Origin of the sequence: Bartonella sp. CB10SXKL, assembly GCF_042195515.1 — a bacterium.
Taxonomy (GTDB): Bacteria; Pseudomonadota; Alphaproteobacteria; order Rhizobiales; family Rhizobiaceae; genus Bartonella.
In genome coordinates this window covers 63,162-168,453 of sequence record NZ_JBHION010000003.1, presented here as the reverse complement: position 1 = coordinate 168,453, position 105,292 = coordinate 63,162, and the positions used below count along the sequence as shown (strand labels likewise).

89 protein-coding genes, 1 tRNA gene and 10 pseudogenes are annotated in these 105,292 nt (G+C 39.5%); 50 read left to right on the top strand and 50 right to left on the bottom strand.

What is annotated here, in order from left to right; all coding sequences use genetic code 11:
• Window positions 1-207: 207 nt before the first annotated feature.
• Window positions 208-1,851, bottom strand: a complete 1,644-nt coding sequence (groL, locus tag ACFIK3_RS03145) for a chaperonin GroEL (RefSeq protein ID WP_273790908.1) — start codon at window positions 1,849-1,851, stop codon at window positions 208-210.
• 58 nt (window positions 1,852-1,909) lie between these two features.
• Window positions 1,910-2,206, bottom strand: a complete 297-nt coding sequence (groES, locus tag ACFIK3_RS03140; protein WP_005774667.1) for a co-chaperone GroES — start codon at window positions 2,204-2,206, stop codon at window positions 1,910-1,912.
• Window positions 2,207-2,433: 227 nt separating this feature from the next.
• Here groES and fumC (ACFIK3_RS03135) point away from each other — a divergent pair, with 227 nt between their 5' ends.
• The 6 genes and pseudogenes from fumC (ACFIK3_RS03135) (at window position 2,434) to ACFIK3_RS03110 (ending at window position 8,707) form a co-directional block, all read left to right on the top strand.
• Window positions 2,434-3,822 (top strand): class II fumarate hydratase, encoded by a 1,389-nt coding sequence (fumC, locus tag ACFIK3_RS03135; RefSeq protein ID WP_375630964.1) that lies wholly within the window; start codon window positions 2,434-2,436, stop codon window positions 3,820-3,822.
• A 133-nt stretch (window positions 3,823-3,955) separates the two neighbouring features.
• On the top strand, window positions 3,956-4,177 hold the full coding sequence (locus ACFIK3_RS03130; RefSeq protein WP_375663417.1) for a hypothetical protein: 222 nt from the start codon (window positions 3,956-3,958) through the stop codon (window positions 4,175-4,177).
• Window positions 4,178-4,468: 291 nt separating this feature from the next.
• A complete protein-coding gene (locus ACFIK3_RS03125) occupies window positions 4,469-4,603 on the top strand; it encodes a hypothetical protein (RefSeq protein WP_375663167.1) in 135 nt (44 codons plus the stop codon).
• Between the two features lie 504 nt (window positions 4,604-5,107).
• Window positions 5,108-5,323 (top strand): annotated as a pseudogene (gene fumC, locus ACFIK3_RS03120) (class II fumarate hydratase); the annotation flags it as partial.
• A gap of 645 nt (window positions 5,324-5,968) precedes the next feature.
• Entirely contained in the window at window positions 5,969-6,856 is an 888-nt protein-coding gene (locus ACFIK3_RS03115) for an outer membrane protein (protein WP_375660629.1), read from the top strand.
• An 816-nt stretch (window positions 6,857-7,672) separates the two neighbouring features.
• Complete coding sequence (locus ACFIK3_RS03110) at window positions 7,673-8,707, top strand: hypothetical protein (protein ID WP_375676239.1); 1,035 nt, start codon at window positions 7,673-7,675, stop codon at window positions 8,705-8,707.
• Window positions 8,708-8,979: 272 nt separating this feature from the next.
• On the opposite strand, the gene ACFIK3_RS03105 is transcribed toward ACFIK3_RS03110, so the two are convergent.
• Window positions 8,980-9,064, bottom strand: a tRNA-Leu gene (locus ACFIK3_RS03105).
• A 222-nt stretch (window positions 9,065-9,286) separates the two neighbouring features.
• Here ACFIK3_RS03105 and ACFIK3_RS03100 point away from each other — a divergent pair.
• The 3 genes from ACFIK3_RS03100 to ACFIK3_RS03090 all read left to right on the top strand — a co-directional run bounded on the left by ACFIK3_RS03100 (window position 9,287) and on the right by ACFIK3_RS03090 (window position 11,298).
• Window positions 9,287-9,892, top strand: coding sequence for a YqaA family protein (locus ACFIK3_RS03100; protein ID WP_273790911.1), 606 nt, complete (start codon window positions 9,287-9,289; stop codon window positions 9,890-9,892).
• Window positions 9,893-9,904: 12 nt separating this feature from the next.
• On the top strand, window positions 9,905-10,477 hold the full coding sequence (locus tag ACFIK3_RS03095; protein ID WP_273790912.1) for a disulfide bond formation protein B: 573 nt from the start codon (window positions 9,905-9,907) through the stop codon (window positions 10,475-10,477).
• A 296-nt stretch (window positions 10,478-10,773) separates the two neighbouring features.
• The gene (locus ACFIK3_RS03090; protein WP_273790913.1) at window positions 10,774-11,298 is read left to right on the top strand and encodes a type II toxin-antitoxin system PemK/MazF family toxin; all 525 of its coding nucleotides are present in this window, start codon (window positions 10,774-10,776) and stop codon (window positions 11,296-11,298) included.
• 42 nt (window positions 11,299-11,340) lie between these two features.
• Here the strand turns inward: ACFIK3_RS03090 and ACFIK3_RS03085 are convergent, their stop codons facing one another.
• The 3 genes from ACFIK3_RS03085 to ACFIK3_RS03075 all read right to left on the bottom strand — a co-directional run bounded on the left by ACFIK3_RS03085 (window position 11,341) and on the right by ACFIK3_RS03075 (window position 13,533).
• Entirely contained in the window at window positions 11,341-11,547 is a 207-nt protein-coding gene (locus tag ACFIK3_RS03085; protein WP_375630961.1) for a hypothetical protein, read from the bottom strand.
• An 843-nt stretch (window positions 11,548-12,390) separates the two neighbouring features.
• Window positions 12,391-12,603 carry a hypothetical protein gene (locus ACFIK3_RS03080; protein WP_375676238.1) on the bottom strand — a complete coding sequence of 71 codons (213 nt, stop codon included), beginning with the start codon at window positions 12,601-12,603 and terminating at the stop codon, window positions 12,391-12,393.
• A gap of 291 nt (window positions 12,604-12,894) precedes the next feature.
• Window positions 12,895-13,533 carry a hypothetical protein gene (locus ACFIK3_RS03075; RefSeq protein ID WP_375676237.1) on the bottom strand — a complete coding sequence of 213 codons (639 nt, stop codon included), beginning with the start codon at window positions 13,531-13,533 and terminating at the stop codon, window positions 12,895-12,897.
• A 1,070-nt stretch (window positions 13,534-14,603) separates the two neighbouring features.
• Between ACFIK3_RS03075 and ACFIK3_RS03070 the strand changes: the two genes are divergently transcribed.
• The 3 genes and pseudogenes from ACFIK3_RS03070 (at window position 14,604) to ACFIK3_RS03060 (ending at window position 16,795) form a co-directional block, all read left to right on the top strand.
• Window positions 14,604-15,413: a VIT1/CCC1 transporter family protein gene (locus ACFIK3_RS03070; RefSeq protein WP_273790916.1), complete on the top strand. Its 810-nt coding sequence runs from the start codon at window positions 14,604-14,606 to the stop codon at window positions 15,411-15,413.
• A 259-nt stretch (window positions 15,414-15,672) separates the two neighbouring features.
• Window positions 15,673-16,203, top strand: a complete 531-nt coding sequence (gene dut, locus ACFIK3_RS03065; RefSeq protein ID WP_375676236.1) for a dUTP diphosphatase — start codon at window positions 15,673-15,675, stop codon at window positions 16,201-16,203.
• A 97-nt stretch (window positions 16,204-16,300) separates the two neighbouring features.
• Window positions 16,301-16,795: pseudogene (locus ACFIK3_RS03060) on the top strand (hypothetical protein).
• A 218-nt stretch (window positions 16,796-17,013) separates the two neighbouring features.
• On the opposite strand, the gene ACFIK3_RS03055 reads toward ACFIK3_RS03060, so the two are convergent.
• From ACFIK3_RS03055 to ACFIK3_RS03045, 3 genes are all read right to left on the bottom strand, one after another.
• The gene (locus ACFIK3_RS03055) at window positions 17,014-17,136 is read right to left on the bottom strand and encodes a hypothetical protein (protein ID WP_375654362.1); all 123 of its coding nucleotides are present in this window, start codon (window positions 17,134-17,136) and stop codon (window positions 17,014-17,016) included.
• A gap of 774 nt (window positions 17,137-17,910) precedes the next feature.
• Complete coding sequence (locus tag ACFIK3_RS03050; protein WP_375630957.1) at window positions 17,911-18,492, bottom strand: biopolymer transporter ExbD; 582 nt, start codon at window positions 18,490-18,492, stop codon at window positions 17,911-17,913.
• On the bottom strand, window positions 18,489-19,391 hold the full coding sequence (locus ACFIK3_RS03045) for a MotA/TolQ/ExbB proton channel family protein (RefSeq protein ID WP_375630956.1): 903 nt from the start codon (window positions 19,389-19,391) through the stop codon (window positions 18,489-18,491). The genes ACFIK3_RS03050 and ACFIK3_RS03045 overlap by 4 nt, the downstream gene beginning before the upstream one ends.
• A 997-nt stretch (window positions 19,392-20,388) precedes the next feature.
• On the opposite strand from ACFIK3_RS03045, the gene ACFIK3_RS03040 reads away from it, so the two are divergent.
• Window positions 20,389-20,727: a YqjD family protein gene (locus ACFIK3_RS03040; protein ID WP_375659878.1), complete on the top strand. Its 339-nt coding sequence runs from the start codon at window positions 20,389-20,391 to the stop codon at window positions 20,725-20,727.
• Window positions 20,728-20,730: 3 nt separating this feature from the next.
• Complete coding sequence (locus tag ACFIK3_RS03035; RefSeq protein ID WP_375676235.1) at window positions 20,731-21,174, top strand: hypothetical protein; 444 nt, start codon at window positions 20,731-20,733, stop codon at window positions 21,172-21,174.
• Window positions 21,175-21,756: 582 nt separating this feature from the next.
• Here the strand turns inward: ACFIK3_RS03035 and ACFIK3_RS03030 are convergent.
• A complete protein-coding gene (locus tag ACFIK3_RS03030) occupies window positions 21,757-22,500 on the bottom strand; it encodes a nuclease (protein WP_375630954.1) in 744 nt (247 codons plus the stop codon).
• A 158-nt stretch (window positions 22,501-22,658) separates the two neighbouring features.
• Here ACFIK3_RS03030 and ACFIK3_RS03025 point away from each other — a divergent pair, with 158 nt between their 5' ends.
• The 16 genes from ACFIK3_RS03025 (at window position 22,659) to virB11 (ending at window position 34,149) form a co-directional block, all read left to right on the top strand.
• Complete coding sequence (locus ACFIK3_RS03025; RefSeq protein ID WP_375657485.1) at window positions 22,659-23,006, top strand: TrbC/VirB2 family protein; 348 nt, start codon at window positions 22,659-22,661, stop codon at window positions 23,004-23,006.
• A 22-nt stretch (window positions 23,007-23,028) separates the two neighbouring features.
• On the top strand, window positions 23,029-23,352 hold the full coding sequence (locus tag ACFIK3_RS03020) for a type IV secretion system protein VirB3 (RefSeq protein ID WP_375628050.1): 324 nt from the start codon (window positions 23,029-23,031) through the stop codon (window positions 23,350-23,352).
• Window positions 23,352-25,712 carry a VirB4 family type IV secretion/conjugal transfer ATPase gene (locus ACFIK3_RS03015; RefSeq protein ID WP_375676234.1) on the top strand — a complete coding sequence of 787 codons (2,361 nt, stop codon included), beginning with the start codon at window positions 23,352-23,354 and terminating at the stop codon, window positions 25,710-25,712. Before ACFIK3_RS03020 ends, ACFIK3_RS03015 begins: the two co-directional genes overlap by 1 nt.
• The gene (locus ACFIK3_RS03010; RefSeq protein WP_375676233.1) at window positions 25,709-26,455 is read left to right on the top strand and encodes a type IV secretion system protein; all 747 of its coding nucleotides are present in this window, start codon (window positions 25,709-25,711) and stop codon (window positions 26,453-26,455) included. The genes ACFIK3_RS03015 and ACFIK3_RS03010 overlap by 4 nt, the downstream gene beginning before the upstream one ends.
• A 21-nt stretch (window positions 26,456-26,476) precedes the next feature.
• Window positions 26,477-26,749: an EexN family lipoprotein gene (locus tag ACFIK3_RS03005; RefSeq protein ID WP_375676232.1), complete on the top strand. Its 273-nt coding sequence runs from the start codon at window positions 26,477-26,479 to the stop codon at window positions 26,747-26,749.
• A complete protein-coding gene (locus ACFIK3_RS03000) occupies window positions 26,749-27,126 on the top strand; it encodes an EexN family lipoprotein (protein ID WP_375676231.1) in 378 nt (125 codons plus the stop codon). Before ACFIK3_RS03005 ends, ACFIK3_RS03000 begins: the two co-directional genes overlap by 1 nt.
• Entirely contained in the window at window positions 27,126-27,506 is a 381-nt protein-coding gene (locus ACFIK3_RS02995) for an EexN family lipoprotein (protein WP_375676230.1), read from the top strand. The genes ACFIK3_RS03000 and ACFIK3_RS02995 overlap by 1 nt, the downstream gene beginning before the upstream one ends.
• Window positions 27,506-27,862 carry an EexN family lipoprotein gene (locus tag ACFIK3_RS02990; protein WP_375676229.1) on the top strand — a complete coding sequence of 119 codons (357 nt, stop codon included), beginning with the start codon at window positions 27,506-27,508 and terminating at the stop codon, window positions 27,860-27,862. Before ACFIK3_RS02995 ends, ACFIK3_RS02990 begins: the two co-directional genes overlap by 1 nt.
• Window positions 27,863-28,142: 280 nt before the next feature.
• Window positions 28,143-28,520, top strand: coding sequence for an EexN family lipoprotein (locus tag ACFIK3_RS02985; protein WP_375676228.1), 378 nt, complete (start codon window positions 28,143-28,145; stop codon window positions 28,518-28,520).
• Between the two features lie 280 nt (window positions 28,521-28,800).
• On the top strand, window positions 28,801-29,085 hold the full coding sequence (locus ACFIK3_RS02980; protein ID WP_375676227.1) for an EexN family lipoprotein: 285 nt from the start codon (window positions 28,801-28,803) through the stop codon (window positions 29,083-29,085).
• Window positions 29,086-29,146: 61 nt separating this feature from the next.
• Window positions 29,147-30,058, top strand: coding sequence for a type IV secretion system protein (locus ACFIK3_RS02975; RefSeq protein WP_375634437.1), 912 nt, complete (start codon window positions 29,147-29,149; stop codon window positions 30,056-30,058).
• Window positions 30,059-30,072: 14 nt separating this feature from the next.
• Window positions 30,073-30,351, top strand: a complete 279-nt coding sequence (locus tag ACFIK3_RS02970) for a type IV secretion protein VblB7 (RefSeq protein ID WP_375676226.1) — start codon at window positions 30,073-30,075, stop codon at window positions 30,349-30,351.
• Window positions 30,348-31,019: a virB8 family protein gene (locus ACFIK3_RS02965; protein WP_375613221.1), complete on the top strand. Its 672-nt coding sequence runs from the start codon at window positions 30,348-30,350 to the stop codon at window positions 31,017-31,019. Before ACFIK3_RS02970 ends, ACFIK3_RS02965 begins: the two co-directional genes overlap by 4 nt.
• Window positions 31,020-31,021: 2 nt before the next feature.
• A complete protein-coding gene (gene virB9 / locus ACFIK3_RS02960; RefSeq protein WP_375630944.1) occupies window positions 31,022-31,873 on the top strand; it encodes a P-type conjugative transfer protein VirB9 in 852 nt (283 codons plus the stop codon).
• A 27-nt stretch (window positions 31,874-31,900) separates the two neighbouring features.
• Window positions 31,901-33,079 (top strand): type IV secretion system protein VirB10, encoded by a 1,179-nt coding sequence (virB10, locus tag ACFIK3_RS02955; RefSeq protein WP_375676225.1) that lies wholly within the window; start codon window positions 31,901-31,903, stop codon window positions 33,077-33,079.
• A 17-nt stretch (window positions 33,080-33,096) separates the two neighbouring features.
• A complete protein-coding gene (virB11, locus tag ACFIK3_RS02950; protein WP_375676224.1) occupies window positions 33,097-34,149 on the top strand; it encodes a P-type DNA transfer ATPase VirB11 in 1,053 nt (350 codons plus the stop codon).
• Between the two features lie 841 nt (window positions 34,150-34,990).
• Here the strand turns inward: virB11 and ACFIK3_RS02945 are convergent.
• The 9 genes from ACFIK3_RS02945 to ACFIK3_RS02905 all read right to left on the bottom strand — a co-directional run bounded on the left by ACFIK3_RS02945 (window position 34,991) and on the right by ACFIK3_RS02905 (window position 45,560).
• Window positions 34,991-35,110 (bottom strand): type II toxin-antitoxin system RelB/DinJ family antitoxin, encoded by a 120-nt coding sequence (locus tag ACFIK3_RS02945; RefSeq protein WP_375630941.1) that lies wholly within the window; start codon window positions 35,108-35,110, stop codon window positions 34,991-34,993.
• A 280-nt stretch (window positions 35,111-35,390) separates the two neighbouring features.
• Window positions 35,391-35,636: a HigA family addiction module antitoxin gene (locus ACFIK3_RS02940; RefSeq protein ID WP_375676223.1), complete on the bottom strand. Its 246-nt coding sequence runs from the start codon at window positions 35,634-35,636 to the stop codon at window positions 35,391-35,393.
• 119 nt (window positions 35,637-35,755) lie between these two features.
• On the bottom strand, window positions 35,756-35,932 hold the full coding sequence (locus ACFIK3_RS02935; protein WP_375657488.1) for a hypothetical protein: 177 nt from the start codon (window positions 35,930-35,932) through the stop codon (window positions 35,756-35,758).
• 620 nt (window positions 35,933-36,552) lie between these two features.
• Window positions 36,553-37,926: a phosphoglucosamine mutase gene (glmM, locus tag ACFIK3_RS02930; protein WP_375617881.1), complete on the bottom strand. Its 1,374-nt coding sequence runs from the start codon at window positions 37,924-37,926 to the stop codon at window positions 36,553-36,555.
• A gap of 552 nt (window positions 37,927-38,478) precedes the next feature.
• A complete protein-coding gene (ftsH, locus tag ACFIK3_RS02925) occupies window positions 38,479-40,641 on the bottom strand; it encodes an ATP-dependent zinc metalloprotease FtsH (RefSeq protein WP_375676222.1) in 2,163 nt (720 codons plus the stop codon).
• A gap of 114 nt (window positions 40,642-40,755) precedes the next feature.
• Window positions 40,756-42,243 (bottom strand): tRNA lysidine(34) synthetase TilS, encoded by a 1,488-nt coding sequence (gene tilS, locus ACFIK3_RS02920; RefSeq protein WP_375659893.1) that lies wholly within the window; start codon window positions 42,241-42,243, stop codon window positions 40,756-40,758.
• Between the two features lie 18 nt (window positions 42,244-42,261).
• Window positions 42,262-44,079 (bottom strand): tol-pal system protein, encoded by a 1,818-nt coding sequence (locus ACFIK3_RS02915; protein ID WP_375676221.1) that lies wholly within the window; start codon window positions 44,077-44,079, stop codon window positions 42,262-42,264.
• A 52-nt stretch (window positions 44,080-44,131) separates the two neighbouring features.
• Window positions 44,132-44,653: a peptidoglycan-associated lipoprotein Pal gene (gene pal / locus ACFIK3_RS02910; RefSeq protein WP_273790460.1), complete on the bottom strand. Its 522-nt coding sequence runs from the start codon at window positions 44,651-44,653 to the stop codon at window positions 44,132-44,134.
• Window positions 44,654-44,858: 205 nt separating this feature from the next.
• The gene (locus ACFIK3_RS02905) at window positions 44,859-45,560 is read right to left on the bottom strand and encodes a DUF1013 domain-containing protein (RefSeq protein WP_273790461.1); all 702 of its coding nucleotides are present in this window, start codon (window positions 45,558-45,560) and stop codon (window positions 44,859-44,861) included.
• Between the two features lie 368 nt (window positions 45,561-45,928).
• On the opposite strand from ACFIK3_RS02905, the gene ACFIK3_RS02900 reads away from it, so the two are divergent.
• Window positions 45,929-46,675: a YebC/PmpR family DNA-binding transcriptional regulator gene (locus ACFIK3_RS02900; protein ID WP_254492472.1), complete on the top strand. Its 747-nt coding sequence runs from the start codon at window positions 45,929-45,931 to the stop codon at window positions 46,673-46,675.
• 1,081 nt (window positions 46,676-47,756) lie between these two features.
• Here the strand turns inward: ACFIK3_RS02900 and tolB are convergent.
• From tolB to ACFIK3_RS02845, 12 genes and pseudogenes are all read right to left on the bottom strand, one after another.
• On the bottom strand, window positions 47,757-49,082 hold the full coding sequence (gene tolB, locus ACFIK3_RS02895) for a Tol-Pal system beta propeller repeat protein TolB (RefSeq protein WP_375630936.1): 1,326 nt from the start codon (window positions 49,080-49,082) through the stop codon (window positions 47,757-47,759).
• A 38-nt stretch (window positions 49,083-49,120) separates the two neighbouring features.
• The gene (locus tag ACFIK3_RS02890) at window positions 49,121-50,632 is read right to left on the bottom strand and encodes a cell envelope biogenesis protein TolA (protein WP_375676220.1); all 1,512 of its coding nucleotides are present in this window, start codon (window positions 50,630-50,632) and stop codon (window positions 49,121-49,123) included.
• A gap of 109 nt (window positions 50,633-50,741) precedes the next feature.
• Complete coding sequence (gene tolR / locus ACFIK3_RS02885; RefSeq protein ID WP_375627998.1) at window positions 50,742-51,194, bottom strand: protein TolR; 453 nt, start codon at window positions 51,192-51,194, stop codon at window positions 50,742-50,744.
• A 14-nt stretch (window positions 51,195-51,208) separates the two neighbouring features.
• Window positions 51,209-51,922 (bottom strand): protein TolQ, encoded by a 714-nt coding sequence (gene tolQ / locus ACFIK3_RS02880; protein ID WP_273790464.1) that lies wholly within the window; start codon window positions 51,920-51,922, stop codon window positions 51,209-51,211.
• Between the two features lie 1,663 nt (window positions 51,923-53,585).
• Entirely contained in the window at window positions 53,586-54,026 is a 441-nt protein-coding gene (gene ybgC / locus ACFIK3_RS02875) for a tol-pal system-associated acyl-CoA thioesterase (protein WP_273790465.1), read from the bottom strand.
• Window positions 54,027-54,241: 215 nt separating this feature from the next.
• Window positions 54,242-55,336, bottom strand: coding sequence for a Holliday junction branch migration DNA helicase RuvB (gene ruvB / locus ACFIK3_RS02870; protein ID WP_273790466.1), 1,095 nt, complete (start codon window positions 55,334-55,336; stop codon window positions 54,242-54,244).
• Between the two features lie 13 nt (window positions 55,337-55,349).
• The gene (gene ruvA / locus ACFIK3_RS02865; RefSeq protein ID WP_273790467.1) at window positions 55,350-55,964 is read right to left on the bottom strand and encodes a Holliday junction branch migration protein RuvA; all 615 of its coding nucleotides are present in this window, start codon (window positions 55,962-55,964) and stop codon (window positions 55,350-55,352) included.
• 13 nt (window positions 55,965-55,977) lie between these two features.
• Complete coding sequence (ruvC, locus tag ACFIK3_RS02860) at window positions 55,978-56,493, bottom strand: crossover junction endodeoxyribonuclease RuvC (RefSeq protein WP_375676219.1); 516 nt, start codon at window positions 56,491-56,493, stop codon at window positions 55,978-55,980.
• A gap of 1,268 nt (window positions 56,494-57,761) precedes the next feature.
• Window positions 57,762-58,078, bottom strand: a pseudogene (locus ACFIK3_RS02855) (DUF1465 family protein); the annotation flags it as partial.
• A gap of 21 nt (window positions 58,079-58,099) precedes the next feature.
• Window positions 58,100-58,378 (bottom strand): annotated as a pseudogene (locus tag ACFIK3_RS09920) (DUF1465 domain-containing protein); the annotation flags it as partial.
• Between the two features lie 22 nt (window positions 58,379-58,400).
• Window positions 58,401-58,919 carry a DUF1465 family protein gene (locus tag ACFIK3_RS02850; RefSeq protein WP_375630932.1) on the bottom strand — a complete coding sequence of 173 codons (519 nt, stop codon included), beginning with the start codon at window positions 58,917-58,919 and terminating at the stop codon, window positions 58,401-58,403.
• 179 nt (window positions 58,920-59,098) lie between these two features.
• Window positions 59,099-60,241 carry an OpgC family protein gene (locus ACFIK3_RS02845; RefSeq protein ID WP_375643261.1) on the bottom strand — a complete coding sequence of 381 codons (1,143 nt, stop codon included), beginning with the start codon at window positions 60,239-60,241 and terminating at the stop codon, window positions 59,099-59,101.
• A gap of 365 nt (window positions 60,242-60,606) precedes the next feature.
• Between ACFIK3_RS02845 and ACFIK3_RS02840 the strand changes: the two genes are divergently transcribed.
• Both ACFIK3_RS02840 and ACFIK3_RS02835 read left to right on the top strand, forming a co-directional pair.
• Window positions 60,607-61,269 (top strand): thiamine phosphate synthase, encoded by a 663-nt coding sequence (locus ACFIK3_RS02840; protein ID WP_375676218.1) that lies wholly within the window; start codon window positions 60,607-60,609, stop codon window positions 61,267-61,269.
• 311 nt (window positions 61,270-61,580) lie between these two features.
• Window positions 61,581-62,318: a TIR domain-containing protein gene (locus ACFIK3_RS02835; RefSeq protein WP_375676217.1), complete on the top strand. Its 738-nt coding sequence runs from the start codon at window positions 61,581-61,583 to the stop codon at window positions 62,316-62,318.
• A 279-nt stretch (window positions 62,319-62,597) separates the two neighbouring features.
• Here ACFIK3_RS02835 and ACFIK3_RS02830 read toward each other — a convergent pair whose 3' ends face one another.
• Both ACFIK3_RS02830 and ACFIK3_RS02825 read right to left on the bottom strand, forming a co-directional pair.
• Entirely contained in the window at window positions 62,598-62,906 is a 309-nt protein-coding gene (locus ACFIK3_RS02830) for a type II toxin-antitoxin system RelE/ParE family toxin (RefSeq protein WP_375676216.1), read from the bottom strand.
• Complete coding sequence (locus ACFIK3_RS02825; protein WP_375613201.1) at window positions 62,884-63,072, bottom strand: antitoxin; 189 nt, start codon at window positions 63,070-63,072, stop codon at window positions 62,884-62,886. The genes ACFIK3_RS02830 and ACFIK3_RS02825 overlap by 23 nt, the downstream gene beginning before the upstream one ends.
• 501 nt (window positions 63,073-63,573) lie before the next feature.
• Between ACFIK3_RS02825 and ACFIK3_RS02820 the strand changes: the two genes are divergently transcribed.
• The 9 genes and pseudogenes from ACFIK3_RS02820 to ACFIK3_RS02780 all read left to right on the top strand — a co-directional run.
• The gene (locus tag ACFIK3_RS02820; protein WP_375676215.1) at window positions 63,574-63,939 is read left to right on the top strand and encodes a helix-turn-helix domain-containing protein; all 366 of its coding nucleotides are present in this window, start codon (window positions 63,574-63,576) and stop codon (window positions 63,937-63,939) included.
• A gap of 371 nt (window positions 63,940-64,310) precedes the next feature.
• Window positions 64,311-64,701 (top strand): annotated as a pseudogene (locus ACFIK3_RS02815) (helix-turn-helix domain-containing protein).
• A 364-nt stretch (window positions 64,702-65,065) separates the two neighbouring features.
• Complete coding sequence (locus ACFIK3_RS02810; protein ID WP_375676214.1) at window positions 65,066-66,109, top strand: tetratricopeptide repeat protein; 1,044 nt, start codon at window positions 65,066-65,068, stop codon at window positions 66,107-66,109.
• Between the two features lie 606 nt (window positions 66,110-66,715).
• On the top strand, window positions 66,716-67,084 hold the full coding sequence (locus ACFIK3_RS02805) for a helix-turn-helix domain-containing protein (RefSeq protein WP_273790479.1): 369 nt from the start codon (window positions 66,716-66,718) through the stop codon (window positions 67,082-67,084).
• A 630-nt stretch (window positions 67,085-67,714) separates the two neighbouring features.
• Window positions 67,715-68,113, top strand: a complete 399-nt coding sequence (locus ACFIK3_RS02800) for a hypothetical protein (RefSeq protein ID WP_375676213.1) — start codon at window positions 67,715-67,717, stop codon at window positions 68,111-68,113.
• 352 nt (window positions 68,114-68,465) lie between these two features.
• Window positions 68,466-68,801 (top strand): annotated as a pseudogene (locus ACFIK3_RS02795) (helix-turn-helix domain-containing protein).
• 478 nt (window positions 68,802-69,279) lie between these two features.
• A complete protein-coding gene (efp, locus tag ACFIK3_RS02790; RefSeq protein WP_015856958.1) occupies window positions 69,280-69,855 on the top strand; it encodes an elongation factor P in 576 nt (191 codons plus the stop codon).
• Window positions 69,856-69,866: 11 nt separating this feature from the next.
• Window positions 69,867-70,658, top strand: a complete 792-nt coding sequence (locus tag ACFIK3_RS02785; RefSeq protein ID WP_273790481.1) for an inositol monophosphatase family protein — start codon at window positions 69,867-69,869, stop codon at window positions 70,656-70,658.
• A 6-nt stretch (window positions 70,659-70,664) separates the two neighbouring features.
• Window positions 70,665-71,369: pseudogene (locus ACFIK3_RS02780) on the top strand (inositol monophosphatase family protein); the annotation flags it as partial.
• Window positions 71,370-71,847: 478 nt separating this feature from the next.
• Here ACFIK3_RS02780 and ACFIK3_RS02775 read toward each other — a convergent pair.
• The 4 genes and pseudogenes from ACFIK3_RS02775 to rpmE form a co-directional block, all read right to left on the bottom strand.
• A complete protein-coding gene (locus tag ACFIK3_RS02775) occupies window positions 71,848-73,233 on the bottom strand; it encodes a hypothetical protein (protein ID WP_375676212.1) in 1,386 nt (461 codons plus the stop codon).
• 803 nt (window positions 73,234-74,036) lie between these two features.
• Window positions 74,037-74,283, bottom strand: a pseudogene (locus tag ACFIK3_RS02770) (ABC transporter); the annotation flags it as partial.
• A gap of 263 nt (window positions 74,284-74,546) precedes the next feature.
• Window positions 74,547-74,728 (bottom strand): annotated as a pseudogene (locus ACFIK3_RS02765) (ATP-binding cassette domain-containing protein); the annotation flags it as partial.
• A gap of 245 nt (window positions 74,729-74,973) precedes the next feature.
• Window positions 74,974-75,195: a 50S ribosomal protein L31 gene (rpmE, locus tag ACFIK3_RS02760; RefSeq protein WP_005774581.1), complete on the bottom strand. Its 222-nt coding sequence runs from the start codon at window positions 75,193-75,195 to the stop codon at window positions 74,974-74,976.
• Window positions 75,196-75,381: 186 nt separating this feature from the next.
• On the opposite strand from rpmE, the gene ACFIK3_RS02755 reads away from it, so the two are divergent.
• The gene (locus ACFIK3_RS02755; protein ID WP_375665083.1) at window positions 75,382-77,172 is read left to right on the top strand and encodes an ABC transporter transmembrane domain-containing protein; all 1,791 of its coding nucleotides are present in this window, start codon (window positions 75,382-75,384) and stop codon (window positions 77,170-77,172) included.
• Window positions 77,173-78,348: 1,176 nt separating this feature from the next.
• Here the strand turns inward: ACFIK3_RS02755 and ACFIK3_RS02750 are convergent.
• The 5 genes from ACFIK3_RS02750 to tkt all read right to left on the bottom strand — a co-directional run bounded on the left by ACFIK3_RS02750 (window position 78,349) and on the right by tkt (window position 86,320).
• Window positions 78,349-78,483 (bottom strand): hypothetical protein, encoded by a 135-nt coding sequence (locus ACFIK3_RS02750; RefSeq protein WP_375676211.1) that lies wholly within the window; start codon window positions 78,481-78,483, stop codon window positions 78,349-78,351.
• 1,765 nt (window positions 78,484-80,248) lie between these two features.
• Window positions 80,249-81,280 carry a class I fructose-bisphosphate aldolase gene (locus ACFIK3_RS02745; RefSeq protein ID WP_375676210.1) on the bottom strand — a complete coding sequence of 344 codons (1,032 nt, stop codon included), beginning with the start codon at window positions 81,278-81,280 and terminating at the stop codon, window positions 80,249-80,251.
• A gap of 109 nt (window positions 81,281-81,389) precedes the next feature.
• Window positions 81,390-82,583, bottom strand: a complete 1,194-nt coding sequence (locus ACFIK3_RS02740; RefSeq protein WP_375676251.1) for a phosphoglycerate kinase — start codon at window positions 82,581-82,583, stop codon at window positions 81,390-81,392.
• Window positions 82,584-83,104: 521 nt separating this feature from the next.
• Complete coding sequence (gene gap / locus ACFIK3_RS02735) at window positions 83,105-84,112, bottom strand: type I glyceraldehyde-3-phosphate dehydrogenase (protein ID WP_375611739.1); 1,008 nt, start codon at window positions 84,110-84,112, stop codon at window positions 83,105-83,107.
• Between the two features lie 201 nt (window positions 84,113-84,313).
• Window positions 84,314-86,320 (bottom strand): transketolase, encoded by a 2,007-nt coding sequence (gene tkt / locus ACFIK3_RS02730; protein ID WP_375676209.1) that lies wholly within the window; start codon window positions 86,318-86,320, stop codon window positions 84,314-84,316.
• A 334-nt stretch (window positions 86,321-86,654) separates the two neighbouring features.
• On the opposite strand from tkt, the gene ACFIK3_RS02725 reads away from it, so the two are divergent.
• A complete protein-coding gene (locus ACFIK3_RS02725) occupies window positions 86,655-86,930 on the top strand; it encodes a DUF4164 domain-containing protein (RefSeq protein ID WP_005774573.1) in 276 nt (91 codons plus the stop codon).
• Between the two features lie 12 nt (window positions 86,931-86,942).
• Window positions 86,943-87,326, top strand: coding sequence for a cell division protein ZapA (locus tag ACFIK3_RS02720; protein ID WP_273790489.1), 384 nt, complete (start codon window positions 86,943-86,945; stop codon window positions 87,324-87,326).
• Between the two features lie 1,474 nt (window positions 87,327-88,800).
• On the opposite strand, the gene pyk is transcribed toward ACFIK3_RS02720, so the two are convergent.
• Entirely contained in the window at window positions 88,801-90,237 is a 1,437-nt protein-coding gene (gene pyk, locus ACFIK3_RS02715) for a pyruvate kinase (RefSeq protein WP_375675449.1), read from the bottom strand.
• Complete coding sequence (locus tag ACFIK3_RS02710; RefSeq protein WP_273790491.1) at window positions 90,234-90,722, bottom strand: DUF1036 domain-containing protein; 489 nt, start codon at window positions 90,720-90,722, stop codon at window positions 90,234-90,236. The genes pyk and ACFIK3_RS02710 overlap by 4 nt, the downstream gene beginning before the upstream one ends.
• A 262-nt stretch (window positions 90,723-90,984) precedes the next feature.
• On the opposite strand from ACFIK3_RS02710, the gene ACFIK3_RS02705 reads away from it, so the two are divergent.
• Window positions 90,985-91,245, top strand: a complete 261-nt coding sequence (locus tag ACFIK3_RS02705; protein ID WP_005774567.1) for a DUF2312 domain-containing protein — start codon at window positions 90,985-90,987, stop codon at window positions 91,243-91,245.
• A gap of 538 nt (window positions 91,246-91,783) precedes the next feature.
• Here the strand turns inward: ACFIK3_RS02705 and rimJ are convergent.
• From rimJ to ACFIK3_RS02685, 4 genes are all read right to left on the bottom strand, one after another.
• On the bottom strand, window positions 91,784-92,347 hold the full coding sequence (rimJ, locus tag ACFIK3_RS02700) for a ribosomal protein S5-alanine N-acetyltransferase (RefSeq protein WP_375676250.1): 564 nt from the start codon (window positions 92,345-92,347) through the stop codon (window positions 91,784-91,786).
• 572 nt (window positions 92,348-92,919) lie between these two features.
• A complete protein-coding gene (locus ACFIK3_RS02695; RefSeq protein ID WP_273790552.1) occupies window positions 92,920-94,782 on the bottom strand; it encodes an ABC-F family ATP-binding cassette domain-containing protein in 1,863 nt (620 codons plus the stop codon).
• Window positions 94,782-95,168, bottom strand: a complete 387-nt coding sequence (locus tag ACFIK3_RS02690) for a hypothetical protein (protein WP_273790493.1) — start codon at window positions 95,166-95,168, stop codon at window positions 94,782-94,784. Before ACFIK3_RS02690 ends, ACFIK3_RS02695 begins: the two co-directional genes overlap by 1 nt.
• 100 nt (window positions 95,169-95,268) lie before the next feature.
• Complete coding sequence (locus tag ACFIK3_RS02685; protein WP_273790494.1) at window positions 95,269-95,904, bottom strand: thiamine diphosphokinase; 636 nt, start codon at window positions 95,902-95,904, stop codon at window positions 95,269-95,271.
• Between the two features lie 147 nt (window positions 95,905-96,051).
• Here ACFIK3_RS02685 and ACFIK3_RS02680 point away from each other — a divergent pair, with 147 nt between their 5' ends.
• Entirely contained in the window at window positions 96,052-97,617 is a 1,566-nt protein-coding gene (locus ACFIK3_RS02680) for a M48 family metalloprotease (protein WP_375658031.1), read from the top strand.
• 309 nt (window positions 97,618-97,926) lie between these two features.
• Here the strand turns inward: ACFIK3_RS02680 and ACFIK3_RS02675 are convergent, their stop codons facing one another.
• Window positions 97,927-98,838: an RNA polymerase factor sigma-32 gene (locus ACFIK3_RS02675; protein WP_015856975.1), complete on the bottom strand. Its 912-nt coding sequence runs from the start codon at window positions 98,836-98,838 to the stop codon at window positions 97,927-97,929.
• Window positions 98,839-99,415: 577 nt separating this feature from the next.
• Between ACFIK3_RS02675 and ACFIK3_RS02670 the strand changes: the two genes are divergently transcribed.
• From ACFIK3_RS02670 to ACFIK3_RS02660, 3 genes are all read left to right on the top strand, one after another.
• Window positions 99,416-100,996: a hypothetical protein gene (locus ACFIK3_RS02670; protein ID WP_375676208.1), complete on the top strand. Its 1,581-nt coding sequence runs from the start codon at window positions 99,416-99,418 to the stop codon at window positions 100,994-100,996.
• A gap of 21 nt (window positions 100,997-101,017) precedes the next feature.
• A complete protein-coding gene (fdxA, locus tag ACFIK3_RS02665; protein ID WP_273790498.1) occupies window positions 101,018-101,359 on the top strand; it encodes a ferredoxin FdxA in 342 nt (113 codons plus the stop codon).
• Window positions 101,360-101,663: 304 nt separating this feature from the next.
• Window positions 101,664-102,248, top strand: coding sequence for a CarD family transcriptional regulator (locus tag ACFIK3_RS02660; protein ID WP_273790499.1), 585 nt, complete (start codon window positions 101,664-101,666; stop codon window positions 102,246-102,248).
• A gap of 903 nt (window positions 102,249-103,151) precedes the next feature.
• On the opposite strand, the pseudogene ACFIK3_RS02655 reads toward ACFIK3_RS02660, so the two are convergent.
• Window positions 103,152-103,872 (bottom strand): annotated as a pseudogene (locus tag ACFIK3_RS02655) (tyrosine-type recombinase/integrase); the annotation flags it as partial.
• Window positions 103,873-105,292 lie beyond the last annotated feature (1,420 nt).

Below are 105,292 nucleotides of genomic sequence, written 5' to 3'. Positions count from 1 at the left end.
TGGAACTTCAGCAACCATTGCTTCTGTTGTGATCAGAAGGCTCGCAATTGAAGCCGCATTCTGAAGAGCAGAACGCAAAAACTTTCACAGGATCAACAATTCTTGAAAGCAATCAAATCACCAAATTCACCGGTTGAAAAACATGAAAAAGCATAAAAAAAACGGGCACAGAAGACCCGTTTCTTTATTATTTCTATGGAAAAGAGCTTAGAAATCCATTCCGCCCATTCCACCCATTCCGCCAGCAGGCATCGGAGGCATTGGTGTATCTTTCTTTGGAACTTCAGCAACCATTGCTTCTGTTGTGATCAGAAGGCTCGCAATTGAAGCCGCATTCTGAAGAGCAGAACGCACAACTTTCACAGGATCAACAATTCCCAAAGCAATCAAATCACCAAATTCACCCGTGGCGGTATTATAACCATAAGTGTCAGCATTATTTTCCAGCACTTTGCCCACAATAATAGCGGCTTCTTCACCAGCATTGCTTGCAATCTGGCGCGCTGGTGCTTGTAGAGCACGACGAACGATACTAATACCAGCTTCTTGGTCAGGATTACTTCCCTTAACGGTCAACGCATTTGCTGCACGCAACAATGCGGTACCACCACCAGCAACAATACCTTCTTCAACAGCAGCACGTGTTGCATTCAAAGCATCATCAACACGGTCTTTCTTTTCTTTCACTTCAACTTCTGTTGCACCACCCACACGGATAACAGCAACACCACCAGCGAGTTTAGCAAGTCTTTCTTGCAATTTTTCACGGTCATAGTCAGAAGTTGTTTCTTCAATCTGAGCCTTGATTTGATTGACGCGAGCAGTAATTTCGCTCTTTTGTCCAGCACCATCAATAATGGTGGTGTTTTCTTTAGAAATATTCACTTTCTTTGCACGTCCAAGCATATCCAAAGTGACATTTTCAAGTTTAATGCCCACATCTTCAGAAATAACCTGTCCAGATGTCAAGATAGCGATATCTTCTAACATTGCTTTACGACGGTCACCAAATCCAGGAGCTTTTACAGCAGCAATTTTCAAACCACCACGTAATTTGTTAACAACGAGCGTTGCCAAAGCTTCACCTTCCACATCTTCAGCGATAATGAGAAGTGGTTTTCCAGATTGCACAACAGCTTCAAGCACAGGAAGAAGAGATTGCAAATTAGACAATTTCTTTTCGTGAATGAGAATGTAAGGATCATCAAGATCAGCGACCATTTTCTCAGCATTTGTGACAAAATAAGGGGAAAGATACCCACGGTCAAATTGCATTCCTTCAACGACTTCTAATTCCGTTTCAGCGGTTTTAGCTTCTTCCACGGTAATGACGCCTTCATTGCCCACTTTTTCCATAGCATCAGCGATCATTTTACCGATTTCAGCAGCGCCATTAGCGGAAATTGTTCCCACCTGTGCAATTTCTGCTGAAGTTTGAATTTTTTTTGCTTTTTTGAAGAGGTTTGCCACCACTTCTTCAACAGCAGCATCAATCCCACGCTTCAAATCCATTGGGTTCATGCCCGCAGCAACAGCTTTAACACCTTCTTGCACAATAGCTTGTCCTAAAACAGTTGCTGTTGTTGTTCCATCACCAGCGATATCATTGGTTTTAGAAGCAACTTCGCGCAACATTTGTGCACCCATATTTTCGAACTTATCTTCCAGTTCGATTTCCTTTGCAACGGATACACCATCTTTTGTGATGCGAGGTGCACCGAATGATTTATCAATCACCACATTGCGACCTTTAGGGCCGAGTGTCACCTTAACAGCATTAGCAAGGATGTCGACACCGCGCAACAAACGCTCACGCGCTTCACGGCCAAATTTGACTTCTTTAGCAGCCATTTAATTTCTCCTTGGAGTTTTCTCAAAATAGTACACAATGAAAAACTAAGTGCTTCAATTAGCCCATAATTCCCATAATGTCAGATTCTTTCATGATGAGGAGATCTTCCCCATTAATCTTGACTTCAGTTCCAGACCATTTTCCAAACAAAATACGGTCTCCTGTTTTGACTTCTAAAGGCACGCGCTTTCCGTTATCATCGAGAGCGCCATTGCCAACAGCAATCACTTCGCCTTCTTGGGGTTTTTCTTTTGCTGTATCAGGGATGATAATCCCACCAGCCGTTTTATTTTCAGATTCAACCCGACGGACAACGACACGGTCGTGAAGTGGGCGGAATTGTATATTAGCCATGTTTTAAATCCTTAAAACTGAACATAATTGCATTAATCTTAAAAGTTCTTGCTAGCACTCTCAAACTACGAGTGCTAGCATGTGTTAGATATAAAATCGGCATCTCTCAATGTCAAGAATAGCCATAAAAATAATTTCTCTAAATGAAGCTTCAAAGTCTTGCCTCTTATTGCACTTTCGCGTTATCTATCTTTTTTGAGAACCCGTGAACAAAAAAGGATCTTATCATGGTTGAAACACGTCAGGAAACGGATAGCTTTGGAACGATTTCGGTACGTCAAGATCGTTATTGGGGCGCACAAACTGAACGTTCTCTGCATAATTTTAATATTGGCAGTGAAAAGCAGCCTCTTGCCATCATCTATGCCTTAGTCCTTGTCAAAAAAGCAGCAGCGATTGTAAATATGGGCAAAGGAAAACTACCAGAAAATATTGGAAAAGCAATTATTGCCGCCGCTGATGAAGTGCTTGCTGGCGATTTTGATAAGCATTTTCCACTGTCCGTCTGGCAAACAGGTTCTGGCACACAAAGCAATATGAATGTCAATGAAGTCATTGCTAATCGTGCTAGTAAGATTTTGGGAGGAAAACTTGGAAGCAAAAAACCAGTTCATCCCAATGACCATGTCAATATGAGCCAATCATCGAACGATTCCTTTCCCACGGCGCTTCACATTGCCACCACGTTGCAAACACGCCAACACTTATTGCCAATCCTTGAAGCTCTTATTGCGACATTAAAACAAAAAGAGCAAGAATTTGCAGACATCATTAAAATCGGTCGCACCCACACGCAAGATGCAACACCTTTAACCTTAGGGCAAGAGTTTTCAGGCTATCGTGCCGCATTAGAAGCCAATCGTCAGCGCATTGAAAATGCTCTAACCGATGTCCACATGCTTGCTCAAGGTGGCACGGCTGTTGGCACAGGGCTGAATGCGCCAAAAGGTTTTGACGTTGCTTTTGCGCAAACAGTGAGCACTCTCACAGGAGTAACGTTCCAAACTGCCAGCAATAAATTTGAAGCACTTGCCCATCATGGCGCCCTTGCGCATTTCCACGGAAGCTTGAATGCTCTCGCTGCTGATCTGTTTAAAATTGCCAATGACATTCGGTTTTTAGGCTCAGGACCACGTTCTGGTTTAGGGGAACTCAGTCTTCCTGAAAATGAACCCGGATCTTCTATTATGCCCGGCAAAGTCAACCCCACACAATGTGAAGCCTTAACCATGGTCGCATGCCAAGTTTTTGGTAATCACACCAGCGTAACCTTTGCCGCAAGCCAAGGACATTTTGAACTCAACGTTTATAAACCTGTTATTGGCTATAACGTTTTACAATCAATTACCCTTCTTGGTGATTGCATGCGTTCTTTTGATATGCATTGCATCCAAGGATTACGGGCCAATCGCGTTCATATTCACTCGCTCATGGAGCGCTCACTCATGTTAGTCACAGCTCTAGCACCAGAAATTGGCTATGAAAGAGCTGCTGAAATTGCCAAAGCAGCGCATAAAAATGATACAACTTTGCGCACCGAAGCATTAAAAGCAGGTGTTTTTGTAGAGGATTATGACCGATTAGTTGATCCCAAAAAGATGATTGCTCCCCAATAAACAACCCACTAAAAAAGATGCAAACGTCTTAAAACAAATCGTTCTGTCAAAAGATCGGGGTGTAAACACCCCGATGATGACCGATAACCATTACCCACAGCGTTCATTTTAGGCTCTGGTCCGCATTTATGCTATGGGTGGTTTTGTTGCTTATGTTGCTTATATTGTACTTAAAAGGCACAACGGTTTTGGAAAGAAATGGATAGTCATGGCTCAACACCCAATGGCTATACTGGCAGAAAGTGATTTAAATGGATATGACCGTAAGGTGTTTTTCATTCTAGCTTCACGTCTTGATTTTAAAAATCAATTAGCTATCAACCAAAAAGAATTAGCTCAAAAAAATCAGTATTAATAGACATAATTTCAATCGAAGTAAAAAAGATTAATGAATTCATAGTAGTTACGCTTACAATGTTATCATTATTGATAACATTGGGTAGATAACTCTTATCTCAATGAGATAATGTATTGATTTATAATAATAATCTAGCGTTATCCATATTGAATGAGAATCCTAAATACCGTAAGATTTTCTCATTTTAAATCTGTCCCATGTTGCATCAATCAAAATCACTGACTAGCACATCACAAACGGAATGAATGTATGGATAGAAATTGTATAAGATAAGGAAAAACGCCTCTAATGAACCACCTCAAGTGCCAAGGACTGTCACAACGGCCAAAGGGGCCTGTCACAACATTGTGGAGAGGACTGTCACAACACCCACGAACTGGCAAATATAGTAATGGCACCGGCTTGCTCCTCTATGAAGCGTGAAAGAGTGTGCTCAATAGATTTATCATTATATCATTCACAATCGCCGTCGTGAAATGGATTTAGAAACATTGAAAAATGTCTCCTCTATGAAGCGGAAAAGAGGTGCTCAATAGATTTATCATTATATCATTCACGAGCCACCGTCGTGAAATGGATTTAGAAACATTGAAAAATGTCTCCTCTATGAAGCGTGAAGATGGGTGCTCAATAGATTTATCATTATATCATTCACGAGCCACCGTCGTGAAATAGGTTTAGAAACATTGAAAAATGTCTCCTTTATGAAGCGTGAAGATGGGTGCTCAATAGATTTATCGTTATACCATTCACGAGCCACCGTCGTGAAATGGGTTTAGGAACATTGAGAAATGTCTCCTCTATGAAGCGGAAAAGAGGTGCTCAATAGATTTATCGTTATATCATTCACGAGCCACCGTCGTGAAATAGGTTTAGAAACATTGAAAAATGTCTCCTCTATGAAGCGGAAAAGAGGTGCTCAATAGAGGAACAGCTGTTGGAACAAAATTCGATGCACTGAAAGGTTTTGACCTTTGCTGAAACAATTCACTCTCTGACGGGATATCCTTGACAGCTCGCAAGAAATTTGAGGCATTTGCCCCTTATGGCGCCCTCACCCATTTCCACAAAAACCTGAATGCACGCGCTAATCTCTTTAAAATAACCAACGACATTCAGTTTTTAGGCTCTCATCCACGTTCCGTCTTTAAGCGAACGGAAAGTTTATCGTTTTACATGGCACATGAGAAACCTCTTGAAACTTAAGATTCTCGCCCTTTGCTCCTTCTTATTCTTCGTATTCCATTCAATCAATCAAAACTATTCGCTTGGATTGTCATAAGAAAAAGTAGCGTATAGATAAAAAAGAAATAAAGTCGCTCATCCCCTTAAGTGCTCAAAAGGCTATCGCCATACAAAGCTACGCAATATCAGAAACAAGCAAAGAATACGATAAAGAATATGATGGTGCCAATATGCATTTTTTACGACCAATTGAATATTAAGCACTTTGATATCAATCATAGTGGATAATATATTTAACACTTAATAACAAAAAGTGATTTTAATATATATAAAATAATATTTTTTAAACAAATAAAAAGCCTGTTTACTATATTATATTTTTTTCTAAAACACAGAGAACACTGAAGAGGCGTATATAAAAAATCCTGAAAAATCAATACAAACGCGGGATAATAGCATGAAAACAAGTTTTAAGAACACTTAAATATAGATAATTATAGAGTTTTTGAGTATTTTAATTTTCATAATGATATTAAATATAGATTTCTTTAACCAATTCGTGTATAATGCGCTTTGTATTTTAAATGAATTGGGGACGTTTTTATGAAAACAAAATGTTTAATTGCACTATCTATTTTCACTTTCATTACCGCTTCAACAGCGCAAGCAGCAGATACGGTAATCTTTGAGCAATCAAAACCGAAGGTTTCATTGCAAAATGATTCATCATCACGTATTTCACCGGTTACTGTTTCTGCGCCTTTTTCTTGGTCTGGTTTTTATTTTGGAGGACAAATTGGATATTTTTCCAATAAAAATACTCTAAATTACGCACAAGAAGCTAGAGACGGAAAATGGGCTTTGGTTGATAGAGATTTATCACCGAAACTATCAGGATTGAGAGCAGGTTTGTATGCAGGTTCTAATATTGATCTGGGAGATCTTGTTTTCGGTTTTGATACGGACATGGTTTGGTCTGGGAAGAAAAGTACCCAAACAGACAATGGAAAGAAAATTCTAGATAAATTAGACTCCATTAACATTGCCTTTGAAGAAGCTGGAATTCCTATCATAAAACCTGCCGCTCAGGATGAAACGATACCCAACCATGGTGACATTGTTGTTAGCGGTGTAACATTGAAAGAAACATGGTCTGGTGCCGCGCGCGCGCGTATTGGTTTTGCTTCCCATCGTCTTATGCCTTATATTGCAGGGGGTATAGCCTATAGACAGATGCAATATATCATGTCACTTTTATCAAAATCGCAAGAAGATTCGACAATTTTTGCTTCTGGCAATGTGTTAGATGAGACAAAAACAATGTTTGGTTACACTGTTGGTGGTGGTTTTGATCTTGCAATGACAGATAATATCATCATGCGTACAGAATATCGTTATTCAGATTTTTTTAAAAAGAAATTTGCAAACGATAACCTTAAAATCTCTTCTCAAACGCATGATGTTCGCTTTGGTATCGCTTATAAATTCTAAGTTTTGTAGAAAAATTGAACGATTAAAAAACCCTGTTAAAAACGGGGTTTTTTAATGCCCCTTTGCACTAAAAAGACGTAGATTCTAAAAACCAGTACTAAACTGTAAACAAATAATCACGAAACAATCCAACCTCTCCCTCTCTTAAAGCAAGCTCCTATCCTCTCAGCCTTTCATGTCGTGCATTGGGAATATATAAAAGCTTTACCACCATACCACTGGGCGCCATCGTAAAATAAATGAGAGCCGGTATTTAAGAGATATTTCTTTAAAAGAAATATGGATATTGTGCATCAATTGCAGTTTTATAGGATGATGTTGACTTGGCCTCCCCGCTCTTAAAGGATAAAGATTCTAAAAACCCATTTTAAAACACTCATTTTTAAACACCATGTCCGTTTATAAAAGCACAAAAACTCTTGGGGACTCTTAAGGGGATCTTGGGCGAGCTTCTCTGGGCTCCTCCTCATGGAATGCCCTTAAGCCTAAAGCAAGACAAACACACTGAAGAATATTCAACACACAGCGAAAAAATACTGTAACGTTTCAAGGAAGTATGCCCTATATTACCACACTTCAAACGACAGTATTTTACAGCTATTGTATGCCAGAGTGGAGAAAGGATATTGCGGTTTTCTGTTTATGTAATTTCTGTAACGGGGAGACAGCTTCATTTGGAGAGAACATGAAGTTGTCAAGGTAAAAAACCAATTTCCAACCTTACCATTTCCCTCTGCTTTACAACTTTCAAAAGCCTCTAAAACACAATCTTTTAAGCCTCTAAAACTCTGTCTTTTAAAGAGTGGAGATTACGCATTGCCTCATGCTTTTGTTGCTCACATATCTTTTTGGCGATCACGCCCCTCATGTCATACGACAACGCTTCAAACCAAACACTCTCAAATTCAAGACACTTTGGTTGCCAACTCACATGCGTGTTTTAAAGAAACAGCTCTCAAAACCCTCAAGCCCATTTTGCGACAGCACCTACAAGAATATAAAATCTATAAAGCCTCTAAAGCACTATTTTTAAAACCTCTAAAACTCTGTCTTTTAAAGAGTGGAGATTACGCATTGCCTCATGCTTTTGTTGCTCACATATCTTTTTGGCGATCACGCCCCTCATGTCATACGACAACGCTTCAAACCAAACACTCTCAAATTCAAGACACTTTGGTTGCCAACTCACATGCGTGTTTTAAAGAAACAGCTCTCAAAACCCTCAAGCCCATTTTGCGACAGCACCTACAAGAATATAAAATCTATAAAGCCTCTAAAGCACTATTTTTAAAACCTCTAAAACTCTGTCTTTTAAAGAGTGGAGATTACGCATTGCCTCATGCTTTTGTTGCTCACATATCTTTTTGGCGATCACGCCCCTCATGTCATACGACAACGCTTCAAACCAAACACACTCAAATTCAAGACACTTTGGTTGCCAACTCACATGCGTGTTTTAAAGAAACATCTCTCAAAACCCTCAAGCCCATTTTGCGACAGCACCTACAAGAATATAAAATCTATAAAGCCTCTAAAGCACTATTTTTAAAACCTCTAAAACTCTGTCTTTTAAAGAGTGGAGATTACGCATTGCCTCATGCTTTTGTTGCTCACATATCTTTTTGGCGATCACGCCCCTCATGTCATACGACAACGCTTCAAACCAAACACACTCAAATTCAAGACACTTTGGTTGCCAACTCACATGCGTGTTTTAAAGAAACATCTCTCAAAACCCTCAAGCCCATTTTGCGAAAGCACCTACAAGAATATAAAATCTATAGAGCACCATCTCTACACTTCATAAAAGTGCAAGCTGGCACCATCCATCATACACTTTACCTCCAATGATGCCCTTGAAACGGCATAAGAGGCATTTTTATTCATTTTTTGTAAAATTTCACTCCACGCGAGAGCTCATCTAGCTTGTAACGTACGAGCGACATGATTTTGGTTGATTTACTATAAGCAGACTTGAAATGAGAGAATCCTACGGTATTCGAGGTTTTTCATTCAACATGCAAAACATTGAACACGGTCTATAAATCCCATGTTTTATAAATCCCATGTTTTATAAACCAAAGTGATGCGCCATAACAGGATCAAGGGAAATATTTATGAAGTGGTGCGGGTGGTCGGACTCGAACCGACACTCCTCTCGGAACCAGATTTTGAGTCTGGCGCGTCTACCAGTTCCACCACACCCGCACACTTTTATAAAAGACAGGACTATAAAAGACAGACTTGTCGATTATTCTTTTGCACTATATGAAGAAGCACAGATTCGTCAACAGAAGACTTCTCATTTTTTAAGAATTCATATCATTTTCTTATCTATTTTATGGAATATTTTCTTTATTGGATTTCTCTACCGGATTTATAGCAATCTCATTTGTAAAGTCTTTACCTCTTAAACTTATAAAAAGCCTCATGATATTAAACAAATTAAAGCTTTGGACGATTTCTTTAGCAAATCGGCGTACAGCACCACACTGGCTTGGTTTCATTGCCTTTATTGAAAGTTCTGTTTTTCCAATTCCCATAGATGTTTTATATATTCCGATGCTTCTTATCCATCAAAAGCGGGTTTATCGCTATGCTTTGATTGCGACAATCTGTTCTGTATTAGGAGGCATTGCCGGTTGGTTTATCGGGCATTTTGCCTATGATACCCTTGCCAAACCCATTTTAGAAATTTATGGTAAGGTTGAAAGTTTTGAATCTCTGAAAAATAGTGCAACCCTGCAATTTCTAATCATTTTACTGATAACATCAGGTTTTTTTCATCTTCCCCCCATCAAGATTGTCACAATTTTGGCCGGTGTAATGAGTGTACGTCTTGAACTTTTCATGCTTATTTGTATTTTTTCTAGAGGCGCTCGTTTTTATCTTCTCGCGTGGCTGATTAAACATTTTGGACAAAAAGCAATGAATTTTTTAGTACAGCATTTCAAATGGATTGTTCTCATTGGTTGTGTTAGCCTCCTTTTAATTTATGGGATTTTCATAGCTTTTTTAAACAGGAAGCTTTTATAAGGAACAGACTTAATGGCATGCGTTTTGTCTTCTCACCCACTTTTACACAAGCACCTTCATCTTGAACCCAGCAGAAAAGAACAAAGTTTGTGGGCTTTTTTTCTTGCTTTTTGCTTGTCTGCCACAATAGGTATTGCCCTTGGTTTTGAACATTTCGGAGGGTATCTTCCTTGCGATTTATGTCTCATAGAGCGTTTCCCCTATTATGGTGCCATACCATTTTTGCTTTTAGCAGGTTTTGGGGCATATTTTTTTCGCATAACTGCTTGGGTACAACTTTTATTTTTGTGTGTTTTTGTCTTAATGTGCATCAGCCTTGTTTTAGCCATTTATCATGCGGGTGTTGAATATGGCTTTTGGGCTGCTCCCCTCAGTTGTGGTTTAAGCGCAGTGAGAAAAACCTCAGACATTAACCAGCTGCTCAGCCAATTAAACAACATTCATCCCCCTTCTTGTTCTGAAGCATCCGCACGCTTTCTTTTTCTTTCATTTGCCGGTTGGAATGTCGTCTCAAGCCTATTTTTCAGCCTTATAAGCCTCTATATTACTTCAAAAGGCATTCTTTCAAGCAATAAAAAACTCTAACCATAAAATAGAAACGAAACCGCGTGCACTCGTTCTTTCCAATCACTTCCCCCTAAGCAACAACCCTCCAGTCACCAATCACCACCCAAAACCACCCACCGCCAAACCAACCCACCAACACCAACGAGTCACCAACATCCCTCCTCTAGCGTTGTACTCAAAAGACAAAAATAAGCAGATACATCCATTTTATGGTTTCACCTCTCTGTACTTATAAGCAACATTTTGATAAAAACTCGTGATAGAAAAGCCGTAAAATAATAAGTGAGGGGACCAATAAATATAAATGGTCTGCTATGGCTGAAGATAAGAACACAGAGCCTTCTACCCTATCACCTATTTCCTTAGATATAACCAAACTTGAAGAACCATGTGTTATGATGGAACATGATCATAATGCATGGCGTGAGCATATAAAAGAAAGAGATTTAAATGCGCCTTACGAAAAACCACCTCATATAAAACCACGAATCAAATCGGCACCACGCATCAGACAAGTTTTTTGGTGCGATTTTCCTCATGATTCGATACTCCCTGAATTTTGGAAAAAGCGGCCTGTTTTAGTGCTTTCTAAGAATGCAAAATTATATGGAAATGTGACAGTTTTACCTTTTTCAACGAAATCACAACCCAATAATCCCGCTGCGTATCCAATACAATCTCCTATAGAGAATAAAAAAGCGTGGATTATCTGCAATTATGTCACAACAGTTTCTGTAAGTCGTTTAAGTTGCTCACGTACCGTTCCAAGGTTATCCTGCGAAGATTTTCATAAAGTTGTAGCTCTGATGCTCAAATATTTACCGCATTTACAGTATTGACTTTTGGGAAAAATAAGTGTATCTATATCAGCATACACGGCATCAGTAATGGTGGCCGCTTCCCCGCAAGGGGAGATAGGAACGAAGGAGTGGGAAACCGCTCCTTTCGTCATTTTTGGTATTTTTTTGAAAACTGCCATTTTTTGCAACCTTCCCTAGAACATATCCAACATTCATTCTCCACCGTTGTTGTTTTGCTCCACCGTTGTTGTTTTGAAATATCTGCGATTTGGGGTAAGCAGAAGACAATATCCACACCTTGGATCCGGTAAAGTTTCCCATGGAGATTACCGAGATATTGTACATACTTATCATTTCATTGCACAAAAAATCGTGCTGCCGTTGCTTAAACTTTATATGATTTTCCGCAATGGGAATATCTTTCCAAGATTGAAAAAAAGCTTCGCTTTATATGACCACACCTCAAACGATCGTATTTGACGAGATAACAAAGAAAATTCTCTAATAAACCAGAAATCAACACCCAACCGATTTCTATCTCTTCACCAAAAACAATTGTTTATTGCCCTAACCACATTATTTCACCGGTCACATGAGCTAACATAGTTTTTGCAGATAGATTTTCTTCCCTCTTCTCCTAGAAATGATCTATGCTATTTTGGGATTTACTACTGAATTGCTTATGCTTGCACTTTGAATGCCTTTTTTCTCACCATATAAAAGGTAGATAAAAAAATAATTTCGTTTATCAGCTTTATTTTAAAGACATACCTATTTTTACAGGATACGTTTTCCTTTCTATCAGCCCTATCGCATTTAATACACTTGTCGTTTCTAAACATGAACAACCAAACATCACAACGGAGCAATAGACATCCATCACTTTCATGGGCACTTGCATTGACAAGAGATAAACAAGAGTATTGATCATCACACACGGAGCAAAAATCTATAGCGACTACGCCATAGACTTTCGCCACGCACGGGTTATTCTTAAAGCATATTTATGATGAGATAATCATTTATGACATCCTTTTTGTTACACCACAAAACGGGTTTTGCTAACGAGTTTTGCTATTGTGCAAATTTTTCAAGAGAAATCCTCACTCGCTCATAGATGACAAGATTTCTTTATGGAGAAAGCGTATGGCGCTCAGTTTTGACCTTTTCTATAACAACGATAAGTTCAAATTTTAACCAAAACGATAATACACCTACTCTCAACGATTTACGCACCACCTCATCCGCAACAGGCTGCTCCAATATCGGTGTATTTATCGGTGCATTTACTTGAGGATTTTTTGCACTTCCACGCACCGTAAAAAAAGAAAATATTTTTCTCATGTTGCATTCTCATTTCAATTTATAATGGATTGCAAAGTGCCCAAAAAAATCAAACAAAAATAGAGAGGTAAGTTACGAAAACTACAGGGTAAATTTTACTGCCCCAAAATGTCTATTTTCCCCCGCCTGAACAGTCAGAGGAACACTATAAAAATTATTTTCATTGAAAAACAATTACTTATAATCTAGGGAAGAAAAGTAAAAATCTCCCCCAGAAAAAGAGATTACCTTCAAAATTATCAAAAAAAGCAGCACAATTTTAGTGATCTTTTTATTTTTTTTTTGATAAAATTAATTGGCAGGTGTCTTAGGCGCCCCTCCGGTAGGTTCCCAATTCGCAACAGCCGCTAATTCCTCAATAAGCTTCTCTCTTGGTAAATTATTATCATCCACCAACTTGTACTGAACGGCATTGTCACTAAGCCACTTTATGAGCGTTCCTTTAACAGTTTTACCACCCTCAGCCTCACTCACCGCTTCCCATGCCGCAACAATAGCAGCAAGCTTTGGAGCATAACGCGGATGCGTTGGATCTTGAAACGCATATTTTTGATCCTTAGTCTCAGCAGAATCATCCTCAGGAAAAAAAAACGCAGGACGCAGACCACGCAATGAAAGCCATTCTTTTAAATCATCAACGCGAACATATGAGGAATCTGCATCTATATCACCAAAAGGATTATACGACCATTCTATCTTTAATTGATTGCTTTTTCCCGCTTGAACGATGGCATTATAAGCTCCTCGAAAATGAGCAATTTTATCAAACGGTATTTGCCGCCTTCCTTCGTAAATATCACCTTTTACTGGTTCTAATTCGTTGAAAAACAGACACTTTCCTGGATTCAAGCCCGCTATCAATAACGCTGCCTGCAATAACGTTAGTTTTTCAGAAAGCCGCCAAAATTTCAAACTTTCATCAATTTCCATATATTCCCCGCTTTTTCTACAAAACTTAACATATTTTTCAAAACGCTAAGAGCAATCTCCTTCACTACACAGAGATTATACTCCCCTCACACTGCAACTTATCACACTTTTTAATAGCCTCACACCCACACCCCTCCTTGTGATCCACAAGAAAATGATTTGAATTGCTTCAATATAAGAAGTTTTGAAATGAGAGGAATCCTACTGAATTTTGGGCTTTCATACAAGATATCAGGCAAGTTACAAGGCAATAAATGCCCCTTCATAAAGGGTAAATTTTTATGCGTGATCAAATAATTTGATATGATAATATCTCTGTCATTTATGCACTCCCACCCTTAAACCTGCCCCTGCAATTACAGCACAAAAGATAATTCGTTACACGCTAACAAATCCACCTAAATGCAAAAGCTGTAACAACGCTAAAATGCGCGTAAATATCATAAGAATACAGGCTTACACCTCCACAAGCAGAATGAGTGGCGTAAAACTGTACAATAAAATGCCATGCCTATAATGAACCGTGCTAAAGACTGTCGCAACACTGGGAGCTAAGGTGTATGATGATGCCAGCTTGCTCTTTTATGAAGCGTAAAGATTAAGAAGACTCAATGGAGTTTATATTATTTCATGGAAATTTTGCGGCTCTACCCTTCTATACTCTTCACGAGTCCCCTCGCGAAATGGGCTTTTATCCCTTGAAAAAGGTCTCTTTTAAAGAATCATTTCAAATTCTAAGAGCTGTTACAGTCTTTTGAACGCATCAAATGAATGATGATGCTAGCTTATTCCTTTCCTATATTCTCGAGCATCAATACATTAGAATGCTCCATTCAAACGCCCCTGTAGCAAAATAAAGCACATTGTCTCTTAAATTTTTTCACGTAATCATTTCTTTCATGCGCCCCTGTCGTCTCCATTTAATGAATCTCCTTATACTTTCTCAGCATCCCATCACCTTTTTTCTCAGTGCAACCTTTTTGTAATTTGTCAGTTTTTAACTTTTAGATTGACTTTCGGTTTATTTTTCTTATGTTTTAGAATTATTCTAAAGTGCAGAGGAACAGAAAATGTTGAGATCGTTTTTTTCATTTGTACAACGTAAAGCTCTGTCCTTTCGTTCAGCACAAAACGTGATACTTAAAGCGCTCAAAATAAAAGAGCAACATGCGGCGCTCTATTTAAAATATGCAAAAGCTCTAGAACCTTATTCCTCTAAGGAAGCCGCGGTTTTTACCGCTATGGGGCTTCAAGAGCTTAAAAATTATAAGCAACTTTTGTGCCTTTCTTGTCATAATCGTGCAAACACTATCGGTTCATTATGTGACAAAACTTCTCTTGTGAAAGGAAAGAGCCGCCATCCCTCCCAAAAAACAACAGCGGCAAATCACACCATAAAAAAACCTTCAAAAACGCAAAGACAAACACTTTTGACTTGGATTCAACCAGGTCTTGCAGGATTAATGGATGGCTCTGTCTCTACCCTTGCCCCCATTTTTGCCGCAGCTTTTGCCACGGGAGACACGCATCAAACTTTTTTGATAGGGCTCTCAGCTTCAATTGGTGCGGGACTTTCAATGGGTTTTACAGAAGCAGCCCATGATGACGGCAAATTATCAGGGCGTGGTTCGCCATTAAAAAGAGGTCTTGCCAGCGGCATCATGACAACATTAGGAGGACTAGGTCATACTCTTCCCTATTTGATCAACTCTTTTTATGTAGCGACAATTATTGCTTTTATCATTGTTTTTTTCGAACTAGGCGCCATCGTCTGGATTCAGAACAAATTCATGTCCACTCCCTTTTGGCGCGCCTCTTTACAGGTCATCATTGGGGGAGCTCTGGTTTTTGCCACGGGTATTCTTATCGGTAGTATCTAAAAAATCTTATCTGTAACCATAATTTAGATCTCAAATAAGCGCATGCCCCTAGGCATAAGCCATCCTTGATGATGCCATTATTGAAAAATGCCATTGATAATGTTAGGTGGTGTTGTGGAATATTTTAGGTTAGTAAGAGATGATAAGCAAGCTCTGGGGACAACCTATATCCACACACCTTTATCGACTTGGTTTTATAGATATCTTTTGTTAAAGTATCATTTTCTTCTAGACCTCATATTTTGGAAATGCCTTGATCATGTCGCACACTGAAACCAACGCCTCTCTAAACAACCATCCTGTCTCTTCTCAATCTTCACGTGCCCAGACTTTATTTGTTCAGCGTCTTGCACACGGACAAGGTTTAGAACTTCCTTGCTACGCGACAGCAGGTTCTGCGGGTCTTGATCTACGGGCAGCAATTAGAGAAGAAGAAACGCTTGTTCTTGCCCCTGGGCAGCGGGCACTTATTCCAACAGGTCTCATTTTTCATTTATCACGTGGGCTTGAAGCACAAATACGTCCACGCTCTGGCTTAGCCTTAAAACACGGCATCACATGCCTCAACACTCCAGGAACGATTGATAGTGACTACCGTGGTGAAGTCAAAGTCCTTCTTATCAATTTAGGACAAGAAGACTTTTCAATCCAACGGGGCATGCGCATTGCCCAAACAGTCATCGCCCCCGTATCTCAAGTTAATGTTTGCGCCATTGAACCAGAGCAAAATACCCAAAGCCATAACGAGAGCCGTGGAACAGGAGGTTTTGGTTCAACGGGACACACTTAAGAAGCTCTGAAAAAATCGCTATCCTTAAAATATAACACATACTTATTCCAACCACTCTTTCACTGGAAATTCTTTGCGCTTTTAAAGTGCAGAGGGAATGCGCATTTGCTTTCAAAGTTTTTTCACTAAACGCCCCTCTAAACGGGCATCCTTACTCTTCTCCTGTCTCTTCTCAATCTTCACATGCCCAGACTTTATCCGTTCAGCATCTTGCACTTGGGACAAGAAAGCTTCCTCACTACGCAACGGCTGGTTCTGCGGGTCTTGGATTTACAAGCAGCAAATTGGTAAAGAAGAAACGCTTGTTCTTGCCCCTGGGCAGCGGGCACTTATTCCAACAGGTCTCATTTTTCATTTATCTCTTGGGTTTGAAGCACGCATCCGTCCACGCTCTGGCTTAGCCTTAAAACACGGGCATCACATGCCTCAACACTCTAAGAACGATTGAGTGTGACTATCCGGAAGTGAAGTCAAACTCCTTCTTATCAATTTAGGACAAGAAGACTTTTCAATCCAACGGGGCATGCGCATTGCCCAAACAGTCATCGCGCCTGTACCGCAAGTTAATGTTTGCGCCATTGAACCAGAGTAAAATACCCAAAGCCATAACGAGAGCCGTGGAACAGGAGGTTTTGGTTCAACGGGACATACTTAAGAAGCTCTGAAAAATCGCTACTCTCAAAATAACACACATACTTATTCCAACCACTCTTTCACTGGAAATTCTTTGCGCTTTTAAAGTGCAGAGGGAATGCGCATTTGCTTTCAAAGTTTTTTCACTAAACGCACCTCTAAACAATCATCTCTCAATTACGTCTCGTGCGCTATACAAAACTTCATTAACACCAGATACCCCTCCCCCATAACAAAAACATTGGCATTAACCATTGAGCGTTCACACACTGCTTGTAATGTCGACAATCTATACATCATACTGGAAATTCTTTGCGCTTTTAAAGTGCAGAGGGAATGCGCATTTGCTTTCAAAGTTTTTTCACTAAACGCTGCTCTAAACAATCATCTCTCAATTACGTCTCGTGCGCTATACAAAATTTCATTATCACCAGATACCCCTCCCCCATAACAAAAACATTGGCATTAACCATTGAGCGTTCACACACTGCTTGTAATGTCGACAATCTATACATCATATTGATTTATAATAATAATCAATTGTCTTTCAACTTAAATGAGAGATCTCAGTACTGTAAGATTGTTTCATGGCAAGCCTATTGATATTAAATCAATCAAAAGCATGTTTCTCACATTCCAAACGTGGCTAGCATGTAGATAAAAACTGAAAAAATGCCTACAATGAATACGTATATTAACACTGTCTTGGAAAAAAATATAAATACGATAATGGTGCTCGCTTACTCTTTTATTAAGCATAAAGAGAGTGAAGTTCGATAGATTTTTTGATTATTTTACGGGGGCTTTACGGTTATACCATTTATGAACACCGCCGCAAAAAGAGCTTTAAGATGTATTAAGACACACAACAATCGCCTCTGCTGTTTTCTTGATCGCACCTCTTGCGGCAAGATGAGTAGTGCTTAATCCTAAAAAACCGATTCAATATATGAATCCCCTGCATAATATCAAACCCATGCGTATTTGGTTTAATAAATCCACGGAACCCTCATCAATTTCACTCTACGACTTTGAGTAATATGCTTTGCTTCCTGCAACAAAGGCTGTTTTTTATCACTGATCAGAGACATCGGCTGGAATATTAGCGTTTCCCGTAGTGCTCGTTGTTACGGCATCCACATGCCCCACAACGTTACCGCCCGCTCCATCGACAGCAGCGTTCGCTACCCCTGTTGTTTTATTATTGATCTCACCTCTTGAGACAAGATTGGTAGAGTTTTGCAATCCTACAAGACCGATTTTATGATATCCAGCCATACGTATTTGATTTAATAAATCGATGACAGTACCATAATCAATTTCGCTATCCGCTTTGATTAAAATTTTTGTTTCTAAATTTTGCGTCGTTTCCCTCAACAAAGCTTCTCTCAAAGCTGCTTGTTCTACAAGATGATCACCAATGTAAAGAGAACGATCTTTTTGCAACGTAACATAAAGAGGTTCATCAGACTGAACCACTGAAGGTGCTTGAGTTATAGAAGGAAGCTGAACGGAAATGGCAGATGTTGCCAAAGGCGCTGCAACCATAAAAACAATAAGCAACACCAATACAACATCAATAAAAGGGGTCACATTGATTTCGCTTTGCAACCCACTCTCGTCTATATCCCAATCATTATTAAGGCTTGCTTTCATTTTTTATGACTTTTCTGTTGTCTTTGTCTATCAAGTTCACGGCTCAAGAGCCTTTCAAGAGCAGCAGCGATATCACCTAAATCACTACGATAACCACTCAAAGCACGCATAAGGCTATTATACATAACAACGGCGGGAATAGCCACAAAAAGCCCAACAGCCGTTGCGAATAAGGCTTCAGCAATTCCAGGCGCCACCACATCAAGTCGCGTTGTTTGAGACTGAGCAATCCCAATAAAAGAATTCATAATTCCCCAAACAGTTGCAAAAAGACCAACAAAAGGAGCAATTGCGCCAATAGTTGCAAGAACAGCACTTCCACATGCAACACGGCGTGTAGCAGCCAGCAAGCAGCGTGACAAAAGTGAATGAACCCTTTCTTTTAAACCTTCATGAACATCGCGAGCCTTAGCATCGCGAACATCGCGGGAAACATCTTCATATTGATTGCTCTCCTCATAAAAGAGAATATCTTCAATCGTTTGTGCCCTTTCCTCTGTACTGGTTTTTTCACCAGAGCTTTCGTTTATCCCTTCAGGAGCAGAAAAATGAACCTGTTGTGCAGAAAGATACACCTCTTTAAGGACTTCTTTGAGAAAAAACACACCAGCCCCTTTGCTTTCTTTCAAGCTCGCTGCCAAACGCGTAAGAGTCTGAGCATTTAGAACCAATTGAAGTTCATGACGTACTCTTCGTTTTACCAAAGTGATCTCAACAATTTTCACAAAAGCAATTGTCCAAGACATAAGAGAAGCAAGTAACAAAATAATGATAACGGCTTTCACCACCCAATCAGCAGCCATAAACATAGAAAGAGGAGAAAAATCATGCACTGTCAATACAGCAGACATATTATCTAAAGGGACTGTTTTATCTAAAGGGACTGTTTCAGATTCCATTTTTATCTCACATTCTTGTGCTCTTATCTTTATTTATGAGCTGGATCGTCACCCCGCATAGCATCACTGTTCCAAAATGCCACTACCCTTTTAACGTCACTTGTGTATTCCTCTTAAGAAAGAAAACTTGATAAATCAAGTATAGTTTTATTCCACAAGCTCTCTCTTGTTTTAAAGAAATTACTCAAGAAATTTTTCTCTAACAATTCAACAAGTTTATCTTACCCAATCAATTTATTGCATAAATTAGGCAAAATGATAAACTTACAAGAAGTATCGCATATAATATTTTAATTTATAAGAATAATTTATCATCGTTCCTGTTAAATAAATCTCTCATATCGCAAAATTTCTCTCATTTCAGCGGCTCTTTTAAATCCAACAAAATATTTTCTTACATGAAACAAGCAGCAAAAATATCATAAAACTCTTGAAGAAAAGGATACGCACATCTCTAACAACCCGTGCACTGAAGTCCCTATCCTAAAATAAAAATATACCTTACGTTAAAAAAAAGAACTATCGCAATATCTTAAACTGACCAAAAGTATCATGGGGAGCGCGTGTTGCCCCCAAATACATAGAGAGCAAAGAGCCGCAATATTATTTTCTTTTTCTTCTGCAAAAGCATAAAAATGACATTATTTCTGCCGCAAAATCGCAACAACGATGTTTTTTACCTGTCACAAGCCTAAAAAATAAACCTCAACAGGCTTTTTAAAAAACTTTTATAAAAAACTGCGCCACGAGAAACTGAAGAATGGTGCTAAATTGCTGCAAAAGCATAAGACAATTCTCAACAGATGCGACCCTTTACAGACAAAGCATATCGTATAGGAAAGATTTATTTTATCAAAAACAGTTTTAAATTCGACAAAATGAAAGGAACCAAAAAAAGCTTTTGGCGTTACTCAAGCAGTGAAAATTTTCACTCCAATGCAAATGATCACTATGAACACACCAATACAAATATAATGAATCAAGAGGGAAAAATACCATGGCCCATAATAAAACAACACAGCACGATAAATCAGCCGTAGAAAAAGACCAACAAAAAGACCTACAAGGACAATTAGAAACGTTACGCACTGAAATTTCAGGGATTACCTCAACCCTAACAGATCTTGGTGCAAACAAATTCAACGCCGCCAAAGACAAAGCGGAAAAACTATATCACTCAGCGAAAGAAAGTGGTGAAGACATGATGTCTCAAGCAAAAGACAAAATCAGTGATCTTGAACAAACCATGAATCAATGCGTTCGCAAAAATCCTGGCAAAAGCGTTTTGTTTGCCGCAGGGGTTGGTTTTGTTCTTTCTCAATTACTGCGTCGTTAAGCAATGCATAAGTTTATCGCGCCTCTTTTAAACCATCTTGTCGGTGGAGGGCTTAAAAGCACAGTCAAGCAAGTACGCCTTCAAGCAATTTTCTATGGGTTTATTGGCATTTCATTCTTCATATCTTTGCTTTTTTTATGTACCATCGGTTTTATTGCGTTATGTTCTGTTATGAAGCCTCTTGCTGCCGCCAGTATCATGTTTTTAATTTGTCTTTCTCTTGCGGGATTAGGTCTTATTATCAGTCGCGTTCTCAAAACTTATCAACGCTATGACCAACAAAAAAAGACAGAAGAACAACGCCACAAACTCATGACAGATGCGACCGTTTCCAGTCTTGCAGCTCTCAGTCAACATCTCCCTTTTGCCAAATTGGGTGTTCCCATTCTCGGACTTGCAACTTATTTTTTGTGGAAAAAAGATAAAAAAGACCGCTTTTCAAAGTAAAATATGTAAAACTGTCACTCTAAATTCCCCCTCAGTGTGCTTTTTTTTATAGCAAAAGAAAGCACATTTTTTTCCTCATAGTCTCTTTAGCTTCTTCAAAAGCCTGAAAAAAAATCCCCTTCATTTTGCTAAAAATTCCATAGAACCGCTACACTCTCTTTCAGATTGCAACCCATTTTTCATGAACATAACAACATGAGGCAATGCTTGCATTAGAAGTCCTAGTTTAATTCGAAGCCATTTATTGTTTTTTGAAGGAAATGATGTTCCGTTTCTGCCTTTCTCTATTTTTTCATAAACCTTTTTTCATGACCATAGGTCACATCAGTAGTTTGCATGTGTTCAGATTTTTCTGAACACTCATGTTTGTTACAATGACTATTTTGTTTAGGGGAAGGAAACGCGCTCTCCCATAGCGCTGTAGTGAGCAACCTATATGCGTAAGCGAGCTTTAAACACAACAATTTTCCATAACGAGCGTTGTCCACCAAGGACTGTGTGGATTATAATTAACTTTTTTCTGATAAGATTTGCAGTAGAATATTGTCTTGATTTTTAAATAGCGCTTGAGAGAACGCTTTATTAATTATGGTCAATGGGATTATAGCTTCCATGATCTCTTCGCCAATCTTCTGGTTGTTGAAATTGGCTCGACCATAAACCGTTTTGTGCTTTTTGAGCAGCAGATTGTAAGTTTTTATAGTCTGCTGGGGATGGAAAATGATGCTGATCTTTTGTCAACACCATCAACCCTTCAGCAAGCCCCAACCGCGCCAGATCAACCCCATCTACAAAACATTGTGCATAATGAACCTGTTGAACGACACGTGCTTGCCGACAAGTAACCTTTTTATCAATTGTTTTTGAAACAAGCCAAGCCGTAACAAAAGCACCGCAAGGCCACTTAACTCCGTTGCGTGAGGCAAATTGCCTCATTTCACAGCTTTCCACACCATATAAGCGGATATCACGGATGATCTTTTTTCTCCATCCATCATCTACAAGCGTAATCATTTTAAAGGTCACACCACTTGTAACCTGTATAGCACCGGAATAGACCGGCACATTTTCTTCATAAAATTGTGATGCGAGTGGTTCTGGATGCAATACCACATTTTGTTGGTTTACGTCTTGTTGGTTTGCATAATCTATCAATTGTGACTTCGGATTTTGAACGGGGTTTCCAATTGTCTTTTCTGATCCTTTTAAAAAAGAAGTTTGAGTAAGTTGTTCATTATGTTGACTTAAATAAAAGTATCCTAAAATAATAATACAAATTAAGATAATATATTTAGGCGCTGATCGAAGATATTTTAAAAGTATCATTTTGAATATTGCTGTATTTTATTGTTCATTAAATAATAAAAGATTAAATATTATTAATTTATCGATAGAAAAATTTATTTTTTCATTTATATGATTCCCGATTAATATTTTGAATATTAATTTTATGATCAACTTAAACATAAAGCGGGGGAATTTTCATGAAAAACATGAATAATTCGTTCATTAATGAACATACCTTACAAAAAACTATTCTATCCAACACCCAAAAGAAATGGTTAACAGCAGCATTGATGCTGTTTATTGCCTTCATCGCACTGAGTGAACCAGCATTTGCCGCAGGTGACTTCGGAAAAGTTGACGATGCGCTTAAAAAAATAATTGAAGCTTTAACAGGAAACATTGCAAAATCAATCGCAACCATTGCCGTTGCTGGTATTGGGCTTGCATGGATTGCTGGTTATGTTGAAATGCGTAAAGCTTTTTTCGTTTGTGTTGGCATCGGCATTGTTATGGGTGCATCGCAAATCGTATCAATGCTTTCCTAATTAAACTTTGCCTTTCAAAGCCATGAAAGAGCACGACAAGCTAACAGAAGATACGTTATTTCTTGCTTGCACGCGCCCTGCAATGATTGCAGGCGTGACGGTGGAAGCTATGGGATTAAATGGGATAGGAACGATGATATTGTTCATTATGGCAGGCAATATTTTTTTTCTAACCTTTGGTGTGATGCTGCATTTCATATTCAAGGAAATCCTAAAGCATGACCATAACAAATTTCGTATTCTTCTGACATGGCAAAAGACATCTATTTTTGCCAGAAATTCGAGTCTATGGGGTGGGGGAAGTATTTCTCCATTACGATTAATTCGTAATTATGAGGAATTATAATGAATAGAACAGAGCGCAAACGTGAAAAGCAGCCAGAGGCGATCATTCCTTATGTGCGCCATGTCAATAAACACATCATTGCGCTGGATTCACGCGCTCTCATGAGCGTTATTAAACTTGAAGGCATTAACTTTGAGACAGCGGATATTATTGATCTGAATGTGCTTCACGAACAGCTCAATAATCTGTTTAAAAACATAGCGGATGAACGGATAGCGCTTTATAGCCATATTATCAGAAAGCGTGAAACGATTTATCCGGATGGGACTTTCAGATCGGCATTTGCCAAGCAATTAGATGATAAATATCGCGACCGGATGATTTCACAGGAGCTTTATCGCAATGATCTTTATCTTTCTATTTTGTGGAATCCACACGTTGATCAAACGGATAAATTAGTGGAGTTTTTCAAACGTTTAGGCAAAGCCAAGCAAGAAAAGACAGAAGTTGATGCAGAGTCCATTCGCAAGCTTGAAGATATTACCACAGATCTTATTCAAAATTTAGAGCGTTATGGTGCAAAAAGACTGAGTCTTTATGAACATGAAGGTAATATTTATTCGCAGCAAAGTGAGTTTATCCACCAATTGGTGGGAGGTCGTCGTGAACGTATCCCTCTCACATGGGGAACGATAGCTTCGACTGTTTATTCAGACCGTCTCATTTTTGGGAAAGAGATCATAGAAATACGTTATGAGGCGGAACAGCGGTTTGCGGGCATGTTTGGTTGGAAAGAATATCCAGCAAAAACCAGGGTAGGCATGGCGGATGGTTTGCTCACCCTTCCCTTTGAGTTTATTTTCACCCAATCTTTTATTTTCAAGAGCAAAAATGCTGCCAAGCAAATTATGGGGCGCAAACAAAACCAAATGGTCAATGCAGGAGATCGAGCAGGTTCACAAATTATGGAACTGGATGATGCGCTTGATGATCTTGAATCCAATCGTTTTGTTTTAGGGGAGCATCATTTATCATTGGCAGTTTTTGCTGATACGCCGCAAGAGTTAGCGGATAATCTTGCCAAAGCGCGTTCTCGTCTTACAGATGGTGGGGCTGTCATTGCGCGGGAAGATTTAGGGTTAGCGGCGGCTTGGTGGGCACAATTGCCTGGCAATTATGCTTATCGCACCCGCTCTGGTGCAATAACAAGCCGCAATTATGCAGCGCTTTCTCCTTTTCATTCTTTTCCGGTTGGGAAAATAGATGGCAATGTATGGGGACCAGCGGTAGCCTTGATGAAGACCTCTGCTGGTTCACCGTTTTATTTTAACTTTCACTTTGGTGATTTAGGCAATACGTTTGTTTGTGGTCCCTCTGGTTCTGGGAAAACGGTTATTGTCAATTTTCTTTTAGCACAACTTCAAAAGCATGATCCCAATATGGTCTTTTTTGACAAAGATCGGGGCGCAGAACTTTTTGTCAGAGCGGGTGGCGGCACTTATATGCCCTTGAAGAATGGTAGACCGACAGGCATAGCACCGCTAAAAGGCTTAGACTATAACAATCCAGCAGATAGAGTTTTTTTACGCCAATGGATTATAAAGCTTGTTTCGTCTGAAGATCAAAAGATCAGTGAATCAGAAAGACAAGATATTTCTGCTGCTGTTGAGCAGCTTGCCTTGTTGCCAAAAGAACAACGGACAATATCCGCCTTACAAATGTTTTTTGACACCACGCACAGGGAGGGGATAGCGGGTCGTTTAGAAAGATGGTGTAAAGGCAATGCCTTAGGGTGGGTTTTTGACAATCCTGATGACGACATTGGCATTGATGCAAAATTTATTGGTTATGACATGACGGATTTTTTAGATAATAATGAAATTCGTCCCCCATTAATGATGTATCTTTTTCATAGGATTTTGTCTCTGATTGATGGGCGTCGTATTATCATTGTCATTGATGAGTTCTGGAAAGCCTTAGAGGATGATTCCTTTAAAGCCTTTGCGCAAGACAGGCTGAAAACTATCCGTAAACAAAATGGTTTGATGTTGTTTGCAACGCAATCTCCCAAAGATGCGATCAATTCGACCATTGCCCACACCATTATAGAGCAATGTCCAACACAGATTTATTTTCCCAATCAAAAGGGCAATCATGGGGATTATGTAGAAGGTTTTAAATTATCGGACAGAGAATTTAACCTGATACAATCAGAATTAAGCCGTGAGTCACGGCGTTTTCTCATCAAACAAGGACAAAGTTCAGTTGTAGCAGAGCTAAATTTACGCGGCTTTGATGATGAAATAGCCATTTTAAGTGGCACCACCAAGAATATTGAACTCCTAGAGACCATTATGGATGAAGTTGGACAATCTCCAGAAAAATGGCTTCCTATTTTTCAAGAAAGGTCAAAGCAATGAAAAAACTTTTATTGGCAACAGCCGTCTATGCAGCTTCATTTGGCTTTCAAACAAATGCCTTTGCACAAATGCCTACATTCGATTTAAAATCTTTTATGCAAGGGGGAAAGCAACTTGACAAATTGAAAGAACAAATTCAACAAGGCAAACAACAGCTTGAGCAATTAAAGAGCCAACTCGATCAAGCGAAACAATTATATAACTCCCTAAATGTCAAGCCTGACATTTCGGGATTGAAAGAGATGTTTAACAAGCAAGGGAGCAGTGGCGCCCTTCCTTCAGACTTTAACCACTTTCAACAATCGATGGGCAGCGGCGGTGGCGGCGGTGGTGGCAGCAAAAACACGCAAAAATGGCAAGAAGAACTTAAATACAAAGAGCCCTCAGGGGGTGCTGGATCAAAAGAGGCCGTGGATGCTTTTTACGCACAGGAAGTAAAAAAAGCCGAACAGCGCGTAGTAGGACAAGCAGCAAAAGGACAAGACGTCTACGAAGAAGCCAGTGAAACACAAAAAAACATTACCAAGCTTCTTGACGAACTTGGAAGTACTGAAGATGCGGGTAAAATTCAAGGCATTCAAGCACAACTAGAAGCGATACAAGCAAAACTCCAAACACAAGTCCTTCAAATGCAAGCCGCCATGATGATTCAACAAGCAGAAGAAAAAGCGGCAGAACAACGTGGCTACGAAGAATTTACAGCACGATATAAAGATTTTGCCAAAAAACTCCGTGGTCAATAAACGAAAAAGAGGGATTTGAATATGAACAAGATCATCATAACAACATTATTGCTTTGCACAGCGCTTATCGCTGCTGGTTGCGAAAAAACCCATAGTGTAGAAGAATTTAAGAAAGATCACAAATTATACGAAAAATGGAAAATGAAATGTATGACATCAGGGGATCTCGATTCGCAAAATTGTAAAAACGCAGAGCAAGCTTATCGTGAGAGTCTTCCAACATGGGGATGGGGGAGAACTGGCTCGACAAATGACGATAAACAAGAATCTGAAAAGAAACAGGACAATAAATAATGAATAAAGTTCTCATAACAACATTGCTGCTTTGCACAGGGCTCATCACGGCTGGATGTGAAAAAACTTATAGCGTCGCAGAATTTAAAAAAGATAAAAATTTACGCCTAGAGTGGGATGCGAAATGTGGATTCGCAGGGACTTCAAAAAATTGTGAAAACATGCGGTTAGCATTTTTAGAACTTCAAAAAGAATATGACGCAAAAGCTGAAGAAAGAAGCCGGAAAGCGGCAGAGAGCTTCAACAAAGCGATGGATGAACTTATGGCTAAACAAAAAGCTGAACATGAAAAATGGAAAGCTGAACAAAAAGCAAAAGAACAAGCCGAACGAGAAGCAGAAGAGCGCGCTAAAGCTAAACAACAGGACAATAAATAATGAATAAAGTTCTCATAACAACATTGCTACTTTGCACAGGGCTTATCGCTGCTGGATGTGAAAAAACTCACAGTGTAGCAGAATTTAAAAAAGATGAAAAATTACGCCTAGAATGGGATGCTAAATGTGGATTTGCAGGAACTTCAAAGAATTGTGAAAACATGCGGTTAGCATTTTTAGAACTTCAAAAAGAATATGAAGCAAAAGCTGAAGAAAGAGCACGTGAAGCGGCAGAAGAGCGTAAGAAAGGTATGGATGCACTTCTAGCGAAACAAAAAGCTGAATATGAAAAATGGAAAGCTGAATTTGAAGCTAAAAAACGAGCTAAAGCCGAACGAGAAGCAAAAGAGCGCGCTAAACAACAACAGGACAATAAATAATGAATAAAGTTCTCATAACAACATTGCTACTTTGCACAGGGCTCATCACGGCTGGATGTGAAAAAACCTATAGCGTCGCAGAATTTAAAAAAGATGAAAAATTACGCCTAGAGTGGGATGCAAAATGTGGATTTGCAGGAACTTCAAAAAATTGTGAAAACATGCGGTTAGCATTTTTAGAACTTCAAAAAGAATATGAAGCAAAAGCAGCAGAGGAGTATAGGAAAGGTATAGATGAACTTATAGCTGAACAAAAAGCTAAACATGAAAAATGGAAAGCTGAACAAAAAGCAAAAGAACAAGCCAAGAGAGAAGCAGAAGAGCGCGCGGCAGAAGAACAACAAAATAACCATTAAAACATAATGAAGAGCGGAGCATCTCAATGGCAATAGTAACCAAAGGCATATTCACTAAGATAGACAATATGTTGATGGAGCCACTTACAAGGACAATGGATAGCATCTATTGCGCTTTAGCTGCTCAACTTAAAGAGCTTCGTACACTCTAATATATTTATGGCAACATTATGTCTGTGCCCTAGATTTATCATCACTGGTTATAAAAACCGATAACACAAGCATAATTTAAAGATTGTGCTCAAACCTCAAAAACTGAAAGAAAGAAGGGGAAATATCTATGAATAAAGTTCTCATAACAACATTGCTACTTGGCACTGGAATTATCGCTGCTGGCTGTGAAAAAACCTATAGCGTCGCAGAATTTAAAAAAGATAAAAAATTACGCCTAGAGTGGGATGCGAAATGTGGATTTGCAGGAACTTCAAAGAATTGTGAAAACATGCGGTTAGCATTTTTAGAACTTGAAAAAGAATATAAAGCACAAGCTGAAGAAAGAAGTCGTAAAGCAGCAGAGGAGTATAGGAAAGGTATAGATGAACTTATAGCTGAACAAAAAGCTAAACATGAAAAATGGAAAGCTGAACAAAAAGCAAAAGAACAAGCCAAGAGAGAAGCAGAAGAGCGCGCGGCAGAAGAACAACAAAATAACCATTAAAACATAATGAAGAGCGGAGCATCTCAATGGCAATAGTAACCAAAGGCATATTCACTAAGATAGACAATATGTTGATGGAGCCACTTACAAGGACAATGGATAGCATCTATTGCGCTTTAGCTGCTCAACTTAAAGAGCTTCGTACACTCTAATATATTTATGGCAACATTATGTCTGTGCCCTAGATTTATCATCACTGGTTATAAAAACCGATAACACAAGCATAATTTAAAGATTGTGCTCAAACCTCAAAAACTGAAAGAAAGAAGGGGAAATATCTATGAATAAAGTTCTCATAACAACATTGCTACTTTGCACAGGGCTCATCACGGCTGGTTGTGAAAAAACCTATAGTGTTGCAGAATTTAAAAAAGATAAAAATTTACGCGATGAATGGAGACGTAAGTGTGGATGGACAGGAGATTCACAAAATTGTAAAAATTTAGACAAAGCAATAGAAGAAGTACGTCAAGAAAATTTTGATAACTATCTAAATAAATATCGTAAAAATGACGATAAACAAAAAATGAAAGAACAATCTGAAAAGAAAGAAGACAGTAATTAAAGCATAAAAATTCGACTTTGTATGGAACGCGAACCCGTATGATAAGAAGCGGAGAAAAACAATGGCAGCGTATGATATATTTACCATGATAGACAACGGGTTGATCGAGCCCCTCACAAAGGTAATGGATGACACCATTAGAAATCTCTCATCATCTTTATCTACTCCGCTTAAAGCGTCTTGTACAATCTATATTATATTTATAGGGTACAATATCATCTATGGGCGTTCTTCCATGCCCTTATGGGAGTTTATAGCAACAGTTTTCAAACTTGGCATTATTGTTGCACTTGCCACAAACGCCACCCATTATAATACTTGGGTTAGGGATATATTCTTCAACGATCTGCCGAATGCCATTGCAAATGTCACCCAAGGAGCACATTCAGATAAAAATGTATGGGATAATATGATACAAACTGCTGCTGGACACGTTTTTGATGCTGCCAACAGAGAACATACATTTACATTTGCTGTCTATTGGCTTGCTGGTCTTTTCTGCTTAGGAGTTTCTGCTCTCTTTTGTGGCGTCGGTTTTTTCGTCTCAGTATATGCTAAAATTGGTTTGTTTCTTGTCCTATCAGTAGGTCCACTCTTCATAAGTCTCTATATGTTTTCCTCAACCAGAAGATTTACAGAAGCATGGTTAAATCAAACAGTAAATTTCATCATACTTCAGGTATTAATAGTCATAATCGGTGGTTTATATGTCGATCTTGCAACAAAACTCCTTTCAGATAGTCCTAGAGATATGATCGTTGCTTTAGTGCAATTTTTAGGTATCAGCAGTTGTGGTATTCTTATCTTTTACAAATTGCCAGAAATCGCATCGGCTTTAGCTTCTGGTGGAGCTGCTCTTACAGGATCAACGAAAGCAGGCGTCGACGCAGTAAAAGCTCCTTTCAAAGCTATGAAGAAGCGTATGGATAAGATGGAACAGAAAGCAATGGCAATATTAGGCCTAATAAAATGAAAGGAAATGGAAGAATGTTAAAAAAAATTGGGATTATCTTACCATTTCTCTTTCTCAGTGGCTGTATGTCTTCACCAAACACACTGAAGTCACTCCCAAAGTGTGATGGATATTCTAAACGTCCACTCAACAGATCAATGTGGAATTGGGAAGGAAAAAAACCCACGCCCACGCCCATTATCATCAGTAACAACACCCCTTCACCCGTAGAAGGTAAGCTGGAAACGCTTCTGGCACAAAAATTAACGGATGAAGAAATCAAATCTTACAAAAATTGCGGGCAAAAAGCATGAAAGAAAAAGACATAGAACAATACATTGCTGAAGCGCGCTCGTTTGATCAAGACCGCATGCTCGCCTCACGCCGCACCACCCGCGTCTCACTTGCCATTGCCGGCATCGCGGTTGCGGTTGCAATACTGTCTTCTCTCGCGGTCATCACCCTCACACCCCTTAAAACCGTGGAACCTTTTGTCATCCGCGTCGACAATTCAACTGGCATCACCGAAGTTGTGGAAGCCTTAAAAGAAGGTCCCACCAATGTCGACGAAGCAATCACACGCTACTTTGCTGCAAAATATGTCCGCTCCCGTGAAGGCTTCACCACAGAAGAAACACAACACAACTTCCAAACCGTCTCCCTCCTCTCTTCTTCAGAAGAACAGGAAAGATTTGCCAGCTGGTATGGAGCAAGAAATCCCCAAAGTCCTCAAATTCTCTATAAACACGCCGCCGTTACAATAACAATAAAATCAATCTCCTTTATCAATGACGATGTCGCCCAAGTGCGTTACTACAGAACCATTCATGACAACGACAACAACAAAGAATTCATCACCCACTGGGTTGCAACACTTACCTTTGAATATATCAATGCCCCTATCTCTGTCCAAAACCGTTTGATAAATCCTCTAGGGTTTATTGTTAGTGAATATAGAACCGATCCGGAAGTGGTCAACTGATCATGACAAAAAAAATTCTTTTTCTCATTCTTAACATCGCTATTACCCTTTCTTTAACGCCTAGCCATGCCAGTATTTTTCCCACCCGTGCGCCAAGCGATAGCCGCATTCGCTTTATCAACTATGATGCCTATAATGTCACAAAAATTATTGGCTCCATACGCTCATCGGTACAAATAGAATTTTCTCCCAATGAAGAAATTGCCCATGTGGCAATTGGCAACAGCGTTGCATGGGAAGTCGCCCCCGCTGGCAATATTCTTTTCCTCAAAGCGCGGGAAGTCCAACCCATTACCAATCTCCAAGTCGTCACCACAAAGCTTGATGGCTCAAAGCGCTCCTATCAATTTGAACTGATGGTCAAAGATGGAGAAATTTCCTCTGGACAAGAAACATATTTCCTTGTGAAATTTCGCTACCCACAAGAAGAAGCAGAACAAAGAAGACTCGCAGCCCTTATGCGACAAGAAAAACAACAAGCCCAGCGTATCGATAATGTCTTCAACGCTTCTGAAACCTACGGACCTCGCAATTGGGCTTACACCGCTCAAGGCTCTATCACTCTTGAACCCTCCTCTGTTTATGACAATGGCAAAACAACAACATTTACATTTCCAGACAACCAAGAAATCCCTGCCATTTACATTGTCAGCAATGACGGTACAGAATCGCTGGTTCCCAAAACCACAAGAGGCAACATGGTGATTGTCCATGCCATTAGCGCACGCTTCACCCTAAGACAGGGAAAAAACGTCCTATGCGTCTTTAACGAAGCCTATCAACCAAAAGGCACAAATCCAAATACCGGAACAACCTCACCATCTGTTGAACGTAAAATTGCATCAGATCTTTAAATAAGCGGGAATTGAAGGGGACAACACATGAGTGATAAATCAATCATCGAAGATCGCGGATCTATTGGGGATGGCAAAAACAATAGTGCCAAAAGCGCTGGCAAAAAAATAGTTGTCGCAATAGCCTGTATAGGAATCTGCGGCTATGTGCTCTGGAACATCTTATCCTCCCCCACAGAACAAAAAGACACCGCAAAAGCTCATAAAAAACAAGAAAAAAGCTTTCACAATTCCCTCGCTCCTTTAGAGCTAGCGCCCTCTGACCCGCGTGCAAACATAGCGCCAATAACCTTACCACCCCCACAACCACTCGCACAAGAACCCAAAAAAGATGACCCACTACTTGATGCCGCAAGACGTGCCCCTGTTCTCGCTTTTGCCAAAGGCTCTAAATCTCAATTAAAAGACATCGTCAACACTGCTCTAAACCCCTTTGAAAAATTCCATGCCCTTGAAAATCTCGCGAATGCGCAAAATTCTCCTGTCCTTCAAGACACACAAAATTTTGCAACCCTATTAAAGCCTACCAAAACAGAAGAAGCAAAAGCAAAAGCAAAACTCATCGGCAATAGAAACTTTATCATCGCCATGGGAACCTCTATTCCCTGTATCTTAGAAACCGCATTAAACAGTGAGCAACCAGGCTTTGCAAGCTGCATCATCAACCGTGATATCCTCTCTGACAATGGGCGCGTTGTTTTGCTTGATAAAGGAACCCAAGTGATTGGCGAATACCGCGGAGGGATAAAACAAGGTCAATCTCGCCTCTTTGTACTCTGGACAAGAGCAAAAACCCCAACCGGTGTCATCATCGACCTTGCCTCACCCGCAACCGACAGTTTAGGCAGAGCCGGTTTTGATGGCAACATCAACACCCATTGGTGGGAACGCTTTGGCTCTTCCCTTTTACTCACCGTTATTGATGGTGCCACAACAGTTTTAACAAATAAAATAGTAGGCAATTCCAATAAAGAAGGTTCAAACAACTCTGGAGGCGGCGGTTTTGAAGGCGCAAACAACACTGGAAAAGAGGCCGCCAGTATTGCTCTTGAAAATCAAATCAACATCCCTCCTACCCTAGAAAAATTTCAAGGCGAACTCGTCAACATTTTCGTAGCAAAAGATCTCGATTTTTCCTCTGTCTATAAACTAGTCGTAAAGAGCAAAAGAAACCGCTCTACTCCCAGCTATTCCTTTTTTCATTAAGCCAATAAAGTCACATTATGCCCTCAGCAAAAAATGCAGAACGCGCCTCCATCGTCTTAACAAAATTAAAGATCTTAGATGACTTCCTCAATGATGAGAATTTATTTGAAATTGTTATCAATCGCCCTGGCGAAGTAATCGTTGAGGGTCCTAATGGTTGGCAAACCCACATCTTAAAAGAACTAACCTACGGCGAACTAGAAGGGATTGCAAAAGTTGTTGCTGCCTACACAACACAAAAAATCAGTGTAGAAAACCCCGTTCTCTCCGCAACACTGCCAAACAACGAACGCATACAAATTGTTATGCCTCCAGCAGTTGCAGCCAATACCATTAGCATGACCATTCGTAAACCTTCATCACGCACTTTTTCTCTTGAAAGTTTACATGAAAACAATCTGTTTTCTGTCGCCCAAAACACCAGTTTCACACCCACGCAACAAATGACAGAACGGTTATCCGAACTCTCTGATACAGACAAAGAGCTAACAGATTTGTTTCTGGCCAAAGACTTTTGCACCTTTTTAGAAAGAGCCGTTATTACACAACAAAATATCTTAATATCGGGCAAAACCGGTTCAGGGAAAACAACCCTCTCCAAAGCTTTGATTGCAAAAATCCCTGACTATGAACGAATTCTCACCATTGAAGACACACCAGAACTTGTCGTTCCGCACGCCAACAAAGTGCAGCTCTTTTATTCAAAAGATAACCAAGGCTTAGCAAAAGCAGGTGCAAAAGAACTGCTTGAATCAGGATTACGCATGCGCCCCGACAGAATCCTTCTACAAGAGCTGCGTGATGGTACAGCCTTTTACTACATCCGTAATGTCAATTCTGGTCACCCCGGCTCCATTACCACCGTCCATGCCTCAACAGCCCTTGCAGCCTTTGAACAAATGACCCTTTTAGTCAAAGAAAGTGACGGTGGTGGTAATTTAGCACGCGATGATATCCGCGGCTTATTAATCTCGATGATAGATGTCATCATCCAATGCAAACGCCTTGAAGGCAAATTTCGTGTAACAGAAATCTATTACGATCCTTTCAAACGCCGTGATGCTTTTTAAAAAAACGCTACCCATCACACCCTTTTTTATAAGCAAAAACTATACCAATAGAGCTTTCTTAAAAACACGATTATAAGCCGCGGATATCATCGCGTGCTAAATTACCACCATAGCTTCAAGTTCATTTTCAATGAATTGAAAGCAAAAAGAAGTAAAAATATCATCCCCATTCCCAATCACGCATGCGCCCCACAGGAAAACCAAAACGTGCCGAAAATGATATCTATAACCCAATATTTTTTCTGATTTTTTTGACATCAACATTTGCAGGAATATAGATACCAAATTCCGTATCCACTTCACCTTTAGCTTCAGACAAGAGCCTCACGAGCACCTTGTAATATACGAGATCCTGCTTTACTTGCCTTATCCATTATTTTTCTTTTCGATATTCATCAAGGCGCAGTATAAAATTTTCTTCAACGCATTCCTTTCTGATTTTATCAAATTTCCCCAAGATGATTGACTGTAAATATCTTCGATCAACACCGAAATATTTTGACCACCAAAAAAGGGTATAACCTTATATCCCCCACTTTTACTCTTATGCTTTTAAACCTAACTTTCCTTGGCTTTCTCTTAACCCTTGCATAAGACCACCAGCATCTGAATGAGTAGCAATAAAAGAAACAATATCAAATAATTCTTCAAGCGATATGCCTTCTTCTTTTGCAGAAATTCAATAAGCTGCCGTTTCAATCACGGTTTGCATACATCATTCAATATACGGAAACACCCATAACGATAATGATGTAAATGAAAAGCTAACTTGAAGTGAATGATCAGAAATATCAAATATCCAAATGACAAAACAAATCTTACCTATCTTCAGCTATATCTCTTAACCCTTATCACTTTTCTCAAAAGTTTTAAGCGTTTTCGCATTAGAAATAGACATATCAAACGGCAATCCTTTTTCATGAACAACTTTTGTCAAAGCAATCCGGATAAAATCAGACACCGGAAGTCCTAAACTTGCTAATATTTCATCGGATTTTTTTTAACGCCCTATCTATGCAGGCACATACAACATCTTTTGTCACACCCATATTAAACACCTCCTTTGATTACCTCTCTTTTACCGTATGGCTATACAGCATAAGGCTTTATCCTTGCCCTTACCGTATCATATCTATTGATCTTGCACGCGCTATTGCGTTGATTTTCTCCTGTTGTCTCTGTTGCAAAAACTTAACTGCCATTTGAAACTCTTTTATGCAATCTTGATCATGGGACTGTTGTTAAGGATTTTTTTTTGATAGATCATAATTTGTTTGCATAGTAAGCCAAGCACGTGCTGTGCTTACACCAGCCATTTCAAGCCTAATAGCAAGATTAGCACTCATAGCGGCTTTTTCATTTAAAACTCTAGAAAGTGCTACACGAGATATACCAAGCCACTCTGCTGCTTCATTAAAGGATAAACCAAGCTCTTTGATCACATCTTCACGCAATAATTCACCGAGATGTGAAGGATTCTTCATCATTGTTTAGACCTGCTTTTTGATGACAATCCAGATAATCAACCATTTCGACATCTATGCTATCAAAGCGAAATATTACGCGACAATTTCCATTTACAGTAATTGACTAATAATCCTTGAAATCACCTTTTAGCAGATGTAATCAAAAGGACGGATAACTCAAAATCTTTTGGCGATACATCTCCTTCAAGAGCACTTAGAATACGCTTTAATTTTTGAGCATGGGCGGTTCTAATCCCTTCAGTCGTACCAGTATTATAGAAGGCTTCAATCCTTTTATGTTTAAATCCTAAAATCATAAATGAATATAGATTATACCCCTCCAAGATCCAAAAAATGTTCATTATTTTTACATCACACGGCTTTTTTACTTTATAAACATTAGAACTGTCGTGAAAAAATTGCTTATTCTCATCTCTTTCTCATTATTCTACTAATTATTGGAAAAGTATAAGTTCATAATTAGGAGGAGCTAAACGTAATAGGAGCGTATCATATCTCCAATTGGCAGCGGCACTTAGAAACATCAAGATGATATAACCACAATGACCATTGCTGTTTGATGTTCATGGGGCGCTGCACCCGCTGTATGTCCAGTAAAAAGAATGAATAACACTAATAAACTCCCCCCCCTACAAACTCTGTTAAACTAATAACCGGTTTACGAATAAGTAAAAGAAAAAGGAAAATCAAAAAAGGCATATTTTTTATATCTTACGAACTATAGAGAACTCTATACGCATTGTAGTTATTAGAATTAGACTTTTCCCTTTTTTATTTAATTTGTTCGTAGATAGAGTATCCATTACCGTTATTACATCACTAACAAAGTTAATAATCATACCTTTTGTAATTGCCAAAATCCCGCATTAAAATCAGACCTTTATTCAAAGATGATCTGATAATTTTCTCAAAAAAATCAAGATTCCTCAAGTGCAGTCCCCATGCGTACATCATGATGAATAATAACATCCATCAACTCTGTCACGACAGTATCCAATACTTCTCGTGCATCGCCTTCAGCCATAAGGCGGATAACCGGCTCAGTTCCAGAAGCACGGATCACCAGCCGTGCCTCTTTTCCCAACCGCTTCTCTGCTTGATCAATGGCCGTTTTGACTGGATTTTTTTTCAGGACATTTTTATTTTTAATCGTTACATTTTTTAAAATTTGCGGTACAGGTTCAAACCGTTTACACAATTGGCTCATAGGGCTTTGACTTTCCTTCATACAGGCTAAAATCTGCAATGCAGCCACCAAGCCATCACCCGTTGTGCCAAAATCACTGAGCACGATATGGCCAGAAGCCTCACCACCAACATTATATCCCTTTTGGCGCATGGCATCGACAACATAACGATCTCCAACTTTTGTCCTTACAAGGTGCAACCCTTTGCTATTCAAGAAACGTTCCAGTCCAAGATTTGACATAATCGTTGTGACAACACCATTACACCGTAATCGTCCCATTTTATGCCAATTTTCAGCAATTACAGCAATCAACTGATCTCCATCAACCGTTTGTGCTTTTTCATCAACAATGAGAACACGATCTCCATCTCCATCAAGAGCAATCCCCACATCAGCACGCACTTCATGCACTTTTCGTTTTAAAGAGCTTAAATCGGTTGATCCACATTTTTGATTAATATTGGTCCCATTGGGTTCATCATGAATAGCAAAAACCTCAGCCCCCAATTCCCATAAAGCACGGGGAGCCGCTTTATAAGCAGCCCCATTGGCACAATCCACAACAATACGCACAGTATCTAAGCGAACATCACGCGGCAAAGTTCGTTTGGCATATTCAATATAACGATAAATATCCCCCTCAACCCGTTTTGCATAACCAATTTCGGCAGAACTTGCTAAAGATTTTGAAAGATCTGTATCGATCAATTGTTCAATTTTGGCTTCCATATCATCTGAAAGTTTAAAACCATCAGGACCAAAAAGTTTAATTCCATTATCATAGAACGGATTATGAGAAGCAGAAATCATCACTCCAAGATCCGCTCGCAAAGAGCGGCAAAGCATTGCAACAGCAGGGGTTGGCACTGGACCCAATAAAAAAGCTTCCATCCCCGCAGCAGTCAATCCTGAAACCAAAGCGTTTTCCAACATATAACCAGATAATCGTGTATCCTTGCCAATCACCACACGATGAGATTGATGTTGTGAGCGAAATAAAACCCCTACAGCCATCCCCACCTTCATGGCAAAATCGGGTGTCATAGGAAATGAATTGGCTTTCCCCCGAATTCCATCTGTACCAAAATATTTTTGCACCATGCCTCTTTCCTTTAATATATAATTCTTCCCTTGGCTTTTCCTTAAACCCCTAACAAGCCCCCTTGGTACAATAGTCCCCCCCGCTCCCCGTATAAAATCAGATCATTGATCTAAACCTTCATGCATTTAAACAATCAAGCCCCCTATTCACCATCTACACATCTAAACCACTCTCAAGCAATTATGTTTACACCCTTCCACATAAAAGCAATATTATCTCCTCAAAATGCTCTATACACCCCTTTAATACAACCAACGGATAATCTCACACACTTGCTAAATCCGTAAAGAAACCCAGCACCAAACCTCATACCCTACAAAATCAGCAAGGAAATCTATCGCCTAACCTCACAACCCTACCACATTAGAAAAGCAACAGTCCACCTCGCCTTGTAGCATGCTAAAGCCGTCATAATACAACGGCTTTGCTTAATTTTTTGCTTCCATATTTTTGCAAATATTACAAGAAAGGCGCAAACAAAACTTGCGCCTTTCTCAAAAAAATTAGAAGTTTTCCTAAAACATCGTCACTCAAGCGGTATTAAATAATTCTTATTTTTCTTTATCATCTCCCGCAGTATTGGACTTCTTTTCAGCATTACTTTTAGAGCGGTTGACTGATTTTGTAGTACCTTTTGTGCTTTGTGCTTTTTTCTCAGTATCATCCGATTGCACTTCTTTAGACTGAGCCTCCTTAAGCACAACATTACTGGATTTTGCTGTTTTTTTCCCAACAGCTGCCTCTGCTTTGCCTGCCTCGCCTTTATCGGTCTCTACTTTATGAGGCGCTGTTTTAGAGACTGCTTCAGCGTTTTTTTCATCTACCACTGTTGTCTCTGTCTTCATTTTTCCAGTTTTTGGAACAGAAGAGCCCCGTGGCGCAGCACCCTCATCTTTCTGTGTGCGTGAAGGAGGCTTTCCTGCAATAACTTCGTTAATTTCAGCTCCCGTTAAAGTCTCATATTCCAACAAACCTTGTGCCAAAGCAAACCATTCTTTTCTTTTTGTTTTCAAAATGTTTGTCGCATTTTTATAGGCATCATCAATAAGCTTACGCACTTCCATATCAATCATGCGTGCTGTTTCTTCAGAGACATTTTGTGTTCGCGCAACAGAATGACCCAAAAAGACTTCATCTTGGTTATCGCCATAAGCTACATTTCCAAGCAGATCAGAAAATCCCCACCGTGTGATCATTGCACGTGCTAATTTCGTTGCTTGCTCAATATCAGAAGAAGCACCGGAGGTGATATTTTCCTTTCCAAACTTTAATTCTTCAGCCACACGTCCACCCATCATAATAGCCAAACGAGAAATCATCCACCGATAACTCATAGAATAGCGATCGCCTTCAGGCAATTGCATCACCATTCCCAATGCTCTTCCCCTTGGAACGATTGTTGCTTTGTGGACAGGATCAGCAACCGGCACATTAAGAGCCACAATAGCATGTCCTGCTTCGTGATAAGCAGTGAGTTCTTTTTCCTCTTGTGTCATAGCGGTTGAACGACGTTCAGCCCCCATCATCACCTTATCTTTGGCATCTTCGAATTCTTGCATCGTGACAACTCTTTTATTACGGCTCGCAGCCATAAGAGCAGCTTCATTGACCAGATTCATCAGGTCCGCACCGGAAAATCCTGGTGTTCCCCTTGCCAAAATTTTCAAATCAACGTTAGGCGCTAAAGGCACGTTGCGCACATGCACTTTCAAGATTTGCTCACGCCCAGAAACATCAGGGTTTGGCACAACAACTTGCCGATCAAAACGCCCTGGTCTCAATAAAGCAGGATCAAGGACATCAGGACGGTTTGTTGCGGCAATAAGAATAATACTTTCATTGGGCTCAAATCCATCCATTTCGACAAGCAACTGGTTTAAGGTCTGTTCACGTTCATCGTTTCCACCGCCAAGACCAGCCCCCCGATGGCGCCCTACAGCATCAATTTCATCGATAAAGATAATACAAGGTGCATTTTTTTTAGCCTGTTCGAACATATCGCGCACACGGCTTGCCCCAACACCAACAAACATTTCAACAAAATCAGACCCTGAAATGGTAAAGAATGGCACATTGGCTTCACCTGCCACAGAACGTGCTAGCAAAGTTTTACCGGTTCCTGGAGGACCAACAAGCAAAACACCGCGTGGGATACGCCCCCCTAAGCGTTGAAATTTTTGTGGTTCGCGTAAAAATTCAACAATTTCTTGAAGATCTTGCTTTGCTTCTTCAACGCCAGCAACATCTTTAAAGGTAATACGTCCTTGCGCTTCATTAAGCAATCTTGCTTTCGATTTCCCAAATCCCATTGCACCACGTGATCCATTTTGCATTTGCCGCATAAAAAAGACCCACGCCCCCACGATAATAATAACAGGTAATAAGGAAAAGAGGAGATTGAGGAAAATGCTATTTCCAGAGCTTTCAGGAATAGCTTTAACATTGACGTTTTTGCTTTCCAACTTTTGTATCAAACCTGGATCGCGAGGAGCATAGGTTGAAATAGCTCTATGTTCAATGGTTTTCCCTGTTAATTTTTGACCTTGAATGGTCACAGATTTCAACTCATTATTCTCAACTTTTTGCAAAAATTCAGAATAGGAGACTTCTCCACCACCAGAACGTTGGCTATCTCCATTAAAGAGAGAAAACGACACAATCAAAATCAAGGCAATAACTCCCCAAATAAGGAGAGAGCGGTAATTGGAATTCATATTCAGCCCACTTAATCAAATATAGATTTCAAACAGTTCCCCTTAACATATAACCTTGTCAGCCCCTTGCCAAGGGATGAGAAGCTGTTTATTTTCTTTTAGAGTAATTTTCCTTTATCTTTTCACCTCAATATTAAAAAAAGGTTCCACAACATTCACCAAGGCAGCATCTTCTCGTGAGGAAAGCCAATCGAAAGGTGCCATAATCCGCTTGACGATAACATGTTTATGAACAACTGCTTGAGAAATCAACTCTGGAATATCATACCCTTTATGATTTGAGATCATCAGCAGCGATTGTAAAGAGGGAAAATGAGGCTTTTCAAGCTCAAAATCGCTATTTTTTAATAAAAATTTCAGCTGTTCTAAATTTGCGGCTCCAACCTTTATAGCCTCATATCCATGATTTGTGATATGATAGCGCCCATCCCATATAAAAGTTTTATCTGGCTCAACGATAGCCTCTTTCATATTTCGCCCTTCACGCCACAAAGAAATTCCGTGCTTGTTATATTCAATAACAGAACCCGCATAAGTAAAACGCTTCTTTTCTGGAGAATCGAGACAGAGTTTTTGAACAAGCATGCTTAATTTCTGATTGGGGAGCAAATAAAATCCCCCTCCCATCAGCACAGCAAAGAGCCCCACCACGAAAGGAAAACTGGAATGTTTCTGTAAAAATAGCGCAGGCTTTGCTATGAAACAACGCCCATGTTGGACAGTAATATCCAGCGCTAAGATCAAATCAGCAATATTTTTGGCTTGTTGACGACGCTGCAATGCGGCTTCATTTATTTTTTGAGCAATATAAGCCAATTTTTGTGGAGAAAGAGATTGACGCACGCGCACACGTTCAAAATTGCGATCTTCATTGGTTGGATCATCAATCCATGTTTGTCCTTGTAAGCGTAAATAATTCCGTAATGTTTGGCGTTTTACACCAAGGAGTGGCCGAATCAAACGCACTTTTCTATGCAACAACGCCTCACGCGGAATACAGGATAAACCGCGCTCATAGAGGGAACCATAGTTTTTTTCGGCAATATTTTTTCTCGTTTTTCTGGTATGATCCTCATCACGTATACCCTCGGCTTCACCGCGCAAAGCACCAGCAAAACCACTGGCATAAACCTCATCGCGCATAGCAACAGCTTCACTATATAAAGCACCTCTATTCTTTTGGAGACGTTGATACCGCATATGATAGGTCTCAACCTGATCATTGAGTGTATGCCCCGTCATAATAAGTGATGCGCCTTGTTTTTGTGCTTCTTTAACCAAGAGATCATAGCGTGCAACACGCGCGCTGGAAGCAATATGCGTCTTTGGCTTTTCGCCTTCCCATCGCACAGTGATATGTTGAATATCATGGACACGACAAATTTTCGCAACAGTTTCTGCTTCACGCATCGATTCTTTACGCAATTGATGATCAACCGTGACAACAATCATTTCTGGAGGAAATGCGAGAGTTTCCAAATGCTCTTTGACCAAAAACATCAAAGCCAAAGAATCGCTTCCCCCTGAGACGGCAAGAATCAACTTCTGACATTGAATAAAATCCGATGTTTTAAAGAGATTTCTTGCCAGTCTAACGCACACCGAAAACGACCTCGCTGTTTATTTTGCAGATTTACAAAAAACAGATGCTAATGTTTGTTGACGTTTTGATTTTTTCACAAAATGAGCACAATCGTCTTTATTTGGCTCAAGAGCGACCATACTTCTTGCTAATTTCAGCAAAATCTCAGAGGTATAGAGCTTCTTTTTATCTGCATACCATGCGGTAAGATAAACTTGTGCTGCTTCATGATAGCGTTTTTGCCCCAACAAAGATTCGGCCAACCAAAATAAAGCATCATCACTCAAAGAATCTTTTTTGTAACGATTTTGAAAAGCGCAAAAGCTTTTTTCAGCATCAACATAGTTAGCAGAACGAATAAAATCATACCCTTCCTTATACAAAGCTTTAGAAGAAGAAAGATTGTCACTCTGATGTGCTTCAATTGGAGCACTTACTTCATGCGCTTTGTTAAAAGGTTGACTGTTTTCATGATCATGGCTCTCCACCTTAGCTTCCACAGCAGCAACCTTTGTCTGATCACCTGTACTATGGTCCTGCTCTATCTCTTCTTTTACAGTCTGAGATTTTTCATCTACAGCAGACTTTTCAAAAGAACAAGAATAAACAGAAGAGGCTTCTGTATCAAAAAGCTCGTGAAACTGCTTGTTAACATTTTTTAGACTGTTATGCTCAAGCACCATTCGTATCTTATGCAAAAGCTTATCTAAATCATAATCTTTAAATAAAGCCTGTTGATTCTCTAAAATAATCCCTTGGTGCTCCGCAACACTAGTGGCTTTTTCCACCGCGCTAGATGCTGCTTTATCAGCTGCTTCAGGTGCTTCTTTTACAGCATCGACAGCCTTATTAACAGCGTCAGTGGCTTTTTCTATCACATCAGATGCTGCTTTATCAGCTGCTTCAGGTGCTTCTTTTACAGCATCAATTGCCTTATTAACAGCGTCAGTGGCTTTTTCCACCGAGCTAGATGCTGCTTTATCAGCTGCTTCAGGTGCTTTCTTCACATCATCGACAGCCTTATCAACAACGTCAGTGGCTTTTTCTATCACATCAGATGCTGCTTTATCAGCTGCTTCAGGTGCTTCTTTTACAGCATCGACAGCCTTATTAACAGCGTCAGTGGCTTTTTCCACCGCGCTAGATGCTGCTTTATCGGCTGCTTCAGGTGCTTTCTTCACATCATCAATTGCCTTATTAACAGCGTCAGTGGCTTTTTCTATCACATCAGATGCTGCTTTATCAGCTGCTTCAGGTGCTTTCTTCACATCATCGACAGCCTTATTAACAGCGTCAGTGGCTTTTTCCGCCGCATCAGATGCTGCTTTATCGGCTGCTTCAGGCGCTTTCTTCACATCATCGACAGCCTTATTAACAGCGTCAGTGGCTTTTTCCGCCGCATCAGATGCTGCTTTATCAGCTGCTTCAGGTGCTTTCTTCACATCATCAACAGCCTTATCAACTGCATCAGTGGCTTTTTCTATCACATCAGATGCTGCTTTATCGGCTGCTTCAGGCGCTTCCTTCACATCATCGACAGCCTTATTAACAGCGTCAGTGGCTTTTTCCGCCGCATCAGATGCTGCTTTATCAGCTTCTTCAGGTGCTTTCTTCACATCATCAGTTGCCTTATCAACAGCGTCAGTGGCTTTTTCCGCCGCATCAGATGCTGCTTTATCGGCTGCTTCAGGTGCTTTCTTCACGTCATCAGTTGCCTTATCAACTGCATCAACTTTATCCGTATCATGTGCAGGATATTCGGAAGCCTTTCGTGCCGCACTTTGAACAAGTGAAGTAGAACAAGCTATGAAAACCCCCATATAAAAGAGTGTTTTCCAATTGATTTTACGATACATTCTTTTTTCCCCTTAAGAGCTTATTAAATAGTTGAAACAAACAATCTTCTTTTTAATGACTATTCATGTCATTCAACGTTGTCACAGCACGTCGATTTTGATTCCAACAGGAAATATCATCACATACTGCTACAGGTCTTTCTTTTCCATAAGAAATTGTTTGAATCCGTTGTGCAGACACACCTAGAGACACCAAATAGTTTCGCACAGCAACAGCACGGCGCTGTCCAAGTGCCAAGTTATATTCACGTGTTCCCCTCTCATCAGCATGACCTTCGATCATAATAGAATAATAAGGATAATGAAGCAACCATTCTGCTTGGCGCGTTAAAATACGTTCAGCATCAGCATCAAGTGAAGAAGAATCGAGACCAAAAAACACGCGATCACCCACATTAACCGTAAATTCTTGTCCTGAACCTGGTGACATCTGATTCAAACCAGCATCATTCATATAAGCGCCATTCATACCGTTAAGTGCACCAACATTTTTTTTGCCACACCCACCCAAGCATAGTGAAAAAAGAAAGAGGATAGCTAAGGAATGAGAGATGGTTTTTTTGGTAGAGCGCATAGTCCGTTTCTCCTTGAATTTGGTAAAGAAGGGTCAATTCTTAAAAATATTTTTAAGAATAACCGTTAATTCCTAATGAAGACGAAATTTTTTCTGTTTTTTTTTCGTCCTCATTTTTACTTTTAAGTCTCTGCCAATTTTTCTTCTCTTTGGCCATTCCTCTAACATTTCCATAAGAAATGTTTCCCTTATGCGTCATGGCTTTTTATGCATCATCTTGATCTTGATCTTGACGATTTTTTTGCAGCGCGTTCAGCTTTGCAAAAACTTTATCAGCGTCAAAAGTCTTATGCAGATTGTCTTCACTCTCATTTTCCTCTAGAGCAGCGTTTTCCGTCACAGAAGCGGGAAGCAACGACCTATCTTCTTCTGCAGCAACAGGGCGATTTTTCGCCGCACGCTGGAGCTCAAAATCTAAATCGATTTGCGAACACAAACCAAGCCCTACAGGATCAAGAGGAACCAAATTTGCACTATTCCAATGGGTTCTAAGGCGGATTTGTTCAATTGTCGCTTTTGTTGTCCCAATCAACCGTGCAATTTGTGCATCTTTCAACTCGGGATGGTTTGTAACCAACCATAGGATACCATTGGGACGATCTTGGCGTCGAGAAAGAGGGATATAGCGCGCCCCTTTACGTTTTTTTTCAGGAATATGCACCCTAGATTGAGAAATTTTCAATCGTGCGTTTTGATCAGCCTCCACCCGTGCAATTTCACTGCGCGTCAATTGCCCAGAACTAATCGGATCTAAACCTTTAATACCATAAGCCGCATCACCATCGGCAATAGCTTTTACTTCCAAGACATGCAATTTACAAAATTCTGCAATCTGATCAAAAGAAAGAGCTGTATTATCAACCAACCAAACAGCTGTTGCTTTGGGCATCAAAAGTTGCGTTGCCATTTTTATAAATCCTCTTCTGCGCCTCTTCTATGAGGCAGGTTACCGCCCACTCAAGAGCACTGGAACTTTTTTATATGTTTAGGTCTCTCCAACCACTCCTAAAACAAAGCGAGGCATGGAATAAACCATTTTGCTATGAGATTACATTCTGTTATAGCGTTATTTTTGCTCAACGACAAGAGATCTCTCTTGTAATGATCCTCAACTAAGGTGTCTTTACCTTTAAGATGAATTTTCTTATAAAGGGTTTATTCGATTATTTCACCTCATGCTGTGGCACATTTATTCTGGTGGGATGCGTGCTTTATCGCCTTAAATTCTAAAGAGTATCCAACTGGAAAGAAAGCCCTCAAATAGGAAGGAAAACTATGGCAGGCCATTCACAATTTAAAAATATTATGCACCGTAAAGGGCGTCAAGATGCAATGCGCTCGAAAATATTTTCTAAACTTGCACGCGAAATTACCGTAGCAGCAAAACAAGGTGCTCCTGATCCAGCCATGAATCCACGTTTAAGGCTGGCTGTTCAAAATGCCAAAGCACAATCGATGCCGAAAGATAATATTGAACGCGCGATTAAAAAAGCGTCAGGCGCCGATGTCGAAAATTATGATGAAGTACGCTATGAGGGCTATGGACCAGGTGGCGTTGCCGTCATTGTTGAAGCTTTAACCGATAACCGCAACCGCACCGCTTCAAATGTGCGCGCCGCCTTCACAAAATCAGGAGGAGCCTTAGGGGAAACAGGATCGGTCAGTTTCATGTTTAATCGGATTGGTGAAATAATCTATAAGCCAGAAGCAGGGACAGCCGATAACATCATGGATGCAGCAATTGAAGCCGGTGCCGAAGATGTGCAATCAGAAGAAACCGGACATCATATTACCTGCGCATTTGAAGATATTGGTGAAGTTTCCAAAACACTTGAAGCAAAACTTGGTGAAGCAGAATCGATTAAAACGATTTGGAAAGCCACCACCCTTGCACCAATAGATGAAGAAAAAGCTTTGTCCGTTTTACGGCTGATTTCAACATTAGAAGAAGATGATGATGTGCAAAATGTTTATGCCAATTTTGATGTCAGTGATGAGATTTTGGCAAAATTGTCTGTATAATTCCCATCATTTGCATAAGCCCTCTCTTCATTCATGAGGGCTTCAAAAGCATCTGTCACTTCTCCTCTTTATCCGCACATATAAAAGCCCCGCGTCAATAGCGGGGAAAAGCTGTCAGTGCAACAAGAAAACCGCAATTAATTTCAGAAAACATAACCAAAAAAAGAAAGCATACAAAACTCTGTAGCCTCACGCCTTTCTTACATGCCCCAAAAATTATCCCTATATCCCCTCTCTCATTTGATCTTTTTGTTCTTTAAGATGAACCTCCTCTCCGCTCTCAAGTGATGAAAATGATCTAGCCTCTAAACAATTGGGATTTTCCTAACGTATTCCTATGACGAATCACTCATAAAATTCACTTGAAACTTAAGGCTCAACAAACATGCACTCCCCTAAATATTCGCCACGCACTTAAAAACACTTAGAATATATCAAGGAGGTTTATACGTCCTATTTATACGCCCTATATCACCACACTTCAAAGGACAGTGTTTTTATAACATCACAGAATAAAAATAAGCAAATAGAAAGCCAGAGCTGATTGTTTAGCAAAGTATTGTACAAAAAGGCGGTACATCTCTCTAATCTGTTGCGGATAAATTTTTGACTTTATGGCATTAACTTTATGGCATCGTATATTTCTAAAATAACGTCATTTATCTTAAAAATCTGTCCTTTTGCTCTTACCAATCAATCAATATTCAGACCTAAAACAACCGCGTACTTGAATAAAACACATCAAAGAGCAAAAGCCCCCCTGACAAGAGGACTCTTCACAAACAAAATCGAAGAGGAAGTTTAAAAAAATATATATAGCGACACTTTGAATAAAAAGTTGAAATCTAGAGATCTTAGAATTTTCGGCTCTATTTTTTCAAGGTATTGTTTTGAATTTTTTTAAGCATTTTCCCCCAAGGAAATTCCATTATCGATCAACAACCGTAGATGATAGATGAAACCTACATAACTCCCCATGCCCACTATAATCAATTCCTTCTTTTAAATAATTAAAAAACTATTGAGATTGTTTAAACTTGAGACTGTATTCCTTCTATATTCTGTTTTTAAGCATTTTGTTTTACTGTATATTGAGCAAAGGCGACCATGCTGGATCTGAAGCATCATTGGGGGTGGGTAATTGACGTTCATTGCGACCCGTAATATCAATCGTATAAATTTTTGGTCCCATACCGGGATTTTTGCGAAAGAACATCAGCACACGACCATTAGGGGCCCAAGTTGGTCCTTCATTGTGAAACCCCGTGGTTAAAATTCGTTCTCCTTGTCCATCAGGGCGCATAACACCGATAGAAAATTGTCCGTTTAATTGTTTTGTAAAGGCGATATAGTCACCCCGTGGAGACCAAATAGGTGTTGAATAACTCCCATCGTTTGAAGAAATACGCTGAATATCACTCCCATCCGCATTCATTTTATAGATTTGCGGCTTTCCACTACGATCTGAAGAAAAGACGATTTGTTTTCCATCCGGTGAATAAGAAGCAGAAGTATCAATAGCAGAAGTTGTTGTAAGTCGCGTCATCGTACGGGTTCGTAAATCCATGGTGTAAAGATTGGCACTCCCATCATTTTGTAACAAACTCATGATAACTTTTTGTCCATCAGAAGAAAAACGTGGAGCAATTGTCATGTTATTAAACGTTCCGATCAACTCTCTTTGCCCCATTTCAATTTGTTGGAGATAAACATGAGGTACTTGATTGTCCTCATAAGCCATATAGGTCATTTCTTGTCTTTTTGGAGAAAAACGCGGCGTAAGCACCAATTCACTTCCATCAGACATATAAATCAAATTTGCGCCATCTTGATCCATCATTGCTAAGCGTTTAATGCGTGCATTTTGGGGGCCTGTTTCATCGATAAAAACAATTCGTGTATCAAAATAACCACTTTCTCCTGTCATCTCACTATAGATCTCATCTGCGATCATATGTGCCACACGCCGCCAACGTTCTGTCGCGGTATAAAAACGCCGTCCTTTCAATTGTCTTTGTCCAAAAACATCCCATAAACGAAAATCGACCCTCAAACGTCCATCGATTTCTCTCATGACTTGCCCAGTAACTAAACCTTGCGCTTTTATTTTCTGCCAAGAAGCAAAATGCGGTTGTTTATTAGGATTAGAAATGTTTTCAAAAAAATTTGCTTTATCAAGCGGTAAAAAAAGCCCCGACCGTTCAAGATCGGCTGTCACCACAGCAGATATTTTCAACCCAATCGAATCATTGGAAATAAAGTCTGTAATTGCAATGGGAATGGGATTAAAATCAGCGCTCGAAATAGTTCCTTTCAATTGCGCATAACCCGATGAATTACTTGAAAGCCACAACCCACAAGTGACAATAAACCAAGCAAAAACTTTATGTCTCGTTATAGTCATCATGGAATGTGTCCTTTCGTTAAGCGCTTTTTTCTCGTTTATCATCTTATTTCTTGGAGGGGATCAACATTAAAGTCAAAACCTTGCCCCCATAGATCATATTGATCACGTGGGAGATCTGCATAAGGTTGGCATGAAAAGACAGCAGCGTACACCTGCCTTATCATAATAGCTTGTTGACTCTCAAGGCCGCTTACGGGATCAATGATAGGATCACCCACAACCATCCCTTCACGGTCTAAGTAAAATCGCAACCGCACAACCGGACGGTTTTTTAAATCGCCGCCAAGCGCCACAAGTTTAAGCTTCTGTTGAATACATCCCCCCGCAATATTGACCAATGTTTGTGCCATTTTTGTGGTATTATTAATATTTTTTCTTGCACCAAAAGCTTCTTGTGTATGAGAACGTTTTGCCCCCCCTCCTTGTGACCGCGCACGATTAAGCAAATTATTTTCCTCCAGAGCTAAAATATCTTCAATGGTCTGTTTCTCTTGGTTTTTCTTGTTAAGCTTTGGCGTATTTTGATTCAATGCAGCCTCATTCTTCCTTGGAGATTTTTCGTCAAACTTTGGTTTAAACTGTGGAAGAAGAGATTTTTCTGGAAGTACAATTTTGGGCGCTTGATGAACAATCTGCTCTGCTGGTACTTTTGGGACCGTTGGAGCCAATTCTTTTGGCGATATCATCTCTTCATTTTTGTGCGCAGGCTTGAGCGCAACCTTAGAGGCATCTTCCGGCACTCTCAAAGGCATCTCAGGTGCAACCTTGGGCGCATCCTCTGGTGCCTCCAAAGGCATCTCAGGCGCAACCTTGGGCGCATCCTCCGGTGCCTCCAAAGGCATCTCAGGTGCAACCTTGGGCGCATCCTCTGGTGCCTCCAAAGGCATCTCAGGTGCAGCCTTGGGCGCATCCTCCGGTGGTGCCTCCAAAGGCATCTCAGGCGCAACCTTGGGCGCATCCTCTGGTGCCTCCAAATGCATCTCAGGTGCAACCTTGGGCGCATCCTCCGGTGCCTCCAAAGGCATCTCAGGTGCAACCTTGGGCGCATCCTCTGGTGCCTCCAAAGGCATCTCAGGTGCAACCTTGGGCGCATCCTCCGGTGCCTCCAAAGGCATCTCAGGCGCAACCTTGGGCGCATCCTCTGTTTTTGCTTCTAATAATTCTGGTTTTGTAAGTTCTGATGCAAATGTTTCTGATGTGTTCTCGCTTGATGGTGGCGATGCTGTTTCAACGGGACGCGGCTTTTCCTTTGGTTGAAATGGTGCAAGACTATCTATTTGTCCCTCTCCAATATGGCGTGCATCTTCTTTCTCTTGTGGCTGCATAGTTGGTTTGACGGCAGGGACAGCACGGATAGGAGCCTTCACGGCTCCTTGTTGAGAAGAAAACTCGTCCACTAAAGGAGCAAGAGTAATGGGAATTGCTTCCAATGGTTGTGGTAAAGAGACAGAGCTTGTAAACTGAATGGCTCCCCAACTGAGAAAAATGACATGGACCACAAGGGATAAAGCCAAGCCTCGTTTCATACTATGATAGGAGTCTTTGTTCATTCTTTATGCCTTATTTATGCCTTACATTTTTTCATTTTTAATCACTCTATGCTCTTTTTAAAAAAAAAATTAAAAACAACCGGTTATGCGCAATTTTATTACTTATTATTTATTGTGCTAGACTTGCTAACGCAACTTGAGAAAACCCCGCTTTTTGAATATCCGCCAGCAGTTTTAATACCTGCTGATATTCAACAGTTTTAGCAACCCGCACAAAAACCCGTTGATCTTTTTGTGTAGCATCTGCCTCCAGAAGAGTTTTCAGGTGTGCAATCAGGGCCTGTGACGTTTCATAATAATCTTGATTAATGGCAAAGCGCCCTTGCGCGTCAAGTGAAACCGTAAGGGGTGTTTTTTGAGCTCGTACGGGACCCGCTTGACTACGAGGCAAATCTAGAGGAACACCGTTCACTAAAAGGGGAGCAGAGACCATAAAAATAATCAACAAGACCAGCATAACATCCACAAAAGGAGTGACATTGATCTCACTCATCAGTTGGCTTCGTGAATGATGCCGCCTACGTGTATTTTTGCGAGAAGAAGAAGCAACAGAAACGCCCATGGATAAGCTCCTTTTTATAAAGAGGAAGGTGCTGTGCGTGTTTCATCAATACGCCGCGATACAATTGTTGAAAATTCATCGGCAAAATTTTCTATTTGTGCAATGATGCGCGCACTTTCATGAGTCAACTTGTTATAAGCAATAACGGCTGGAATTGCTGCAAACAAACCAATAGCGGTTGCCAAAAGCGCTTCTGCAATCCCCGGCGCGACAATGGCAAGTGATGTATTTTGAGAAGCTGAAATAGAAAGAAAAGACTCCATAATACCAATAACTGTTCCAAAAAGTCCGATAAAAGGTCCCGCAGACCCCAGTGTCGCAAGAAAACTTAATTTTGATTCTATTTTTTCACTTTCACGTCCCAGCGTCAAATCCATAGCCTTATCAATTCTGCTCTGCAAACTTTTCGATGTATGGGTCCCTTTTTCAAGAGATTTTTTCCATTCAACCATTGCTGCTATAAAAACTGCGGATATACTATTGGTACGTTGACTTTTGCATGATGCATAAAGATCTTCTAGCGCTTTGCCGGACCAAAATGTACGTTCAAACTGCTTTATTTCACGCCGTATTCTCCGATACGTAAAAATTTTATCAAAAATAATTGCCCAACTCCAGATGGAAGCGAGCAGCAACCCAATCATAACACCTTTCACGATCCAACTCGCTTGCATAAACAAATGCAACATTCCAATTGTTTCCGGATTTGTTAGTTCACCATGCGGCATAATTTTTGTCCCTCTAAATGAAAGGTGTATTTTTAAAAGTTTTATAAAACAGATTATTTTATAGTTTCTAAATTTAAGTAAAAACTCTAGTCTCACATAAATCCATGCGCTAAAACAAGACTTGTTTCTTAAATTTCCTTAAAAAGTGATGACGAGAGACATCCCTCAATGCAGGCCCCTCCTCATTTCACAACAGCATTTATGAAAAATATAACGATAAGAACTTCTCCATAAATACTATAAAAATAAAAGATATAAAAATGCATAATATAAAATCTATTATGCACCACCATCTTTACGCTTATGAAAAGAACGCTAAATCATCATACGCGTTTTAAGCTTAAAATGCTGCAATAAGTCTTAGCACTTGAAAAGATTCATAAGAAGCATTTTATTCCTTTCTTAAGTGTTTTTGTACCCACTCATCAACCCCGCTTGTGATATGTAAGAAAATGTTTTTAATTAATTCGCAGCAATAGAGCTTGAAAAGAAAAAATCTTACAAGTTTCAGAATTATCTAAAAATTGCAACGCAATGAATTATCATTATAAATAAATATGTTATCATCATGAAAAATTATGCTTTGCCTCAGGCTATTGTTTCTCTCATTCTTTAATAAGATCACACCATCGGGCAAAAAAACGACACTAAACCACCCTACCACACCTCACAACAATGCGCCTCCCCCACGCACCCCTACAAGTCCTATATAATCTAGTGTAAGTCTCATGTAATCTCATTGTGTTGTGAATTTGCCTCTTTCAATGCCTATCATCTCTCTGGCACTATGGTATAACGTAAAAGCTTCTGTGATATGAAAAAAGCCTTTTCACGTCTTTACTTCATGAAAACCAGCTTCTTCGCTCTCTTTGCTCACTTGCGATATTTGATCGTTATTGCATTGAGAATGATACATAAGGAACATTTTTACAATTTTTTCAATGATTTATATTGCTCTCTTATGATGTGTAAGCAAATGATTTTAATTGTTTCAATATGAACAGATTTGAAATGCAAAGTATTTTATTCCTCTATTAGGGTTTGTACCCGTGAGAAGTGATAATTTATCTTTCTAAGTCAATATATTATATAATAATATGCTTTTGAAACTTTAAATCAAGAATGCATTTCTGCTTTGTATACATTGATCTCTCACTCATTTACTACGCTTAGAAGCGCACATAAAGTGATGCATTATGGATGAAACACGTGCTCTTGTGATGCCAAATGACAGTCCAGTAAAAAAAACAAATCAAATTGCTTAAAAACACCCTTTGGGTGTTTTTAGACAATTTTCGACCTAATGGCTTATTATCACTTTATTGCAATATTGCGCTGGGTATGTGCATTTTTATAAAAACAAATCTTAATCCATTTTTTATTTATTTTTTTGTACTTTTCGCTGTTTTCCGATGCCAACAAACCTTTCTTCAAAAGAAAGAAAATATCTTGAGTTTATAGCAGAAAATGGATGAGGCGTGTTTAATTTTGTGAAATATCATCTTCAATTTATTGTAGTGTTGTAGCAGAGGTGTTTTCTTTTGCTGTATCGTGTAACCTTGTTGGAAAACATTTAGGCTATAATAAATGTATAGTTTTAGATTGTAGATTACTTTATATCTGCCGATCTCTCCTAAAGCTGCTGGTTCAATGAATAATACTTTTAACCAAGAATTTTTGCAAAAAGTTCTTTGGGTAAACGTCGCGGTTTTGCCTCCTCATTAATCAGAGCAATTTCAACTTTGGCTGTTACCAACGTGGTCATCTCATGCAAAATAGATTGCTCCATAAAAAAGCGTGCCCCTTGGATATGAGTAACACGTGTTTTAACGACTAAAAGATTATCAATTTTAGCTGGTCTTGAAAAATTAATTTCCATATGACGAACAACAAAAAACAGTTTTTCTCCCTCAACCCCTGCTGCTAACATCTTATTATTAAAACCGGCATCTCGTAAAAACTCTGAACGTCCTCGTTCAAAAAACTCAAGATAACGCGCATGATAAACCACACCGGAAAAATCTGTATCAGCAACATAAACGCGGACCTGAAAATTATGAAAAGCGTTTGTATGATTGCTCTTAAAAGGTGTTATTTCTGTCATCGACTTCATGCCCCATAAAATCATCTAATATAGCAAATTGTTTATCAATCAAAAGATTGAACACATTTTTGTGTTGAAGTTGTGGAAAGCAAAAGCAAAAAACCCTCAATAGTGCCAAACTTTTTCGACCAGAATATGTTAAAGGAAGCACGTCTCTTGTATTTTATGACCTTGCTATAAAATGTTCAAATAGTTTCTTTTAATGAAGAAATGCCTTAGTCATCTTCCCCATCCCATAAAGACGTCTGAAGTAATGAATTGTCTTGAGCATCAGAAAGTTGAGAACGCCTTTGTATAGACGTTGTAGAGGCTGGAGCAGAAAGCCCTAAATGGCTCCAAGCCTTTTCAGTTAGAATGCGTCCACGAGCAGTTCTTTGAATAAAACCTTGTTGGAGCAAATACGGTTCAACAATATCTTCAATGGCATCGCGTGGTTCTGATAAAGCAGCAGCAATCGTTTCAATCCCCACCGGTCCCCCTAAAAAAGTTTCCGCAATCAGAAGCAAGTAGCGACGGTCAAGCGGATCAAGACCAAGATGATCGACCTCAAGGCGCGAAAGCGCTTCATCGGCGATTTTTTGGTCAATTTGTTTTGCCTGTTTAACCAAAGCAAAATCACAAACGCGCCGTAAAAGCCGTCCGGCAATACGAGGGGTCCCCCGTGCTCGGCGTGCAATTTCATGGGCACCATCATCACTGATCTTAACGGCAAAAAGCCGCGCATTACGCTGCACAATATATTCCAATTCTTCTATCGTATAAAAATTGAGACGAATTGGGATGCCAAAACGGTCTCTCAGCGGTGTGGTCAAAAGCCCCAAACGTGTGGTTGCCGCTACCAAAGTAAATTTAGCCAGATCAATTTTCACCGAGCGTGCGGCCGGCCCCTCCCCAATGATCAAATCAAGTTGATAATCTTCCATGGCTGGATAAAGAATTTCCTCAATCGCCGGATTTAAGCGATGAATTTCATCAATAAACAAGACATCACGTTCTTCAAGATTGGTCAAGAGAGCGGCTAAATCTCCTGCTTTAGCAATGACCGGCCCTGAAGTAGAGCGAAAATTAACGCCTAATTCTTTTGCCATAATCTGTGAAAGCGTTGTTTTTCCCAACCCCGGTGGCCCTACAAACAAAACGTGATCCAGCGCTTCTTGCCGCGTTTTTGCTGCTTCAATAAATATTTTTAAATTAGCCCGTGCCGCTTCTTGACCAATAAAGTCATCGAGAACTTGTGGTCTTAAGGAACGATCTGGATCGTTAGGAAGGGAGGCGGAACCCAGAAGGCGTTTATCTTCATCTTTATGCATTGTTACCTTGATTTTAAGTAGGAGAAGAAAGCAATTTGAGACTATGGCGGATCAGCAGGGCAGAAGAAACAGTTTCCCCCTCAAGAGCGTTCATCGCAAGAGCAAGAGCACGGGATGCATGCTCCCGTTCAAACCCTAGCTTCATCAACGCGGAAAGCGCATCATGCGCAGGTTGATTGGTCATCTCACGCTGAGAAACCGAAACAGTCTTGAGCGCTTGTTCAAAGGGGAGTGTTTTACTTTTCAACTCACCCACAATTCTTTCACTGACTTTTTTACCAACGCCCGGCGCTCGACTAATCATCGCAACATCGTTTAAGGCAATAGCCTGTGCAAGTTCATCTGGCGATAAAGTACCCAAGATTGCCAAAGCAACCTTTGCCCCTACTCCAGGAACATTTTGTAGAAGACAAAACCACTCCTGTTCAGCTCTTGTAGCAAAACCAAAAAGGCGGATTGCGTCTTCCCGAACATGCGTTTCAATAAAAAGGCTTAACGCCTCCCCAACAGAGGGTAAAGAAGGACGCAGCCGATTTGACACAAAAACAACATAACCCACACCGTGAACATCAAGAAGGATATGATCATCAAAGATATGTTCAAGAGTGCCCTTTAATTTGCCAATCATGTTGCCACCCCACTCATATCGCCTTCCTTGCCTGATAAGATAGGTCAATACTGTTACGGTGCATACTATGACAAAGAGCAAGAGCAAGAGCATCAGCCGCATCACTGCTATCAAATTCAGCCCGTGGGAGGAGAACTTTGACCATCATATGGATTTGTTCTTTAGCCCCATGTCCAACACCAATAACCGATTTTTTCACTTTGTTGGGCGCATATTCAAAAACAGGAAGATTTGCTTGCGCAGGAACCAGCAGTGCAATTGCACGTGCTTGCCCAAGTTTTAAAGTTGCTGTAGCATCTTTATTGACAAACACATGTTCTACAGCGGCTTCATGGGGCATAAATTGATGCACAACCTCTGAAAGACCTTTGTGGATCTGACATAGTCTGGAAGCCAGCTCACACTTTACATCAGAAGAAACCGTCCCTGCTGCAATAAACTGAAGACGATTACCCGAAACATCGATAACGCCCCACCCTGTACGCCGTAATCCGGGATCAATGCCTATAATACGAATCGTCTCTGCCATAAACTACAGTCTATACACTTTTCCCCCCTGTGAATAAAGATGTGAATAAAGACAAGACCACAAAGAAAACAGCAACCCAAGACAAAACCAGTAAAAAGATAATCATCCCCCCAAATTTATACAATTATAACACGCAACGAACAGCATCTTTATGAAGCGTAACTGAAATCAATCAAAACCATTCACACATCACAAGCAAGCACCTTATCAAGCACCCTCTAAAGCATAAAAATTCCCTTTCTATATCATATCCAATGCCATAACGGTTAAACATCGCAAGCGAGCAAATAGATCAGTGCTGGATTGTACATTCATAATGTGTAAAGAGGCTATGCAATGGATGCTACACACTTTGCGAAAACTTTTTACATTATAGCATGACGCTACCATAACACGACAACACGTTGATTTATAAAGATAATTAATTATTTTGTATGTTGCATAAGAATCCCGAATATCCTAAGATTTTCTCATTACAAATCTGTTTATATTGAAGCAATCAAAACCATTCTCTTACATATGAAACGTGGGATTGCCGTATAGAGTGAAACTGTACAAGAAAGGACTAAAAATAATGCTTCTAATGAATTGTCTCAAGTTCCAAAGGCTGCCGCAACATTGGGGACTGGCAAAGATGATGATAGTGCCGGCTTTCTCCTTTGCAAGCATAAAGATGAGAGAGGCTCAACGGATATGAATAAGAACTAAGAGATATTTTTGAATATACTCATCACACCACAATGACATTGCGTAGAGAGGGACATTTCATAGAGAGGAACATTGCATAGGGGCACAGAGAGCCTATAGGACATTCATTATATGGCACTATATGGCATTTTATTTTGGATATTTTATTTTACGCGAAGGAAAATACCTTCCATTCAAAACAAAAGAAGCCCAAAAACTGTAACAATGTGTATCATCCTCATAACACACACTTTACAGCAGCTTTATAGGCATAAATTATAGAGCATAAATAAATTGATGTACAAGCCCCTACTCTATCTTAGAGCCAGATCATTATCATAACCAAAACAAAATCACACGATAGATCAACAGAAAGTATTCCAGCTGCAATCAACCAAAGCCGATTTCCCACAAAACCAACCATACTCCATCCCATGCCATAATTTACAATCAATACCTATACCCTTCAGCTATAAGCTCAAGATATTTCCTACGCTCAAATAGAAATTAGGCAGAAAAAAGCACTCTAGATTAGTTTTAGTTGTGAAATTTCGGTTGTAAAAAAAAATGGGTATACTGCTCTAAATATCGCAAGAAAGAAGCAAGGAGCTATTATTCTCAGCACGCCCAAAAGCTGTTTTGAGTAATTCGATTTGTTTTCCCACTAGATTATCATCGTTCAAGATAAAGCCGCCGCCTATTGACCAAAGTGCTTAAACTACAGCAGCATCTCTAAATGAAAAAAATGCACGCTTCTAAACGCAATGAATGAGAAACAAATTGGCGAAAAACTTCTGGCAATTCATGCCAATGAGGGGTTTCAAGTTCCAATGCTCAGTGTATGAAGTGACACTTTTACAATTTCTTTTTTTATTTGTTCTGATGACATTTCCCCTTCGCACAAAGCAAGAAAATACCACTAAGAACGCCCAAAAGCTGTTTTGAGCAATTCGATTTGTTTTCCCACTAGATTATCATCGTTCAAGATAAAGCCGCCGCCTATTGACCAAAGTGCTTAAACTACAGCAGCATCTCTAAATGAAAAAAATGCACGCTTCTAAACGCAATGAATGAGAAACAAATTGGCGAAAAACTTCTGGCAATTCATGCCAATGAGGGGTTTCAAGTTCCAATGTCGGTGTATGAAGTGACACTTTTACAATTTCTTTTTTATTTGTTCTGATGACATTTCCCCTTCGCACAAAGCAAGGGGAGTACCTCTAAGAACGCCCAAAGGCTGTTTTGAGCAATTCGATTTGTTTTCCCACTGGATTATCATCTTCTAGAGCACAGGAGGCCGCAGTTTCCCACCCAGCACGCATATAGGTTATCCGCGCTTCTAAACGCAATGAATGAGAAACAAATTGGCGAAAAACTTCTGGCAATTCATGCCAATGCGGGGTTTCAAGTTCCAATGTCGGTGTATGAAGTGACACTTTTACAATTTCTTTTTTTATTTGTTCTGATGACATTTCCCCTTCACGCTCTGCGCGAAGAAGAAGGAGTTGAGAAGCGATTTGCATAAGTCGTGTACTTAAATACATAGCCTCTTTTGCATAGATTGCAGAAACCTCTGCCGAAAGAGAGCGTGCTACTAATTTCCCTTCTGAGTCAATATACGCTGCGGTTTTTTCAATCAGCGCCATTGTTTCTTCATAGAGACGATTAAAAGCATTTTCAAAAGCATTATGCTCAATCATGATAATAGGTTCATCATATGGACGTTTATGTACACTCACGCTTTTATACTCCAAGTATCAGCACAAAATTATACCACTCAACGAACAGAGTATTAAAAAGTTTCTTTTGTTGCTGTATAGAACGCTTTTTTTAAAACTGCTACCTCTTTTAATTTTTTTGCGCAACGCACTTTTTATACTAAGGTTAACGTGCCCAACAAACACTATAGGAATGTTTTTTATAAACGGATCATTTTCCTTGAAAATGACCACTGCCAAGATTGCCGTTTTTCACAATAATAAGCGACTCCAAATTGCAAAGCAATACCCGTTATTATTAAGAGGGTATCGGAAAAAAACGTTTCTGTCATCACTGTTTTTATAATTTGTCCAAACATCGCAAAAATGGTTCCCGTTACAAAGACCGGTAAACTATGTTTTCCTAAAATTGCTAAAGGATGTTTCTGAGAGACATAAAACCATTTATTGATGCGCGGCAAAGAAAGAATGAGAAAGGCTAATGCAAGAACATGGAGTAAACGTGGCAAGCTTAAAAAGGTTTTATTAAAGTTCAACAATGGGGAAGACCAGCCAAGCCACCCCAAAATGCCCCACCAGTTTAAGCGAACCCATAACAGCGCCAACAAGAGATACGCTGCCGCACAAACAATCCAAAAAGACTGAAAAGCGATTTTTTTTCCTTGTTTAAGCGCTAAAGTACTGGTCAATCCTATGACAAATAAGAATTGCCAAGACAAAGGATTTAAAAACCACTTTCCCTTTAAAGGATAAGAAGGAGGAGCAATTTTATAAAATCCGCAGATAAGATACAGTGTAAAGGAGCCCAAAAGCAGCCATTTTGTCTGCTTACAACTCAAATAAAGGATAAAAGGCGCAAAAAACATCAAAACGATATAAAGAGGAAGAATATTATTATATCCCAATTGATGCCCAAAGCTTAAGGTACTCAAAAATGCGATACCAGGCTCTTTAAAAAAGAGTCCCACATTGTTCATCGATAAAAGTTTTTCTGTTTTCCATAATAAAAAGGCAGCAAAAAAAAGACTTAACGTGACAAAAGTAGTAAAAAGATATGCACCATAGAGCTGCAGAGCTCTGTACCAAAGTTTTCGGATAATAAAAGCAAAGGATTTTTGCTGTAACCGTCCATGAAAGCTTAACCCAAGAGCAATCCCTGAAAGCAAAACAAACACTTCTGCACAATCAGAAAAACCGAAATTTCTATGAGTAAAAGACTCATAGATCGTTCTGGGAATATGGTTGATGAAAATCGTCAATAAGGCTAAAGAACGAAAAACATCAATACGTGTATCACGGCGAAAAGGTTGAGTATTATGCTCAAGAATACCTTGGTATTTCATCAGTGGACTCCCACACGTCACACCCCCCTTGAAGTCCCATAAAAATGGTGCTTACCCTTATTGCCAACAAGCATGAACAGGATGAAATTTTAATTTTTAAGTGTCAAGTTTCATTTTAAGCGTTTATTTTTTAAAAGGCAAAAGTTTTTTAAAGGCAAAAGAACGAAAAGCGTCCATACGTGTATCACAACAAAAAGGCAACATATTATGCTTAAAAACACTTTCATTTCTCATAAGCAGGCTCCCACACACCCACAAATCCTTTAAATTACGTGAAAATGGTGGTCACTTTTATCACAAATAAGCATAATAGAATGAAACTTTAATTTTTAAGCATTATTTTTTCTAAGAAATAGGGATTTGACATGACACAACAAAAAAATAAACCAATTGATCCACCTCTTTTCCCTCAGTTGATTTTAACACTTGATGTTCGGCGCAACACCCCACACACATTTTTGCAGCAAATTTTGCAAACAAAGTCTTTTGCATGCGTCATCCTCTATGATTCTGAAAAGTTGAAAGATGATAGCTCTTTTTTACAACAACAAGCGCAAACTTACGCAGAAGATATTCAACATCATGACGCAGCCCTTCTCATCGCTGATGACAGCCGCATTGCTGGGCGCATAAAGGCTGATGGATTGCACATAGAAGATGATCTTAACGCTCTTGAAAGCTTCAAAAATCAGCAAAAGGAACAAAAAATCATAGGCTTTGGCAATCTACGCAATCGCCATAGTGCTATGCTTGCAGCGGAAACAGGTGTTGATTACCTGTTCTTTGGAAAACTCGGTGCTGATAAAAAACCCCAAGCGCACCCCCGCAATCTCCAGTTAGCAACATGGTGGGCAGAAATTATGCAAACCCCCGCAATTATCCAAGCAGGAAGCGATTTTTCAACCTTTGATGAAGTCTTAAAGACTGGATGTGAATTCATTGCTGTAGAAGAAGTCATTTTGAGGAACGACAACCCCTTAATACTGCTTAAAACAATGCAAGAAAAATGTGAGAACACCCCCTTGTAATATAGGAGGAGAATTTATAAATAAAGCGTTAACTTTCGTGTTTCTTATATAGAGCACATAACGGCATATACAAATAGGAGAAAAATTCGTTTCGTTCATTCACAATTCAATCAGATCGCTTCATCACGCAGTAAAATTTCCCATCATTTAGTCAAGTTTTCCCACGTTTCAATCAATTGAATGGAAGGTGACCGTCTCTTTTTGTGCATTGTATAAGAAAATGAAATCATAAAGCTATTTAAATTCAAATAGTTATAAAAATAAATCAACATTTTATATTAATAACCAGCGATATTGAAAGAATATAAACAGTGAAATATAGCGGCACCTTCGAAGACCTTAAAGATATAGTTAAAACAGCTGGATATAAAATCATAGAAACTAAGTCTCTATCACTTAATTCTTCTAAAGGATATCAGATCAAAACTTCCGAAGGAGGCGTTATTAATTGGTATGAAAGTACAGGAACAATCAACGTTCAAGGCAAAGAAAACATAAAACAAAAGTTAATAGAAGATTTAGCAAAGCATATAGAAGAAACATCAACGATTCCTTCCTCAAAAACTGCCTCCAATCCTTCAAATAAAAAAATTTTTATCGTTCATGGTCACGATTGTTATGCCTTAACGGAGCTTGAAAATGTTCTTCTCAAGCTTGGTCTCGAACCATACATCTTACAAAACACGAGTGGTAATGGTTTACCCATCATTCAAACTTTGAAAAAAGAAATTTGTGACAGTTCTATAAGTTTTGGTATTGTACTCCTCACGCATGATGACATGGGTTATGCTATATCTCAAGGTGCAGAAAAAATTCAACCCCGTGCACGACAAAACGTTATTTTCGAAATGGGCATGTTAGCTGCCGCACTTCCTCTTGAGAGGATTGCTATTCTACAAAAAGAAGGCATTGAAATGCTTTCAGATGTTGGTGGAGTTTACTACCTTTCTTTTAAAGAACACGTAAACGAAACATTTCCCAAACTTATTAAGCGCTTACAAAAAGCTGATTTCTCTTTTAATACAGATACAATTCATGCATTAAAGTAAATTTGAATAATGCTTATGTTTATTTTTTAAAGCGCACGCCCAAAACCACAAGGCACCTCACCACATGCCACAGACACACACATCCTATAGCACAGAGAAACGATCACCCCCCCCTTCTTCAAACAGCAAGCGATTGTGCAAATTTTAATGAAGAGACCGCGTGTAAATTCATTACCATAGAAGAAATCATTTTAATCCCTTTGATAAACACGGAGGCTGTTGTCATGATTTTGGTAATTGTTCCAGAGAGATTTAAGAAGCAGATAGCCTCTCATTAGATTAAAGAAAAATAGGAAATTCACGTCGGGCATGTACTACAGCTACAATTTCGATTTGATGTGCAGCTACTCGATACAATATAAGGTAATTTGGATGTGCTACAATTTCTCGTAATCCTAATACCTTCTCACTCTGTCTGTATAAATATGGATGTTCAGCCAATGGCAGTACGGATGCTTCCAAAAACCTTTTCATTCGGCGCGCAGAAGATGGATTTTCGCGAGCAATATAGGTAACATCTGACGCAAATTGTCGCGCGCCGAAGACAACCAAACAACCGGAAGCATCACTTGTCCTGTTCAGCTTCAAGCTGACTGATTATAACTTCCATTTCAGCCATAACCTCATCATGCGGAATAGGAGGATATGGATTTGCAAGACTGCTCGCTACCTTATCGCGCAGCCATGCAGTGTAGCTGCTTTCCTGTTCAACGGTTTCGAACTCTGAAATTAGCGGAGAAAGGGTGGGCTTCATAATATATGTCCTTTCTATTCCTGAATATTGGAGATAATTACTCTTGTCTATGTTGTCAATATTAGCGAATTGAAAATGTTTAACTTTTAAGCGTCCAAAGTTCTTTTGATCTTAAAACTTAAGGCTTTTTAACCCTCTCAAAAAACACGGGGGCTAATGTCATGATTTTGACAATCATTCCAGAGAGATTTAAGAAGCGGATAGCCTCTCATAAAAAAACAAATTTTGTAAGTAAAAAACTATTTTTATTGTAAATTTCCTGAAATTACTTTATGAATTAAAAGATGTTTTGGTCGCATACGCAACGACCAAAAGGGGCCTTGAAAACCCTAAGTTCTAGCGTAAAGATGAGCCCACTTTGTGGGTATCCCGGAATTCCGGGAGTTTTTGCTATGTCCAGGTGCTTTAAGCACTAAAAGCAAAAAGGCTGACTAGAACTCAGTATTTTCAAGCTCCCGGAATACTCATGCGAGGGCGCTCGCGACCGGCGGGGGCTTTAAAATGCGAACCAAAGATCTTGATAATGATATTTTCATTGGCAAAAAAATTCGTTTGAGACGAAAAATGCTAAAAATGTCTCAAACAACTTTAGGGCACGCTTTAGGCGTAAGCTTCCAACAAATTCAAAAATATGAAAACGGCTTAAATCGTGTCAGCGCAGGGCGATTAAAGAAAATTTCCGATATCTTGAATGTTCCACTTTCCTTTTTTTACGCGGATATCTTAACAAAACAGCAGTCCCCATACCACCATGATGAAATCGCATCAAGCACAGAGGAATACCTGCTGCTCAAAAGATTTAGAGTTCTAACAACGGTAAAAAAGAAAGCCTTTTTACAGCTGATCTCTGATGAGAATGCAAGCTAACATAACGCGATAGTGTGTGCTATTCAAAGTCCCCTTTGTGAACACTTTATTGCTTGAATGCAAAACATGCCACCCCTCCATTTTAAGAAACGACACGTTAAGAGACACTATTTTAATTTTTATTGTAAATTTCCTAAAATTACTTTATGAATTAAAAGATGTTTTGGTCGCATACGCAACGACCAAGAGGGTCTTGAAAGCCCGAAAATCTAAACATGAATTTACCCCACTTTGTGGGTATCCCGGAATTCCGGGAGTTTTTGCTATGTCCAGGTGCTTTAAGCACTAAAAGCAAAAAAAGCTGATTAGATTTCAGTACTTTCAAGCTCCCGGAATACTCATGCGAGGGCGCTCGCAACCGGCGGGGAAAAATGCAATCTCAAAATCTTAATATTGATCTTTTTATTGGCAAAAAAATTCGTTTGAGTTATTGGCAAAAAAATTCGTTTGAGACGAAAAATGCTAAAAATGTCTCAAACAACTTTAGGGCACGCTTTAGGTGTAAGCTTCCAACAAATTCAAAAATATGAAAACGGCTTAAATCGTGTCAGCGCAGGGCGTTTAATGGAAATTTCTGATATTTTGAATGTTCCCATTGCCTTTTTTTATGCCGATATCATTACAAAACAACAGCCCCCATACCACCATGATGAAATCGCATCAAACACAGAGGAATACCTGCTGCTCAAAAGATTTAGAGTTCTAACAACGGTAAAAAAGAAAGCCTTTTTACAGCTGATCTCTGATGAGAATGCAAGCTAACATCACACGGATAGCGTGCGCTATTCATAAGCATTCATACGTATTTTAAAAAGCAACCTCCATTGTAAGCATTTTTTCATTTTAGGGGGATAAGCCATTGATATAATAGAAGATAAGCATCTTTACATACGATAACCCCTCATCATTATTATTTTTAACAGGACTGTATTATTTTTAACAGAACTGTTTTAAACAGTCTGTCTCTCGTCGACATTTATGCTACTTTTTTAACTTACCCAACCCTACCTTGAACCAAGACGAAAAACTGAGAGATAAAAAGTAATATAGAAATGAAATTCTTATACGGCTTGTAATGATGAAAAAAAAATGTGAAAATTCTGATCGGTAATGAGGAGAAAACACCATGATCAAGAGAAGCGTGAAGCTGCTTATCTTAGGCGTGATTGGGCTTGCAAGTTCTGCTGTAATTTCAGCGGGAAACACTGAAGAAATCTCAAATTCTGAAAGCTCTTTCAATACGATTCAAGAAGCTTCAAACACTCAAGAACCCTTTCAGCCCTTAAAAGCTGGAGACTATGACCAAGCCTATGACTATTACATCCAAGGTTATTATTTAAAAGCTTTTCGTGAAGCACTCCGACGTGCTGAAAAAAATGATCCTTTTGCACAAACTCTTCTTGCCCGAATTTATATGGAAGGATGTGCTGTTCCTATTGACGGTGCGCGTGCTGCTTTATGGTTTGAACGCGCTGCAAAACAGGGGGAACCCCAAGCACAACTACGCTATGGACTTATGTTGTTTGATGGTAACTTTATAAAACAAAATCAAGGACTTGGTGCGCAATTCATTCAAAAAGCTGTCAAAGCAGGCGTCAAGGAAGCCTATTTTTATTATGGACAACTGCTTCTTTATAAAGCCTCACAGGAAAAACAAGCTCTCCCTGGTGTTTCTTCCCAAAGTCGTGAAAATGAAGCAATAGAGCAAGCCTTAAAATGGTACTTAAAAGGTGCTGCTCTTGGCGATGCTGAAGCGGCTTTTTCTGCTGCAAAAATTCTTTCCTTAGGCACGTTAAAGCGACCAAAAGATGATCGCAATGCCCGCAAGCTCATGGAGGTAGCGGCTCAAAACAATCACTTAAAAGCTCAACTTCATTTAGCACAATGGCTTGTACAGGGGCGTGGAGGAGAAACAGATTTTCAGCGTGCTTTTCATTTACTTCAAAGAAATGCGATCAACATGGTAGCACCAGCACAGATTTCCCTTGCAAGGCTTTATCGAGATGGCACAGGAACAAAAGGCGATATAATAATGGCAGCGGCATGGTATATGCTCGCAAAGGAGGCAAAAATGCAAGCTCCTGATCTTGAAATAATGCTCCAAGGCATGGATAAGGCACAACTAGAAAAAGCGCACAAAGAAGCAATAAAGCTCCTTCCTGTTTTTTAAAATACTCCTCTCTGCATCAAAAAGATAAAATTTATAGAAATTCCGGGAGATTTTGCTCTGTCCAAGTGCTTTAAGCACTAAAAGCAAAAAGGCTGATTCGGATTCAGTATTTTCAAGCTCCCGGAATACCAACGCGAGGACGCTCGCACTCGGAGGGGGCTTTAAAATGCGAGCCAAAAATCTTGATAACGACATTTTCATTGGTAAAGAAAACGCACTGGTATCATTTGCTTAAGCAAACAATACCCAATAAGCAAAAGAGCTAGGCTATCCTGAAAATTCCGAAAGCTCTATTTTTTCATTCTTTTTTCTTGGACGAAAAACACGCCGCCTCTCAGTAAAAAGCTATTTTTTATTGTAAATTTCCTAAAATTACTTTATGACTTGAAAAGTGTCTTGGTCGCATACGCAACGACCAATAGGGATCTAAAAACCCGAAAACTCAAACATGAATTGACCCCGCTTTGCGGGTATCCCGGGATTCCGGGAGATTTTGCTATGTCCAAGTGCTTTAAGCACTAAAAGCAAAATGCTGATTTGAGTTCAGTGTTTTTAGACTCCCGGAATACCAACGCGAGGGCGCTCGCAACCGGCGGGGGCTTTAAAATGCGAGCCAAAAATCTTGATAATGACATTTTCATTGGCAAAAAAATTCGTTTGAGACGAAAAATGCTAAAAATGTCTCAAAAAACATTAGGTCAACATTTAGGTGTTACTTTCCAACAAATCCAGAAATATGAAAACGGCTTAAATCGTGTCAGCGCAGGGCGTTTAAAAGAAATTGCCGATATCTTAAATGTTCCACTTGTCTTTTTCTATGCGGACACCTCAGCAAAACAACAGCCCCCATACCCTCATGATGAAATCGCATCAAGTACAGAAGAATACCTGCTGCTCAAAAGATTTAGAGTTCTAACCTCGATAAAACAAAGAGCCATTTTACAATTACTCTCTGATCAAAATGAAAGCTTTTAACATCATGACATAGAGCACTACACTCTCTGTTCTTAACTTGCCTCCCATCCCTCAAAGGACAGAAGCCCCTTCCCTATCCGGTTGGGAAACAATCCGTCTTCTCAGAACAGAACTCTTTTAGCTTCCCATTTTATGTGGTTCATTTCACAAGATTATCCGGACAAGCTCCCTCAAATATTCACCACACACTCTCATAAAAACATCACATGTGCAAAGTTTTATGTCTTATAGCACCACACCTCAAACGACAGTATTTTACAGCAAACAGAATAAGCATTCATACGTATTTAAAAAAAGATAGCCCTCAAAAAGCAATGCTTGAAAATTTTTTTGATCAATCTGGAATAACACTTAACACATCATTTTATAATAGAGATGGAGGACATGATCTTAACATGCAAACGCAAAAAATTGCTTTTTTATCATAATCACTAAAAGCAGCAGTTTATTAAAATATACGCCACCAGAAGCACTTCAAGCAGCCTTTACAGCTGAAACCATTATTCATTGATTAATTAACTGATTGATTAGATACCGATATGTTGTTAATGTGCTATGCGTAAAGTTGCTCTTATTTCTGGAAGAGGAGCTTCGCAAATAAAGAGCAACAATAAGTAAGGGGAATTAAAGATGTTAAAATATTTATTGCTGTCACCGGTTGTGTTGGTGGCTGGTTGCGCATCTGTAGGCAATTATTCATCAAATTATGTTGATCAAAGTCTTACAAAGCGTCAGGCACAATTAGTCGCTAACAAATTTATTAGCGATATCAAGAGATCTCTACCACCAGCTACAACCACACTTCTTATAAAGAAAAATAATACAGCAGACAGCTTTACTCCTTTATTTATCAATCTGTTGCGACGGAATGGATATAATGTGATCTATACAGATCAACCTCAAAAGCAACAAAATATGGGTGTAACTTTGAGTTATAGAATACAATTAAATAGTAGCACTATAGTGTCTCTTCTTCAGTATAATGTGAACGGAGAACCACGTGCTCATATAAGTACTCAGCCCAGATGAACCCGCTATTTAATGTAAACATTCTCTATATTTTACACGTAAAGACTTAAAAGCTCTTGCGAAAGGCAAAGAGATTTGCACCTCAATAAAAAACCTCATTTTTAGCCAGAGTGGATAAATTTTATTATAGATTGTGACAATACAAAATAGTGTAAATTATAGCTTTAAGATTTAAGAAAAGAAGAATACTAAAAATAATGAAAATGCCCCACACCCTAGTGAATTGTTACGCGAAGATGTAAATGCAAAACTTGGACTATCTGTGATTGAAGCAGCTGAAGAGTTTTCTATATCCCGTGTAGCATTTTCTAGGGTCTTGGTAAAATCCTTATAACGACATTTTCAGTGGCAAATTCATTGGCAAAAAATTCGTTTGAGACGAAAAATGCTAAAAATGTCTCAAAAAACATTAGGTTAACATTTAGGTGTCACTTTCCAACAAATCCAGAAATATGAAAACGGATTAAATCGTGTCAGCGCAGGGCGTTTAAAAGAAATTGCCGATATCTTAAATGTTCCACTTGTTTTTTTCTATGCGGACACCTCAGCAAAACAACAGCCCCCATACCCTCATGATGAAATCGCATCAAGTACAGAAAAATACCTGCTTCTCAAAAAATTTAGAGTCCTAACCTCGATAAAACAAAGAGCCATTTTACAATTACTCTCTGATCAAAATGAAAGCTAACATCATACGATAACACACACCACGCTCTATCCCATGAGACACTCATAATAAACTCCGTATTCACATATTCTTAATTAAAAACACCTCATGGGTTTAGGGAACTTATATCATTACCATCAATTATATCATTGCCATCAATGATGATATTTTACGACACAACGGGATAAATTTCCCCAAAAATTCTAAAAAATTTTTGTGCAAATTTTTAAAAAGCTTGCGTCTGAGCGCTTTTTATGGTCTTGCAAAGAACTGAAAAGCAAAAATACATAAAGGTCCTTTTTTACTTAAGCTTTTCTCTTTGCAAAAAGCAGGAGAAAGCCCATAAAGAGCACACAGGACCATGAGAGAGCCGCAAGGTTAATCAAAGGGATTTTAGCCCGAAAATAACAAAAGAGCTTGACTGTTAAAGGCAGCAAAGAAAAGCGCCATAAAGACAACAAGAGAGTTCTTTTTGCAAGAATAGAATTGGATAGAAACGATGAAAATTAATGGCAATGAAATTCGCCCTGGTAATGTGATCGAACATCAAGGAAGTTTATGGGTTGCTGTTAAATGCAACGCTGTAAAACCAGGAAAAGGTGGTGCATTTAACCAAGTTGAAATGAAAAATTTGATTGATGGTACAAAACTTAATGAACGATTTCGCGCTGCTGAGACCGTTGAACGCGTGCGCCTTGAACAAAAGGATTTCACATTTCTTTATCAACAAGGGGATGCTTTGGTCTTTATGGATTCAGAATCTTATGAACAACTTGAACTCCAAAAGGATTTTGTTGGTGAACGTGCTGCGTTTCTCCAAGATGGGATGACTGTCACAGTTGAACTTTATCAAGAAAAGCCTATTGGCATCTCACTTCCTGATCAAGTTGCTGTCACGATTGCGGAAGCCGATCCTGCCATCAAAGGACAAACGGTTACCTCCTCTTATAAACCCGCCATTCTTGAAAACGGGATTCGTATTCTTGTTCCCCCCTTTATGAATGCTGGTGAACGTATCATTGTAGACACCAATGAGTTGATTTATTTGCGTCGTGCAAATGAAAAAGATAAATAAAGGAATAAAAAATGGCCCATTCTGCAGTCATGAATGTCATGGTGCAAGCTGCAATGAAAGCAGGACGCTCGTTGGTACGTGATTACGGTGAAGTGCAAAATTTGCAAGTGTCTTTGAAAGGACCAGCAGATTATGTCAGCCAAGCAGATCGCAAAGCGGAAAAAATTATTTTCAATGAATTAAGCAAAGCGCGCCCCAAATTTGGTTTTCTGATGGAAGAGTCAGAAGAAATCATTGGAGAAGATTCACAACACCGTTTTATTGTTGACCCTTTAGATGGCACCACAAATTTTCTCCATGGCATTCCTTTTTTTGCTGTTTCCATTGCCTTAGAAAGCCAAGGGAAAATCGTTGGTGGTGTCATTTACAATCCCGTGAATGATGAACTCTTCACCGCAGAACGCGGGTGTGGTGCTTTTTTCAATGACCGCCGCTGTCGCGTTTCTGCACGGCGCAGACTAGAAGATTGTGTCATTGCCACAGGCATGCCTCATTTTGGTCGCCCAAATCATGGAGCCTATCTTATTGAATTACGTAATGTGATGGCAGAGGTTGCCGGACTTCGCCGTTTTGGTGCTGCTGCGCTTGATTTAGCTTATGTTGCTGCTGGAAGAACCGATGGCTTTTGGGAAGATAACCTGCAAATTTGGGATATGGCTGCTGGAATACTGATGGTTCGTGAAGCAGGTGGTTTTGTCACCGATAAAGAAGGCGGTAGCGATATATTCCGCAAAAAAAATATCATTGCCGGCAATGAACACATTCGCCTAAAATTAGAAAAAACCCTCAAAAAAGGCATTTAAACCTAAAAAGATCTAGCAGATTATGTCAGCCAAGCAGATCGCAAAGCGGAAAAAATTATTTTTAATGAATTAAGCAAAGCGCGCCTCAAATTTGGTTTTCTGATGGAAGAGTCAGAAGAAATCATTGGCGAAGATTCACAACACCGTTTTATTGTTGACCCTTTGAGATGGCACCACAAATTTTCTCCATGGCATTCCCTTTTTTGCTGTTTCCATTGCCTTAGAAAGCCAAGGAAAAATCGTTGGTGGTGTCATTTACAATCCCGTGAATGATGAACTCTTCACCGCAGAACGCGGATGTGGTGCTTTTTTCAATGACCGACGCTGTCGCGTTTCTGCACGGCGTAGACTAGAAGATTGTGTCATTGCCACGGGAAATGCCTCATTTTGGTCGTCCAAATCATGGAACCTATCTTTTTGAATTACGCAATATAATGATGGAAGTTGCCAAACTTCGCCGTTTTGGTGCTGCTGCTCTCGAATTTAGCTTATGTCGCCGCAGAAAAAACCGATGGTTTTTGGGGAGATAACCTGCAAATTTGGGATATGGCTGCTGGAATACTGATGGTTCGTGAAGCAGGTGGTTTTGTCACCGATAAAGAAGGCGGTAGCGATATATTCCGCAAAAAAAATATCATTGCCGGCAATGAACACATTCGCCTAAAATTAGAAAAAACCCTCAAAAAAGGCTTAAACTTTATAGTCTTTTAAAAAGCCCCTTAAAATCAGTCCCCCTCCTTAGAATTTTATAAAATCCGAAAAAAGCAATGTAGAGAAAGAATTTTCAACTTTCTTTACAGACACAATAGAAAATGATGAATGAAACACCATCACCAATCATCAAGCCCCCATCCCCCTAAAGATGCAATTATAGCTTAGCCAATGTTATTAAAGCTGATGTTTTTCTCAATTCCCCTGCAAACAAACTGAAAAAGGCAATAAACACAAATCCCATCATAACAAAACGCCACAAGAAGCAATTATCGTCCCCAAAGCAAGAACACAGTCTATTTACTCCTCAATATATGCTCTTTACAGTGCGCTATCCATTGATCGAAAATCTCCTCTCTCATAAAAGCTGCCGCATATGTTTAAGAGTTTTCACTCTTTTCCACCACTACATAATAGCAGAAATTTCAGAAAAACCACTGATTCAGTGGGCTGTTCTCTAGCCCTTTATTCAACCGTTTTACAAATAGTTTATCAAATGCCGCCGACATTTATAATAATGAAAATCTTTGTTTTCCAAAATTGCTTTCTGCATTTCACTTGCAAGCTGCTCTTTATCTTTTTCAACAGCCTCTTTCAGCGCCTTTATCTTCTCATTACCGAAGATAATTTTTAATTTTTCTTTTAACTTTTTTTCCTCAACAAGCTTCTCCCAAAAGATCAATCGGTTATCACATGTCTCATTTGCTGCTTTTATCCATTCTCTGGCTCCTAATTTGTAAGCTTCTTCAAATGTTGGATTCCCCTCAGCTATGGAAAGATTTTTTGCTCTATTTGTGTCATTCTCTTTACAAGTATTGATTACATCTCTAACTGTGACAGAATGGCAACCATTATCAAAGGCAACATAGCCTTTTTTCACTGTTTTAATAAGCTTCTTATAGTAAATGAAAGTTTCTCTTGCCGCCTTATAATCACTGGAAAAATCACACAACAACAACAACACTTTCTTTTTACAATATAATAATAAAATACACTCACCAGACCAAGATTCCGAAAGCTTTAGCATTTCCTCTATCTCTTCGTGTTCTGTACTTATAGATATGTTGTCCCACAAAGTATCTGTAAATTTTTTCTTTTTATCCTCCCCTGTAGAGTTTTCCTTTTGGTGCTGTTTGCATTCAGCTGTAATCATATCATCAAGAACATATAACCACCAATGAAGTAATAACATCGTAGGTTGACTCCGTTTTTTGTTCGTAAGAGGATCTACAAACTTTTGCAGAGTTATTCCATTCTTTCTCATTAATCGCACTGCTTTTACAAAAAATTTCCTAAAATACGAGGTATCCAAGAGACTACATATTTTTTTGTAATGTTCATAAGTAAGTTTTTTTTCGAGTGCTTGTTTGTACAATAAACGCACTTCGTGCTCCCCTCGAACACAAATATCCTTTACAAATGGAAGCCGATCTCCACTGAATTTCATATCTTCCCTAGGATTTTTTATCCCCAGTACGTCTCTTTCCCATAGCCTTACTCCCTCATCCCATTGTTTCAACCATTCCTGCGATATTTTTTGAGTTTTTTTAACAAGCCTTTGTTCCCCTTGAGCAATAATATCTTGATATCCAGCGCACTCTTGCTCTTTTTGCTCAAGTTGTTTAGTTAAATGCTTGTTCTGATAAATTGCCAATGCAAGCATTAAGCTTCCCCCACAACACACTATCATTGCCAAACCGAACAAAAAATCCACTGAGTATCCCAAATACCACGACTTCCCCATCCATATGATGCACAAAATCATAACGCCGAATCTTCCGCTCCCACATTTTTTCCCCCATTTCCAAATGACCTTAATTGTAGCTATTATGAAAGCTATTGCCAATTTTATGTCTTCTTCCATTCTTGCTCTCTTTTATTCCCACCAATATTTAACGCAGCTCTTTTATCGATTTCTCGATATTGTATCATTATGTGTACATATGATTTGAAAATCACTACATATTATATTTTAATAAAAACAACACACAAAATATAGATATTTTTGTTTGTAAAATAAAACAATTTGTATTTAATAATGCTGTTTTAGTGATTTATGTACTTTAAAGAAAAGCCTTATAAGCCCTCAAAATGCATGATCCATGAAATATTGATTTTCAAAGTAATAAAAAGCGTCTCTCTGCTCATTTATCGGCTCTTTTTTAGTAAAGCGACATCATCATACACTTTCCTAATCCCCTCAATATTACTACAGCCCCTAAAACTTGAGACGCTTCATGAAGAAGACTTATTCTTTCTTTAAGTATTTTTACTTCACGCGAGCTCTCTCTGCTTGGTATATGCAAGAGACATGGTTTTGACTAATGCAACATAATCAAATTTGAAACGAGAAATTCCATGTAAGATCTTTCATGAAAAACAATGAGTTATCATTATAAATCAACGTGACAGTGCTGTTATAAAGAGAACTCCTCGCTCATCTTAATAGTCCATAGCGATTTAACTGGATATCGTTTTATATTCTATACACAGAAGTGTCTTTATAAAAATACTTCATCTCAGGCAAAAAAAAAGAACAGCCTATTAAAAAAGAAAAACATCTCAATGCTTGCCTTTCTTTTTTCCATGAGAGTTTCAAATTGATAAGCCTGTCTGAAAAGAGTGCTGTTTATGCCCTTAAAAATACTGCTCTTGTATCAAGATCACTTACTCAGATGAGAATTGCAGTTTAGCCAAATGCGCATAAACATTATTTTTTATAATGAGTTGTGTGTTCCTTCTTCCACAAAAGCGCCTTTATCCATCACGAGAATACGATCTGCTTTTAAAACTGTTGCCAAACGATGTGCAATGACCAAGGTTGTATGATTTGCATCAATCCTTCTACGGCATTTTGCACCAACTTTTCACTGTTTGCATCTAAAGCAAATCTTGCTTCATCAAGCAGTAAAAGTTTGATTTATAATAATAATTCATTGTTTTGTATGTTGAATGAGAATTCCGAATACCGTAAGATTCTCTCATTTCAAACCTGTTCCATGGTGAACCAATCAAAACCATGTCTTTTGCACGTACCAAGCGGAGAGAGCCCGCGTGAATAAAAAAACTATTAAGAAAGGACTTAAAATGCCTATAATAAATTATCTCAAGTGCCAAGGGCTGTAGCAACATCCACGAGTTGGCAAATACAATGATGGTGCCGGCTTACAACAAGAGGGGTGCATTTCTTAAAATCGCCCGTGCAATACCGATGCGTTGTTTTTGCCCCCAGAAAGCATAGTACCACGTTCTTCTACTTGCGTATCCAAGCCACCTAGTAAAGCTTGAATAAATTCAAGTGCATTGGCAGCTTTAGAAGCGGCAAAAATTTCCTCTCCATGGGTATGTTCAGTTCCAAAAAAGAAGAAAAGTTTGCAATTATTTTATTTCAAGTCTTTATACTCTAGGGAAGAAAGGATTTTTGCGTGTATTTCAAAATGATTTTTGAATTTAAAAAACGCAACCACAATGATTTATAGACCCATCTGTTTATGTCGGATGCGTTTTTGAATTAATATTTAAAGTGCACTCTTTGATAGGATCAAAAACTCATCGTTTGCAATCGTTTTGTTTAAAACCCTTGTACCCCATAAAGAGGAGGCTTTTACATGCCAATATTACCAAAACGATTTTTGAATTTAGAAAGACGACCACCACGATCTACGAGCGTTTGGGAGCCACCTGTCCATGCCGGATGCGTTCTTGGATCAATATCTAGATTAAGAGTATCGCCTTCTTTTCCCCAAGTAGAGCGCGTCGTATATTGGGTTCCATCCGTCATAACAACGGTAATTTTGTGATAGTTGGGGTGAATATTCGCTTTCATGCGTCAAACCTTTTGCGTTTATAGAATGAAATAGCACTTGCTTGTTTTTTTAAGTGCACTTCCTTTGTCTTTTTGATACATTGATTAAAGTATTTATTCCTATAACTGAGCACGCATCAAAAAACAAGTGTTCAAGATACATCATTGTATCAAGTGTTACAAATCCAATACAGTGAGCAAAATTTTATGACATTACGTTCTCGTTCAGAAAAATCGACAAAGCCTTCCCCTAAGAAATCTTCATTCTCTTCGCTTGCAATTTTTGTTCCTTATCTTTTGCGCTATCGTTGGTTGTTTATCTTTGCTTTTCTAGCGTTATCTGTTGCTGCTCTTGTTACATTAGCTTTGCCTGTGGCTATCCGCCAAATGTTTGATCATGGGTTTTCTACTTCAAGCCATGGACATATCAATTTTTACTTTGGAATTTTGTTTATCTTAGCCTTGTTTCTCGCATTTGCTTCAGCAGCCCGTTATTACTGTGTTATCACCTTGGGAGAACGGATTGTTGCCGATTTACGGCGTGATGTGTTTGTCCATATTATGAAACTTTCTCCTGCTTTTTTTGATCGGTCACATTCAGGAGAGATTGTTTCAAGGCTTCTAACAGATACCACACAAATAAAATTAGCTGTGGGCTCTACCGCCTCTACCGCTTTGCGTCAGCTGATTATCGTGATCGGAGCCGTCGTGATGATGGTGATCACCAATGCTAAATTGTCTTTGTTGGTTTTAGCGGCTATTCCTGTTGTGGCCATTCCCTTGGTAGTCTTTGGACGTAAAGTTCGCTCTCGTACCCGCGCGGCGCAAGATCGTCTTGCAGATGCCAATGCTGTTGCTACAGAGCAGGTAAGCGCTATTCGCACTGTGCAAGCTTTTACCGCTGAAAAACTCGTTACAATACGTTTTTCACAATTGATAGAACGTGCTTTTCAAACAGCACGTGCTTCTGTAATCTTGCGCTCCTTTTTTACGGGGTTTGCAATTTTTTTGGTTTTTAGCAGTGTGGTTGCTGTTTTATGGATTGGATCGCGTGATGTTTTGAATGGAACGATGACAGGAGGGACATTAGGGCAATTTGTCCTTTATGCGGTTTTTGGAGCTTCTACTTTTGCGCAATTATCGGAACTTGGAGCAGAATTAATCCAAGCAGCAGGCGCTGCTGAACGGCTTGCCGAATTGTTACAAGAACAACCTACTATTGTAGCACCTAAAAATGCTTTATCATTAGAGCAACCTATTCGAGGTGAACTTGTTTTTGATCAGGTTGATTTTACTTATCCTTCTAGACCACAAGAGAAGGTTTTACGCTCGCTTTCATTTTCTGTAAAAGCAGGCGAAACGGTTGCTTTTGTTGGGGCTTCTGGAGCAGGAAAAAGCAGCATTTTTTCTTTGATCCTTCGTTTTTATGATCCGACAAATGGAACAATTCGGTTGGATGGCATGGAAATTAATCGCCTTTCTTTACAAGATTTACGCAGTGCAATTTCCTATGTTCCACAAGATGTCGCCATTTTTGATGGAACATTGCGTGATAATATTATTTTTGGAACTGAAACTACCCATGAAGAGGAAATTCTTGCTGCCGCTAAAGCGGCTAATGCACTTGAATTTATTCAAGCTTTACCAGATGGCTTGGATACGCAAGTAGGAGAACGTGGTACCATGCTTTCTGGGGGGCAAAAACAACGCATTGGTATTGCACGGGCAATTTTAAGAAATGCACCCCTGTTGCTGCTTGATGAAGCAACATCTGCTTTAGATGCAAACAGTGAAAAGTTGGTGCAAGACGCTTTAGAAGGATTGATGCAAAATCGAACAACATTGGTCATTGCGCATCGTTTAGCAACAATTTTAAAAGCAGATCGTATTCTTGTGATGGATAAAGGCGCCCTTGTGGAAGAAGGAACCCATGCCGAACTTGTGGCAAAAAATGGTGTTTATGCTTACCTCGCAAAACTCCAATTTTCGCCTGAGTAAGTGATCTTGATACAAGAGCAGTATCTTTAAGGGCATAAACAGCACTCTTTTCAGACAGGCTTATCAATTTAAATCTCTCATGGAAAAAAGAAAAGCAAGCATTGAGATGTTTTTCTTTTTTAACGGGCTGTTCTTTTTTCTGCGCAAGATGGAGCATTTTATAAAGACACTTCTGTGTACAGAATGTAAAATGATACCAAGTTAATCTCTATGGGCTATTAAGATGTGCAAGGAGTTCTCTTCATAACAGCACTGTCACGTTGATTTATAAGGATAATTCATTGTTTTTCATGAAAGATCATGAATACCATAGGATTTTCTCATGTCAAACCCTCATAGTGAGTCAAACAAAATCTCTTGGCTTGCTCATCACAAGCAGAGTTGGTGTGTGGAGTAAAACGGTACAAGAAAGAGGTAAAATACCTCCCTTGCCCCTTTACGTTCTAAGGGCTGTCAAAACATTGGGGCGCTGACAAAAGAGTATACGCTGGCAAAAAGTATAATAGGTGCTCGCTTTCTTGAAGCCTTTATGCGGCTCATTTGATAGGCTCTAGGGACACAAGCTCTATCCTAAAGACTGACCACACTCTTTAAAAAACTGAATATTAAAATTTTTTCATGCCCTCTCTCACCGCTCTAAACAATAGTGTTTACCGAAAATCATGACAAATTGTAACTCACAAATACGCTTCTCTCTATTGCAAGAGTATCCTTTTATGCTCTTTCAAAAACACGAACACTTTTTGAATATTGTTTGCAGATCCGTCTTATTGAAAAAGAGCAAAGACTTTTTTAGCACTTTTGGGCTTCTTATAACTTTTGTATGAGCGCGTATAAGCAACAGCTTTTATAATAAACTGGCTTTTGGCAAAATCGTAAAATTTTATCAAATTTATTGTTTGTAAATATCACCACGACCACTGTTCTGCTCTTGCAGACACGCAACCTCAAAACACTTTCTCTTTGCTCATAAATTGTCTCTCCAGCTCGCTCTTCCAGTCATAGCCCATAAAAATAAGGATAGAGTACTTCGATTGAACACCATCTTCTCACCCCCTGCCCCATATATTTTACAGCTCTCAATTTTATAGCCACCCCCTTGTCGTGCTTTAAGAAGGCATTTTAACGATGATAAGAACATGTACAAAGAGGATATATCTTTAAGGTGTTTATGTTTTAAAGCTTGCACCAAATCATAATTTTTTTGCATAGCGAGCCAAGCATATGCAGCACTGACACCTTAACCATTTCAAACCGTTCAGCTGTTTTAGCAACAGATAAGCCAAGTTCTACGATTATATCTTCAACCACGAATTCACCGAAGTACGGAGGATTTTCATCATTTTTTAGCGCTCCCTCTTCAGTGATCCTCTAGATAATTAACTTCATTCAGCATCTATACCAGCAAAGCGAAATATTACGTGCTAATTTTCCTTTACATTCATTAGCCAAGCCCCCTCAAAATGACCTTTTAATAAATAGAGCTAAAAGGATAAGTCTTCAAAACCATTTGGTGAGATAGCTATATCAAGAGCACCGAGAATACGACTTAGTTTCTAAGAATAGGCGATTTTCCCCCTTTTATTGTATCAGTCTTGTAGAACTTTAAACCCTTTATCTTCAAATCAATAAATCATAATTGGATTATATTGCATAAAGATGCTTTTTCTCATTTTTCCATTTAACACACGATAAGTTACCATTTAGGCACGATGAGAAGCTTGCCCCTTATATCATGATTTCAGAACCACATGAGAAGAATAAAAGATGATGTGGCTTAATAAGAGAGTTTTTTCATAAGCCGTTTGGGTGTCTTAAGGTCAAGGATGCCGATAGGCGCAACTTGTAAAGGGTTGCCTTGAGGCTTAAGGACCCAAGGCTTGTTAGTCCCTTCATTAAAAGCGGATCTGATGTCATTATTTTGGAGAGCGATTATTAAGAATTTGAGAGGCAGACAGCCTCTCATCTTGATTTGTATGCAAACGAAGTGCACTCTATTTATTCAGGGAGAATAAGAACATACCCAGGAGGTGCTAAACGGAATAAGAGAGCGTCGTAACCCCACGCAGCAGACAGGGAGCAAATAGAAGAAACGCCTTCAGCAATTGCCATGAGTAATGCGAACGATATACCGGCTTCATCTGCTGTTGCTTCGCGGCGTTCTATGAGGTATCCGAAAAAAAAACAAAAAGCACGCTAATCCACTCGCACCTGCAAAGAAGCTTAGTACGGCATGAACCGGCCCACGTATGTTGAGCAAGATAATAAAAATTATGAAAGTAAATACTGTAAAGATCCCTTCGAATACCCCACGCACCATATTGCACAATTTTCGCATCATAATTGCAGAAAAGCTCTGTTCTGCGTATCGATTTTTTCTTTTGATGCTTGTATTCTTAGAAGATATACCGTCCACAACTCCCCCGTTTTAAGCCAAGATGCTATGAAGTTATTTATTTTTAATTATATCATCACAAAATACAAGAAAAATTTATCCATTTTAACGAAAAAATAGGTGTTTTATTGAGGTGCAAATCTATTTTGTTAGCAAGAGTTATTCAATTCGTTCGCCAATAGAAAAACTACCCCCATTGAAGAGGAAGCTATCCTGACGCACAAAAGCTTCATAAGCTGTATTCCAATCCGCTCAGAAATCGCAACTCTCTAATCTACCCGCTTAATCCACCTTTGAAACTGCAATAAAATAAATTCTGCTGATGACAAGTAATGACAACATGAAAAAGAAAAAATATCACAATATCAAACTCTTCAATACAGTATGAGCTTTATGATTTTCACTCAAAAAGCAAGTGCCCACCCATGAACGACACCATACTAAAGTGCTGTGCATTCACAAATTTCCTAGCATTATCTCCCCTTCTCGAAATTGCACACCTCTCCCGCAATCTTATCTCTCGATAGCACCCATTAAAGACTTTTAAAAGGTCCAAGGAAAAAACTCTCTGAGAAAGCTTTCAAGCCTAAAATGCCCCCGCCATTTTTATCATGATGAGGGCACCAAAAATCACGCAGAAATATGAAAAATCTCTCCGCATTTAAGAACAGAGCTTGTGCTTCAATCGCACGCTTTTTCTTGTTCTTTTGTCCATTGTCCCAAAGCCGCAAGATGATTCATCCGAGCCCGATGACTAAATGCCTTCTGTGCAACAGTAATATTCTCATCTTTTCCAGCCCATGCTTTTAAAGCAGCTGCTTGCAATGCTCGTCCATAGGAAAAGGTCAATTTCCAAGGCAATGCGCCCAAAGAATTCATAGCAGATAAATGCGCCGTTGCTTCCTTATCAGACTGTCCTCCAGAAAGAAAAGCAATTCCAGGAACAGCAGCAGGAACAGTCTGTTTAAGCACTTGGACAGTCTTTTCAGCAACTTCTTCAACAGAAGCCTTGCGAGCATCCTTTCCATCAATCACCATATTGGGCTTTAAAATCATCCCCTCCAAAAGAACACGAGCTTCAAACAATTCTTTAAAGACAGCCTGCAAAACAGTGCGTGTCACCTCAAAGCAGCGTGTAATTGAATGCCCACACGATGATCCATCCATCAACACTTCCGGCTCAACAATGGGCACAATATTGAACTCCTGACATAAGGCAGCATAGCGTGCAAGAGCTTGTGCATTTTGTCTTATGGCGCCTCTTGTTGGCAAAGTGTGTTCATCAATAGCAATTACCGCACGCCATTTAGCAAAACGTGCTCCCAAAGCATAATAATTTTTTAGCCGCTCACGAAGACCATCCAACCCTTCGGTAATTGTTTCTTGGGGAAAAGCAGCCAAGGGTTTTGCACCGGTATCAACTTTAATCCCTGGCAAAGCGCCTGAATCCCGAATAAGATCCGTCAACATTTTCCCAGTTGATGCTTTTTGCCGAATGGTTTCATCAAATAAAATAACCCCAGAGATGGCGTTTTCCATCGCTTCTTTTGTACTAAAAAGCATTTCACGATAAGCACGGCGCTTATCTTCATTGGATTCAACACCAATGCTTTCAAAACGCTTTCCAATGGTCGCCGTACTTTCATCTGCCGCCAAAATACCTTTACCTGCATGCACCAAAGCAAGTGCAATATCTTCAAGCCGTTCATTCATAAAAAATTCCTCTTTATTTTGTCTTAATTTCTAAAAATGCGCAACACTATCAAAAAACACTCTACACGACTGTATAGTTTTTCTTTAACCTTCCCTTCAAAGAAGCCCTTTAAGCCTGCATGAGGGCAAGAATACCAGGAAGAGTCTTTCCTTCCATCCATTCCAAAAAAGCTCCTCCAGCAGTTGAGAGATAAGTAAAATCATTGGCAACACCGGCATGATTAAGGGCAAAAACCGTATCGCCCCCTCCCGCAATTGAAACCAACTTTCCCGTCAAACTACGTTCTGCTGCATGGCGTGCAACGGCAATGGTTCCCTTATCAAAGGGAGACATCTCAAAAACACCAAGGGGTCCATTCCACACAAGAGTAGCAGCTTCATCTATCGCAGCATTGATATGCGCAATAGAGCGCGTCCCAATATCCAATATCATGCCATCTTGTGGAATATCTTCAATGTCATAAAGACGATGCGGTGCATCTTTTTCAAAACGAAATCCAACGACAGCATCCTGAGGGAGCAGAAGCGTACAGTGACACTCTTGCGCTTTTTTAATGATTTTTTTTATCGTTTCCATCAATGCATGTTCACACAGTGATTTTCCTACATGGATACCTTGCGCAGCTAAAAAACTATTAGCCATCCCCCCACCAATAATTAAGGAGTCAACTTTTTCCACCAAATGATTGAGCACAAAAAGCTTACTAGAAACCTTTGCTCCTCCCACAAGGGCAACCACAGGACGTGCTGGATTGCCAAGTCCTTTTTCTAATGCCTGCAATTCACCTTGCAAAGAACGTCCTGCATAAGAAGGTAACAAATGCGTTATTCCCTCTACCGAAGCATGGGCACGATGAGAAACTGAAAAAGCATCATTAACATAGAGATCTCCATTATGAGCCAAAGCTTCTGCAAAAGAACAATCATTCTTTTCTTCACCAGCATAAAAACGAACATTTTCAAGCAGTAAAACACCACCATTTTGTAATGACTCAACTGCAACCTGCACCGCCGAACCGATACAGTCAGGAGCAAAAGCAACCGGCTGATTAATGATCTTTTCCAGCACTTGCACAACAGGACGGAGTGAAAACTCTTGCTCTACCTTCCCTTTGGGGCGACCACAATGAGAAAGCAGAATAAGTTTAGCACCACACTTTTGCAGCTCAACGAGTGTCTCTTTATGTCGTACAAGACGCGTCTCGTCACAAACTTTGCCCTGTGCCATAGGAACATTAAAATCTACGCGCACCAGAACACGTTTGCCCAAAACATCAACATCATCAAGTGTACGAAACCCCATCACTGCTTCCTCTTCACTTTCCATTGTTTCAAATAAAAACGCATCCAACTACCCTGCCCACTTTTCTTTCCACTTATCCCCCTCTTTGCTTTTACAAGAGATCCACGACAGCCTATCTCTCACCCTTTGCTTAATAAAAATCCAAAGCTTTTATCGTCAAATGTACAAAAGCCCACCATTGCTCTTAATCTTCATATTCCATTGTGGCAAACAAATGCATTGGCTCAACTTGATCTCTATTAAAGCTTCCTTTTACTTCTAGGAAAAAGAGTTTACATCTCCTGTTTCTGTTTTCTAACGTTTTCTCAAAAGGTATCTCGTTCAGATCTTACTTTTTAAAAGTTTACTCTTTCATGCATCTTTTAAAAGCACGTATTGACACAGTATTAAAACAAAACACATCATCAATTTTTCAATAGCCTCTTCTCTCTAGCGCATGAGAACAACAGCCTCTATCTGTTTTTCTCAAAATTGCACAAAAATGAGACTTTTCCCTATAAAAAGAGGACCCTGAGGTCCTCTTATATTGTCTTAGCAAAAGCCACTGCCGTATCACTCATACGGTTAGAAAAGCCCCATTCATTATCATACCAAACCAGAACGCGACAGAGCTTACCATCAATCACTTTGGTTTGATCATTGTGGAAAATAGCTGAATGAGGATTATGATTAAAATCACAACTCACGAGTTTCTCTTCTGTAGTGTCCAAAACGCCCTTCAAAGAACCCTGTGCAGCAGTAGCAATAGCTGTATTAATTTCTTCGATTGTTGTGGAACGCTTAGCGATAAATGTCAAATCAACCACAGAAACATTAGGGGTCGGAACACGAATCGATACACCATCAAGCAATCCCTTTAATTCTGGCAAGACCAATCCCACAGCTTTTGCCGCTCCTGTTGAGGTAGGAATCATAGAAAGAGCTGCCGCACGTGCACGATAAAGGTCCCGATGCATTGTATCCAATACAGGTTGATCACCCGTATAAGAATGGATTGTTGTCATAAAGCCCTTTTCAATGCCGACCGTATTGTGTAAAACTTGTGCAACAGGCGCCAAACAATTGGTTGTACAAGAAGCATTTGAAACAACGCGATGCTCGCTGCTTAAAGATTGATGATTAACCCCATAGACGACCGTAAGATCTGCTCCTTCAGAAGGCGCAGAAATAAGAACACGCTTTGCCCCCGCATCTAAATGAGCACTTGCTTTATCACGCGCAGTAAAAATACCCGTACATTCCAAAGCAATATCGATATCCAAATCTTTCCAAGGCAATTGAGCAGGATCACGCTCTGCGCATACCTTTATTAAACCACCTCCCACATCAATAGCATCCCCTACCACCTTAACGATCCCAGGAAAACGCCCATGAACTGAATCATAGCGTAATAAATGGGCATTTGTTTCCACCGATCCCAAATCATTAATTGCAACCACTTCAACATCTTGTCGTCCACTTTCCACAAGTGCACGTAAAATATTGCGACCAATACGACCAAACCCATTAATTGCAACACGAACTGTCATTTCACATGTTTCCTCATCAATTTTTAAGCACAACATTTAAAACACAATAAATGGGTATTTCACCAATCCAAAATCATTAATTCCCACAATGTCAATATCTTGATCACTTACTCACTTATCCACAATAATGCACAAGATCATCCACAATACTGCACAAAATATGATGCCCTACAATCACCCCATTCATGACAACACAAGCTGTCACTTTGTCTTTTCCTCTTTGATCTTTTCCAGCTCTTTTTCAACGGTGGCAACAACATTTTCCCAAGTAATACCAAAATGCGCATAAAGGGCATCAATTGTTCCACTTGCCCCAAAGCCCTCCATACCAATAAACACACCATCACAGCCAATAAAACGGTCCCATCCTTGGGCGACAGCAGCTTCAATGGCAATTTTAATCGGTGCATCTCCAATGAGAGCACGCTGATAGGAGAGAGATTGTTGAGAAAAAAGTTCAAAACAAGGCACAGAAACCACACGCGTTGGGATGCCTTTTTCTTCTAACACCGCATGTGCCTCCACTGCAATTTGCAATTCTGAACCAGAAGCAAACAGCGTCACTTGTGCATCATCGCTAGCTGTTAGGAATTCATAAGCACCAAGCATACAGAGATTTTCTTCTTCATACTCTTGACGCAAAAGCGGTAGATTTTGTCGACTTAAAGCCAAGGTAGAAGGCGTCCCGCGTGCTTTCAAAGCCAATTGCCAACACTCGACTGTCTCCATAGCATCGGCAGGACGAAACACAAAATGATTAGGCATTGCACGCAGGCAAGCCAAATGCTCCACGGGTTGATGGGTCGGACCATCCTCACCAAGACCAATAGAATCATGAGTCATGACATAAATCACCCGCAACCCCATGAGAGAAGACAAACGCATAGCAGGACGCATATAGTCAGAAAAGCATAAAAAGGTTCCCCCATAAGGAATAAAGCCGCCATAAAGGGCAAGACCATTCATCACAGCTCCCATTGCATGTTCGCGAATTCCATAATGCAGATAGCGCCCTGAAAAATCTTCAGCAGAGATACTTTTCATCTGGCTGCTTTTTGTATTATTAGATCCGGTTAGATCAGCCGAACCACCAATAGTCTCAACAACAACCTCATTGATCACTTCAAGAGCCATTTCCGAAGCTTTACGCGTAGCAACAACGGGGCGCTCTTCAACCAATTTCTGTTTATAAGTATCAATAGCGCCATCAAATCCGCCCACGAGATCGCCCCGCATCAATCTTTCAAACTCCACACGCTCTGAGATAGGAAGATCAGCAAATTTTTCTTCCCATTTTTGGCGTTTTTTAGCAGCATTGAGACTAGCCAAGCGCCAATTATCGAGAATATCGGCTGGAATAACGAAAGGCTCAGCATCCCACCCTAAAGCGATACGGGTTTCAGCGATTTCTCGTGCGCCCAAAGGGGCTCCATGAACTTTATTGGTACCCGCTTTATTGGGTGCTCCAAAACCAATTGTTGTTTTACAAGCGATCAAAGTTGGTTTATCGGAATTTTGTGCCGCCTCAATAGCCCGCGCAATTGCTGCTTGATCATGCCCATTGACTTTATGTGTCTCCCAACCAGAAGCTTTAAAACGCGCAATCTGATCTGTACTATCAGCAAGGGAAATCTCTCCATCGATAGAAATATTATTATCGTCCCACAACACAATAAGCTTATTGAGTTTCAAATGACCGGCAAGGGAAAGTGCTTCTTGAGATATCCCTTCCATAAGGCATCCATCGCCCACCAACGCATAGGTGTAATGGTTGATAAGATCACCAAAACGGGCATTTTGCAAACGCTCTCCAAGAGCCATCCCCACGGCATTCGCCAACCCTTGTCCGAGAGGACCAGTCGTTGTTTCGATTCCCGCCACATGCCCATATTCTGGATGCCCAGCAAGCTTTGCTCCTAATTGGCGAAAATTTTTGAGATCTTCAATGCCAATATCTTCATAACCAGAAAGATACAAGAGAGCATAAAGCAACATAGACCCATGTCCTGCTGATAACACAAAACGATCACGGTTAGGCCAGCGAGGTTTTTTGGGGTCATGAGCAAGGAATTGTGTATAAAGAACCGTAGCAATATCGGCGGCTCCCATTGGCAAGCCTGGATGACCAGAATTTGCTTTTTCAATCGCATCAATAGCAAGAAAACGGATAGCATTGGCCATCTGATTCTGTTGGTGGGTGTTTGTCATGAATAATCGACCATTTCGTTAAATACGTTATTCTGTTGCTTTTTCCGTATTCTCTTAAAATTCTCAAGAAATACTATTTTCTAACCATTAGCGTGAGACTTTTTGCCACCACTTCAATAACATTAATAACATTCCCCTCACGCGTCCTGTATATCCATGTCATTTATGCCAATACGCGCAAAAAATCCAGCTTTTAATTTATATCTATCCCCTGCTTTGCTTGCTAAAATATCTTACATACTTAAAAATAAAATGCACACAACACAAGAGTGAAAGTGATTCGTTTTTGCATAACACATTGATAAAGGATACAATTACCCAAAGGATAAAAGCAATGAACCAAGAGACTACAGTTCTACAAGATGCTTTAGAGCACCTAGAAAAGGCACTTAGAACTTTAGAGATCACCATAATAAACCGTAATGCCGTTATTGATAAAAATAACGAATGGGAAGAAGAAATCCAACGAATGAATGCTGACCGCAGCCATCTTGCCCAAGCGCTTGACAAAGCTGAAGCCCAAATTGAACGCTTAGAGTCCGTAAACAAAGAAGTTTCCAAACGTCTTATTAAAGCAATGGAAACAATTCGTGTTGTCATTGATAGATAAAGGTTTGAATGTATGGAAACTGTTTCCGTTACCATTGATGGTAAAATTTATCGCATGGCTTGTGACAAAGGACAAGAACGTCGTCTTATTGCGCTTGCTGCTCAATTAGATCAATATATCACACATTTAAAGAACAATTTTGGTGAAATTGGCGACCATCGTTTATCGGTTATGGCTGGCATAATGATTATCGATGAAATGGAAGAAATAAAACGAGAAAATAAAAAATTACAAGAAGACTACAATGCTCTTTTACGACTCCACAACGAAAGAGACCGCACCATGGGGAAAATTATGCGTGACACCACACAACGCATTGAAAATCTCACCAACCAATTGCTCAAAGATGATCAAAACCACACAAACATTCAAGAACAAGAACAGGAAGATTTCTAAAAAGTACATCAGCGCATAATAAACCAGAGACTTGACTTGTCCGCCACATCTCACAGGATAAAAATTCTTAAACCCACGCCAGTCTGTAAACAGTCTGGTTTCTTATAGGAAGGATTCCAGCTACTCACGACTTATGGGATTAACTTAAACCTCAACAAGAAAGCCCTACCCTGAATATTTCACCTCCGCACAAACGCTTCCTATATCAAGGAGGCTGCCTTATATCACCACATTTCAAATGAGATGTCTTTTAACAGCGCAATAAGATAACAAAACCAACATCATGTAAAAAAATCATATAAATGACAACAGCAACAAACAAATAAAGCACCCTTCGAAAAAAAGAACTATATTCATGTTCCCTATGAATGCATGTCCAAAATCCTTGCCCCTAGATAATATCAAGCAGATTCAATATATTAAAAAAATAACCTTATCTATTATACCGTAAAACACCGCTATTTGATAATATAAGCACCATAGAGTCTTTGCACCTAGAATGTTCATCCGATGAAACCCACCGAAAAGAACCGTATCATTTATAAACCAGCGTGAATTAAGTATTTTCATCCTTTAGAGCAGGAAAAAAGTCAAAACCGAAGAGTATGTTAATCTCATACAACCTCAAACATCATAAACAACAATAATAGCTCTTGAAAACATCCTCTACCGCTATTTTTATCCTTATAACAAATAATCCATATTCCTCTCCCCACCACCCAAAATCTCCAAGCTTAATAAAAGAACAAGTCGGCACCATCATTATAACCAGCCCTCAATATTGCGACAGCCCCCTTGGCTCTTAAAACGGTTCATAAGAATTATGCCTTTCTTGTACAATTTTTACCCACATGTCCCACCCGCTTGTGACGTACAAGCAAAGAGTTATAATTAACAAAACATAAATAAATTGAAGAGAATTTTACGGAATTCGGGGTTCTAATTCAAGTTTAATAACGATAAATTATCATTATAAATCAATATGTTGCAAATGATCAGACAAAGCATATTTTAAAAACACATTCACCCATCACTTTTTCTCATAACATACCAGTACGATTTTTTAGGCACATAATTTTAATTTTATTCAATTCTGTTTGCAAAAGTTTAAAATGAGAACAATTTCAAGGCTCTCATTCAAAAAGAAAAAGAATAAATTCTCATTATCAATGAACATCTGGCTCGTATAAACATCAATAAAGCAATCCCCAATATGCCTTAATGAAATAAAAGGGGGGCTCCCATTAAATGCCCTACCGTAAAAGCAGCTTCCTCAGAACTAAAACAAAATCAACAGACAACATCACCGCATCTGCTCCCATCCCCAAACTGGACAACCTAACGCAATACCTTTCTATCTTACGATAAGAGATAAAAGAATAATGGGTTCTATGGAGGCATTCACAAGAGGCGCGCACCCGTTGTTTTTAAAGCCTGTTCAAAGGCGCATGAAAAAACACCATGCGTAAACGGCTCAAATCCCTTTCGTTCCATCTTGAGAGACAGAAGCAATACGTAAGAGATTTGTCGCACCGGGCGTTCCAAGGGGAACCCCAGCTGTCACAAGGAAGCGATCTCCCCCTTTGCAAAAGCCTTCCTGAAATGCAATAGCTGCTGCACGATCAACCATATCCTCTAAACTCCGTGCATCTTGCGTAACCACACAATGAAGCCCCCAAACTAAAGCCAAACGCCGTGCTGTTTCCACAATGGGCGATAAAGCAATAATCGGTCTATTAGGGCGTTCACGAGAGGCACGCACCCCGGTGGTTCCTGAAGCCGTATAGGCAACGATAGCGGATAGAGCAAGTGTTTCAGCAATCTGACGCGCAGCAAGAGAAATCGCATCCGTTCCTGTTGATTCTGGTGCTGGATGTTGTGCCCCAACCTGAGCGGCATAAGTGTGATCCTGTTCGATTTGCCGCGCGATTCGGTCCATCATAAGCACAGCTTCTTCAGGATAGCGACCAGAAGCAGATTCAGCAGACAACATCACCGCATCTGTTCCTGCATAAACTGCTGTAGCAACATCCGACACTTCTGCGCGTGTGGGAACAGGAGATGTAATCATTGATTCGAGCATTTGTGTTGCCACCACAACAGGCTTTCCTGCTAAACGACAAGCTTTTATGAGCTCCATCTGAAGTGCAGGGACCTTTTCCAAGGGCATTTCCACTCCAAGATCACCCCGTGCAATCATAATACCATCGGATACCTCAATAATTTTCTCTATATGCTCCAAGGCTTGAGGCTTTTCGATTTTAGCCATCAAAGACACCTTGCTTTTCGTCAACTGACGCACCGCTATAATATCTTCTGGACGTTGAATAAAAGAAAGAGCAACCCAATCAACAGGCTGCTGTAAAAGAGCCTGAAGATCCTCCTTATCTTTTGACGTCATCGAATCAAAAGGCAAAATTGTATCGGGAAAACTGACACCCTTTCGATCAGAAATACGGGTTCCAGCAACCACGCGACACTGTACAAAATGACCATCACAAACTTGCGCACGCAGTTCCACCCTTCCATCATCAATCAACAACCGATCCCCTGGTTTAACAGCCGAAAATACATCCTCATGAGGGAAAAAAACACGCTGTGCATCACCAAGAACATCGCGATTATCTAATGTAAAGCTTTGCCCAACACGCAAATCTTCTTGCCCCTTAGCAAAACGCCCCACACGCAGTTTTGGCCCCTGAAGATCCACTAAAATACCAATGGGGCGTCGAACTGTTTTTTCAACTTCTCGTATAGACTTGACCAAATCACCCAGCATATCACGATCAGTATGGCTCATATTAAGACGAAAAACGTCTGCCCCTGCCCTAAAAAGCTTCTCAATCATCAAACGAGAAAAAGAAGAAGGACCAAGAGTCGCAATAATTTTTACTTTACGTGCACGTTTCACGGTGGAGAATTTCCTGAAAGAGAAGGTATAACTGAATTGTTTAACAAAGACTCATCCGTCAACTGTACCATCCAACTGGTTTGATTTCCGGTATCGATCTCTTTAAATTCAGCCTTTTGATATCCTCGAGGGAAACAATCATGAACCCCTTGAATGGTAAATTGGCTATCTTGTACACACATGGTCACAGAGCCTGCCCAGTTCCCTTTTTTTTGTGCTCCTTCCGCATAAAAATAATAAAACCGTGAAGCAAGAGGCCCCTCAATTAAAGTTTTACATTCCGTCACTGGTACCGTCCACCAGCCTTCGCTCACCCACCCTGAAAATGTACGATATCCAAGAGCAACCCCTACAGACTGTTGGGTTGTATTACAAACTCTAAAGTCAGCTTTTGCAAAAACAACGAGGGGAAACAAGAGCAAAATACTCAAGAGAAAAACTTTTAATCCTTTCTGAAACACCCAATATCGTTTTTTTAAAATCACAAAACTTCCTCTATAATGTCAAATTCTCAAAACAAATTACACATTTCTTTTTTAAAAGCTTTTCAAGTCTAAAACGTATATTTTCATATTTTTCTTTTTATAGCCCTTTTATCAATGCATATATCTTAAAAATTTTACAAAATATTTAAAGTCAATTTGTAAAAAAGCTGTGTAGCTTGATTTACTTTTTATTTTCAAGCTTTTTTAACATAAATTCGTCGTCGAAAAACAACTTAAAATATATAACTTGGAGAAAAATACAATGAACGATACAGTAACCGATCAAACACACGCTATATCCGTAAACCAATTACGCTCTTTTATCGAACGTATTGAACGACTAGAAGAAGAGAAAAAAACCATTTCTGATGATATTAAAGACGTTTACACTGAACTTAAAGGCTCTGGCTTTGATAGTAAAGCTGTTCGAAGCATTATACGGCTGCGTAAAAAAGAAGAGCATGAAAGAATGGAAGAAGAAGCAATCATTGAACTTTATAAAAATGCGCTTGGTATGAATTAAAGCCATTGATAACATTGGAAATTTTCTTAAGAAAAGAAAATACAAAAAACAAATGGCAAAAAATAAATGAATGTATAAAAATTTCACCCAACAATAAGCCGTTTGTGTAACTTGTAACGAGACTATCGGTCACAGAATACACAATATTGCAACAGCCCTCACATTTAAAAGGATTTATACAGAGAATTTTTATTCTTATTCTTCAATCATTGTTTATCCACATAAACCCTCACTTGTATGCCAACCCAGTTTGTGATGTGCAAGAGAGGTGTTTTTTATGATTAAACATCAATAAATTTGAAGTGAGAAAGTCTTCCGATATTGAGGACTCTCTTCAAATTGAAAAAAAATGAATTATGATGATAAATCAATTTATTATCTACGAAAAGAAACATATGAAAATGGTCAGCAGTTGAAATCCGCTAAACGAGATTCTAAACTATTTATAAAAGAAGAGGTGGTTAAAGATCTTAATCTTTGAGGATAGGGAGAAATTCAGCATATTTACACATTTGATAAAAAGACCCTTAACAAAACTTTATTGGAATCTATTAACGGACTCATAAAGATCATTGATTCGAGAGGTTAGAATGTGATCTCTCCATTTTCCAGAAATCATCAAATAGTCTTTGGCATAGCCCTCTTTTTCAAAATGAAGGCGTTTTAATAAACGTTCGCTTTTTATGTTCTCAGGTCTATAATTTGCCATCACTCTATGTAGATGATAAACATGAAAGATATGGCGTATTAGAGCCGATAAACTCTCAAACATGAGACCTTTGCCTTGTTGTTTTTCATCAAGAGAAAAACCAAGATGACAGGCTTGAAAAACACCCCGAACCACATTTGTAAAATTCACAACACCGATGACTGTGTTTTCATTTTTTAATCGTACAGCATATCGATATGCTTGTCCCTGTGCACTTTCACAAGCAAATGCATTGGCTCGTGTTTCCCAAGCTGTTAGGGTATGGTAATCATCAGATCTAACAGGTTCAAAAGGATGCAGATGATTCGCATTACGGAGGTAATAAGAAGACAGTTCAGCTGCATCTTCTAAACCGATCAATGTAGAAATTGTTTGCTTTGTTTGAATTGCCATCATTTTCTCCTCCTAAACAATATAACAATAACACGTTGATTTATCTTAACAAATCATCATTTTTAAACTCAAATCATAATGTCGAATACAGTAAGCTTTCCTCATCACAACACTTCTTACGTTAGAATCAATGAGGATCATTTGCTTTTCCATCATAAGCGGAGGTGGTATGTTTAAAGCATAAGGTAAAGACAAGGGAATATTTCTTATGAATGCTCTCAAGTTCCAAGGGGCGCTGTAGCAACATTGGGGACTGGCAAAGTATGCAAGGGAACTGGCATACTTCCATATACGAAATTTTGAAAAAACTCACGGCAAAGATAGTTTTGTTTCTTTGCCTTGTAAGCTCAGAGCATGCTTGTTTTGCGCTCTACCATATCACTGCCCCCGTATACAAATCCCAATGACCATCACCTTGAGGTGCTATATGTTACAGTGCGATCTAAAAAGTCTCTGCCATAACTCGTCAACAACACTGTTCGCGCAAAATCAGCCATAAGATCTTGTAACAAATCAAAGAAAAGCGATGATGCAATACGAATTAAAATGCTTAGATATTAATATCTAAAACATTACCGTGAACACGCTTCCATTTCTTCGCGTAAAATTTCAAGCTCTAACCATTCTTCTTCTTTTTGTGTGCAAGTATTTTTCTTTTTTTCCAACGTTGTTGATAAACGCTCAAAACGCTCTTTATCACTGCGATAGAGAGCTGGATCAGAGAGTTCTTGCTCAATTTTTTTGATTTCGTCCTGCAAAACAGCAATTTCTTCAGGCAATTTTTCCAATGCATAAACCTGCTTATAAGACAATTTACTTCGTGTTTTTTTCTCCCGCCCTATCAAGCCATGATCTGTTGATGTGTCCTGCTTTGAAAGCTCTCCCGCATGAGATTTTGAAGGTGCTTTACGCTGCGATAATTCTGTTTTTTTGCGTTGTAAACGAAGAGCATGCTGGTTTTGCGCCATCATATCACTGTAGCCGCCCGCATACAAAACCCAATGACCATCACCTTGAGGTGCCAACATATGCGTTACAGTACGATCTAAAAAGTCTCTGTCATGGCTGACCAACAATACAGTTCCCGCAAAATCAGCAATAAATTCTTGCAACAAATCCAAAGTTTCCATATCCAAATCATTGGTCGGTTCATCAAGAATCAAAAAGTTTGCAGGACGAGAAAGAAGTCGTGCAAGCATGAGGCGTGCTCTTTCTCCCCCGGAAAATTCTTTAAGGGGAGTGCGTGCTTGTTCCGGTGAAAATAAAAAGTCTTTCATATAAGAAACCACATGCCGCTCCAGCCCATTGATCACAAGAGTATCACCTCTTCCTCCCGTTAAATAATGCGCTAAAGTTTCTTCTTCATTTAAAATACGTTGCTGATCAAGCAATGCCATAGAGAGGTTATAGCCATGCCTCACCGTTCCACTATCCACGGCTTCTTGCCCAATTAATGCAGAAAGGAGCGTTGTCTTTCCGATTCCATTGGGTCCTACCAACCCGATTCGATCACCCCGCTGAATGCGCAAAGAGAAATCTTTCACGATAATGCGATCACCATAGGATTTTGAAATTTTCTTTGCTTCAAGCACCAATTGCCCAGAATCATGACTTTTTGCTGCTGTCAAAAGTGCATTTCCCGGCTGCCCTTTATAGGTTTGATGACGCTGTCTTAAATCTTTTAATTCGCCTAAGCGCCGTACATTACGCTTACGCCGTGCGCTCACGCCATAACGCAACCATTGCTCTTCACGAGCAATTTGGCGCCCCAATTTATGCTGTTCGATGGCTTCTTCTTCCAGTGCTTTATCACGCCAATTTTCAAACTCAGAAAAACGCTTTTCCAGTCTTTTGGTTGTGCCACGATCAAGCCATACCGTTGACCGCGTAACATTTTCTAAAAATCGCCGATCATGGGAAATCACCACAATCGCTGAACGCAAAGAAGCTAAAACAGCTTCCAGCCATTCAATGGTTGGTAAATCAAGATGATTGGTTGGTTCATCTAAGAACAAAATATCGGGTTTTGCAGCAATGGCCCGTAACAGTGAAACACGCCGCTTTTCGCCTCCCGAAAGCGTTTCCAATTTTTCCGCCCCAGAAAACCCTAAATTTGTGCGAAGCGTATTGATCCACTGGACATCAGATGTATCGTCCAGCCCCGCTTCCATATAAGCATTAATATCTTCAAATCCTGAACAATCCGGATTTTGTGAGACATAACGGAGCGTTACTCGCGGGTGGCGAAAAATTTCGCCACCATGAGGCTCTAATATTCCTGCGGCAATTTTTAATAGGGTCGATTTTCCACAACCATTACGGCCGACCAGCGCAATACGCGCCCCCTGCTCAACCGATAAACAAGCTTGATTGAGCAAAGGCGTTTTTCCAAAATTTAAGAAAATGCGGTCAAGCCGCAGAAGCGGCACCGCCATTAACGAACGCGGCGCGGACAAGGTGCTTTATACATCACCCCTCTTGCATCACGGTAAGCACATAATTGTCGTACAGGAACTCTCTGTCCACAAGGTGCTTGGTAAACATGCCCTCTACGACCACGATACGTGCACAATTGTGATACCTGTCTTTGTTGTTTTCTTTGATTTGCAGCTGCACCTGTTACTGTTCCAGCCAAAGCACCAAATGCTGCACCGGTCAGTGCTGCTCCAGGCGTACTTCCAGCAATAGCAGTTCCAGCCAAAGCACCGATTGCTGCTCCTCCTACGCCGTAACGTGCAACGCGTTCATCGTTTGTAGTACAAGCGACTGAACTGAAACCAATGGCTGAAACAACGGCCACTTTAAAAATTGATTTTAACATATCAAAACCTTTCCTTCTCAAGATCAATACATATATCGTTTATGTCGGCACTTCATCACTAGGCCCCCCCCTGCCTTATTCAAAATATATTGGAAGAGCTTTATGGAATAGGTACAGACACTAACAATATAGCTTTTCCAGAACCTAAATGGCAAGAAAAGGTTCCACAAATACGGTTAGAAAGTGTTAAAGAAGAGCCAAATGACACATTTTTGTCACAAATTGGCCATTTTACCCCTTTAAGAGTTAAACCTTTTAAATCAGAAAAACCGATAATACTAAACAAACATCCCTTAGGCAAATCATACGAACAAGGTTTTGACAAAACTGGCCAACCTTCTTCCAAACCGCTTGTCAACAACACTGAAATACCCCTTTCAGCCATCATCAACGCTTGCGTTATATGAGAAAGGCTGTGATCACTTCGCTCCCCTCCCAAAGCACCGCACAAAATAAGCTTTTTAGCGCCATTTTGCAGCGCTCTTTCACATGCCAGAGCACTATCTGTCATATCTTTATCAGAGGGAAAAACTTCACGCGGAACATGACTATATTGACGTATTAAATTCTCATCTGATGAATCAAAATCCCCTAACCACAACTCAGGCGTCGCATTAAGCGCTGCCGCATGACGCATACCACCATCAGCAGCAATTACCCGACTGTTTTGAATTTGATTAAGCAAACGATCAGTGATATGAACATCCCCATTTAATAATATCGTAAATGTTGTCATGCCATACTTTGCCTTTCACAAAATTTTCTTTACAGTGCATCTTTTTATAAGTGAGAGTCATTTTTTATAAACAAAAAGCATGATATAGCCAAACGAATCCTTATCTCTAATGCCTTTCTTAAAGAAACATACGATACAAAGATACAAATGCAATTTGCCAAATTACTCCGCAGAAATAATGTGCACCATGGTCCAACGCACCCCATTTTTCTTTTTCGCTCGTGCCTGTATAAAGCCACTCTCATAAGTTTAACGTTTCTCCTTTCGGCTTGTCATACACCACTTTCTCAAAATGATAGGCTTTCTTCCACTTCTTCTAAAACGATCAAACGTACCAACAACCACAATATCTATGTCACATTAAGCGCTCTGCAACACCCACGTATTCTGCAAATGTATGGTGGCGCTTATCATGATGCAAAACTTGAACACCTTTTAGCAAAGATTGTCCGTAAACTGGCAGTTGCATCACATAGTTCTCATCAAAGCTATTCTGTAACAATTTTAAACTCAGAAACTGTCAATGCCTTTGCGCTCCCCAATGGCTCGATCTACATCACTCGTGGTATGCTGGCATTAGCCAATGATTCTTCAGAAGTTGCAGCCATTTTAGCCCATGAGATAGCACATATCAGAGCCAATCATGGCATTTTACGCCTGCAAAAAGAAGCCCAATTAAAGATGACCAATCACATGTCTTCACGTCTTCTTTCTTCTATTGGCAAAAAACTTCATAACCCTATGCAAAACAAGCAACAACTCGCGCAATTTTCCCGCAATCAAGAGCTGGAAGCTGATTCCCTTGCACTCGAAATGCTCCAACAATCAGGATATGATCCATTTGCTTCACCGCGCTTTCTTCAAACAATGGAAGCCTATAGTGCTTTTCGTAATATCTCCGGCACCCAAAATGCCTCTCTAGATTTTCTAGCTTCTCACCCAACCACCCCTCAACGCATTCGGCTTGCGATAGAAAAAGCGCGTAAAATCAGTAAAGGGAATAGTACAATATCCGATCATGATTCTTTTCTCAAAAGCATTGATGGCATGATTTTTGGAGGAGGCTTTTATACAGGTTTTGTACGAGGCAACCAATTTATTCACCCACAATTGCGCATAGCTTTTTCTGTTCCAAATAATTTTACAATAGAACATTCAGCACACACTGTTTGGGCCAGTGGGCCAGATAAAATTGCGATTCGTTTTGACGCTATTCCACATCCTGCTGAAATATCTGCGAGTGATTATTTGAAAAGCGGCTGGATTCTCGGGCTAGACCAATCATCTATCCGCCCCATCACAATTCAAGGGCTCCCCAATCAAGAATTTACGCGTCAAGGATTCCAAAGCCAAAGTTTACTTGGAGCACAGGCCTATGCTACCAATGATCAATGGCAATTTGATGTGGTTGCCATTCCATTCAACAACCACATCTTTCGTTTTTTGACGGCCGCTCCACATAATTCTCGAAATTTTGCAGAGGTTGCCCAAAAAACGCTACAAAGCTTTCATTCTCTTTCATCTTCACAGTTAAAAAAATTGCAGCCCTTAAAAATCCGTGTTGTTCGTGTTAAACAAGGAGAAACCGTTGCAAATCTTGCAGATAAAATGCAATACACACCATATAAAGAAAAACTCTTTCGCATCCTCAACGCCCTCTCACCAACGCAAACTTTACCCGCAGGTACCAAAGTAAAAATTATTACAGAATAAGCCCTTTTTCTCATCTGCTACAGTTTTAATTCTTTTCTATCTGTATCACGCCCTCCCCCTTAAAGCATATTCGAAAATAAGGAGGAACACTTTAAAATCCAATTTCATCATGCCTCTATAGGCCTCCGTGTGATACATATTTTCTCCAACTAACTCTGCCCCCTGTCTTCCTCTGTTTATCAGTAGCGCCCCCAAGGAGGCATATTCCTAAACAAATATGCCCCCCCCTAAAACTGACTTCATCATATTCTCATATGCCCCCACTTAATATATTCTCTTTCCTCCTCCCCCCCCAAAGCATTTCACTGCTTATATATCGTAAGCGTCTTCTGAATGAACCGTAAGGAGAGCAGAACGCAATTTTTGCAAAGCCCTAGCTTCAATTTGACGCACGCGCTCTTTCGAGATTCCTAACTTTTCACCCAAAACTTCGAGAGTCGCCCCCTCTTCATTTAAGCGACGAAAGCGAATAATTTCCAACTCCCGTTCGTTGAGAATTTGCAACGCATCGTAAAGCCACTGTGTACGCCGTTGACCATCAATGACTTGCTCAATTAAAGCATCAGGAAGAGGACTATCATCCACCAAAACATCCATCTTAGCAATGGGATTATCACTATTCTCAGAAACAGAAACACTCAAGGAATTATCAGAACTGGAAAAACGAAAATCCATCGTTTCAACATCGCGCACGGAAACGCCAAGCTTTTCAGCGATTGTGCGAAAAATATCCTGTTTTGACAAAGCACTATCATCTTGTATCAGTTTTGCACGCAAACGCCGAAGATTAAAGAAAAGTGCTTTTTGCGAAGAACTCGTTCCCCCTCGAACGATTGACCAATTTCGCAAAATATAATCTTGAATAGAAGCGCGTATCCACCACGTTGCATACGTTGAAAAACGCACTTCCCGATCAGGTTCAAAACGTGCAGCTGCTTCCAATAGTCCCACATACCCTTCTTGGACCAAATCTCCCAATGGCATTTTGAAACGTTTAAAGCGATTAGCAATAGCAATCACTAAACGCATATGAGCCGCTGCAATTTGATGCATGGCATCATCATCACGTTTGTCTTTCCACCGCAGAGCCAAATCATGCTCTTTTTGTCGTTCAAGATAAGGTGCTTGCATAGCAGAACGCATCATATTACGTCCTAAGCTTTTGTCTGCATCGCTATAATTTTTGCTGCTTTTATAAACAGCATTTGAAAGATTACCCATAATAACCCCTTGCGATTAAAATTATCAAAATTGATTTGGCAACGACATCATTGTTCTTTGCTTAAAAAGAACGCAAAAGTTGTTAACTTCTGTACCTACTACTTTAACGTGTAATTTTATAATCGCAATTGTTTTTTTTACTGTCATGGTAAAACTTCTTGTCATAAGACACAATTTCACCTGCAAAATGCCTTTACAACATGCCTTTTAGCCTATGAAATATTTGAAAAAACTTTCTCTCCACTTTTCATGACAAAACAGCAAAAAAAATAAAGTGATCACGCAAAACAAATGCTGTTTTTTGATAACCAATTCCGTTTCCTTTTAAATTGAAGAATTTATTCATGCTTTCAGCTTTACAATACAACTAATAAGTGTAATTTGCAAATATAAAGCATCTAAACTGAATGAAAACTGAATAAAAAAAGAATCATTCAAGTTTTAAAGGCGCAAAGAAACAGCAAAAAATGACAAGAGTGATTGAAGCAAACGCAACAAACGTGTTAAAGAAAGAGCACCATTATGAAATTGTCGCAAAAAGCTTTTGACCAGTGTCACACTGAGAAAGAAAATGATCATGGATAGCAAGATTGTTCAACAGAATGAGATTCTTCAAGATGATATTCTCATTGAAAAACACGGAAGGGGTAAATTTGAAGGTTTTCGTTTTTATGCCAACAAAAACAGTACCGATCAAATAGCTGAGAAGCAAATTTCAACAGAGAATGAGAATTTGATTCTTGCTTTTTCCAAACGCGCGACACGTTTTTGTGCTTGTGCAAATGGAGATTTTACCCTCAGTTCTGATGGAATTGTGCGCTGGATTGGTCAACCCGTAGGACAACTTGTAGCAACAGAAGATTTTTTCAAACCAAAACTGATTGTTTTAGCAGATGAACAACTCACGGGAGAATCCCGCAATAACGTTGTGAAGCGATTAGAACGCTTTGTCACCTTTCATTTTGAAACGACTTTAAAACCCCTGTTTGATTTGCGCAATGCTGATAATTTAACGGATTCAACAAACAGTCTTGCTTTACAACTTTTTAACTCTTTAGGGATTTTACCACGCCGCGAAGTTTTAGACATTGTCAAAAAACTTGCGCAAGAATCACGTGCCGTGCTTCGGCGTCTAGGCGTGCGTTTTGGCGCTTTTCACATCTATGTTGCCGGAATGCTTAAACCTGCTCCGGTTCAAGCCATTACTCTCCTGTGGAATCTTCAAAATGCGGGACAAGATCAAACTGGTTTGGGTGAAATTTTTTCAGCATTATCTGCTGGTCGAACCTCTTTGATTGTTGACCCTACCTATAACCGCCAATTTTATCAATTAGCCGGCTACCGAATCTTAGGGCAACGTGCTGTACGGATTGATATTTTAGAACGTCTTGCCAATCTCATCCGCCCCGCACTTCATTGGAAACAAGGAAGTGATCCCAGACCCGATGGAGCCTATGATGGCAAAAGTTTTTTTGTTACACCAGCTATGATGTCCATTCTTGGGGCCAATGGAAACGATATGGAAGAAATCCTCAAAGGACTTGGTTATCAATCGTACAGTATAAGCAATACTGTTTTTGAACAAAATCTCTTTGCACACCAAGCCTCTTCCCCTGTCAATGGGGCAATGCAAGATGTTCCTGCAGCAGAATGCGTTGGAAGTCAATGGCAAACAATAAGCGATTTAGAAACAACACGAGAAGAAAAAAATACCTCATACCCAAACACTTTATCCTCTGGTATTGAAAAACATCTCCATAAAACCAATCGTTTACCAGCAGCTGAACCTGTTGGGAATTTTGCCAAATCCCCTCGCTCTACAGAAGAAGGTAAAGTTATTTTATTATGGCATTATAAGCATCAATTTCACCACCACGCACAAAAAAAACATGATAAATTAGGAAATAAGTGGCAAAATAAATCGAAGAACGCTGTAAAAAAAGCGGAACACACAAATGAAAATTCCCCTCAAGAAGCACTATCACAAGCAAAACGCTCTCATAAGTTCCACAAATCCCAAGGAAAACATGCAAATCATAAGCCTTTTCACAAAGAAAAGCGCCTTAATCCTGATTCACCTTTTGCGAAACTAGCTGTACTACGCGATCAACTCACCAATCATAAAAACACGCACCCACTTTCCTCTAAAGAGAATTAAAGTAACAAATGGAGTTTGATCTTGACCCACGTAGTAACCGACAACTGCATTCACTGCAAATATACGGATTGCGTTGAAGTCTGCCCTGTTGATTGTTTTTATGAAGGGGAAAATATGCTTGTTATTCACCCCGATGAATGCATCGATTGTGGTGTTTGTGTGCCAGAATGCCCAGCAGAAGCGATTTTACCTGATACAGAACCAGGATTAGAAAAGTGGTTAGAACTTAATCTTCATTATGCAAACAAATGGCCTAATCTAACCACCCGAAAAGATCCCCTTTCTCAAGCAAAAGAAATGGATGGCGTTCCAAATAAATTAGAAAAGTATTTTTCAGAAAATCCAGGAAGTGGCGAAGAGTAATGATACAGTGTACACCCTCCTCCTTCAACGACTGAAAGACTTCTCTTGTAAAAATAAAAAAATCCTTAAGCGAAATGATTGATTCTTTTAAAGTTTGATGTTAGTGTTATTTTAACATGATCATCTTTCTAAGTATTTTTCTTTGCTTTTTACAGTAAAGCAATGTATTTTTTTTGGATTTAAAAGTACTCGGCTTTTATGCTCACTTAATTGGTACAATATACTTGGTTAAAGAAAACTCAACCCTCAGGTTTATAACCTGTTTTCCGATACATTTGTTGATCATAAGGGAGTAAACTAAAATATGGCATCCCAACATGGAACGTCTTCCAAGACCAAAGAATTTGCAACCTCTGAATATATCGTCTACCCTACACATGGAGTAGGACAAATTATAGCGATTGAAGATCAAGAAGTTGCAGGACATAAATTGAAACTTTTTGTCATTCATTTCGCGAAAGATAAGATGGATGTCAAAGTCCCCATTGCAAAAGCCCTTTCCGTTGGAATGCGTAAATTATCTGCTAGTGACTCTGTCGAACGTGCCTTAAAAGTTTTACGTGGAAAAGCACGTGTTAAACGGACCATGTGGTCACGTCGTGCACAAGAATATGATGCCAAAATCAACTCAGGAGATCTTATTTGTATCGCCGAAGTGGTCCGTGATCTTTTCCGCTCTAATCTACAACCTGAACAATCTTACTCTGAGCGCCAACTTTATACAGCTGCTCTTGAAAGAATGGCCCGCGAAATTGCGGTTATTAATAGTCTTTCTGAAACAGAAGCTATCAATCTCATAGAGATGCATCTCTCCAACAAGCCGGAACGCGAGTTTAAAACTGAGAGAGAAGAAACAGATGAAAACAGTAAAGCTGTCTACGCTGCATAATACACTCTCTCATCATAATGATGATATTTCGATAAAACCAGCGAAAAGCTGGTTTTATTTTTTAACATCCTCTCTGCCCTTAAGGACAAAGTTTCTTAACCAGCGCCAATCTATAAACAATCTAACTTTTCGACAAATTCCTCCTTATTTTCTTTCTTCATAGATAACAAACTGATTAATCATCATAATCTAGCATTATTCATATTAAATTAGAATCTTGAATATGGTAAGATTACTCATTTCAAATTGCTCTCATGTTGAATTAATCAAATCACTTGCTTGTCAATCACAAGCGAGGCTGATCTGTGGGTAAAAACTGTACAAAAAGAGCAAGACACTGTCTCAAGCACCAAAGGATATACCAACATTGGAATCTGGCAAAATGTGTAAGGCAGCAGGCTTGCTTTTTCATGAAGCGTAAAGATCATAGTGCCGTTTATACACTACACCGAGACTTTACCATTTACCCTTCTACAAAACCATTATAACATTCAAAAACGCCGTCATAAAATGGATGCCACAAATATTGAAAAATATTCCTTTTAAAAAACGCGTGACGGTACAACATAAGCATATTTTGTCTTGGGCGCTCTATTTTGTATGAGAAGCATTCCTCCTCATTAAAGAACGCGATAAAAAAAAACATGAACTAAAACCATCATCTCCATTCTGTAAAAAGCATGCCAAATACTTTTGAAAGCAGTAAAGCTAACGTAAAAAATAGCAATAAAAATGAACGTTAGCATTGCCCTTTCAATTTCATATTTTTCCCAAATGAGGTTTCTCATTTCAGAGATTACGAGATATACGCAATATTCTTACTCCAATCGGACACATAAAATCTAGAATGATTCATAGAACTCTTAAAAGTCTCAATCTCTGTTTCAAACAAACCGCTAAAGATTGGATATTCTCAGCAGGAATTGTCCAGATATCATCTTCAATCTGATCTTCACGAATATGACGCAAAGGATTAGTATGAACGCCTGTCAGGATAAGCAAACACAAAGCCAGTTGTGTTATGTTTTGTGTTTTACAGAGTAACTGATAAAAAACCGGCACATCTCTCCAATCCATGGCTGGTAAGCTTTGTTTTTTATGACGTTGTTTCCCTAAGAGCGCGCGTGCTTTTATCGTTGCTTGTAAATCAACATCCAAACCCTAATGCAACCGCATGTTTAAGACAAAGATTAAGACGCTTCAGTGCTGTCTGAGCTGTTCCAGCTTTTGCATGCCAAATGGGAGAAAGCGTATTGCGTATCTCAGTTTGCGTAATCTCTGAAACGGGCAGACAGCCTAATTTAGGGAGAATATAAAGGCGTAAGTGTAAAAACCAATCACAAGCTTTACCATCTCTTTTTAATTCAGCTTTACGGCTTTCAAAAGCATCCAACACGATATCTTTTAAATAATAGAGATTGCGCATTGCCTCACGCTTTTGTTTCTCACGTTCTTTAATGGGATCACGCCCCTCACGTAAAACAGCCCGCCACCCAGTTGCCAATTACGGGCTTGTTTTAAAGAAACATCTCTCAAGGCACCCAAGCCCATTTCGCAGCCCCCCGGAAAGGTATAACAGTAAATCCATTGACCACCCCCATCTCTTACGTTTGTGAAGAAGCAAGCCGGCACCATCGTTATATTTGTCAGCTCGTGGGTGTTGTGCTACAGCCCTTGGCTCTTAAGACAATTCATAAGAGTCCTTTCTTATACAAATTTTATCCACACACTCATCCCGCTTGTGACGTGCAAGCGAGTGGTTTTGATTGATTCTAGATAGAGAGATTTGAAATGAGTGAATCTTACGTTATTCGGGGTTCTAATTCAATATGAAAACAGTGAATTATATATATAAATCAATATATTGTCTAGTGATGAACAGATAACAAAAAATCATAAACTTAGGTAAGCACCACCATAAAATCACTCATAAACCAGCTATGAACTGGAGAGTCGTACCGGCTTTGATAAAATACTTTGCTCATCCCCATACACAACACATTTGGTTTTAAGTTTACTTATTTTTACAAGCTGTTCGCAACAAATCCCTTATATTCACAAAAATAAGAAAAATATATGGACAATTCTTAGTTCAAAAATATGAAAAGACAGCGTGATATTCATAGAAAAGTCTCATGTACCTTTATCAATCAAAAGCACTAAAGATCATTGAATGTGCACACCTTCTGTCTTGTAACGGTTGTCTCTTTTCTGCTCATAAGAAAGCACGCTGGCATCAGCATACACTTAATCCCAATGTTACAACAATTCTTACATTTGAAAGTATTCATTATAGACATTTTTTCCTTTTTTATAGAGTTTTTACTCACATACCATCCCCACTTGTGACCGAAAAGCAAGTGATTGTCATTGATTCAACATGAGAGAAATTTGAAATGAGAAAATCCTACGATAGACCTTCCATTCAAGGCGCAAAACAACAAATGATCTTTATAAATCAATGTGATGTCGATCTCTATTTTTTTAAGGAGAATCACATGTCACAATATAAGCCTATAGACAACCATTGCCTTAAATATTCTCATAAAAAACACCGATATGCTTAAAGCCTTACATAGATCAACTGCCTTAAACGATGATATTTTACGGTCTAATAGGATTCTCTCTATAATCAATAAAGATTAAGTGCGATACAAAATGATTCTATTACTGAGCTAACTTATATCAATACCCAAGCTCTTAACGAAGTCATCATAAAAGACACTGATACAAGTAGCCCTTTATAGCCTCTCAAGAAAACAAGAAAATCATCTCCCACAATAGAATCATTTCTCTACGGCAAAACTTTATCCCACATATGTTCCCAAGAAAAAGCGAAAAACGCATCTTACCCAATGCATTCACTAATGAATCAAGAGAAACTTACCACTGAAAGAGATAAAACGCTAAAGTTTTAACCACTAAAACGGAACGCCCACGATACATTCCCTGTTCCACATCGATAGAAGACGATGCAAGAGAACCTCAACATTCATCTTAAAGCGAAAATGCACGCCCCAAGCGTGCATTGATCGATGAAATAA

Coding starts and splice junctions, on each gene's coding strand:
- efp (WP_015856958.1), top strand. CDS start 69,280: ATGAAAATTAATGGCAATGAAATTCGCCCTGGTAATGTGATCGAACAT.
- ACFIK3_RS02820 (WP_375676215.1), top strand. CDS start 63,574: ATGCGAACCAAAGATCTTGATAATGATATTTTCATTGGCAAAAAAATT.
- ybgC (WP_273790465.1), bottom strand. CDS start 54,026: ATGACAGAAATAACACCTTTTAAGAGCAATCATACAAACGCTTTTCAT.
- tkt (WP_375676209.1), bottom strand. CDS start 86,320: ATGACAAACACCCACCAACAGAATCAGATGGCCAATGCTATCCGTTTT.
- ACFIK3_RS02745 (WP_375676210.1), bottom strand. CDS start 81,280: ATGAATGAACGGCTTGAAGATATTGCACTTGCTTTGGTGCATGCAGGT.
- groL (WP_273790908.1), bottom strand. CDS start 1,851: ATGGCTGCTAAAGAAGTCAAATTTGGCCGTGAAGCGCGTGAGCGTTTG.
- ACFIK3_RS02740 (WP_375676251.1), bottom strand. CDS start 82,583: ATGGGGTTTCGTACACTTGATGATGTTGATGTTTTGGGCAAACGTGTT.
- ACFIK3_RS02785 (WP_273790481.1), top strand. CDS start 69,867: ATGGCCCATTCTGCAGTCATGAATGTCATGGTGCAAGCTGCAATGAAA.
- ACFIK3_RS02825 (WP_375613201.1), bottom strand. CDS start 63,072: ATGAAGCCCACCCTTTCTCCGCTAATTTCAGAGTTCGAAACCGTTGAA.
- ACFIK3_RS03080 (WP_375676238.1), bottom strand. CDS start 12,603: ATGAGAAAAATATTTTCTTTTTTTACGGTGCGTGGAAGTGCAAAAAAT.
- fumC (WP_375630964.1), top strand. CDS start 2,434: ATGGTTGAAACACGTCAGGAAACGGATAGCTTTGGAACGATTTCGGTA.
- tolQ (WP_273790464.1), bottom strand. CDS start 51,922: ATGCCGCATGGTGAACTAACAAATCCGGAAACAATTGGAATGTTGCAT.
- ACFIK3_RS03000 (WP_375676231.1), top strand. CDS start 26,749: ATGAATAAAGTTCTCATAACAACATTGCTGCTTTGCACAGGGCTCATC.
- ACFIK3_RS02980 (WP_375676227.1), top strand. CDS start 28,801: ATGAATAAAGTTCTCATAACAACATTGCTACTTTGCACAGGGCTCATC.
- ACFIK3_RS02840 (WP_375676218.1), top strand. CDS start 60,607: ATGACACAACAAAAAAATAAACCAATTGATCCACCTCTTTTCCCTCAG.
- ruvB (WP_273790466.1), bottom strand. CDS start 55,336: ATGCATAAAGATGAAGATAAACGCCTTCTGGGTTCCGCCTCCCTTCCT.
- ruvA (WP_273790467.1), bottom strand. CDS start 55,964: ATGATTGGCAAATTAAAGGGCACTCTTGAACATATCTTTGATGATCAT.
- rimJ (WP_375676250.1), bottom strand. CDS start 92,347: ATGGCAATTCAAACAAAGCAAACAATTTCTACATTGATCGGTTTAGAA.
- pal (WP_273790460.1), bottom strand. CDS start 44,653: ATGCGCTCTACCAAAAAAACCATCTCTCATTCCTTAGCTATCCTCTTT.
- ACFIK3_RS03090 (WP_273790913.1), top strand. CDS start 10,774: ATGGCTGAAGATAAGAACACAGAGCCTTCTACCCTATCACCTATTTCC.
- ACFIK3_RS03070 (WP_273790916.1), top strand. CDS start 14,604: ATGTTGAGATCGTTTTTTTCATTTGTACAACGTAAAGCTCTGTCCTTT.
- ACFIK3_RS02660 (WP_273790499.1), top strand. CDS start 101,664: ATGGCATCCCAACATGGAACGTCTTCCAAGACCAAAGAATTTGCAACC.
- ACFIK3_RS02690 (WP_273790493.1), bottom strand. CDS start 95,168: ATGTTAAAATCAATTTTTAAAGTGGCCGTTGTTTCAGCCATTGGTTTC.
- ACFIK3_RS02900 (WP_254492472.1), top strand. CDS start 45,929: ATGGCAGGCCATTCACAATTTAAAAATATTATGCACCGTAAAGGGCGT.
- ACFIK3_RS02995 (WP_375676230.1), top strand. CDS start 27,126: ATGAATAAAGTTCTCATAACAACATTGCTACTTTGCACAGGGCTTATC.
- ACFIK3_RS02940 (WP_375676223.1), bottom strand. CDS start 35,636: ATGATGAAGAATCCTTCACATCTCGGTGAATTATTGCGTGAAGATGTG.
- tolR (WP_375627998.1), bottom strand. CDS start 51,194: ATGGGCGTTTCTGTTGCTTCTTCTTCTCGCAAAAATACACGTAGGCGG.
- glmM (WP_375617881.1), bottom strand. CDS start 37,926: ATGGTGCAAAAATATTTTGGTACAGATGGAATTCGGGGGAAAGCCAAT.
- ACFIK3_RS02800 (WP_375676213.1), top strand. CDS start 67,715: ATGTTAAAATATTTATTGCTGTCACCGGTTGTGTTGGTGGCTGGTTGC.
- ACFIK3_RS03045 (WP_375630956.1), bottom strand. CDS start 19,391: ATGGAATCTGAAACAGTCCCTTTAGATAAAACAGTCCCTTTAGATAAT.
- ACFIK3_RS03050 (WP_375630957.1), bottom strand. CDS start 18,492: ATGAAAGCAAGCCTTAATAATGATTGGGATATAGACGAGAGTGGGTTG.
- ACFIK3_RS02965 (WP_375613221.1), top strand. CDS start 30,348: ATGAAAGAAAAAGACATAGAACAATACATTGCTGAAGCGCGCTCGTTT.
- ACFIK3_RS03015 (WP_375676234.1), top strand. CDS start 23,352: ATGAATAGAACAGAGCGCAAACGTGAAAAGCAGCCAGAGGCGATCATT.
- ACFIK3_RS02810 (WP_375676214.1), top strand. CDS start 65,066: ATGATCAAGAGAAGCGTGAAGCTGCTTATCTTAGGCGTGATTGGGCTT.
- virB10 (WP_375676225.1), top strand. CDS start 31,901: ATGAGTGATAAATCAATCATCGAAGATCGCGGATCTATTGGGGATGGC.
- dut (WP_375676236.1), top strand. CDS start 15,673: ATGTCGCACACTGAAACCAACGCCTCTCTAAACAACCATCCTGTCTCT.
- ACFIK3_RS02985 (WP_375676228.1), top strand. CDS start 28,143: ATGAATAAAGTTCTCATAACAACATTGCTACTTGGCACTGGAATTATC.
- ACFIK3_RS03020 (WP_375628050.1), top strand. CDS start 23,029: ATGAAAGAGCACGACAAGCTAACAGAAGATACGTTATTTCTTGCTTGC.
- ACFIK3_RS03055 (WP_375654362.1), bottom strand. CDS start 17,136: ATGATGTATAGATTGTCGACATTACAAGCAGTGTGTGAACGCTCAATG.
- virB9 (WP_375630944.1), top strand. CDS start 31,022: ATGACAAAAAAAATTCTTTTTCTCATTCTTAACATCGCTATTACCCTT.
- ACFIK3_RS02725 (WP_005774573.1), top strand. CDS start 86,655: ATGAACCAAGAGACTACAGTTCTACAAGATGCTTTAGAGCACCTAGAA.
- ACFIK3_RS02695 (WP_273790552.1), bottom strand. CDS start 94,782: ATGGCGGTGCCGCTTCTGCGGCTTGACCGCATTTTCTTAAATTTTGGA.
- ftsH (WP_375676222.1), bottom strand. CDS start 40,641: ATGAATTCCAATTACCGCTCTCTCCTTATTTGGGGAGTTATTGCCTTG.
- ACFIK3_RS03035 (WP_375676235.1), top strand. CDS start 20,731: ATGCATAAGTTTATCGCGCCTCTTTTAAACCATCTTGTCGGTGGAGGG.
- ACFIK3_RS02685 (WP_273790494.1), bottom strand. CDS start 95,904: ATGACAACATTTACGATATTATTAAATGGGGATGTTCATATCACTGAT.
- ACFIK3_RS02935 (WP_375657488.1), bottom strand. CDS start 35,932: ATGATTTTAGGATTTAAACATAAAAGGATTGAAGCCTTCTATAATACT.
- tolB (WP_375630936.1), bottom strand. CDS start 49,082: ATGATGACTATAACGAGACATAAAGTTTTTGCTTGGTTTATTGTCACT.
- ACFIK3_RS02905 (WP_273790461.1), bottom strand. CDS start 45,560: ATGGCAACGCAACTTTTGATGCCCAAAGCAACAGCTGTTTGGTTGGTT.
- ACFIK3_RS03095 (WP_273790912.1), top strand. CDS start 9,905: ATGGCATGCGTTTTGTCTTCTCACCCACTTTTACACAAGCACCTTCAT.
- ACFIK3_RS03125 (WP_375663167.1), top strand. CDS start 4,469: ATGAACCACCTCAAGTGCCAAGGACTGTCACAACGGCCAAAGGGGCCT.
- ACFIK3_RS03130 (WP_375663417.1), top strand. CDS start 3,956: ATGGGTGGTTTTGTTGCTTATGTTGCTTATATTGTACTTAAAAGGCAC.
- groES (WP_005774667.1), bottom strand. CDS start 2,206: ATGGCTAATATACAATTCCGCCCACTTCACGACCGTGTCGTTGTCCGT.
- ACFIK3_RS02705 (WP_005774567.1), top strand. CDS start 90,985: ATGAACGATACAGTAACCGATCAAACACACGCTATATCCGTAAACCAA.
- ACFIK3_RS02680 (WP_375658031.1), top strand. CDS start 96,052: ATGCAATTTGCCAAATTACTCCGCAGAAATAATGTGCACCATGGTCCA.
- ACFIK3_RS03075 (WP_375676237.1), bottom strand. CDS start 13,533: ATGGAAATTGATGAAAGTTTGAAATTTTGGCGGCTTTCTGAAAAACTA.
- ACFIK3_RS02805 (WP_273790479.1), top strand. CDS start 66,716: ATGCGAGCCAAAAATCTTGATAATGACATTTTCATTGGCAAAAAAATT.
- ACFIK3_RS02890 (WP_375676220.1), bottom strand. CDS start 50,632: ATGAACAAAGACTCCTATCATAGTATGAAACGAGGCTTGGCTTTATCC.
- ACFIK3_RS02720 (WP_273790489.1), top strand. CDS start 86,943: ATGGAAACTGTTTCCGTTACCATTGATGGTAAAATTTATCGCATGGCT.
- ACFIK3_RS02675 (WP_015856975.1), bottom strand. CDS start 98,838: ATGGGTAATCTTTCAAATGCTGTTTATAAAAGCAGCAAAAATTATAGC.
- ACFIK3_RS03010 (WP_375676233.1), top strand. CDS start 25,709: ATGAAAAAACTTTTATTGGCAACAGCCGTCTATGCAGCTTCATTTGGC.
- ACFIK3_RS02975 (WP_375634437.1), top strand. CDS start 29,147: ATGGCAGCGTATGATATATTTACCATGATAGACAACGGGTTGATCGAG.
- ACFIK3_RS02970 (WP_375676226.1), top strand. CDS start 30,073: ATGTTAAAAAAAATTGGGATTATCTTACCATTTCTCTTTCTCAGTGGC.
- ACFIK3_RS03100 (WP_273790911.1), top strand. CDS start 9,287: ATGATATTAAACAAATTAAAGCTTTGGACGATTTCTTTAGCAAATCGG.
- ACFIK3_RS02845 (WP_375643261.1), bottom strand. CDS start 60,241: ATGAAATACCAAGGTATTCTTGAGCATAATACTCAACCTTTTCGCCGT.
- ACFIK3_RS03025 (WP_375657485.1), top strand. CDS start 22,659: ATGAAAAACATGAATAATTCGTTCATTAATGAACATACCTTACAAAAA.
- ACFIK3_RS02915 (WP_375676221.1), bottom strand. CDS start 44,079: ATGTATCGTAAAATCAATTGGAAAACACTCTTTTATATGGGGGTTTTC.
- ACFIK3_RS02775 (WP_375676212.1), bottom strand. CDS start 73,233: ATGGAAGAAGACATAAAATTGGCAATAGCTTTCATAATAGCTACAATT.
- ACFIK3_RS03040 (WP_375659878.1), top strand. CDS start 20,389: ATGGCCCATAATAAAACAACACAGCACGATAAATCAGCCGTAGAAAAA.
- ruvC (WP_375676219.1), bottom strand. CDS start 56,493: ATGGCAGAGACGATTCGTATTATAGGCATTGATCCCGGATTACGGCGT.
- ACFIK3_RS02670 (WP_375676208.1), top strand. CDS start 99,416: ATGGATAGCAAGATTGTTCAACAGAATGAGATTCTTCAAGATGATATT.
- ACFIK3_RS02990 (WP_375676229.1), top strand. CDS start 27,506: ATGAATAAAGTTCTCATAACAACATTGCTACTTTGCACAGGGCTCATC.
- ACFIK3_RS02755 (WP_375665083.1), top strand. CDS start 75,382: ATGACATTACGTTCTCGTTCAGAAAAATCGACAAAGCCTTCCCCTAAG.
- virB11 (WP_375676224.1), top strand. CDS start 33,097: ATGCCCTCAGCAAAAAATGCAGAACGCGCCTCCATCGTCTTAACAAAA.
- gap (WP_375611739.1), bottom strand. CDS start 84,112: ATGACAGTTCGTGTTGCAATTAATGGGTTTGGTCGTATTGGTCGCAAT.
- ACFIK3_RS03030 (WP_375630954.1), bottom strand. CDS start 22,500: ATGATACTTTTAAAATATCTTCGATCAGCGCCTAAATATATTATCTTA.
- ACFIK3_RS03005 (WP_375676232.1), top strand. CDS start 26,477: ATGAACAAGATCATCATAACAACATTATTGCTTTGCACAGCGCTTATC.
- rpmE (WP_005774581.1), bottom strand. CDS start 75,195: ATGAAAGCGAATATTCACCCCAACTATCACAAAATTACCGTTGTTATG.
- ACFIK3_RS03115 (WP_375660629.1), top strand. CDS start 5,969: ATGAAAACAAAATGTTTAATTGCACTATCTATTTTCACTTTCATTACC.